Below are 115343 nucleotides of genomic sequence, written 5' to 3' on the forward strand. Positions count from 1 at the left end.
GGGATGAATTTCTTCACTCCCTGCTGAGCCGCCTGCGTTGCCGCTTTGCCGTCTCAGTGGTGGCGCATTATAGGGAGTTATTCGGAGCTGACAAGCATTTCCTGTAAAAAAATAACTGAGCGCCTCTTTTTTAAACGAACGCGTTAAAAACAGACATTTCTCGCTGAAGAATCAGTCAAAACCGCCAATGCAGTGACATAAATCAGCGCCACCACCTTAAACTCCAATGCTATTCTGTTTAGCCAAATGCAATTAACTTTGTTGTAGGCTGACAATTATTAGAGAAGGATTTTCAATGATTCGCTCCGCGCGCAGTATGGCCGGTTTGCCCTGGATCGCCGCCATGGCGTTTTTCATGCAAGCCCTCGACGCCACCATCCTTAATACTGCGCTTCCCGCTATTGCCACCAGCCTTGAACGCTCTCCACTCGCCATGCAATCCGCCATCATCAGTTACACGTTAACGGTAGCGATGCTGATCCCGGTAAGTGGCTGGCTGGCCGATCGCTACGGCACACGCAAAATCTTCATTCTTGCCGTTTCGCTGTTTACCTTGGGTTCACTGGCTTGTGCCTTATCTGGCTCACTGAGCATGTTGGTGATTTCACGCGTGATACAAGGGATTGGCGGAGCAATGATGATGCCCGTCGCGCGCCTGGCACTGCTGCGTGCTTATCCGCGTAGCGAACTGCTACCCGTTTTGAACTTCGTCACTATGCCGGGTTTAGTTGGACCGATTCTCGGCCCGATGCTCGGTGGCTTGCTGGTCACCTACGCCAGCTGGCACTGGATATTCCTGATCAACATTCCCATCGGCATCGCAGGCATCTTTTATGCGCGCAAATATATGCCAGACTTCACCACGCCAAAACGTCGCTTTGATTTTTTAGGCTTCCTGCTGTTTGGTTTGGGCCTTGTGCTGATTTCCGTTGGCATCGAACTGTTTGGCGAGCGCGTCGTGTTGCCATGGCAAGCCGTATTGGTGTTAGTAAGCGGTGTTGTGTTACTGCTTCTTTATATTGTGCATGCACGGCGTCATCCGGCACCGCTGATCAATCTTCCCATGTTCAAAACCCGCACCTTCTCGGTCGGCATCCTTGGCAATATTGCCTCACGTCTGGGTACCGGCTGTATCCCCTTCCTGATGCCGCTGATGTTACAGGTGGGCTTTGGTTATCCTGCGATAATTGCAGGATGCATGATGGGACCAACCGCGATTGGCGCAATACTGGCTAAATCCACGGTGACGCAAGTGCTTCGGCGTCTCGGTTATCGCCGTACGTTGGTTGGCATCACAATGATTATCGGTGTACTCATCGCGACGTTCTCATTGCAATCACCGGGCGGGAGCGTAGTTATGCTGCTGGCAGCGCTATTGATTTTGGGTATGGCGATGTCGACACAGTTCACCGCAATGAACACCATAACGCTCGCAGATTTGAATGATGAGAACGCCAGCGGGGGGAACAGTGTGCTGGCAGTCACGCAGCAGCTGTCGATCAGCTTTGGTGTGGCAGTTAGCGCCGCGGTGCTGCGTTTTTATCAGGATTTCGAGACGACCACCGTGCAGCAATTCCACGCCACCTTCCTAACGATGGGCGTTGTCACCGTGTTGTCGGCCTTTACCTTTATGATGTTGCGTCCAGGCGATGGCCGAAATCTCATCGCCAACCGCGAGAAAAAGAAGAAAGCCGCTTAAACCGAACCACGTTCTACCAGCTCCGGCGTCAGCACCAGCGTTTGCTGACTGGCGTCGGGATCGCTCATGCGATGTATCAAGGTATCAATCGCCAGTTCGCCGAGCTCATCTTTCGGTTGATGGACGGTGCTGAGCGGCGGCGTCAGGTAACGTGCCAGCTCGATGTTGTCATAGCCCATCACCGCAATATCCTGCGGCACACGCAATCCAGCCTGAAACAAGGCGTGATAGACGCCAACGGCCATCGCATCGTTGCTGGTAAAGACCGCTTCAGGCAACGAATCCAAAGTCAGTAATTGATTCATGGCGTTGAAACCGCCCTGAAACTCGAAATCACCATCAACGACATAGCCCGGCGGTACCAACAACCCGCTATTAGCCATCGCTTTATGGAAACCCTCAAGACGCAAACGCGCCGGGGTTTTATCCTGAGGACCCGCAATACACGCGATGCGCGTATAGCCGCGATCGATCAGATGCTGGGTAGCCAGTTCGCCGCCGAGCAGGGCGTTATCCTGAATGATGTCACCCCGTCCTTCAAACGGTGCCCAGTCCATCATCACCATCGGCACCGACGGATAACGATTGAGGATCTCCGCTGAAGGCAGATGCGTTTCGGTACACATCATTAGCAAACCATCGACACGCTTTTGCATCAGCGTTTCGAGGCTGCGGTTCATGCGTTCTTCATCACCTTCGGTATTGCACAGAATCAGGCTATAGCCGCGTTCGTAACAGCTGTTTTCCACGCCGCGCACCACTTCGGAGTAAAACGGGTTGCTGCTGGCGGTCAGCAACATGCCAATGGTGCGCGTTTGCTTAATCTTTAGGCTGCGCGCCAGCGCGGACGGCGCATAGTTGAGTTCGCGAATCGCCTGATCGACCTTTTCCCGCACCTGTTCGCTAACAAAGCGATTGTTATTGATGACGTGCGAAACGGTGGAGGTCGAGACGCCCGCCAGGCGAGCGACATCTTTCATGGTAGCCAAGCGCTTAACCCTGTTGTTGCAGGAAGGCGTCGATCTCAGTGCGCCACGGCACTGAGGGCTGCGCGCCTGGACGCGTCACCGCAATCGCCGCGGCGGCATGGGCGAAACGCACGGCATCATGCATCGCCACACCTTCCAGACGCGCGGTGATAAACGCACCGTTAAAGGTATCGCCCGCAGCGATGGTATCGATGGCCTGCACGTTGAAGCCCGGAATACGCACGCCGTTTCCTTGTTCACTCAGCCACACGCCGCGACGGCCTAACGTGATTAACACGGTAGCAATACCTTTGGCATGCAATGCCTGCGCGGCACGCGCTGCGTCTTCATCGTTCTTTACCGCGATGCCGGTGAGAATTTCTGCTTCGGTTTCATTTGGCGTGATGATGTCGATCAATCCGAGCAGCTCATTAGAAAGCTGTGTAGCCGGCGCGGGATTGAGAATGACCTGGGTATGCTGCTCTCGGGCAATTTTCGCCGCCGCCAGTACGCTTTCCAGCGGTGATTCCAGCTGCATCAGTAACGCATCGGCATCGGCAATTACCTGCTGATGGTGTGCAACGCGAGCCGGCGTCAGCGCTGCATTGGCGCCGGAATAAATGCCGATATTATTTTCGCCTTCGCCATTCACGAAGATCATCGCCACACCGGTGGCTTCATCCGCAACGATTTCGACCGGCGCAGTATCAATGCGATCCTGCTGCAGCTGCTGACGAATGCGTGCGCCAATATCATCGGCACCGACGCAGGCAATAAAGGCAATGTCAGCACCGGCACGGCCAGCGGCCACCGCCTGATTGGCCCCTTTGCCGCCAAAGGCAATTTGATACTGTTTCCCGATCACCGTTTCGCCCGGACGTGGAAAGTGGGTGAGGTTAAGGATGTGATCGGCATTAATGCTGCCGAGAACGGCCAGTTTTGCGCGTTTGCTCATTGGGATTCATCCAGAAAGATGCGCCACCGGGAAGGTGGCGCGTTGCCCTGCTTTTCTTTACTTATTATTTAGTCACCAGCTTCAGGTCAACCGGGTTCACCGACTGCACCTTCTCGCCTTTCAGTACTTTATCGGCGGTCTGCACGCCAATCACGCCAATTTTGTCTGGCATCTGTGCCACAGTAGCGGTCAGTTTACCCGATTCTACCGCTTTCACGCCGTCAGCAGTGCCATCGAAGCCCACCACCAGCACGTCGGTTTTACCGGCCGTTTGCAGCGCACGCAGCGCGCCCAGCGCCATTTCGTCATTCTGTGCGAACACCGCCTGCACATCCGGATGGCCCTGCAGCAGGTTCTGCATGACGTTCAAACCTTTAGTACGGTCAAAGTCAGCAGGCTGGCTCGCCAGGATGTTGAATTTGTGCGCATCTGCCGCTTGTTTAAAGCCTTCGCCACGCTCGCGCGCCGCAGACGTACCGGCAATGCCCTGCAGTTCAATGATTTTCGCGCCATCGCCCAGCTTTTTAGCGATGAAGTCACCGGCCATTTTGCCGCCGAAACGGTTGTCAGAAGCAACGTGGCTCACCACGGTACCTTGCGCAGCAACACGGTCCAGAGTGATCACCGGAATGTTCGCCTGGTTCGCCATTTTCACCGCGTTGCCTACCGCATCAGAATCGGTTGGGTTGATCAGCAGCAGCTTGGTGCCGCGTACGGTCAGATCCTGCACGTTCGCCAGCTCTTTCGCCGGGTTGTTCTGCGAATCCAGCACGACAAGGTTATAACCCAGTTGATCAGCTTCTTTCTGTGCGCCATCTTTCAGTGACACAAAGAACGGATTATTCAGGGTTGAAACCACCAGAGCAATGGTGTCCTTGGCCATTGCGCCAGCACTGAGGGTGGCGCCAAGAATGACGGCCAATGCAGTTAACTTTTTCATTTTTAAATCCTGTGTGAAGGTCAGAGTTATTTACTGCTTTTGTTATCCACCAGCACCGCTAGCAGAATGACGACGGCTTTAACAATCATTTGGTAGTAAGACGATACGCCCATCAGATTCAGGCCGTTATTCAGGAAGCCGAGGATCAGCGCACCAATCAGCGTGCCCATGATGCGGCCTTTACCGCCCGCCAGGCTGGTGCCGCCCAGCACCACCGCGGCAATGGCATCCAGTTCATAACCGGTACCCGCCGTGGGTTGTGCGGAAGAGAGGCGTGCCACTTCGATGGTGCCTGCCAATGCCGCCAGCAGGCCGCACAGCGAATAGACGATGATTTTGACGCGGTTAACGCTGATACCGGATAAGCGTGTAGCCGCTTCGTTACCGCCCAGCGCGTAGATGTAACGTCCGAGGCGCGTGTGATGCAGCATGTACCACGCGAGTGCAAATACCACTGCCATCAGCCAAACCGGCGTTGGGATGCCCAGCGGGCGGCCAATACCGAACCAGCCGAACAGATCGGCGTTATCGTTGAAACCGGTATTGATTGGGCTGCCGTTGGTATAAACCATAGTGACGCCGCGCAGCAGCAGCATCATCACCAGCGTGGCGATAAAAGCCTGCACCTTGCCGCGTGCGACTATTACACCGGTAAGAGCGCCAATTGCCGCGCCGAGCGCCAGCGAAGCCGCTACGGCGACCAGCGCATTCACTTCTAATCCGACAATTGATGCCGCTACCGCGCCCGTCAGCGCCAGCAGCGATCCCACCGACAAATCAATGCCTGAAGTCAGAATCACCAGCGTCATCCCCACCGCCATGATGGCGTTGACCGACGTCTGCTGCAGAATGTTGAACATATTCGGCAGCGTAAAGAAATTTGGGCTCTGGCTGGCGACCACGGCGATCAGCACGATCAACGCAATCAGGGATTTCTGCTCCAGCAGCCAGGCTTTGCTGAACCAGCGGCGGCTGGCGGGTAGGGTTTGGGTGCTCATACAACTAACTCCTCGCTGTGTTGCTTACCGACTGCCGCTGCCATCAGGGATTCCTGGGTAGCCTGCTCGCGGGAAAATTCGCCACTCAGATGGCCTTCATGCATCACCACGATGCGATCGCTCATACCCAACACTTCCGGCATTTCTGACGACACCAAAATGATGCTCAGCCCTTCGGCTTTAAACTGGTTAATTAACTGATAGATCTCTTTTTTCGCCCCAACGTCGACGCCGCGTGTTGGCTCATCAAGAATCAGCACATCGGGGCGTGTCATCAGACCTCGCGCAATCGCTACTTTCTGCTGATTACCACCGGACAGCAGCCCAATCGGCTGCTCCATGGAGGGGGTTTTAACGTTGAACAGGCGGATAAAATCGCCCACCGCCAGCTGCTCATCGCTGTGCCGGAGATTGCCCGCGCCGGTACTGAAATAGCGCAGCGCGGTCAGCGACATGTTCTCTTTCACCGACATGCCGAGCACCAGGCCATCGCGCTTGCGGTCTTCGGAGATATAGACGATGCCGTTCGCTAAGCCATCCTGCGGTGAGCGGGTCACGATCTCACGTCCATTCAGCGTGACTTTGCCTTTGCTGCGTGGCAGCGCGCCGTACAGCACTTTCATCAGTTCAGTGCGGCCCGCGCCCATCAGGCCAGACACGCCAAGGATTTCCCCTTTACGCAGCGTAAAGCTGACGTTATCAACGCCCGGCCCGCTCAGGTTTTCGACTTTTAAACGGATCTCGCCAGGTTGTTGATCAATGCGTGGATATTGATCTTCCAGTTTGCGCCCCACCATCATCTCGATCAGGCTCTCTTCGCTGAGATCGCTGACCGCGCGCTCGGCAATAAACTGCCCGTCGCGGAACACGGTGACGTCATCGCAAATCTCGAAGATCTCTTTCATGCGGTGCGAGATATAGACAATGCCGCAGCCCTGCGCTTTTAGTTCGTTGATCACGCGGAACAGCGACAGCGTTTCGGTATCGGTGAGCGCATCGGTCGGTTCATCCATAATGATGACTTTTGACTCGAAGCTAAGCACTTTCGCGATCTCAACCATCTGCTGATCGCCAATCGACAAATCGCCCACCAGCTTGTGGCTGCTGAAGCGCAGATTAAGGCGTTGTAACAATCCATCCGCTGCGGCATACATCTTTTTCCATTCGATGCGGCCAAAGCGGTTAACAAATTCACGACCAAGGAAAATATTTTCGGCGACGGTCAGCTGCGGAATCAGGTTCAGTTCCTGATGGATAATACCAATGCCCGCTTCCTGCGAAGCTTTCGGGCCCGAGAACGCCACATCCTTACCCAGCCACTGCATGGAGCCGGCGTCCATGCTGTAAATGCCGGTCAGCACTTTCATCATGGTAGATTTACCGGCACCGTTTTCGCCCACCAGCGCCATCACGCGGCCAGGATAGACGGCAAGCGAGGCGCCATTCAGCGCTTTCACGCCAGGAAACGATTTTTCAATCCCTTTGAGTTGCAATAACGGTTGCATAACGGCCTCAGAAGGTCACGCCAGCGCTCAGGATGACATTCGCATACGGAGAACACTCTCCGCTGCGAATGACCGCCTGACTGCGCTGTGTCTGTTGTTTGAATTGTTCATGGCTGGTGTAACGGATGGTGATGACATTCCCCTGGTGCCGTTGCAAGGCTTCGAGCACGGCGAGCAGTGCGCTGTGGAGCGGCGGATTATGCTGTTTAATCTCCTCCGCCATCAGGGCGCTTTCGACCTGCATCTCCTGCGTGATAACGTCGACCACCTGTAAAAATTCGGGCGTACCCGGCGTTAATGCCAGATCGATGCGCTGTGGACCGGCCGGAATCGGCAAGCCTGCATCTGCAATCGTCAGCGTATCGGTGTGCCCCAGGCGGGCAATCACATGAGAGACTTCAGCGTTTAACAAGCGACCTTTTTTCATTTCTTCCACTCCACAGCGAAACGTTTCGCTGATCGGGAGTGTATAAAATGCGCGCGGCAACTCAATGACGACATCACGGAAATGTGATCGCCATCGAAACGTTTCGCTTGTGCCAGCGGGAATTTGAGTTTGGTGGGATGGCGGAGCCGCTTACACGGCCCCGGGGAGGAAATTATGGCAGTTTACGTACCTGTTTCACGTCCAGTTCGATAGCGTTGAAATCCTTATCCAGTTCGCCGGTCAGCTCCACCTGATCCTTCGGTGTGATGGTCAAACCGTTCCAGCGTTTATGATCGATTTCGACCTTCATGGTGCCAGTAGCATCGCGGAACTGATAATCCTCATCACCGATTTGCTTATCAAGCGTACCGCGTACGGTAATCCAGCTATCGTCTTTCATCTCTTCGGCCTGTTTTACCGTGACGATGCTAGTGTTATCGGCTTTGAAACCACCAGACTTGACCTGTGCCGTTGGTGCAGAGGGATCCACAAAACCCCCTTGCTGCGCAGCAAGAACCGGCGTGGCGGCCAGCGCGACAATCGCGAATAAAGCAGCAGATTTTTTCATTTTTCACCTCGTTTCCATGAATGTGTTGGTTTACATGCGCTATTTCACCATAAGGTTCTTAACAGGATCTTAAGAGAACGCTTTGCGCATACATTCCTGAAAAATAGCCTATTTGCCGCGATTTTCGCTGTACAAGAAAGAATGTGCTTCGTATAACTCCGCTTAACAGAAGGAGAAGTTATGCGCATTTTATTGATAGAAGATGACGCCCTGATTGGCGACGGTTTGAAGGTTGGCCTCACCAAACTCGGCTTCAGCGTCGACTGGTTTGTCTCGGGGGAAAGCGGATTTCAGGCCCTAACCGCCGCGCCCTGGGATGCGGTAGTGCTGGATCTGTCGCTGCCGGAACGCGATGGTTTAGACATCCTGCGTCAATGGCGCCAGCAAGGACACGATGTGCCGGTGCTGATTCTCACGGCGCGCGATGCGCTCGATCAGCGCGTGCAAGGATTGCAGCTCGGCGCCGACGATTACCTGTGCAAGCCGTTTGCGCTAACAGAAGTAGCCGCACGTTTGCAGGCGCTGATCCGTCGTCGTCATGGACAGCTGCAGCCAGAGCTTAAACACGGCAAGGTTACCCTGGCACCCGGCAGCCACAGCGTAATGTGCGATGGCGAAGCCGTCAGCCTGAAGAGTCGGGAACTGGCGCTGTTGGAGCTCTTTCTGCGTAATCCTGGCCGCGTGCTAACGCGCAGCCAGCTGGAAGAAAAACTGTATAGCTGGGATGAAGATGTCTCCAGCAATGCGGTGGAAGTCCATATTCATCATCTGCGTAAAAAACTCGGCAGTCAGTTTATTCGTACCGTGCATGGCGTGGGCTATACGCTGGGAGCGGTGGAATGAGCCTGTTCCTGCGCCTCGCCATCGGTTTTGTCGTGCTGATCCTCTTGTACGGCGGACTTGCCGGCCTCAGCGCCTGGCAGCAAACCCGCGATACGGTGAACGAGCTGTTTGATACGCAGCAAATGCTGTTCGCAAAGCGCCTGATCGCGCTCGATCCCACCTCGCGGCAAGACGTTACGCTGCCAAAAACCAAATCTATCCTGCGTCATCATCGGGGCGATCAGGATGATGATGCACTGGCATTTGCCATTTACAGCGCCGAGGGCAAGCCGCTGTTGAACGATGGCGAAAACGGTCGCGATTTGCAGTTTGATCATCAGCGCGATGGTTTTGTCGATGGCCACCTGCGCGACGATAAAGACAGCTGGCGCTTAGTGTGGCTTACCTCTGCCGATAAACGCTATCACGTGGTGGTGGGTCAGGAGTGGGAATATCGCGACGATATGACGCGCGATTTGGCACTCAGCAGCTTGTTACCCTGGCTGATCGCCATGCCCTTTATGCTGCTGTTTTTGCTGGCGCTGGTGTGGTTTGAGCTGCGTCCATTGAAACGCCTTACCGCATCGCTGCATCAGCGTGCGCCGGATGATGCTAAACCGCTGCCGGACGCGCGCCTGCCCAATGAGGTGAAACCGCTGGTGGTAGCGCTGAATGGTTTGTTTAACCGCATGGCACAGCTGGTACAACGTGAACGCCGCTTTACCTCCGATGCCGCCCATGAGCTGCGTAGCCCGCTGGCGGCGCTGCGCGTACAGAGCGAAGTGATTCAGCTGGCCGATGATGATGAAACGATGCGCAAACGCGCCATTCAGCAGCTGGATAGCGGCATCGTGCGCGCCACGCGCTTGGTAGATCAGCTATTGACGCTTTCACGCGTCGAGGCTGACGATCTGCGCAGCGAATTTCAACCGGTCGCTTTAGCGCCGCTGCTGCAAAATCTGCTGGCGGAGCATTTCCCGCAGGCGGAACAGCAGCATACCGATTTAGTATTTACTCACCACGCCGAACCGGTGATGAACGGTCATCCGCTGTTGCTGAATTTAATGGTGCGTAATCTGCTGGATAACGCGCTGCGCTACTCACCTTCGGGCAGCATCATCAATGTGCAGCTTAATGCGCGCGCCATTACCGTTGACGATAACGGACCTGGCGTCAGCGAAGAACAACTGGCGAGGCTGGGTGAACGCTTCTGGCGACCGCCGGGACAGACACAAACCGGCAGTGGATTGGGGCTTTCCATTGTGAAGAATATTGCCCAGCTGCACGGCATTCGATTGCAGTTCAGCCAGCGCGTCAGCGGAGGATTGCGCGTCACCTTAAGCTGGTGACGCGCAGAGCGTTAAATCTCGACCTGGGTTCCCAGTTCGATCACGCGGTTCGGTGGGATTTCAAACTGATCCGGCGCGCGCAGCGCATTACGTTGCAGCGCGAGGAACAGCTTGCCGCGCAGGCGCAGATACCACGGACGATCGCCGATTATTAGCGATTCATGCGACATGAAGAACGAGGTTTCCATCATGCGGCAATTCAGCCCTTCAAGGCCGCAGCGGTGGAAAATCTCCTCCACGTTCGGCGTTTCACGCCAGCCGTAGCTGGCCACTACGCGCCAGAAAGTGGGCGACAGCTGCTCAATCGTCACTCGACGTACGTTGTGCACGTAAGGTGCATCTTCAGTGCGCAGCGTCAGCAGCACCACGCGCTCATGCAGCACTTTGTTGTGTTTGAGATTATGTAGCATGGCAAATGGAATCACATTGAGCGCACGCGACATGTATACCGCGGTACCTGGCACCCGCACCGGCGGCGATTTCTCCAGTGAAGCAATCATCGCTTCCAGAGAGTTACCGTGCTCATGCATACGACGCAGCAGGCGGAAACGCTCGCTTTTCCAGGTGGTCATGATGATGAACATCATCAGCGCCAGCGTCAGCGGCAGCCAGCCGCCGGAGAACACTTTGATCAGGTTGGCGGAGAACAGCGACACATCGATGCACAACATGGCAATCAGAATCAGCACTACCAGATAGCGGTTCCAGTGCCAGTTTTGAATCGCCACGGTAGAGCAAAGAATCGCGGTCAGCACCATGGTGCCCGTTACCGCAATGCCGTACGCCGCGGCCAGATTGCTGGAGTGCTCGAAGCCGACAATCACAATTACCACCGAGAAGTAGAGCAGCCAGTTGATCACCGGAATATAAATCTGCCCGGACTCTTCCTCAGAGGTGTGCACAATGCGCATTGGCGGCAGGTAGCCGAGACGCACCGCCTGACGCGTTAACGAGAACACGCCGGAAATCACCGCCTGCGAGGCGATCACCGTGGCTAAGGTCGCCAGAATCAACATCGGGATCAGCATCCAGTCCGGTGCGAGCAGGAAGAACGGGTTTTTGATCGCTTCCGGATGTTTGAGCAGCAGCGCGCCCTGACCGAAGTAGTTCAGCACCAGCGATGGCAGCACCACGATGAACCAGGCAAGACGAATCGGGAATTTACCGAAGTGGCCCATATCGGCATACAGCGCTTCCACGCCGGTAATTGCCAGCACCACCGCGCCAAGCGCGAAGAAGGAAACGGTTTTGTATTCGATAAAGAAGTGCAGCGCCCAGTAGGGATTCATCGCGTGCAGCACGTCCGGGTTGCTGATGATGCTGCGCGCGCCCAATACCGCCAGAACCAGGAACCACAGCAGCATTACCGGTGCGAACAGCTTACCGACAATGCCGGTGCCGTGCTTCTGGATAACAAACAGCAGGGTCAAAACGGCGATCGCCAGGGGCACGATATAGGCATCCAGACTTGGGGCCGCAATTTCCAGCCCCTCAATTGCAGAAAGCACCGAAACGGCTGGTGTAATCACCACTTCGCCGTAGAAGAAGCTGCCGCCAATCAGTCCCATGATCACCAGAATCGCCGTTGCTCTGGCGCCAGTATTGCGTCCGGCCAGCGACATTAGCGTCAAAATTCCGCCTTCTCCGGCGTTATCTGCACGCATCACGTAGCTGATGTACTTGAGTGATACCACCAGAATCAGCAGCCAGAAGATCAGCGAAAGAAAGCCAAAAACCGCTTCACGTTCAACGCCAAAACCAAACTGGCCAGAGAGACATTCACGCAATGTATAGAGCGGGCTGGTACCGATATCGCCATACACCACGCCAATAGCCGCCAGCGTGACTGCACCAAGGGACTGTTTCTTATCCGAGCTCATAAGTTGTCTTTTGTTGGAGCCGGAGGCACTTGCCTACCGCTCAAGCCATCAAAAAGCGCACAGTATGCACATATTCCCAAAAAAACCTACTCTTACAAAGTGTCACCATCGCGTCGGTGACGCGGTTTTTCGCCGAAAATCGGGCTAAAAAACCGTTGGAAGCGGCGAGTTCTCTCGCATCAACCTTCTGAAACAAAAAAGCTGACGGCTATCAACGCATTCGCGCATGATAATCAGTAGAGTATTGCGCTCGCCAAACTATGACGGCACCAGGATCAAAAGGATAATGATGTGATTATGGCTCAACCCCATCTTTTGGCAGAAAGAATTTCTCGCCTGAGCAACGCGCTGGAAAAAGGGCTGTATGAACGCCATCACGCGATCCGTCTCTGTCTGCTGGCCGCGCTCAGCGGGGAAAGCGTGTTTTTGCTTGGGCCGCCGGGCATCGCCAAGAGCCTTATCGCCCGCCGCCTGAAATATGCCTTCCAGCACGCCCGCGCTTTTGAATATCTGATGACCCGTTTTTCTACCCCTGAAGAGGTGTTTGGCCCGTTGTCGATTCAGGCACTCAAAGATGAGGGCCGCTATCAGCGACTGACCAAAGGCTATCTGCCCGATGCTGAGATTGTCTTCCTTGATGAAATCTGGAAAGCCGGCCCGGCGATTCTGAATACCCTGCTAACCGCCATCAACGAACGCCGCTTCCGTAACGGCGATAGCGAAGAAAAAATCCCGATGCGCCTGCTGGTTACCGCCTCCAACGAATTGCCTGAAGCGGATAGCGGACTGGAAGCGCTGTATGACCGCATGTTGATTCGTCTGTGGCTGGATAACGTGCATGAGAAACAGAATTTCCGCAGCATGCTCACCCATCAGCAGGACGAAAACGACAATCCTGTGGCGGAGTCACTGCGCATCAGCGATGAAGAGTATGAGCAGTGGCAGAAAGGCATCAGCCAGGTCAGCCTGCCGGATCACGTGTTCGAACTGATTTATCAGCTACGCCAGCAACTAGAAACGCTGCCGGATGCGCCCTACATCTCCGATCGCCGCTGGAAAAAAGCCATTCATTTGTTGCAGGCCAGCGCATTCTATAGTGGTCGCGTAACCATCGCCCCCATCGATTTAATTCTGCTGAAAGATTGTCTATGGCATGACGTGGCCTCGATGAAGCTGCTGGATCGCGAAATTGATACGCTGATGTCGCAACATGCGTGGCAGCAACAGGCGCTGCTACACAAACTGCAGCAGATCAAAGGCCGTCGCCTGGCGCTGCAACAGCAGCAAAGTGTGGCGCAAGCGCTGACGCTGGAGAAACACAGCGGCATGTTCAGCCGCAAACCGCATTATGAATTACCCGCCGCGATTGCGGACGAACAGCTGACACTGATGCTGCAACAGCCGCTAATGCTGCACGATATGCAGGTAACGCACATTCTGCTGGGGCGTGAAGCCCTGAATCAGTGGCTGCTGAAAGGCGGCGAAATCCGTGGCAAGCTAAATGGCATTGGCTTTGGTCAGACGCTCGATATGCTGGTGGATACGCATCACTGCCTGACGCTGCGCGATGTTAGCCTGCAATCCACGCGACTCACGCTGCCGGGCGCCAGCAACAGCAGCGAGATGCCGCAGGAGATCGCCGATGAATATGAGGCGCTGGAAACGCAGCTGCGCACGCAACGTACGCTATTTAGCCAGCAGCAGCGCTGCTTGTTCATTAGCGATGACTGGCTGGCTCGCATTGAAACCAGCCTGCAGGATGTAGCGGAACAGCTGAAACAGGCGAGAAAATGATCTCGCTAGAGACGCTGAGTACGCTGCTATCGATTGGCGAAACCGAGCTGATAGAAGAGCTGATCATCGCGTTACTCGCCTCGCCGCAGCTGGCGCTTTTTTTTGAAAAATTTCCCCGCATGAAGCAGGCATTAATGCGCGATCTGCCACGCTGGCGATCGGAGATTGCCGAGCAGATCAAAGCCACGCCGGTGCCGGAAACGCTGGCGCAGGAATTTCAGCTGTTTCAGCAGATGCAGCTGCTCAGCACGCAAAATTTCACCCAGCAGTTACCCCACATCATGACGCAGCTGAAAAGTCTGCCGTCGCCGTTTATTGAAGAAGCCAGCAAACTGCTTCTTAATGCCGAAAACACACAGCTCAGTAACGCGCAGCACACGCTGTTTCTGCAACGCTGGCGCCTCAGCCTGACACTGCAAACGCTGACGCTAAATGAAACCATTCTGGAAGAGCAGCGCGAACGCCTGATGGCGGAACTGCAGCAGCGCATGGCGATCAGCGGTCAGCTAGCACCGATTCTTACCGATGACGATGAGGCCGCGGCTGGTCGCCTGTGGGATTTGAGCAAAGCGCCGCTGCAGCACGGCGATTACGAGCTGATTGTGCAGTATGGCGATTTCCTTGCTCAGCAGCCGGAACTGATGAAGCTGGCGCAACAGCTGGGACGCAGCCGCGAGGCCAAATCGGTGCCATCGCAGGATGCGCCGCTGGAGGCGTTTCACCAACTGGTGCGTGAACCGGATAATGTGCCGGAAGAGGTCAGCGGCATTCATCAGAGCGATGATGTGCTGCGCCTGCTACCGCCAGAGCTGGCGGCGCTGAGCATTAGCGAGTTAGAGCTGGAATTTTATCGACGTTTGGTCGAGAAACGCTTGCTGACCTACCGTTTACAGGGCGATGCGTGGCACGAAAAAGTCACCATGAGACCGGTTAGCCACCAGCAACACGAAGAGCAGCCGCGCGGACCGTTTATCGTCTGCGTGGATACCTCCGGTTCGATGGGCGGTTTCAACGAACGCTGCGCCAAAGCTTTTTGCCTGGCGCTGCTGAAAGTGGCGCTGGCGGATAAGCGCCGCTGCTACATCATGTTGTTTGCACATGAAGTGATCGGCTATGAGCTCACCGCCGACAATGGCATTGAGCAGGCCATTCGTTTTCTCAGCCAGCGCTTTCGCGGCGGCACCGATCTCGCCGCCTGCCTTGCCGCCGTAGTAAAACGCATGGAAGGCAACGCGTGGCAGGAAGCGGATGCGGTGATCGTGTCGGATTTTATTGCCCAGCGTTTGCCCGACGATGTCGTTAGCACCATTAAGCAGCGTCAGCGCCACTATCAACAGCGCTTCCACGCGGTCGCAATGTCGCTGCATGGCAAACCCGGCATTCTGCGCATTTTCGATCACATCTGGCGCTTTGATACCGGCCTGAAAAGTCGCCTGCTGCGCCGCTGGCAGCGCTAAGTCATCTGGCGGAAATGCTAATTTGCTATAGTGATAAGTTCGCACACCAAGCAAATGGAGCACCTTGTGACCACCGCCCAACTTCCCGCACCGACCCACACGCTGCGACTCTCCGGCCAAAATACCGAACAAAAAAGAGCCGAACTGCTAACGTACTTCACCCAAACCTGGGAACTGTATGAAAGCCTGTTTGATTGTCTGGCCGACGAACGCGCCTGGTTTAATAAAGCCATTTCGCTGCGTCATCCGCTGATCTTCTACTTTGGCCACACTGCGACCTTCTACATTAATAAGCTGATGGCCGGACGCTATCTCGATCAACGCGTCGACGATCGTATTGAGGCGATGATGGCGATCGGCGTGGATGAGATGAGCTGGGACGATCTCAACGACAACCATTACGACTGGCCAACTATCGCTGAAGTCCGCGACTATCGCGGCAAAGTAAAAAGTCTGGTGAGCGAGTTCATTCGCACCATGCCGTTGGCGCTGCCCATCGATTGGGAAAGCCCGGCGTGGGTGGTTTTGATGGGGATCGAGCACGAACGTATTCATCTGGAAACCTCCAGCGTGCTGATGCGCCAGTTGCCCATCGAGTGGGTAAAAGCGCAACCGCACTGGCCGGTTTGCCCGCAGGCGCGTCACGATCGTCAATCTGTGCCAGCCAATACGCTGGTCGCCATGCCCGGGGGTCGTGTGCAGCAGGGCAAAACAGACGACACCTACGGCTGGGATAATGAATATGGCAGCCAGCAGACAGAACTGAAGCCGTTTAAGGCCAGTAAAATGCTGGTGAGCAATGCCGAGTTTTACCGCTTTATCGCGGCGGATGGCTATAACGATCGCCGCTGGTGGGATGATGAAGGCTGGGGCTGGCGCGAATTCTCCGGCGCGCAAATGCCGACGTTTTGGGTCGGGGACGAAAAGCAACCCGATCAGCTAAAGCTGCGCTTGCTGGCTGAGGAAGTCGCGATGCCCTGGGACTGGCCAGCGGAGGTGAATCAGCTGGAAGCCGCTGCGTTCTGTCGCTGGCTGGCTGAAGAGACCGGTAAATCCGTGCAACTCCCCTGTGAAGCGGAATGGGCGCAGCTACGTGAACAGGTAAGCGTCGACCAGCCGGATTGGATTGACGCGCCAGGCAATATCAATCTGGCGTATTGGGCTTCGTCCAGCCCGGTCGATCGCTTTGCTCAGGGTGAGTTCTACGACATTGTCGGCAACGTATGGCAGTGGACCACCACCCCGACCAACGGCTTCGAAGGTTTTAAAGTCCACCCGCTCTACGATGATTTCTCCACGCCGACCTTTGATGGCAAACATGCGCTAATTAAAGGCGGCAGCTGGATTTCTACCGGCAACGAAGCGCTGAAATCCGCACGCTACGCTTTCCGCCGTCACTTCTTCCAGCACGCCGGTTTCCGCTATGTGGTTTCATCACATGAAGAAACGATGGCGCTCAATCCTTATGAAACGGATAGCATGGTGTCGCAATACCTCGATTTCCAGTACGGTCCGAGTTACTACGGCGTGCCCAACTACGCGGCTGCGCTGGTGGAAAAATTGCTGCCGCATTGCCAGGAGCGCGGCCAGGCGCTGGATATAGGTTGTGCCACCGGACGCGCCAGTTTCGAGCTGGCGCGCCATTTTGATGCAGTAACCGGAATGGATTACTCGGCGCGCTTTATTGATGTCGCGCTACAGCTGACATCGGGAGAAGATTTCCGTTACGTGGTGCCAGAAGAAGGCGAGCTGGTGGAGTATCGGCAGGTACGGTTGAAAGAGTTTGGTCTTGAGGCTCAGCAAGCGCAGCGTATCCAGTTTGTGCAGGGCGATGCCTGTAACCTGAAGCCACAGCCGGATCGTTACGATCTGGTACTCGCTTCCAACCTGATTGATCGTCTGCGTCAGCCCAAACGCTTCCTGCAGGATGTTACGCCGATGATCCGGGCCGGCGGCTTGCTGGTGCTGTCGTCACCTTATACCTGGCTGGAGGAATTCACCCCGAAAGAAAACTGGCTGGGTGGTGTGCGTGAGAATGGCGAAGCACTCACCACTTACCAGGCGTTGCAACGCGTATTACGTGACGCGTTTGACGAAGTCGCACCGCCGCAGGATATCCCCTTTGTTATCCGCGAGACGGCGCGCAAATTCCAGCATACACAGGCGCAAGTGACCTTCTGGCGCAAGCGCTAATAAAGCGTGCAGACAACGGCATGGCTGTTGTCTGCACCTTGCCTGCACCGCTAATTTGCTGCACATTCTCCTCTATTCATAGAAGAAGAACTCAACGAGGATGGACAATGGCGGAAAACCTTCAGCTGGATAACCTGGATCGCGGCATTTTGAATGCGCTGCTGCAAAATGCACGCACCGCGTATGCCGAACTCGCTAAACAATTCAACGTGAGCCCGGGCACCATTCATGTTCGCGTGGAAAAAATGCGTCAGGCGGGGATTATTTTAGGCACCCGCGTGGAGATTGATCCGCGCCAGCTTGGCTTCGATGTGTGCTGCTTTATCGGCATTATCCTGAAGAGCGCACGTGATTATCCGGCGGCGCTTAGTAAGCTGGAAGCCTTAGATGAAGTCGTTGAGGCCTGGTACACCACGGGCCATTACAGCATTTTTATCAAAGTGATGTGTCGATCAATCGACGCACTGCAGCAGGTGTTGATCAACAAGATCCAGACTATCGACGAAATTCAGTCCACCGAAACCCTGATCTCACTGCAAAACCCCATCATGCGCACCATTAAGCCGTGATCCCCATCTAAACTGTGCACAAACTTATCCCCGGCAGATCGCGCGCACAGCGTGACTTGCCGCCTGATGCTTTCTACTATTAACCCTGTTTTCCACAGGTGGATCACGGCTTGATCACAGCGTACAATGCTCGCCTTTAGTGCGGGAGAGCATCATGGCCGATATTACGTTAATCAGTGGAAGTACCCTTGGCAGCGCCGAATATGTTGCTGAACATCTGGAAGAAAAACTGCAGGAAGCGGGCTTCTCAACCGAGGTGCTGCATGGGCCTGAGCTCGATGAGCTGCAGCAGGAAGGCATTTGGCTGATTGTGACCTCCACGCACGGTGCCGGTGAACTCCCCGACAACTTGCTTCCTTTATATGAAGCATTGCAGGAGACGCAACCGGATCTTTCCGGCTTACGTTATGGTGCAGTCGGCATCGGCAACCACGAATACGATCTTTTCTGTGGCGCGATCAAGCTGCTGGAAGAGCAGTTGAACCAATTGGGTGCCAAACGCATTGGCGATCGCCTTGAGATCGACGTGCTTGAGCATGAGATCCCGGAAGACGCGGCTGAAGTGTGGGTGTCCACATGGAAAACCCAGATTTAAAACGATCTTTGCCGGCCGGGGATCGGGTAAATAGAACGATCCCCAGTTTATTGCGCTGTTTTTTTGCTTTAAACACGCGATCAGCTGTGGATAACATAGCCTGATTCATGCGTATAACCGGTAGTTATCCCAATAACAACCGCTGTTTCTTTTTTAGGCTGTGCATAAGTTGCTGTTTTGATCCCAGCTTATACGGATCAGGATCACCGATCATTCACAGCAAACGATCCTCTCTAATACGCTGTTAAATCGTGGCTTTTCCGGGTTATCAACAGCCTGGTGCGATCCTAATAGTAGATCTAACAGAGAGATCATATAAAAGAATAAAGATCCTTTCTTTTAAACCTCAGGATCCCGCGACTTTCGCCGCCGAGATAATTTCAGTAGAATCCACCGCCCAGGGCAACGATCCCTGTCCGAACATTAACGAGGACCCACTTCATGTTTTATCCAGATCCTTTTGACGTCATCGTAATCGGTGGTGGTCATGCGGGCACCGAGGCCGCGATGGCCGCCGCCCGAATGGGTCAGCAAACCCTGTTACTCACCCATAACATTGATACGCTTGGACAAATGTCCTGTAACCCGGCGATCGGTGGCATCGGGAAAGGACATCTGGTGAAGGAAGTGGATGCCTTAGGCGGTTTGATGGCCACGGCAATTGACCAGGCTGGCATCCAGTTTAGGATACTAAACGCCAGTAAAGGCCCAGCAGTACGCGCTACGCGCGCTCAGGCTGACCGCGTGCTGTATCGCCAGGCGGTACGCACTGCGCTGGAGAACCAGCCAAATTTGATGATCTTCCAGCAGGCAGTTGACGATCTGATTGTGGAAAACGATCGCGTCGTCGGTGCTGTGACACAGATGGGTTTGAAATTCCGCGCCAAAACCGTGGTACTGACCGTCGGGACGTTCCTTGATGGCAAAATCCACATTGGCCTGGATAACTACAGCGGTGGACGAGCGGGCGATCCGCCATCAATTCCATTGGCGAAACGTCTGCGTGCACTGCCGCTGCGCGTGAACCGTCTGAAAACCGGTACGCCACCGCGCATTGATGCGCGCTCGATTGATTTTTCAGTACTGGCTCCGCAGCACGGTGATAACCCAATGCCGGTGTTCTCGTTCATGGGCAAAGTCTCACAGCATCCACAGCAGGTGCCGTGCTGGATCACCTCCACCAACGAACAGACCCATGACGTGATCCGCAATAACCTTGATCGTAGCCCGATGTATGCCGGGATCATCGAAGGTATTGGTCCACGTTACTGCCCGTCGATCGAAGATAAAGTGATGCGCTTTGCCGATCGTAACGCGCACCAGATCTTCCTCGAGCCGGAAGGTCTCACCAGCAATGAAATCTACCCCAATGGCATCTCCACCAGCCTGCCATTTGACGTTCAAATGCAGATCGTCCGCTCCATGAAGGGCCTTGAAAACGCGAAGATCGTGCGTCCGGGTTATGCCATTGAGTATGATTTCTTCGATCCTCGCGATCTAAAACCAACGCTGGAAAGTAAATTTATCCACGGCTTGTTCTTTGCCGGTCAGATCAACGGCACCACAGGCTACGAAGAAGCGGCGGCGCAAGGTCTGCTAGCCGGCCTCAATGCGGCGCGTTCTTCTGCAGACAAAGAGGGCTGGGCGCCACGGCGCGATCAGGCTTATCTCGGTGTTTTGGTCGATGACCTCTGCACATTGGGTACCAAAGAGCCGTACCGCATGTTCACCTCGCGCGCCGAGTATCGTTTGATGCTGCGTGAAGATAACGCCGATCTGCGTTTGACAGAGACAGGCCGTGAACTCGGTTTGGTTGATGATGCTCGCTGGGCACGTTACAACCAAAAACTGGAAGCGATTGAGCAAGAGCGTCAACGCTTGCGCGATCTGTGGGTGCACCCAAAATCAGATCACGTGGCGGAGGTAAACACGGTGATCAGTGCACCGCTTACCAAAGAAGCCAGCGGTGAAGATTTACTGCGCCGTCCAGAAATGACCTATCCGCTGCTTACCTCGCTGGCAAGCTATGGCCCGGCGCTCGCTGATGAGCAAGCCGCCGAGCAGGTTGAAATTCAGGTGAAGTACGAAGGCTACATTGCACGCCAGCAGGAAGAGATTGATCGCCAGCAGCGCAATGAAAATACCTTGTTGCCTGTGGATCTCGATTATCGTCAGGTTAATGGTCTGTCGAATGAAGTGATTGCCAAGCTTAACGATCACAAACCCACCTCCATCGGCCAGGCCTCTCGTATTTCGGGCATTACGCCTGCGGCGATCTCGATTCTGCTGATCTACCTGAAAAAACAGGGCCTGCTGCGTAAAAGCGCCTGATAGACTTCGGGGCGAGGTACCTCGCCCCCGTTAATGGAATTCTCGTCGTGATTAACAAACTCTCCTCGCTGCTGAAAGCGGCAAACATTTCCCTTACCGATCAACAAAAACAGCAGTTGGTTGGCTATGTTGAGCTGCTGCATAAATGGAACAAGGCCTATAACCTGACATCGGTGCGCGATCCGCAGCAGATGCTAGTACGACATATCCTCGATAGCGTGGTGGTTGAGCCGCATCTGCAGGGCGATCGCTTTATTGACGTTGGCACCGGGCCTGGCTTACCGGGTATTCCGCTGGCCATTGTACGCCCGCAGTCGCATTTCACACTGCTTGATAGCCTTGGCAAACGCGTGCGTTTCCTGCGCCAGGTACAGCATGAGTTAGGACTTACTAACGTTACGCCCGTGCAGAGCCGCGTGGAGGAGTTCCCATCCGAGCCGCCGTTCGATGGCGTTATTAGCCGTGCTTTCGCCTCACTGGAAGATATGCTGAACTGGTGCCATCATTTGCCGGGTCGTGAAGGACGTTTTTATGCCTTGAAGGGGGTACGTCCGGATGATGAGATATCAGCCTTGCCTGCTGGCTTTGTCGTGGAGAAAATTCAACCGCTGCAGGTGCCGGAACTGGACGGTGAACGGCATTTAGTCGTGATTAGCCGAAAATAGCCTTTTCAACGGTATGGATTTAAGTCAATCCATACCGTTTGCTTTCGTGATGAAATTGAATGAAAAAGCAGCGATTGAACATTTTGGGATAAAAGCATTTATTCGGTGGGGCAGGGTAAGCAAGTTAACATTCATCCCGGAAATTATCCGAAAAGTCCTGTTACATTTAACTATTAATTCACATTTCATTATCACTTAGATCACGTTATGGCGTGTATTTACGCAGTCAAATAATCACTGTGGAAAATATAACTCTGCAATAAATCGGCGTGCGTAATATCAGTTTTACGTTTTTATTGCAGGACATGATGTCAATAGAGTGTTTTTATCGATAATCAATGATATGTGGTTTCCGGATAATTATAATCTATTGATAAATAATCCATTTACTGGGTTATGAAATGTTAATTTTCATAACTTAAACAAATTCACATCGCCATTCCTTGTTTATTATGTGATCTAAAGCACGCTTTAAAAGCAAGTCGGAAGGGCAATTTCAGATTTTCATCGAACCCTGCTCGCCAGGCGATGTTTTCAAAAATAGCGCTCCAGAAAGAAATTTAAATAATTGTTCACCTTTTCGCTACTTACCGATTGAAATCGCAGGTGGCGCCCGTATAATTTGCACGGCTTTTGCTGCTTGACTCAAATGAGTAAAGGCAGTCTTATACGACACGCGACATACCCCGTTCGGGGCAGGAGAGTTCAGCGTCATGTCAGTGTCTCTTTACAGTGTGAAATTAGCCCGGGCCGTGCTGATCATTCAGCTGGTGACCTTTGTCATCATCGGTGCGCTCTTTACCCTGAAAGAGGTCTCCTGGGGCGCCTCTGCCATCGCCGGTGGAGCGGCAGCCTGGCTGCCGAACGTGTTGTTTATGTTTTTAGCCTGGCGCCTGCAGGATCAAACGCCTGCGAAAGGCCGTGTTGCCTGGAGCTTCGCCCTCGGTGAAGTGATGAAGGTGTTCACAACGGTCATTTTTCTCGCGGTGGCGTTGGGTGTGTTTGGTGCGGTCTTCTGGCCGCTCGCAATCACGTGGTTATCGGTGCTGGTGGTGCAGATCGTCGCGCCGGCTGTAATTAACAACAAAGGGTAAGAGGCATCATGGCTGCTGGAGAAATCTCTACTCCGCAAGAATACATAGGTCACCACCTGAATAACCTTCAGTTGGACCTGCGTACTTTCGAGTTGGTGAATCCGCACGACGCTCCCGCGACGTTCTGGGTAATAAATATCGATTCCATGTTTTTCTCTGTGGTGCTGGGACTGATTTTCCTGGTGTTGTTCCGCAAAGTAGCTAAAAGCGCTACCAGCGGTGTTCCAGGGAAATTACAAGCGGCTATCGAACTGGTTGTCGGCTTCGTTGATAACAACGTGCGTGACATGTACCACGGTAAAAGCAAACTTATCGCCCCGCTGGCTCTGACGATTTTCGTTTGGGTCTTCCTGATGAACTTCATGGATCTGCTGCCTATCGATTTGCTGCCGTTTATCGGCGAGCACTATTTAGGTTTGCCGGCGCTGCGCGTCGTGCCATCTGCAGACGTGAACATTACGCTGTCTATGGCGCTGGGCGTATTTATTTTGATTCTGTTCTACAGCATCAAAATGAAAGGCATTGGCGGCTTCACCAAAGAGTTGACGCTGCAGCCTTTTAATCACCCGATCTTCATCCCCATTAACCTGATTCTTGAAGGTGTTAGCCTGCTGTCCAAGCCAGTATCACTGGGTCTGCGACTGTTCGGTAACATGTATGCGGGTGAGCTGATCTTTATCCTGATTGCCGGCCTGCTGCCGTGGTGGTCGCAGTGGTTGTTGAATGTGCCATGGGCCATTTTCCACATCCTGATCATTTCGCTGCAGGCTTTCATTTTCATGGTCCTCACGATCGTCTATCTGTCGATGGCATCTGAAGAACATTGATTTTTATCTCAACACTTAAGCTTTTAACTGAAACAAACTGGAGACTGTCATGGAAAACCTGAATATGGATCTGCTGTACATGGCTGCCGCTGTGATGATGGGCCTGGCGGCAATCGGTGCTGCGATCGGTATCGGCATCCTCGGAGGTAAATTCCTGGAAGGCGCCGCGCGTCAACCGGATCTGATCCCTCTGCTGCGTACGCAGTTCTTTGTTGTAATGGGTCTGGTGGATGCTATCCCGATGATCGCTGTAGGTCTGGGTCTCTACGTGATGTTTGCTGTCGCTTAAACCTGGTAGCCTTGTTCACTCATGGCACCTGGTGTGATGAGGGACGGATTCTGCCGTTTATCGCTGATAGCGGCAGAGCAAGTTAACTTAATAAGAGGCATTGTGCTGTGAACATTAATGCAACAATCCTCGGCCAGGCCATCGCGTTCATTCTGTTTGTCGCGTTTTGCATGAAGTACGTATGGCCGCCGATTATGGCTGCCATCGAAAAGCGCCAGAAAGAAATTGCTGAAGGCCTTGCTTCTGCTGAGCGCGCGAAGAAAGATTTAGATCTCGCGCAGGCCAATGCGACCGACCAGCTGAAAAAAGCCAAAGAAGACGCTCAGGTCATTATCGAGCAGGCGAACAAACGCCGTGCCCAGATTCTGGACGAAGCGAAAACTGAAGCTGAGACTGAACGTAACCGCATCGTGGCACAGGCGCAGGCAGAAATTGAAGCCGAGCGTTCACGTGTCCGTGAAGAGCTGCGTAAGCAAGTCGCGTTGCTGGCATTAGCTGGCGCCGAGAAAATCATCGAACGTTCCGTGGATGAAGCTGCTAACAGCGACATCGTTGATAAACTGGTCGCTGAACTGTAAGGAGGGAGGGGCTGATGTCTGATCTTATTACTGTAGCTCGCCCCTACGCCAAAGCAGCTTTTGACTTTGCTGTTGAGCATCAAAGCATCGATCGCTGGCAATCAATGCTGGCGTTTGCCGCAGAAGTGGCTCGCAACGAACAGATCGCAGATCTTCTTTCCGGTGCGCTTGCACCGGAAGCGTTATCTGCTTCTTTCATTGCAGTTTGTGGCGATCAACTTGATGAAAACGCCCAGAACCTGATTAAGGTAATGGCCGAAAACGGACGTTTGACAGCGCTTCCAGCGGTACTGGAACAGTACATTCAACTGCGTGACGCTTATGAAGCGACAGCCGAAGTTGATGTGATTTCTGCCAGTACGCTGAGTGACAGTCAGCTGACTAAAATCAGCGCCGCGATGGAAAAACGTCTGTCACGTAAAGTTAAGCTGAATTGCAAAATTGATAAGTCTGTAATGGCAGGTGTGGTTATCCGTGCGGGTGACCTGGTCATTGATGGCAGCGTACGCGGCCGTCTTGATCGTCTGGCAGACGTCTTGCAGTCTTAAGGGGACTGGAGCATATGCAACTGAATTCCACCGAAATCAGCGAACTGATCAAGCAGCGCATTGCTCAGTTCAATGTCGTGAGTGAAGCTCACAACGAAGGTACTATTGTTTCTGTAAGTGACGGTATCATCCGCGTACACGGCCTGGCCGATGTGATGCAGGGTGAGATGATTGCCCTGCCGGGCAACCGTTACGCTATCGCACTGAACCTCGAGCGTGACTCGGTTGGTGCAGTAGTGATGGGCCCGTATGCTGACCTCGCGGAAGGCATGAAAGTGAAATGTACGGGTCGTATTTTAGAAGTTCCAGTTGGCCGTGGCCTGCTGGGCCGTGTGGTGAACACCTTGGGTGCACCGATCGACGGTAAAGGCGCAATCGACAACGACGGCTTCTCGCCGGTTGAAGTGATTGCACCAGGCGTTATCGACCGTCAGTCAGTAGACCAGCCTGTTCAGACCGGTTACAAATCTGTCGATGCGATGATTCCAATCGGCCGTGGCCAGCGTGAGCTGATCATCGGTGACCGTCAGACCGGTAAAACCGCAATGGCAATCGACGCCATCATCAACCAGCGCGATTCAGGCATCAAGTGTGTCTACGTTGCGATTGGCCAGAAAGCGTCAACCATTTCTAACGTGGTTCGCAAACTGGAAGAGCACGGCGCGCTGGCTAACACCATCGTCGTTGTCGCTTCTGCTTCTGAATCTGCAGCGCTGCAGTACCTGTCACCGTACGCCGGTTGTGCGATGGGTGAGTACTTCCGTGACCGCGGTGAAGATGCACTGATCGTGTACGATGACCTGTCTAAGCAGGCTGTTGCTTACCGTCAGATTTCTCTGCTGCTGCGCCGTCCACCAGGTCGTGAAGCCTTCCCTGGCGACGTGTTCTATCTCCACTCTCGTCTGCTGGAGCGTGCATCACGCGTTAGCGCTGACTACGTTGAGCGCTTCACCAACGGTGAAGTGAAAGGCCAGACCGGTTCTCTGACCGCACTGCCAATCATCGAAACTCAGGCGGGTGACGTTTCCGCGTTCGTTCCGACCAACGTAATCTCGATTACTGATGGTCAGATCTTCCTGGAATCGAACCTGTTCAACTCCGGTATTCGTCCAGCCGTTAACCCGGGTATCTCGGTATCCCGTGTTGGTGGTGCTGCACAGACCAAGATCATCAAGAAACTGTCCGGTGGTATCCGTACCGCATTGGCACAGTATCGTGAACTGGCGGCGTTCTCTCAGTTCGCTTCCGATCTGGACGATGCAACACGTAAACAGCTGAGCCACGGTCAGAAAGTGACCGAGCTGCTGAAACAGAAACAGTATGCGCCGATGTCAGTCGCGCAACAGGGTCTGGTGCTGTTTGCTGCTGAGCGCGGCTATCTGAACGACGTTGAACTGGCGAAAATCGGCAGCTTCGAAGCCGCTCTGCTGGCGTTCGCGGATCGCGATCACGCTGAGCTGATGGCTGAAATCAACCAAGCGGGTAACTTCAATAACGAAATCGAAGAGAAGCTGAAAGGCGTCCTCGAAACGTTTAAAGCAACCCAGTCCTGGTAATGTCTGGCGGCTTGTCTGAAAAGGCAGGCCGCAAGGCTTTGAGGAGAAGCTAATGGCCGGCGCAAAAGAAATACGTAGTAAGATCGGCAGCGTAAAAAATACGCAGAAGATCACCAAAGCGATGGAAATGGTCGCCGCCTCCAAAATGCGTAAAACGCAGGAACGCATGGCGGCCAGCCGTCCGTATGCAGATACCATGCGCAAAGTGATTGGTCACCTTGCACTGGGTAATCTGGAATACAAGCACCCTTACCTGGATGAGCGCGACGTTAAGCGCGTCGGCTACCTGGTCGTTTCGACTGACCGCGGGCTTTGTGGTGGTTTGAACATTAACCTGTTCAAAAAATTGCTGGCAGATATGAAGAGCTGGTCTGATAAAGGCGTGCAGAGCGATCTGGCGATTATCGGTTCTAAAGGCAATTCATTCTTCGGCTCTGTAGGTGGCAACATCGTGGCTCAGGTCACCGGTATGGGCGATAAGCCTGCACTGTCTGATTTGATTGGCCCGGTAAAAGTGATGTTGCAGGCCTATGATGAAGGTCGCATCGACAAGCTGTATATCGTTGGCAACAAGTTTAATAACACCATGTCTCAGACTCCGACCATTACCCAACTGCTGCCGTTACCGCCAGCGGAAGGTGAAGAAGAGATGAAGGCGAAGACCTGGGATTACCTGTACGAACCCGATCCGAAAGCGCTGCTGGATACCCTGCTGCGCCGTTATGTCGAATCGCAGGTTTATCAGGGTGTGGTGGAAAACCTGGCCAGTGAGCAGGCCGCACGTATGGTGGCGATGAAAGCTGCAACCGATAACGGCGGAAACCTGATCAAAGAGCTGCAGTTGGTTTACAACAAAGCTCGTCAGGCCAGCATCACCCAGGAACTTACCGAGATCGTCTCGGGAGCCTCCGCGGTTTAACCAGGCATATATCCTGTCGCGCGAGCGCGGCTGGGTATTTTCGTATTAGGTAGAGGATTCAAGATGGCAGCTGGAAAGATTGTCCAGATTATCGGCGCCGTAGTTGACGTCGAATTCCCTCAGGACGCGGTACCGCAGGTATATAGCGCTCTCGAGGTGAAAAATGGTGATGCTCGTCTGGTGCTGGAAGTTCAGCAGCAGCTGGGTGGTGGCGTGGTTCGTACCATCGCCATGGGTACTTCTGACGGCCTGAAGCGCGGTCTGGAAGTCACTGACCTGAAAAAACCTATCCAGGTTCCGGTTGGTAAAGCAACCCTCGGCCGTATCATGAACGTATTGGGTGAGCCAATCGACATGAAAGGCGACCTGCAGAATGACGATGGCAGCGCATTAGAGGTTTCCTCTATTCACCGCGCAGCACCTTCATATGAAGATCAGTCTAACTCCCAGGAACTGCTGGAAACCGGCATCAAGGTAATCGACCTGATGTGTCCGTTCGCTAAGGGCGGTAAAGTCGGTCTGTTCGGTGGTGCGGGTGTTGGTAAAACCGTAAACATGATGGAGCTGATCCGTAACATCGCGGCTGAGCACTCAGGTTACTCGGTATTTGCTGGTGTGGGTGAGCGTACTCGTGAGGGTAACGACTTCTACCACGAAATGACTGACTCCAACGTTATCGATAAAGTAGCGCTGGTGTATGGCCAGATGAACGAGCCGCCGGGTAACCGTCTGCGCGTAGCACTGACCGGCTTGACCATGGCGGAAAAATTCCGTGATGAAGGCCGTGACGTTCTGCTGTTCATCGACAACATCTATCGTTACACCCTGGCCGGTACTGAAGTATCAGCACTGCTGGGTCGTATGCCATCTGCGGTAGGTTATCAGCCGACGCTGGCAGAAGAGATGGGTGTGTTGCAGGAGCGTATTACCTCTACCAAGACCGGTTCAATCACCTCTGTACAGGCCGTTTACGTTCCTGCGGATGACTTGACTGACCCGTCACCAGCAACCACCTTTGCTCACTTAGACTCAACCGTTACGCTGAGCCGTCAGATCGCCTCTCTGGGTATCTACCCAGCCGTTGACCCGCTGGATTCTACCAGCCGTCAGCTGGATCCGCTGATCGTGGGTCAGGAGCACTATGATGTTGCGCGTGGCGTGCAGTCTCTGCTGCAGCGTTACCAGGAACTGAAAGACATCATCGCCATCCTTGGTATGGACGAGCTGTCTGAAGAAGACAAACTGTTGGTGGCACGTGCGCGTAAAATTCAGCGCTTCCTGTCTCAGCCGTTCTTCGTTGCTGAAGTCTTCACTGGTTCTCCAGGTAAGTACGTTACCCTGAAAGACACTATTCGTGGCTTCAAAGGCATCATGGAAGGCGAATTCGACCACCTGCCAGAGCAGGCGTTCTACATGGTCGGCGCTATCGAAGAAGCCGTAGAAAAAGCGAAGAAACTGTAATTTCGGTTTCCCAGGAGGAATGGTATGGCTATGACTTATCATCTGGACGTGGTCAGTGCGGAGCAACAAATGTTCTCCGGTCTGGTGGAGCGCATCCAGGTGTCAGGTAGCGAAGGTGAGCTGGGTATTCGCCCGGGCCACGCCCCGCTGCTGACAGCCATCAAGCCTGGTATGATTCACATCGTGAAACAGCACGGCGAAGAGGAGTATATCTACCTCTCTGGCGGCGTGCTGGAAGTACAACCTGGCAGCACCACCGTTTTGGCTGACACCGCGATTCGCGGCGAAGACCTCGACGAAGCGCGCGCGCAGGAAGCGAAACGTAAAGCGGAAGAGCACATGAACAGCAGCCACGGCGACGTGGATTATGCTCAGGCTTCTGCGGAGCTGGCGAAAGCCATCGCAAAACTGCGTGTTATCGAGCTGACCAAAAAAGCGATGTAATCAGGCTTTATGCGTCACGAAATGCCAGCCCATTGGGTTGGCATTTTTTTTGCCCAAAATTTGCCGTTGCGCTTTAACCCCGGCTAATTTCGACCCGAGAAAAATGTAGTAATCTCAGGGCTAAACCTTACACTTTCGAAAGTTAAATTCAGTCAGGATAGTTATGTCTACAAACGCGATGAGTGTGGTGATCTTAGCCGCTGGCAAAGGCACCCGAATGTATTCCGATCTGCCCAAAGTTCTGCACACCCTTGCAGGTAAACCAATGGTTCAGCACGTGATTGATGCCGCAACCGGTTTGGGCGCTCAACACATCCATCTGGTGTATGGTCACGGCGGCGATTTACTCAAATCTGCGCTTGCGGATAACGCACTTAATTGGGTGCTGCAGGCTGAACAGCTCGGTACCGGGCACGCAATGCAGCAGGCAGCCCCCTTCTTTGCTGATGATGAAGATATCCTGATGTTGTACGGCGACGTGCCGCTGATCTCGCAAGAGAGCTTGCAGCGTCTGCGCGCGGCTAAACCGGCGGGTGGCATTGGCTTACTTACGGTGGTTCTGGATAACCCAACCGGCTATGGCCGCATCGTGCGTGAAAACGGCACGGTGACCGGCATTATCGAGCAGAAAGATGCGTCGGCAGAACAGCTAAAAATCCAGGAAATTAACACCGGTATCCTGATTGCCAACGGCAGCGACCTCAAGCGCTGGCTGGCGCAGCTCAACAATAACAATGCGCAGGGCGAATTCTATATCACCGATATCATTGCCATGGCGCACCGGGAAGGTCGCGTTATCAATGCGGTGCACCCAGCGCGCATCAGTGAAACCGACGGCGTGAATAATCGGCTGCAGCTGGCAACACTTGAGCGCGTTTACCAAAGCGAGCAGGCGGAAAGGCTGCTGCTGGCGGGTGTCATGCTGCGCGATCCGGCGCGTTTCGATCTGCGCGGTGCGCTGCAACACGGGCGGGATGTGGAGATTGACACCAACGTGATTGTTGAAGGCAACGTTACGCTCGGCAACCGGGTGAAAATCGGCGCGGGCTGCATCATCAAAAACAGCGTGATTGCGGATGACTGTGAAATCAGCCCCTATTCGGTGATCGAGGATGCCACCTTAGCCGCCGGCTGTACGGTTGGTCCGTTCGCGCGTCTGCGTCCGGGCAGCGAGTTAGCTGAAGAGGCGCACGTGGGTAACTTCGTGGAGATGAAGAAAGCCACGCTGGGCAAAGGCTCAAAAGCTGGCCATCTTTCCTATCTCGGTGATGCCGAAATTGGTGCGGGCGTGAATATCGGCGCGGGCACCATTACCTGTAATTACGATGGCGCGAACAAATCCAAAACCATCATCGGCGACAACGTATTCATCGGCTCAGATACGCAGCTGATAGCGCCCGTCAGCGTGGCGAGCGGCGCGACCATTGCCGCGGGTACTACCATCATGAAGGATGTGACGGCCGCTGACCTGGTTTATAACCGTAAAGAGCAGAATCACAAGTCTGGCTGGCAGCGCCCGGTGAAGAAGAAATAAATTAAGGGCCGGCAACGATCGGCTCGTTAGCAGTGCCATAAAAACTATCCCCACTCTCTACAAGGCTCGGGGAAATCAGGTCAGATGACAACGCAATGGCCAAAAGCCATGAAGTCAGGAAATTACTATGTGTGGAATTGTTGGTGCAGTAGCGCAGCGTGACATCGCAGAAATTCTGCTGGAAGGTTTGCGTCGTCTTGAGTATCGCGGGTATGACTCTGCCGGGCTGGCGGTGGTTGATCGTCAGGGCCATATGACGCGTCTGCGTCGTTTAGGCAAAGTACAGAACCTGGCGGAAGCGGCAGAACAGCAGCCGCTGATTGGCGGCACGGGGATCGCACACACGCGTTGGGCGACCCACGGTGAACCCTCGGAAGCCAATGCGCATCCGCATATTTCTGAGCACATCATCATCGTGCACAACGGTATTATTGAGAACCATGAGCCGCTGCGCGCCCAGTTGCTTGAGCGCGGCTACCACTTTGCATCGGAAACCGACACCGAAGTGGTGGCGCATCTGGTGCATTGGGAGCAGAAGCAGGGCGGCACGCTGCGTGAAGTGGTGCTGCGCGTGATCCCGCAGCTGCGCGGCGCTTATGGCATGGTAATCATGGACAGCCGCGATCCTACGGTGCTGGTGGCGGCGCGTTCCGGTAGCCCGCTGGTGATTGGTCGTGGCGTGGGCGAAAACTTTATCGCTTCCGATCAGCTGGCCTTGCTGCCGGTGACGCGCCGCTTCGTTTATCTGGAAGAGGGGGATATCGCTGAGATTACCCGCCGCGAAATCACCATCATCGACCGCGCTGGCAAGCCGGCTAAACGCGCTGAAATCGAATCCACTGCGCAGTACGATGCCGGTGATAAAGGCATCTATCGTCACTACATGCAGAAAGAGATTTATGAGCAGCCGAACGCGATTAAAAACACCTTAACCGGGCGTTTTAATCACGGTGAAGTTGATCTCAGTGAGCTGGGCCCGGATGCAGAGAAATTGCTGAGCCAGGTTGAGCATATCCAGATCATCGCCTGCGGCACCTCTTACAATTCCGGCATGGTGTCGCGCTACTGGTTTGAGTCGCTGGCCAACCTGCCTTGTGATGTCGAAATCGCCTCCGAATTTCGCTATCGCAAATCAGCGGTGCGCAAAAATAGCCTGCTGATCACGCTGTCACAATCGGGTGAAACCGCCGATACGCTGGCCGCGCTGCGTCTGTCGAAAGAGCTGGGTTATCTCGGTTCGCTGGCGATCTGTAACGTGGCCGGTTCCTCGCTGGTGCGTGAGTCAGATTTGGCGCTGATGACCAAAGCTGGCACCGAAATTGGTGTCGCGTCGACCAAAGCCTTCACCACGCAGCTAGCGGTATTGCTGATGCTGGTGGCGAAACTCGGCCGTCTGCACGGCATGAAAGCCGAAACCGAGCACGAAATTGTGCACGCGCTGCAGGCATTGCCGAGCCGTATCGAGCAGATGCTGGCGCAGGATAAAGTGATCGAAAATCTCGCTGAAGGTTTCTCCGACAAACATCACGCGCTGTTCCTTGGCCGCGGCGATCAGTATCCCATCGCCATGGAAGGTGCGCTGAAGCTGAAAGAGATCTCCTACATTCACGCCGAAGCCTATGCGGCTGGTGAGCTGAAGCATGGCCCACTGGCGTTAATTGATGCGGATATGCCGGTGATCGTGGTGGCGCCGAACAACGAGCTGCTGGAGAAGCTGAAATCCAACATCGAAGAGGTGCGCGCGCGCGGCGGTTTGCTGTATGTGTTTGCCGACCAGGATGCCGGCTTCAGTGACAGCGATGGCATGAAAATCATCTCACTGCCGCACGTAGAAGAGGTGATTGCTCCAATCTTCTATACCGTGCCGTTACAGCTGCTTTCATATCATGTGGCGCTGATTAAAGGCACCGACGTCGATCAGCCGCGTAACCTGGCAAAATCCGTTACCGTAGAATAATCAATCATAAGAGTGGGCCCGCAACGGGCCCGCTTCATTTCTGTACGCTGTCATATAACTGTCATATTTCGTACATTTCACTGTCATCAAACTGTCCTATTTTCCCTCCAGCAGCAATCACTGACTCCTACTAAAAAGGCATTGAGCCTGATTTTTTTAAATCCCCTGGAGGGAACATGACACTGATGCGTAGCACCGTAGCCCGAATCCTCGCCGCCACCTTCGCAGTAAGCGCGGTCTCTGCTTTTGCAGCAACCGATCTGACGGGCGCAGGCGGGACATTCCCGGCACCGGTTTATGCCAAGTGGGCAGCAGAGTACCAGCAAGCCACCGGTAGCAAAATTAACTATCAGGGTATTGGTTCTTCAGGCGGCGTTAAGCAGATCATCGCAAAAACCGTCGATTTCGGTGCGTCTGATGCACCAATGAAAGATGAAGATCTGGAGAAAAACGGCCTGTTCCAGTTCCCTACCGTCATCGGTGGTGTGGTGCTGGCGGTTAACATTCCAGGCGTGAAATCAGGTGAATTAACCCTCGACGGCAAAACCGTAGGTGATATCTACCTCGGCACCATCAAAAAGTGGAACGACCCGGCGATCACTAAACTGAACCCGGGCGTGAAACTGCCCGATTCCAACATCAACGTGGTGCGCCGCGCTGACGGTTCCGGTACTTCATTCGTCTTCACCAGCTACCTGGCGAAAGTGAACGAAGAGTGGAACAGCAAAATCGGTAAAGGTAACACCGTTAACTGGCCAACCGGTCTGGGCGGTAAAGGTAACGATGGCGTAGCCGCCTTCGTGCAGCGTCTGCCGGGTTCGATTGGCTACGTGGAATACGCCTACGCTAAGCAGAACAACCTGACTTACACCAAACTGGTTGATGCAGATGGCAAAGCGGTAGCGCCAAGCGAGGCCAGCTTTGCTAACGCCGCGAAAGGCGCAGACTGGAGCAAATCGTTTGCCCAGGATCTGACCTTCCAGAAAGGCAACGATGCATGGCCGATCACCTCAACTACGTTCATCCTGATTTACAAAGATCAGGCTGATGCGGCGAAAGGTAGTGAAGTGCTGAAGTTCTTCGACTGGGCCTACAAAGGCGGCAGTAAAACCGCAACGTCTCTGGACTATGCCGCGCTGCCAGAGAGCGTAGCGAACCAGATTCGTGCAGCGTGGAAAGCGAACATTAAAGATAGCTCCGGTAAAGCGCTGTACAAGTAACGGATTTACCCGGCCAGCCAGCACGGTTGGCCAGCTCAATGGGCGGCATCACCTGCCGCCCTGATATCCTCCTGAGAACAGAGAATTCTATGGCTGCCACTAAGCCGACGTTCAAAGCCCCCGGTAAACAAGGCGATATGATTTTCGGCGCACTGGTCAAACTGTCTGCGCTTATCGTGTTGCTGTTGATGGGTGGCATTATCGTCTCCCTGATTTTCTCCTCCTGGCCTAGCATCCAAAAATTTGGTTTCTCCTTCCTGTGGAACAAAACCTGGGATGCGCCAAACGAACAATTTGGTGCGCTGGTGCCGATTTACGGCACCCTCGTTACCTCAATTATTGCGCTGATCATTGCCGTGCCAGTGAGCTTCGGCATCGCGCTGTTCCTGACCGAACTTGCGCCGGGCTGGCTACGCCGCCCGCTGGGCACCGCCATTGAGCTGCTGGCCGCGATACCCAGCATCGTTTACGGCATGTGGGGCCTGTTTGTTTTCGCCCCGCTGTTCGCCGAATATTTCCAGACGCCAGTGGGCAATGTGTTATCGAATATCCCGATCGTTGGCGCGCTGTTCTCTGGCCCGGCATTCGGTATCGGTATTCTGGCGGCGGGCGTGATTCTCGCCATCATGATCATTCCTTACATCGCTTCGGTGATGCGTGACGTGTTTGAGCAAACGCCGGTGATGATGAAAGAGTCGGCTTACGGTATCGGCTGTACCACATGGGAAGTGATCTGGCGCATCGTGCTGCCGTTCACCAAAAACGGCGTGATCGGCGGCGTGATGCTGGGACTGGGCCGCGCATTGGGTGAAACCATGGCGGTGACCTTTATCATCGGCAACACCTACCAGCTCGACAGCCCCTCGCTGTTTATGCCGGGCAACAGTATCACCTCCGCGCTGGCCAACGAATTCGCCGAAGCGGAATCCGGTGTGCACGTCGCGGCGCTGATGGAGCTGGGTCTGATCCTCTTCGTGATTACCTTTATCGTGCTGGCGATCTCTAAACTGATGATCCTGCGTCTGGCGAAGAGTGAAGGAGCCCGTTCATGACCGCTATTGAAGTTCAGGCTCGCGCTGAGCTGGAAGCCTCGCGCCGCAAAATGCAGGCGTGGCGCAGTACTAAAAACAAAATTGCCCTGACGCTGTCGCTGTTGACCATGGCTTTCGGCCTGTTTTGGCTGGTGTGGATTCTGTTCACTACCGTGACGCGCGGCGTCGATGGTTTAAGCTGGTCGCTGTTTACCGAATCAACTCCGCCACCGAATACAGCAGGCGGTGGCTTAGCCAATGCCTTAGTCGGCAGCGGCTTACTGATTTTCTGGTCGACGATCATCGGAACGCCACTTGGCATCATGGCCGGAATTTACCTGGCGGAATATGGGCGTAAACATTGGCTGGCGGAAGTGATTCGCTTCATCAACGATATCCTGCTGTCTGCGCCGTCGATTGTGGTCGGCCTGTTTGTTTACACCATTGTGGTGTCGCAGATGCAGCATTTCTCCGGCTGGGCGGGCGTGGTGGCGCTGGCGCTGCTGCAGATCCCGATTGTGATTCGTACCTCCGAGAACATGCTGCGTCTGGTGCCGGACAGCATGCGTGAAGCGGCTTATGCGCTCGGTACGCCGAAATGGAAGATGATCTCAGCTATCACGCTGAAAGCCTCCGTTTCCGGCATCATCACCGGTGTGCTGCTGGCCGTGGCGCGTATCGCCGGTGAAACCGCTCCGCTGCTGTTCACTGCGCTGTCGAACCAGTTCTGGAGTACCGACATGATGCAGCCGATCGCTAACCTGCCGGTCACCATCTTTAAATTCGCCATGAGCCCGTTTGCCGAATGGCAAAGCCTGGCGTGGGCGGGTGTGCTGATTATTACGCTGTGCGTGCTGCTGCTGAACATTGTGGCGCGCGTGATTTTCGCCAAGGGCAAACACTAATTTCCCGGCGCGGCTTCGGCGGCGCTGCTTATGAGAGACGAGAATGAGTAACGTGACTTCATCAGCCGGTAAAATTCAGGTCCGTAATCTGAACTTCTATTACGGTAAGTTTCACGCGCTGAAAAACATCAACCTGGATATCACTAAAAACCAGGTCACCGCGTTTATCGGCCCATCAGGCTGCGGTAAATCCACGCTGCTGCGTACCTTCAACAAAATGTACTCGCTCTATCCCGAGCAGCGTGCAGAAGGTGACATCCTGCTGGATGGCGATAACATTCTGGCATCTAATCAGGATATCGCCCTGCTGCGCGCGCGCGTTGGCATGGTATTCCAGAAGCCAACGCCGTTCCCGATGTCGATTTACGATAACATCGCCTTCGGTGTACGCCTGTTTGAAAAGCTGTCGCGTGCCGATATGGATGAGCGCGTGCAGTGGGCGCTAACCAAAGCCGCGCTGTGGAATGAAACCAAAGACAAGCTGCATCAGAGCGGTTACAGTCTTTCCGGCGGTCAGCAGCAGCGTCTGTGCATCGCGCGTGGCATCGCCATTCGCCCGGAAGTTTTGTTGCTGGATGAGCCGTGTTCCGCGCTGGATCCGATCTCAACCGGTCGTATTGAAGAGCTGATCACCGAGCTGAAGCAGGATTACACCGTGGTAATCGTGACGCATAACATGCAGCAGGCCGCACGTTGTTCTGATCACACCGCTTTCATGTATCTGGGTGAGCTGATTGAGTTCAGCGATACCGATACGTTGTTCACTAAGCCCGCACAGAAGCAAACCGAAGATTACATCACCGGTCGCTACGGCTGATTCAGGAGACGCACATGGATAATTTAAATCTGAACAAACACATCTCCGGTCAGTTTAATGCGGAGCTTGAGCACATTCGCACTCAGGTGATGATCATGGGGGGCATGGTAGAGAAGCAGCTTACCGATGCCATTACCGCGATGCATAACCAGGATGGCGAGCTGGCGCGTCACGTGATTGACGGCGACCAGAAGGTCAACATGATGGAAGTGGAGATTGATGAAGCCTGCGTGCGCATCATCGCCAAACGTCAGCCTACCGCCAGCGATTTGCGTCTGGTGATGGCGATCATCAAGACCATTTCAGAGCTGGAACGCATTGGTGACGTGGCGGAGAAAATCAGCCGCACCGCGCTGGAGAAGTTTGGTCAACAGCATCTGCCGCTGCTGGTTAGCCTTGAAGCGCTGGGCCATCACACCGTGCAGATGCTGCATGACGTGCTGGATGCGTTTGCGCGCATGGATCTCAACGAAGCCATCAAAATCTACCGCGAAGATAAGAAGGTGGATAAAGAGTATGAAGGCATCGTGCGTCAGCTGATGACCTACATGATGGAGGATCCACGCACCATTCCCAGCGTATTGACCGCGATGTTCTGCGCGCGCGCCATCGAGCGTATCGGCGACCGCTGCCAGAATATTTGTGAAATTATCTTCTATTTCGTAAAAGGTCAGGATTTCCGCCATGTGGGCGGCGACAAGCTGGATGAACTGCTGTCGGGCGATGACGGTAGCAATAAACCCTCTTGATTGAGACTTTGGCGGCCCGTTGCCACTGTGACTAACGGGCCGCTTTCTTGATTTCTGCCTGGTCTCCGCGTTGCCCTCTCTTTTATACTTGGCACACTTTTTTCTGCAAGGTGCTGCTGCATGTCCTCCTCACTACAAAAAAAACGCGCCATTACACCGGCGAAAGCCATGGTGGCTGCCATTAGCGGCTACGCCATGGACGGATTTGACCTTCTGATCCTCGGCTTTATGCTGCCCGCCATCAGCGTTTCGCTGGCGCTCGATCCGTCTCAGGCGGGTTCTCTGGTGACATGGACGCTGATTGGTGCGGTGATTGGCGGCATCGTGTTTGGCCATCTCAGCGATCGCTATGGCCGCATCCGTATTCTCACCGTCACTATTTTGGTGTTCTCGGTGTTCACTGGACTGTGCGCTGTCGCACAGGGCTACTGGGATTTGCTGGCGTACCGCACCCTGGCGGGCGTGGGATTAGGCGGCGAGTTCGGCATTGGGATGGCGCTGATTGCGGAAGCCTGGCCAAAAGAGAAGCGCAACCGCGCCTCGGCGTGGGTCGGCATTGGCTGGCAGCTTGGTGTGCTGCTGGCGGCCTTTATTACGCCGCCATTGCTGAGTGTCATTGGCTGGCGCGGCATGTTCCTCGTTGGTTTACTGCCCGCGCTGGTCTCATTTGTGATTCGCCGCAGCATGGGTGAGCCGGAAGAATTTACCCGTCACGTTGAGAAAACCCCGCAGCTGTCGTTTACCGCGCGGCTTAAACTGCTGTTCGCCGATAGCAATACCAGCAAAGCCAGTCTGGGAATTCTTATTCTCTGTTCGGTGCAGAATTTCGGTTACTACGGTTTGATGATCTGGATGCCGAGCTATCTGTCGTCTAACTTTGGCTTCAGCCTGACAAAATCCGGCTTGTGGACGGCGGTAACGGTAGTCGGCATGACATTTGGCATCTGGCTGTTCGGCGTGCTGGCCGATCGCTTCGCACGCTGGAAAATCTTCCTGTTGTACCAGTTCGGTGCGGTGGTGATGGTGGTGGTGTATGCACAGCTGCGCGACCCAACGGTAATGCTGTTTACAGGCGCGCTGATGGGGATGTTTGTCAACGGTATGATTGGCGGCTACGGCGCACTGATTTCTGATACCTTCCCGCCGCAGGCGCGTGCTACGGCGCAGAACGTGTTGTTTAACCTCGGACGTGGCGTGGGCGGATTTGGTCCGCTGGTGATTGGATTACTGGCCACCAACATCTCCTTCACCGCCGCAATCACCCTACTGGCGCTGATTTATTTGCTGGATATCGCCGCCACGCTGTTCCTGCTGCCGAAAAAGCAGAGCAACGAAGATTCGCTGGGGGCGATTGGCTGATTTTTGTGGTCGCCATGAATGGCGACCCTACCATTGAATGGTGCACGAACGTAGGGTCGGCATTGATGCCGACCTGGCTGAACACCGCACCTATCCCACCAAATCCCAGCCGCGTGCGCGCCACAGATCCGGCAGCTGCGCCATATCATCAAAGCGCGTCACCAGCGGATGATCTAACTCGGGATTGTGCGCATCGGCGCAGTAGTAAAACACCGGAATTCCGGCCGCGATGCCTGCGCGTGCGCCGGCTTCGGAATCGTCCACCAGAATGCACTTCTCAATCGGCACCTGCATCTGCTCGGCGGCGTGATACATCAGCTCGGGATCGGGCTTCCAGTGGTTGATGTCATAGCCGCTGTATAGCTTGCCATCCAGATAGGGCAGCATGCCGGTTAATCCCAGGGAGTGTTGCATCTTCTTCACCGTGCCGTTTGAAACCACGCACATCGGCACTTTTACTCTCTCGACCAGCGTTTGAGCGCCGGCAATGGGCTGCAAATCGAGATCGAACAGCCGCGCCACCTCGGCGCGATAGGCGGTTTCCACCTCTTCGAGCGGTAACTCAACCTGATGTTCTGCCGCCACGTCACGGATGATGTCGTAGAGCTTCACCCCTTTATACTGCTCAAACATCTGTTGCAGTGAGAGCTCAATACCGTAGCGGGCAAAGGTGTTGACGTAAGATTGCGTACAGATTACTTCGCTGTCGACCAGCGTGCCGTCGCAATCAAAAAAAATACATTCCACCGACATCGCGCATCATCCTTTTGTTAAACAATAAGCTGACACTCTAGCGCACTGAGCACAGAAAGCGACCCTGAGCAACCGGTTGCGAAAAATCAGTGTTTTGCCACGCTAAACTCTATACGATACGCGGCGATTAATTTTTTATCGGAACAGTGAAATGAATAACCAGGGTCTTTTGCAGCGCATCTTCAAGCTGCAGGAACACGGCACAACCGTGCGTACAGAAGTGATTGCCGGATGCACCACTTTCCTGACGATGGTCTACATCGTCTTCGTTAACCCGCAAATTCTGGGTGTGGCAGGCATGGATACCCAGGCCGTGTTTGTCACCACCTGCTTAATTGCCGCGTTCGGCAGCATCTTAATGGGGCTGGTGGCGAATCTGCCGGTAGCGTTGGCACCGGCGATGGGCTTGAACGCCTTTTTCGCCTTCGTGGTGGTGGGCGCGATGGGCTACTCATGGCAGGTTGGCATGGGCGCGATCTTCTGGGGAGCCTTGGGCCTGCTGATCCTCACGCTGCTGCGCGTGCGCTACTGGATGATTGCCAACATTCCGCTGAGCCTGCGCGTGGGGATTACCGCCGGTATCGGCCTGTTTATCGCCATGATGGGGCTGAAAAATGCCGGCATCATCGTGCCTAACGCCGATACCATCGTGGCCGTTGGCAACCTGACGTCGCACAGCGTGCTGCTGGGCGCGCTTGGGTTCTTCATCATCGCTATTCTGGCCTCACGTAATATCCATGCGGCGGTGCTGGTCTCGATCGTGGTGACTACCGCACTGGGCCTGATCATTGGCGACGTAAAATTCAGCGGTGTGTTCGCCGCTCCGCCCGCCATCACTTCGGTGGTTGGTCAGGTGGATATCAAAGGTGCATTCAACATCGGCATGGCCGGCGTGATCTTCTCCTTTATGCTGGTGAATCTGTTCGACTCTTCCGGCACGCTGATTGGCGTGACCGATAAAGCCGGACTGACCGACGAGAAAGGCACGTTCCCGCGCATGAAGCAGGCGCTGTACGTTGATAGCATCAGCTCTGTGACCGGTTCGCTGGTGGGGACCTCTTCAGTTACCGCTTACATTGAAAGCTCGTCCGGCGTGGCGATCGGCGGGCGTACCGGCTTGATGGCGGTGATTACCGGGATTCTGTTCCTGCTGGTGATGTTTCTGTCACCGCTGGCAGCGATGGTGCCATCCTATGCGGCGGCGGGCGCGCTGATTTATGTTGGCGTGTTGATGACGGCGTCGCTTTCCCGCGTACAGTGGGACGATCTCACTGAAGCGGTTCCGGCGTTTGTCACCGCGGCGATGATGCCATTTAGCTTCTCGATCACCGAAGGCATTGCGCTGGGCTTTATCTCGTACTGCGTGATGAAGTTGGGAACGGGTCGCTGGCGTGAAATCAGTCCATGCGTGGTGGTGGTGGCGCTGCTGTTTGTGCTGAAAATCGTCTTCATTGACGCTCACTAAGTGAAAAAGGCCGCTTAAGCGGCCTTTTTTGTCAGGGATGTCCTATCTCCTGCGGCGCGACCAAACTGGTCAGGCGTAAGGTGCGCGGCCCCATATTGGGTTTGCTCATCTCGACGTCGCGCAGCGCTTGCCACTGCTGCGCGCCATCAATTTCCCACAGCCGTAAACGTTCTGTGCCTGGCGACAGTGCACACGACCATACCAGCGTCGGTTCAGCATCACATACCGCCTGAATATCGGGAAACACGGTGGAACGCAGTCGTCCGGCTGCGGGATGCAAACGCAGTGAATCAATACCGCTATTCGTTTCGCCAGTGAGTTTGAGAATGCTTTGCCGCAGCGTCCAGATTTGCGTCAGCGCTTCCATAAAATCCTGCTGCGCGTTGATCCAGGCTTTCTCGCCAGAGGAGAGATCCTGCGTCAGCATATCCTGAGTTTGGCGACTGTGCGCACGCACAATCTCCATATCCAATCCGGCACGACCGCCTTCTTCGGCCAGCAGCACGCCGATAGTGTTGCCAGCATAGGAAATACTAAAATCGGGCAGATTCGCATCGGCAAAACGGGGACGACCACTGCTGGTTGTAATTAATGCAGGTAATTCACGAATACCATAAACGCGCAGCATCAGCTGCCCCAGCAGTTCGCGCGCGGCGAGAAAGCGTCCGCGGCGCTTGTCAGCGAAGCGTTGGGCGCTATGAATCACTTCCTGTGGCACCCGCATATTCTCTGAAGAAAAGGGCGGATGACCGATCCAACGAACAAAATGACTAGCCATCTGTCGCTCCGTGAAAATGGTCGAATAATCATCAGTGCTATTGTAAGAATTTTCTCATGGGTTTGCATCCGCCTTAAGGTGGAATAGGCGATATTTCAGATAAGGCTGAAGCCGCACGGCAATCCCATTTTGTCACTTTGCATAGAACGCTTTTGCACATTCATGTCTGATCGGGTGCCGATTGGCGCGATGTGGTGTAGGATTTGGGCAGTAAAAAGGCACATCGAAGTGCGCTAACTATTCACCCTCAGGCCAATCGTGCACATCGCTGAATCATGCACGTCGGAGTTTTTTATGTCAGTTACCGCTATTTCTTCTCGCCAGGAATCGATCTCTCTTGATGAGTTTCGTCACGGCATGCGCCGCCTAACGGCAGGCGTTTCTCTGGTTACCACCGAATTTCAGGGCGAAAAGCTGGGGCTAATTGCCACGTCGGTGAGTTCGCTGGCGGCTGAGCCACCGAGCTTGCTGGTGTGCGTGAATCGCAGCGCATCCAGTCATGATGCGTTTATCAAGGCCGGTCATTTTGCCGTTAACGTACTGCGTGAGCAGCATGACGATTTATGCGCTCAGTTCAGCCAATCATCGCGTCGCGAAGAGCGTTTTCAAAACGGCGCCTGGCAGACGCTGAATACCGGCGCGCCAGTGTTGGCGGATGCGCTGGTGAGCTTTGATTGCCAGCTGGAGAAAGTGGTGGAGTGGAATACGCATAGCGTGCTGCTGGCACGTATTGTTGGCATTGCGCTGCCTGGCGAAGCGTCAGAGCCAATGATCTACTTCAATAGCGGTTTCCATTCACTGGGCTAACCGCACAGGAAAAGGCGTCGTAAGTGACGCCTTTTCGCTATCGAATCAGGCAAATTTGCTGGCTTCATCAAAGCTCAGACGCGGCAAACGCGGATGCAGTTTGCTGGCTTCGCCATAGCCCAGATTGATCAGCAAGTTCACCTGCCATTTATTCTCGCTGAAGAACGCCTCATTCACTTTGGACGGATCGAAACCGGACATTGGGCCTGCATCCAACCCCAGCGAACGCGCCGCCAGAATCAAGTAACCCGCTTGCAAGCTGCTGTTACGGAACGCGGTCTCTTTCGCCAGATCCGGGCTGCTGGTGAACCAGCTGCGCGCATCGCCGTGCGGGAACAGCTTTGGCAGCGCTTCGTAGAATTCTGGGTCCCAGGCCACGATCACCGTCACCGGCGCCGCCATGGTTTTGTCGACATTACCGGACGAAAGTGCCGGTTTCAGCTTCTCTTTCCCTTCCTGAGACGTCACAAACACAAAACGGCCTGGTGAGCAGTTAGCAGAAGTTGGGCCCAGCGCGGTCAGATTGTAGAGCTGCTTCAGCACCTCTTGAGAAATCGGTTTGTCCTGCCAATAGCTGTGGGTGCGGGCTTCATTAAACAGCGCATTCAGCGCCACGCTGTCGAGCGTTGTACTCATGTTTCTCTCCTGTTCAGGCCGCAACGAGCGCCCAATATTTTGCATGAATAGTGGATGTTCCCGGCAGGGCCTTTTCGCCGGGCAGTGATCGTTATACTGCAAAGCGAAAGGGGAGCCAAATAACAAAGACGCATGTCTACTGGGATCCAGGTGCGCATGAATGCGCACCCTACGAAAACCGCGCTCATACGATGTAGGGTCGCCATTTATGGCGACTACGTAACAGACATCAGGTGCGCACGAATGCGCACCCTACGATAACCGCGCTCATACGATGCAGGGTCGCCATTTATAGCGACTACGTAACAGACATCAGGTGCGCACGAATGCGCACCCTACGAAAACCGCGCTCATTCGATGTAGGGTCGCCATTTATGGCGACTACGTAACAGACATCAGGTGCGCATGAATGCGCACCCTACGAAAACCGCGCTCATTCGTTGTAGGGTCGCCATTTATGGCGACTACGTAACAGACATTACTTCCCAATACAGAAGCTTGAGAAGATTCGTCCCAGCAGATCGTCGGAGGTGAATTCGCCAGTGATCTCGCTCAGCGCCTGTTGCGCTAAACGAAGCTCTTCCGCCAGTAATTCACCCGCCCATGCGCCTAATAGCTGATGTTTTCCCTGTTGCAGGTGAGCAGCCGCTAACTCGAGCGCCTGCAGATGGCGGCGACGTGCAAGGAATCCGCCTTCCATATTGCCGGCAAAACCCATGCTCTGTTTCAGGTGCTCGCGCAGCGCTTCCACACCGTCACCAGTGCGTGCCGAGAGACGAATCAGTGAGTGACCGTTCACTTCAGTAAGCCCCAGCACTTCGCCCGTCATATCCGCTTTGTTGCGCACCACGGTAATCGGCAGCGCATTTGGCAAACGCGCGACAAAATCTGGCCAAATGGCGGCGGCTTCGGTGGCATCCGTGGTGGTGCCATCGACCATAAACAGCACGCGGTCGGCCTGCTCGATCTCCTGCCATGCACGCTCAATACCAATGCGCTCTACTTCATCACTGGCTTCACGCAAACCGGCGGTATCGATGATATGCAGCGGCATGCCGTCGATATGGATATGTTCGCGCAGCACGTCGCGCGTGGTGCCGGCAATATCGGTGACAATCGCCGCTTCGCGACCGGCTAACGCATTCAGCAGGCTCGATTTACCGGCATTAGGGCGACCGGCAATGACCACTTTCATCCCTTCACGCAGCAAGCTGCCCTGACGCGCCTCGGCACGTACGCCGTCGAGATCGCCGATCACCACATTGAGCTGTGCTTCAATTTTGCCGTCGGACAGGAAATCGATCTCTTCATCCGGGAAGTCGATGGCCGCTTCCACATAGATACGCAGGTGAGTAAGTGCTTCCACAAGTGCGTTAACGCGCAGGGAAAAGGCGCCCTGCAGCGAGTTCACCGCTGAGCGGGCTGCCTGCTCTGAACTGGCATCGATCAGGTCGGCAATCGCTTCGGCTTGCGCTAAATCGAGTTTGTCGTTGAGGAAGGCGCGTTCCGAGAATTCACCGGGCTGAGCAATACGCAAGCCGGGCAGGGCCACAATGCGTTTGAGCAGCAGGTCAAGAATCACCGGGCCGCCGTGGCCCTGCAGCTCCAGCACATCTTCGCCGGTAAAGGAGTTCGGGCCGGGAAACCACAGCGCAATGCCCTGATCGAGCACGCTGCCATCGGCATCGGTAAAAGGCAGATAATCGGCGTAACGCGGTTTCGGCAATTTGCCTAACACGGCTTGCGCCACCTCCGCCGCTTTGGCGCCGGAGATACGCAGAATGCCTACGCCGCCGCGGCCGGGAGGCGTCGCCTGGGCAACGATGGTGTCGCTGTGGCTCATGATTCCACCTTAAACTTTTAGGGTATTAATAAATAAAAATAGGGCGACATAAATGTCGCCCTTAGATTATACGCTGCTGCTGGTGGCAGTCAGGCGTTACGCTTTCTTCTTGTCGCGGCTATGCAGACCACGTTTTTCCAGGCCGCGATAAATCAGCTGCTGCTGGAGAATGGTTACCAGGTTGCTGACGATGTAGTACAGCACCAGACCTGACGGGAACCACAGGAAGAACACGGTAAAGATAACCGGCATGTAAGTCATGATCTTCTGCTGCATCGGATCGGTCACAGTGGTCGGTGACATCTTCTGAATGAAGAACATGGTGATACCCATGACAATCGGCAGAATGTAGTACGGGTCCTGCGCAGACAAGTCATGAATCCACAGAATAAACGGTGCATGACGCAGTTCAACCGAGCCTGACAGCATGTAGTACAAGGCCAGGAAGATTGGCATCTGGATAACCAGCGGCAAGCAGCCGCCCAGCGGGTTCACTTTCTCCGCCTTATACAGCGCCATCATTTCCTGGCTCTGCTTCTGCTTGTCATCGCCCAGACGTTCACGCATCGCCTGAATCTTCGGCTGCAGCATACGCATCTTCGCCATGGAGGTGTACTGCGCCTTAGTCAGCGGGTACATGATGCCACGAACGATGAAGGTGATAACGATAATGGAGAAGCCCCAGTTACCGATAAAGCTGTGCAGGAACTTCAGTAGCTTAAACAGCGGCTGAGAGATGAACCACAGCCAGCCGTAATCCACAGTCAGATCAAGATGAGGCGCGATGGCCGCCATTTTGTCCTGAATTTCCGGGCCAACCCACAGAGTGGCACCAAGATCCTGCTGTGCGCCTGCGCCAACGGTAACCGGCGCAGATTTGTAGCCGATTGCCGCTACGCCATTGCCGAGGTTGCTGGTGTACAGCGTGTTATTACCCTGCGTGCGTGGCACCCAGGCGGTGGCAAAATACTGTTGCAGCATCGCCACCCAACCGTTGCCGGTGGTGGTGTTCAGGTTCTCGTTATCCGCGATAGTGTCGAATTTATATTTTTCGTATTTCGCATCGCTGGTGGAGTACGCTGCGCCACGGAAGGTATGCAGAGCAAAGTTATTGCTGCCGGTATCGCGGTGCTTAGGCACATCGATAGTTTGCTTCAGCTGACCAAACATCGACACTTCCAGCGGCTGCTGGGTGGTGTTGTTAATGTTGTAGTCAACATTTACCGCATACTCACCGCGCTTGAAGACGAAGGTCTTGGTGTAAACCACGCCGTTTTCACCGGTCCAGGTCAGCGGCACGCGCAGTTCGCTCTGGCCATCTGCCATCTCGAAGCTATCTTGTGTGGTGGTATACAGCGGACGTGCGCCATTGTTCGGGTTATCCGGACCGTTACGGCCGGTTAAGCCGCTCTGCGCCTGATAAACGAATGCAGGTGTGGTTTCAAGCAGCTGGAACGGTGCGTCTGAACCCAGTTTGTCCGGGTAAGTCAGCAGCTGAGCCTGCTCAATATCGCCACCGCGCGTATTGATGTTGAGTGACAGGACATCTGTCTTAACGGTGATCGTTTTGCCCTGTCCGCTAGCCGGCACGCCGGAAGTGGCGGCATCACCCGCTGCGCTGCTTGTGTTTTGCGTGGTCTGGGTTTGCTGTGGCTGCGGAGCGTGGTCCGTCTGCCAGGCTTGCCAGATCATAAAAGACACGAACAGAAAAGCGATGAGAAAGAGATTGCGTTGCGAATCCATCGTTAATGTTCTCTGGTATCAAAGGTTTTTGGCGGCACAGGATCGTCACCACCCGGGTTCAAAGGGTGGCATTTTAATACGCGTTTAATCGTCAACCAACTGCCTTTTACCACGCCAAAGCGGCGTAAGGCCTCAATCCCATACTGCGAGCAGGTGGGATGGAACCGGCAATGAGGTCCCAGCAGTGGGCTGATGGCGCGTTGATAAACGCGTATCAGGGCAATCAGGAGCCGCGAGCCAGGCGACAGTGACGACGCCATAATTTCTCCAACGCTTCCGTCAGCGCACGGTTATCCAGGTCAGCAATCCCTTTTTTAGCCACGATCACAAAATCCATCGCAGGCAGCTCATGTTGACGCAGACGAAAGCTTTCTCGGGTCAATCGCTTGATCCGGTTGCGTTCATGGGCGCGTTTTACATGTTTTTTTGCGACGGTGAGACCGATGCGGGGATGCCCCAGCGAGTTAAGTCGGCCGAGTATGGTGATTTGCGGCGTACCGGCTCTTTGTGGCTGCTGGAAGACGAAAGTGAAATGAGTGGGAGTTAACAAACGTAACTCCCTGGGAAATGCGAGCTTAACCACGAGGGTTAGCTTTATTACTTAGAAACGGTCAGACGAGAACGGCCTTTAGCACGACGACGTGCCAGAACCTGACGACCATTTTTTGTTGCCATACGAGCACGGAAACCGTGTGAACGGTTGCGCTTCAGTACGGACGGTTGAAAAGTGCGTTTCATGGCGATTTCTACCTAAACTTGAAAATTTTCACTGGGTGACGCGTTTTCGGGCCAGTAAATCGACCAACGCCTCAATGTGTCTTTAATAAAGAGGCGGGATTGTAATAATTGTACAGTCCAGAGTCAATTTACTTCGCTGGTCGCGGCACCTGGAAACCCAGATACAGCCCGCTGATTCCGGGCATCAAGGCTTCACGCAATAATGCCGGGTGGGGAATTATACGGGCTGTGGGGTAAAGCGCAAGGATCGCGCAGGATCTTCTTGCGATCTATTTGCAAACTTGTTGCGGCAAAAACGAGAGCCGCCCAGAAAAATTGTCGCTTTCAGCCACATTAACGCTGGCTTTTCTGCTAAAAAGCGTAAACTCATTTGCGCATCATCAGCCTGTGGATAAAATGGATCAAAACTGTGTAGAAAGGGAAGATCTCTCGGCTGCTTTACGTTATGATCCGCCCTTCCGCTGACGATCCTCCATGCGATCGCCGGGGAAGACTACCGCGAATAGCGGTCGCAGGCGCTTTCCAACCGCCTGTGTCTAAAAATTACGTTTCTATTTATTAGCGCCTAAAATTCTTATCGATTTTGTACGAGTGGAGTCCGCCGTGTCACTTACGCTTTGGCAACAGTGTCTTGCCCGTTTGCAGGATGAGCTTCCTGCCACCGAATTCAGCATGTGGATTCGTCCGCTGCAGGCTGAATTGAACGACAATACGCTGACCTTGTATGCACCAAATCGGTTTGTACTCGACTGGGTTAGAGATAAATATCTCAATAGTATCAATGGGCTGCTGAATGAATTCTGCGGTACGAATGTGCCGTTACTGCGTTTTGAAGTGGGCACGCGTCCTGCCGCACAGGTCACCACCAGCCAGCCGGCAATGGCCAGTTACAGCGCGCCTGCACCGATTGAAAATCGCCCGGCGCCCACGCAAATTTTGCGCCCAAGCTGGGATTCGGTGCCTGCGCCGGCTGATGTTACCTACCGTTCCAATGTGAATAACCGCCATAACTTCGATAACTTTGTGGAAGGTAAATCGAACCAACTGGCACGCGCGGCGGCACGTCAGGTAGCGGACAACCCTGGCGGCGCCTATAACCCTCTGTTCCTTTATGGCGGCACCGGTTTGGGTAAAACTCACCTGCTGCACGCGGTGGGTAACGGCATTATTGCGCGCAAGCCCAATGCCAAAGTGGTGTATATGCACTCTGAGCGTTTTGTTCAGGACATGGTTAAAGCCTTGCAGAACAACGCTATCGAAGAGTTTAAGCGTTACTATCGTTCGGTGGATGCACTGCTGATCGATGACATCCAATTCTTTGCCAATAAAGAACGATCGCAGGAAGAGTTTTTCCACACCTTCAACGCCCTGCTGGAAGGCAATCAACAGATCATCCTGACCTCGGATCGCTATCCAAAAGAGATCAACGGCGTAGAAGATCGCCTGAAATCGCGCTTTGGCTGGGGATTAACGGTCGCGATCGAGCCGCCTGAGCTGGAAACGCGCGTGGCGATCCTGATGAAGAAGGCCGATGAAAACGACATCCGCCTGCCGGGCGAAGTGGCGTTCTTTATTGCTAAGCGTCTGCGTTCCAATGTGCGAGAGCTGGAAGGCGCGCTGAACCGCGTGATCGCCAACGCGAACTTTACCGGTCGCGCCATTACCATCGATTTCGTGCGCGAAGCGCTGCGCGATCTGCTGGCGCTGCAGGAAAAGCTGGTCACCATTGATAACATTCAGAAAACGGTGGCCGAGTATTACAAAATTAAAGTGGCGGATTTGCTGTCGAAACGCCGTTCGCGTTCGGTAGCGCGTCCGCGCCAGATGGCGATGGCGATGGCGAAAGAGCTCACTAACCACAGTTTGCCGGAAATTGGCGATGCGTTTGGTGGCCGCGACCATACCACCGTGCTTCACGCCTGCCGTAAAATCGAGCAGCTGCGTGAAGAGAGCCACGACATCAAAGAAGATTTCTCTAACCTCATTCGAACATTATCTTCCTGACGCATATGAAATTTATTGTAGAACGTGAGCAGTTACTGAAGCCCCTGCAACAGGTCAGCGGCCCGCTGGGCGGTCGTCCAACCCTGCCGATCCTTGGCAATTTACTGCTGCAGGTCAGCGAAGATACGCTGCGCCTGACCGGCACCGATCTGGAAATGGAAATGGTGGCGCGCGTTGCGCTGACGCAGCCACACGAGCCGGGTGCAACCACGGTTCCCGCGCGTAAATTCCTCGATATTTGTCGCGGTTTGCCGGAAGGTGCTGAGATCAGTCTGACGCTGGAAGGCGACAGAATGCTGGTGCGTTCTGGCCGCAGCCGTTTCTCGTTATCTACCTTGCCAGCCAGTGATTTCCCGAACCTGGATGACTGGCAGAGCGAGGTAGAATTTACTTTGCCGCAGGCAACGTTGAAACGCTTGATCGAGGCTACGCAGTTCTCGATGGCGCATCAGGATGTGCGCTATTACCTCAACGGCATGCTGTTTGAAACCGAAGGTGAAGAGCTGCGCACCGTCGCCACCGATGGTCACCGCCTTGCGGTGTGCTCAATGCCGATTGGTCAGGCGTTGCCAGACCATTCGGTGATCGTGCCGCGTAAAGGTGTGATTGAGCTGATGCGCCTGCTTGATGGTGGTGAAACACCGCTGCAGGTGCAGATCGGCAGCAGCAATATTCGTGCTCACGTTGGCGACTTTATTTTCACCTCCAAGCTGGTTGACGGACGTTTCCCGGATTATCGCCGCGTATTGCCGAAGAATCCTGATAAAGCCTTAGAAGCCGGATGCGATATTCTGAAACAGGCATTTGCGCGTGCGGCGATTCTGTCGAATGAGAAGTTTCGCGGCGTTCGCATCTACATCACCGAAAATCAGCTCAAAATCACGGCAAATAATCCCGAGCAGGAAGAAGCGGAAGAGATGCTGGATGTCTCTTATAACGGCACCGATTTGGAGATCGGATTCAACGTCAGTTATGTGCTGGATGTGCTCAATGCACTGAAGTGCGAAAATGTGCGTTTGCTTTTAACTGACTCTGTTTCCAGCGTACAAATTGAAGATGTTGCTAGTCCAGCCGCAGCGTATGTCGTTATGCCAATGCGCTTGTAAGGTCGGCATTTATGCCGACCTGGCGAATGTTCGCACCATCCTGGGAGCCATTAATGGCTCCCCTACAAGATCCCGAATAGCTTCATCCCGGAACACTTCATGGCTTTAACCCGCCTCCTGATTAAAGATTTTCGCAATATTGAGCAGGCCGATCTGGCGCTGGCACCCGGTTTCAATTTTTTAGTTGGCGCCAACGGCAGCGGCAAGACCAGCGTGCTGGAGGCGATTTACACGCTGGGCCACGGCCGTGCGTTTCGCAGTTTGCAAGCGGGGCGCGTTATTCGTCACGATCAAGATGCCTTTGTGCTGCACGGCCGAATTGAAGGCAGTGAACGCGAACTGTCGGTGGGGTTAACCAAAAATCGCGCCGGCGACAGCAAAGTACGCATTGATGGCAGCGACGGTCATAAAGTCGCCGAGTTAGCGCAACTATTACCCATGCAGCTGATCACGCCGGAAGGTTTTACGCTGCTGAATGGCGGTCCCAAATATCGTCGTGCCTATATCGATTGGGGCTGTTTCCACGCCGCGCCCGGCTTTTTCCATGCCTGGAGCAATCTGCGTCGCCTGCTGAAACAGCGCAATGCGGCGCTGCGGCAGGTATCGCGCTACAGCCAGATTCGCCCGTGGGATCAGGAACTGGTGCCATTGGCTGAGCAAATTAGCGCATGGCGCGCCGAATACAGCGCGGCGATTTCCCGCGAGATCATCGCCACCTGTGGCCAATTTTTACCAGAGTTCGAGCTAGCGTTCTCTTTCCAGCGCGGCTGGGATAAAGAGAGCGACTACGCCGAATTGCTGGAGCGTAATTTCGAGCGCGATCGCGCGCTCACCTACACCGCCAGCGGCCCGCATAAAGCCGATTTTCGTATTCGTGCTGAGGGCACGCCGGTGGAAGATTTACTCTCACGCGGTCAGTTAAAGCTACTGATGTGCGCGCTGCGCTTAGCGCAGGGCGAATATCTGACGCGCAGCAGCGGACGACGCTGTTTGTATCTGATTGATGACTTTGCCTCAGAGCTGGATGACACCCGTCGCCGGCTGTTAGCTGAACGCCTAAAAGCCACGCAGGCTCAAGTATTTGTCAGCGCCATTGGTGTCGAGCATGTAATCGACATGAGTGATGAAAAGGGCAAGATGTTCCGCGTGGAACAGGGTAAAATAGTGGTTCAACCTGAAGATTAAATGAGCGAGAAACGTTGATGTCGAATTCTTATGACTCCTCAAGTATCAAAGTCCTGAAAGGGCTTGATGCGGTACGCAAACGCCCGGGCATGTACATCGGCGATACGGATGACGGCACCGGTCTGCATCACATGGTATTCGAAGTCGTGGATAACGCTATCGACGAAGCGCTCGCCGGTCACTGCAGTGACATTACCGTTACTATTCATGCCGATAACTCGGTTTCCGTGCAGGATGATGGACGTGGTATTCCGACCGGCATTCACCCGGAAGAGGGCGTCTCTGCGGCGGAAGTGATCATGACCGTTCTGCACGCAGGCGGTAAATTTGATGATAACTCATATAAAGTATCGGGCGGTCTGCACGGCGTCGGCGTTTCCGTGGTAAACGCCCTGTCGCAGAAGCTGGAGCTGACCATTCGTCGCGAAGGTAAAGTGCACCAGCAGGTTTATCAGCACGGCGTGCCGCAGGCACCGCTGGCGGTATCAGGTGATACCGACGCAACCGGTACCCGCGTGCGTTTTTGGCCGAGCTATGAAACCTTCACTAATGTGATTGAGTTTGAGTACGACATCCTGGCGAAGCGCCTGCGTGAACTATCGTTCCTCAACTCTGGCGTCTCGATTCGTCTCGAAGATAAACGCGACGGCAAGAGCGATCACTTCCACTACGAAGGCGGTATCAAGGCGTTTGTTGAGTATCTCAACAAAAACAAAACGCCAATCCATCCCACCGTGTTCTATTTCTCTACCGAGAAAGATGGCATTGGCGTGGAAGTGGCGCTGCAGTGGAACGACGGTTTCCAGGAAAACATCTACTGCTTCACCAATAACATTCCACAGCGCGATGGCGGTACGCACCTGGCCGGTTTCCGTGCGGCAATGACGCGTACCCTGAACGCCTACATGGATAAAGAAGGTTACAGCAAAAAAGCCAAAGTCAGCGCCACCGGTGACGATGCGCGTGAAGGTTTGATCGCCGTGGTTTCGGTGAAAGTGCCGGATCCGAAGTTCTCTTCCCAGACCAAAGACAAGCTGGTCTCTTCAGAAGTGAAATCGGCGGTTGAGCAGCAGATGAACGAACTGCTGGCAGAATACCTGCTGGAAAATCCATCTGACGCCAAAATCGTGGTTGGCAAGATCATTGATGCGGCGCGTGCGCGTGAAGCGGCGCGTCGTGCGCGTGAAATGACGCGCCGTAAAGGTGCGCTGGATTTGGCCGGTCTGCCGGGCAAACTGGCGGATTGTCAGGAGCGCGATCCGGCGCTGTCTGAAATCTACCTGGTGGAGGGTGACTCCGCAGGCGGCTCCGCCAAGCAGGGCCGTAACCGTAAAAACCAGGCGATTCTGCCGCTGAAAGGTAAAATCCTGAACGTGGAGAAAGCGCGTTTCGACAAGATGCTGGCGTCGCAGGAAGTCGCCACGCTGATCACTGCGCTGGGCTGTGGTATCGGTCGCGACGAATACAACCCGGACAAACTGCGTTATCACAGCATCATCATCATGACCGATGCGGACGTCGACGGCTCGCACATCCGTACGCTGCTGTTGACCTTCTTCTATCGTCAGATGCCGGAAATCGTGGAGCGTGGTCACGTCTATATTGCTCAGCCGCCGCTGTACAAAGTGAAGAAAGGCAAGCAAGAACAGTACATTAAAGACGACGAAGCGATGGATCAATATCAGATTTCTATCGCGCTCGATGGCGCAACGCTGCACACCAATGCCAGCGCGCCAGCTTTGGCGGGTCAGCCGCTGGAAACGCTGGTGGCTGATTTCAACAGTACGCAGCGCATGATCAAGCGTATGGAGCGTCGTTTCCCAGCGGCTCTGCTGCGTGGCCTGATCTACCATCCAACGTTAAATGACCTCAGTGACGAAGCCGCAGTACAGGGCTGGATCGACGCTTTAGTCGCGTATCTCACCGAGCGCGAAGCGCATGGCAGCAGCTATGTGGCGCAGGTGCGTGCAAACCGCGAACAGAATCTGTTCGAACCGGTGCTGCGTGTCCGCACCCACGGTGTTGATACCGATTATCCGCTGGATAGTGAATTCATCGATGGCCCGGAATACCGCAAAATCTGTAGTCTGGGCGAGCAGCTGCGTGGTCTGATCGAAGAAGATGCATTTATCGAACGTGGTGAACGTCGCCAGCCGGTAAGCAGCTTCGAGCAGGCGATTGAGTGGCTGGTGAAAGAGTCGCGTCGTGGTCTGTCTGTTCAACGTTATAAAGGTTTGGGTGAGATGAACCCTGAGCAGCTGTGGGAAACCACCATGGATCCGGATAGCCGCCGCATGCTGCGCGTGACGATCAAGGATGCTATTGCTGCTGATCAGCTGTTCACTACCTTAATGGGCGATGCAGTTGAACCGCGTCGTGCGTTTATCGAAGAGAATGCGCTGAAAGCGGCCAATATCGATATCTAATCGATAAGGCCGAGACAGAAAACCCTTCCCTGGTGGAAGGGTTTTTTATTTTCAGCGTGGGACGGAGAAACGGAAGCATGCGCCGGGGTATTTTTCATCCAGGCGGATATCTTTGCCATGCAGTTGCAGAATGCGGCGAACCACCATTAATCCCAAACCACCGCTGTTTTTTCGGGTGCTGGCGTGCGAAAGTGCAGAAGGACGCTCAAACAGTGTGGCTCGTAAAGCCTCGGGAATACCCGGCCCGGAATCTTTCAGGCTCACTTCAACCTCACGCTCTGCGTTACGCAGCGTAACTTCAATCGTACCCGCCTGTGGCGTATATTTAAGCGCGTTATCCAGTAAGTTAGTTAGCACACGGTCAATCATTGAAACATCGGCATTTACCTGCGGCAACTGGTCTGGCATATCCACCACGAAGCGAATATTACGCGTGCTGGCCATTAATTCGAATTTCTGCACCACATCGTAAGTGAGTTCAGAAAGACTAAACGCCTCACAGTTGGGTTTTATCACGCCATATTCCAGCTGCGCCAATTCAAATAACTGCTGGGCTAACATGCTCACTTTCTGGCTTTGCGAAAGCGCGATATGCAAATAACGCTGACTTTCATCTGCTTTTAGGCTATCCGCTTTATACAGCAAGGTTTCAAGATAACCATGCAAAGTGGTGAGCGGCGTGCGCAGGTCGTGCGAGATATTGGCGACAAAATCGCGGCGCAGCTGATCCTGATAAGCCAGCTTTTCCCACTGAAAGGCAACGCGACGCGCCATACCGACAAAAGCACCTTGTAATACCGCCACCTCATCCTTTTCCTGTTGTTGCGGCAACGGTAACTCGGCTAGCTGTTTTATCTCCGTCATGTCTTCGCGGTTAAGTTTGCGCACGCGCTGCGTTAACTGACGCATCGGTCGGGTAATTAAACTGAACGCCACCACGCCCGCCGTCAGCCCAAACAGCACCACCAATAAAGAAGACCACAATGACGTACGCTGTAAAATATCGAGCTGCGCTTCCTGCTCCAGCTGGAGATAATTTTCTCCCTGGAGAATGACATACAGATAGCCAACAGGCTGGCCATTAAGCGAAAGGGGCGCAACGCTAAACACTTTCTTCTCCTGCAGATTACGCGGGTCATCACCATAAACTGGCGCAGCGGCACCGTTGAGCTGTGATCGCAGGGGGGCAACGCTGACGTTGGTACGTTTAATATGATGAGGCGGCGCGGCATCGGCCAGAATATTGCCCTGCAAATCCAGCAAATAGACCTCAACGCTGGGGTTGAGCGCCATCAAATCATTAAACAGCGCCTTCATGAGCGGCAGGTTAACGCCTTTTTCGCCAATCATATCGGGATTAAGGCTGGCGATATGTCTGGCAAGTCCGTCGGATAAGCGTTGAACCACGGCGCTGCCATATTGTGCATTAATGCGAATCTGCATCCAGCCCGACAACAGTGTGCAAAGTAATAGCAGAGAAGCAAAAACCAGCGCCAGGCGCTGGCTAAGTGTCAGGCGTTTCATGTTTAAAACCTAATTCGCAGGCAGCGAAAATTTATAGCCTTTCCCCCACACCGTCAGGATGTAGCGGGGTTCGGCTGGGTTGTCTTCAATTTTCAACCGTAAACGGTTGATATGGGTGTTTACGGTGTGTTCATAACCATCGTGTTGATAACCCCAAACCTGATTAAGCAGATTGAGGCGAGAAAAAACTTTTCCGGGATGCCTGGCAAAGTAATAGAGCAGATCGAACTCACGCGGCGTTAAATTCACTGGCTTGCTGCGCAGCCAGACTTCTCGTGCCATGGGATCAATCATTAGCGCCTCGTGGTGCAGCGTACCGGCTTCCATGCGTGAATTGATGGCCATCGCCTCCTGGCGACGAAAAAGGGCTTTGAGCCGCGCCACCAGTTCCAGTACGGAAAAAGGTTTTGGCAGGTAATCATCTGCACCCAGTTCCAGACCCAATACGCGATGCACCTCGCTTGAACGTGCGCTGATCATGATAATTGGCGTATAACGCTTCATCGCGCGGGCTCGACGACAGATTTCTAATCCATCCACGCCGGGCAACATCAAATCAAGAATTAAGGCATCCCAATGCTGGGTTTCAAGCAGCTGCACAGCGAGATTCCCTTCGGCTGCGTGGGTTACGTCGTAGCCTTCATCCTGAAAGTTCAGACGTAAAACGTCGGCAATTCCGCAGTCATCTTCGACGATAAGTATTTTTTTTGCGTCGTGCATCATCCATTCCTGCTTCGCTTATCAGATCAATTTACCGCTAAAGACAGCGGAAAGTGTTCACATTTTGTTTAAACCTGCGTGAGGCTTTAGTGAACAACAACGCACCACAATAGCATTCAGACCTTAAACGCTGAGCTCAGACACGGATTGAAAATTTCTCCATGGGGCCGCGGGTTTAAAAGCCAGTCATTGAGACATTTCTTGTCATAGGGCAGAGCGGGCCCGCGCAACAATGCGGCCACATTAAAAAGGGAGGCAGATGATATGGACATTCATTTGGACAAAAAAACCGCATGCCCGGCCGTGATTCATCCACGCTGGCTGCGAGCGTGCCACTGGATCAATGCCGCAGCCATTGTGCTTATGACGTTGAGCGGATGGCGCATTTATAACGCTTCACCCCTATTCGACTTTTATTTTCCGAGCGAGGTCACTCTCGGCGGCTGGTTAGGCGGAGCGCTGCAGTGGCACTTCGCCGCCATGTGGATTTTCGCTGCGAATGGTGTGTTTTATCTGACGATGAATATCGTGACCGGACGTTTTGCCAAAAAGTTTCTACCGCTGACGCTACGTGGGCTCCAGCAGGATGCCATCAACGCGCTAAAGGGCAAACTGGCACATGCGGATTTACGGCAGTACAACAACGTTCAACGGGCTGCCTATCTGTTTGTGATGGTGGATTGCCTGCTGCTGGTGCTGTCTGGGCTGGTGTTATGGAAATCCGTCCAGTTTGGATTGTTACGCGAACTCCTTGGCGGTTATGAGGCCGCGCGTTTCATCCATTTTTACGCGATGACAGCGCTGATGGGTTTTGTCGTGGTGCATCTGGTGATGGTGGCGCTGGTGCCTAAAACCTTCATTGCCATGCTGCGTGGACGCTAAGGAGAGCGAAATGAAAAAAAGTAATCTCGGACTTTCACCGGGCGATGCGGAGGCAGTAGTAAAAGAAGCGCAGCAACTTTTGGCGCGCCAGCTGGATTCATCCGCACGCCGCCGTTTTTTACGCCAGGGATTAACACTTGGTGGGGTGGTGATGCTAACCGGCTGCGATCTCCGCGAAACGCCCGACGTGGATAGCGTGCTGAATAGCTTTTCTCGCTTCAACGATCGCGTTCAGGGCTGGCTATTTAATCCTGCCAGTTTGTCACCGGAATACAGCGCAGATCGTATCGCTAAGTCTTTCCCGTTCAACGCGTTTTACGGTGAAGAGGATATTCCACAGGTTAATGGCGAACAGTGGCGCCTGGAGATTGCCGGTCTGGTGAGTGATAAGCGCAGCTGGTCGCTACCCCAGCTCTACAATATGCAGCAGGTTGATCAGATTACGCGCCATATCTGCGTGGAAGGCTGGAGCGCGATTGGCCGCTGGGGCGGCGTGCGTTTCGCTGACTTCCTGAAACTCATCGGGGCTGATACCACGGCTAAATATGTCAGTTTCAAATGTGCGGATGATTACTACACCAGCATCGATATGGCATCGGCGCTGCATCCACAAACCATCATGGCATTGAGCTGGGATGGACGCATTTTACCGCCTGAATATGGTTATCCGATGAAAATCCGTATCCCAACCAAGCTGGGATACAAAAATCCAAAGCATATACAGGTGATTGAAGTAACCAACCGTTATACCGGCGGTTACTGGGAAGACGAAGGATACAACTGGTTCGGCGGAAGCTGATCGCTAAAAACCCGGCGCCTGGTGCGCCAATACGCTTCATAAATGAAAATAATGTAAGGAAACACCCTATGAAAAACGTAATCGTAGCAACCTTTATCGCTTCAATGATGACCATGTCCGTTGCCTATGCTGCTGACACCATGGGCAAAGACGCCATGAAAAAAGATGAAATGGGCATGAAGAAAGAGGCCATGCACAAAGATGAAATGGGCATGAAGAAAGAGGGCATGCACAAAGATGAAATGGGCATGAAAAAAGACGGCATGCACAAAGATGCTATGGGCATGAAGAAGGATGCGATGGGTAAAGAAGATAAAATGAAAAAAGACGCAATGAGCCAGTAAAACCAGCCTCTTGCTCCCTGTATTTCAGGCCATCATGTATATGATGGCCTTTTTTAATGGTTGAGTAAAAAGTCTTAAGTCTGCTGTGAAACTGGCCAATGTGAGCTGAATCGCGCTAGCATTGATCAAAACCCTGACTCAACGAGGACGTTATGGCAATAAAACTGGTTGCAATCGATATGGACGGCACGCTGCTCAATCCGCAGCATGAGATCACGCCCGCCGTTAAATCCGCGATTGAGCGCGCGCACAAAAAAGGCGTTATGGTGGTGCTTACCACTGGCCGTCCCTATGTCGGTATTCAGCGCTATTTAATGGAGCTGAATTTGGTTGATGAGGGCCAATACTGCATCAGTTATAACGGTGCGCTGGTGCATCGTGCCAATGATGGTGAATGCGTTGCAGAAATTACCCTGGGCTTTGACGACTACCTTTATATTGAACAGCTAGCGCGTGACCTTGGCGTCCACTTCCAGGCTTTCGACAAATCCTTCCTCTATACGCCAAACAAAGACATCAGCGAATTCACCATCCACGAAGCGAGCCTCACTGGCATTCCGGTGCGCTATCGCTCCGTTGAAGAAATGGATCGCGCCACGCGCTTCCCTAAGCTGATGATGATCGATAAACCCGATCTGCTGGATTCTGCCATTCAGCGTTTGCCACAGCAGGCTCGCGATAATTACACCATCCTCAAAAGCGCCCCGTATTACCTCGAAATCCTCGATTCGCGTGCGAATAAAGGACAAGGCGTGAAAATGCTGGCTGAGAAACTTGGCCTGGCGCGTGAGGAAGTGATGGCGATTGGCGATCAGGAAAACGATCTGGCCATGATTGAGTATGCTGGAACGGGCGTAGCAATGGGTAATGCCATTGATTCGGTGAAAAAAATTGCGCAGTTCATTACCAAAACCAACATGGAAGATGGCGTGGCGCACGCTATCGAAGAGCTGGTGCTGTAAGCCCTTCTTTTTTCTCCTCACGTTGTGATTGGGTCGCCATGAGTGGCGACCCAACAAACCTCTCGATGCGATTTTAAGGTCGCCATTCCTGGCGTAATACCGATCAGTTAAGCAAAAAAATGCCTGTTTATGCTGGTGCGCATGAATGCGCACCCTACGAAACCCGGGCTATATCCACGTAGGATCACCATTCATGGTGCCGATTCAGGTTTAACTGACGAGCATTACGCCATTTCTGGCAACCCTACCGCGATTTCACATATGGATTGTCTATTTTGTGATTCACATTGTAGTACAACTTAACTTGATGGTACTACAATCGGCGGCATGGGCTTCGCGGAACGAAAGCAGTAATCTGATGCGCTATCGCCTTTCACTGAATGGAACATCATGACGCAAGAACAATTAAGTAAAACGGAACGCATCATCCTCACGCTGGGTGAAGAGATTGTGGCAGGGAAGTTTGTGCCAGGTGCGGCGTTGCCGGCGGAAGCTGAACTGTGTGAGCGTTTTGGCACCTCGCGCAACATCATCCGTGAAGTTTTTCGTTCGCTGATGGCGAAGCGTTTAATGGAGATGAAGCGCTATCGCGGCGCCTTCGTCACGCCACGTAACCAGTGGAACTATCTGGATAGCGATGTGTTGCAGTGGGCGCTGGCGCACGATCAGGATCCGCGTCTGATTGCGGCAATGAACGAAGTGCGTGTGCTGGTGGAGCCGCAGATTGCGCGCTGGTCAGCCGAGCGAGCCACTTCAACCGATCTGGCCGCCATTGAGCTGGCCTACAACGCGATGGTGGCCAATCACCTCGATCGTGAAGCCTTTAACGAAGCGGATATTCGCTATCACGAAGCGGTGTTGAATTCGGTGCACAACCCGGTATTGCAGCAGCTCAATGTGGCAATCAGCCAGCTGCAAAAAGCGGTGTTTGCGCAAACCTATATGGCTGATGAAGGCAACATGCCGCGCACCTTAGCCGAACATAAAGCGCTGTTTGATGCCATTCGCCATCAGGATGGTGATGCAGCGGAGCAGGCGGCTAAAGCGATGATTGCCAGCTCAACGGCACGACTCAAGGAGATTATGTGACCAGCTATATCGCGATTGATTGGGGATCGACCAACCTGCGCGCCTGGTATTATCAGGCCGGTGAATGCAAAGAGGAGCGCCGTTCAGAAGCGGGTGTCACGCGCCTGGGCGATCGCACTCCCGCCGAGGTCTTTACCAGCGTGACCGACGGTTGGCCAACCAATGACGTTCCCGTCGTCATGGCCGGCATGGTTGGCAGCAACGCGGGCTGGCTATCGGTGCCCTATCTGTCCTGCCCGGTGGCGTTGGGTGAGTTGAGTAGCCGACTGACGCGCGTTGAAGATAAGGCATGGATCGTGCCGGGACTGAGCGTCGAACGTGACGACAACTACAACGTGATGCGCGGTGAAGAGACACAGCTACTCGGTGCGCTGGCATTGCAGCCCGCGCCGCTCTACGTCATGCCCGGTACGCATGCTAAATGGGTGCAGGTGGAACAGGATCGCGTGCTGGATTTCCGTACCGTAATGACCGGTGAGCTACACCATCTGCTGCTGAAACAGTCGCTGGTGGGTGCCGGTTTACCGCAGCAAGAAGAGAACGCCACCGCCTTCCTTGATGGCCTACAGATCGGTAGCAACGATGCCTCGATTCTGTCTCGGCTGTTTGAGGTGCGTGCTTCACACGTACTCGGTGCGCGCGATCGCCGCCATATCAGTGATTTTCTCTCAGGTTTACTGATCGGCCACGAAGTGGCGCTAATGACAAAAAACCACGCGGCAGGCAGCCAACCGATCACCATTATTGCCGGAAGTGCGCTGGCGCAACGCTATCAGCAGGCGCTGCATTTTATCGGCCTGGATTCAGTCACGCTGGAGGGCGATCGTGCTTTCCAGCACGGAATAAGGAGTATTGCGAATGTCCTGGCAAACTAAGGTTCCGCTGATCGCGATTCTGCGCGGTATCACGCCGGATGAAGCGGAAGCGCACGTTGGCGCACTGATCGACGCGGGTTTCGACGCGATTGAAATCCCGCTGAACTCGCCGGAATGGGCCAAAAGTATTGGCGCGATGGTGAAAACCTTTGGCGACAAGGCGCTAATTGGCGCCGGCACGGTGCTGAATCCGGCGCAGGTCGACGAGCTGGCGACGCTGAATAGCAAATTAGTGGTCACGCCGAATACCGATGCTGCGGTTATCCGCCAGGCGGTGGCCAAAGGCATGATCGTTGCCGCCGGATGTGCGACCGCCACCGAAGCGTTCACTGCTTTACAGGCCGGTGCGCAGGCGCTGAAAATTTTCCCGTCGTCGGCTTTTGGTCCGGGCTACATCAAAGCGTTGAAAGCGGTGTTGCCGCCAGAGGTGCCGGTGTTTGCCGTGGGCGGCGTGACGCCGGAGAATCTGCATGAGTTTATGGCCGCAGGCTGCATTGGTGCCGGCTTAGGTAGCGATCTTTATCGCGCCGGGCAACCGTTGTCGCGCACTGTGGAACAGGCTCGCGCATTTATTGCTGCTTATAAGGACGCTGTACGATGAAAATTACCAAACTGACCACTTATCGCCTGCCGCCGCGCTGGATGTTCCTGAAAATTGAAACCGATGAAGGCATTGTCGGCTGGGGCGAACCGGTCATCGAAGGGCGCGCTCGCAGCGTGGAAGCGGCGGTGCACGAGCTGTCGGAGTATTTGATTGGCCAGGATCCGGCGCGCATCAATGATTTATGGCAGGTGATGTATCGCGGTGGTTTCTATCGCGGTGGCCCGATTCTGATGAGCGCGATTGCCGGTATCGATCAGGCGTTGTGGGATATCAAAGGTAAAGCGCTGGGCGTGCCGGTTTATCAACTGCTCGGCGGCTTAGTGCGCGACAGCATCAAAGCCTACAGCTGGGTAGGCGGCGATCGCCCATCAGAGGTGATTGATGGCATTAAGAAACTGCGCACTATCGGTTTCGATACCTTCAAACTCAACGGCTGTGAAGAGATGGGCATCATCGATAATGCGCGTAAGGTCGACGAGGCCGTCAATACCGTGGCACAGATTCGTGAAGCCTTCGGTAAAGAGATTGAATTCGGCCTCGATTTCCACGGCCGCGTCAGTGCGCCAATGGCAAAAGTGCTGATCAAAGAGCTGGAACCCTATCGTCCGCTGTTTATTGAAGAGCCGGTGCTGGCCGAACAGGCGGAATACTATCCGCGCCTCGCCGCACAAACCCACATCCCAATTGCCGCTGGCGAACGTATGTTCTCGCGCTTTGAATTCAAACGCGTGCTGGAAGCGGGTGGTCTGGCGATTCTGCAACCGGATCTGTCGCATGCGGGCGGTATCACCGAGTGCTACAAAATTGCCGCAATGGCCGAATCCTACGATGTCGCGCTGGCACCACACTGCCCGCTGGGCCCGATCGCGCTGGCGGCGTGCCTGCACGTCGATTTCGTCTCGCGCAATGCGGTGTTCCAGGAACAAAGCATGGGGATTCACTATAATCAGGGCGCTGAACTGCTCGATTACGTGATCAATAAAGACGATTTCAAAATGGATGACGGTCATTTCTATCCGTTAAATAAACCGGGCCTCGGCGTGGAAATTAACGAAGAGTTAGTGATTGAGCGTAGTAAAAATGCACCGGACTGGAGAAACCCACTCTGGAGATTCCCGGACGGTTCAGTTGCTGAATGGTAAATACCCATCTTAATTTAAGCTGCAGATGTGTTTTCTGCCACTTAAATTATTTAGGATATTAAATTTAATTAAATTAAATCTAAACGATTATATGCCGGTGAAATAGGGCGTAGGGCTTCACTCAGCCTTTTTCCCGGCACAGCTTATTTACCGCCACGGCGGCTTTACCTTTGTTACCACTACCTGCGTTTACCGGGGCGCGCTTTATCGCACCTTAACGGCAATCGCGATTACGGAGAAACACCATGGATCTCTCTGCTGTTCACGCCAAACCGACGCGCCGTCGTTATATTACCTTGTTGATGATCTTTATTACGGTGGTTATTTGTTATGTCGATCGCGCTAATTTAGCGGTGGCCTCTGCCCATATTCAGGAAGAATTCGGCATCACCAAAGCGCAAATGGGTTATGTATTTTCTGCCTTTGCCTGGTTATATACGCTGTGCCAGATTCCCGGCGGTTGGTTCCTTGATCGCGTTGGTTCACGCTTAACCTATTTTATTGCCATCTTTGGTTGGTCGGTCGCAACGCTATTCCAGGGATTCGCGACGGGCTTATTATCCTTAATTGGCCTGCGCGCTATTACGGGCATCTTTGAAGCGCCCGCCTTCCCCACCAATAACCGTCTGGTGACCAGTTGGTTCCCGGAACAGGAGCGCGCTTCAGCGGTGGGCTTTTATACCTCCGGCCAGTTTGTTGGCCTGGCATTCCTGACGCCGCTGCTGATCTGGATCCAGGAACTGTTGAGCTGGCATTGGGTGTTCATCATCACCGGGGCCATCGGCATTATCTGGTCGCTGGTCTGGATTAAGTGCTATCAGGCACCGAGTCAGAGCAAAGGCATCAACAAAGCCGAGCTGGATTATATCCGTGAAGGGGGCGCGATGGTTGATGGCGATGCGCCGAGCGAGAAGAAAACCCGTACCAAACTTACCGCTGCCGACTGGAAACTGGTATTCCATCGCAAGCTGTGCGGCGTGTATCTCGGCCAATTCGCGGTGACGTCAACGCTGTGGTTCTTCCTGACCTGGTTCCCGAACTACCTGACGCAGGAAAAACACATCGCGGCGCTGACCGCGGGCTTTATGACCACGGTGCCTTTCCTCGCGGCGTTTGTTGGCGTGATTCTGTCGGGCATCGTTGCCGATCGCCTGGTGCGCAGCGGCCGTTCACTTGGGTTCGCCCGTAAAACGCCGATTATCTGCGGCTTGCTGATTTCAACCTGCATCATGGGCGCTAACTACACCAACGATCCCATCTGGATTATGACGTTGATGGCCATCGCCTTCTTCGGCAACGGCTTCGCTTCGATTACCTGGTCGCTGGTGTCGTCGCTGGCGCCGGTGCGCTTGATTGGCCTGACCGGCGGGATGTTCAACTTTGTCGGCGGCCTGGGCGGCATCACTGTACCGCTGGTGGTGGGCTATCTGGCGCAGGATTATGGCTTTGCGCCTGCGCTGGTGTATATCTCAGCGGTGGCGTTGATCGGTGCGTTGTCGTACATCCTGCTGGTTGGTGACGTGAAGCGCGTGGGTTAACTCATCCGGTGCGCATGAATGCGCACCCAACAAAACCGTGCCGTAGGGTCGCCATTCATGGCGACCTGGCTAATAACCGCACGATAATGGCGACCGGGTTTATTCGCATCCCGCCTGCAAATCACGTAATTTATCCGGCAACTGTTAGCTGTAAGGTTGCCTCATGTCAGAAAAACAACTCACCTTTGCTCAGCGTCATCACCAGTTGACCAACATCAACGTCTGGACCGGCGACAGCCAATGGCTGGCGTTTGATGTGCGACCTTCCGGCGCCTCTTTTACCAGCCTGACTATCGAACGCGTCAATGTGGCGAGTGGTGCCATTGAAGTGCTTTATCAGGCGCGCGATGGCGCACACGTTGGCGTGGTGACCGTTAGCCCGGATTTGCCACCACGTTATGTCTGCATTCACGGCCCAGAACATCCGGATGCACACTGGCGCTATGATTTTCATCACCGTCGCGGCGTAATCGTGCAGCAAGGCATGGCGGAGAATCTCGATGCCTGTGACATTACCGCGCCTTATACGCCCGGGGCATTACGCGGTGGTTCACATGTGCACGTCTTCAGCCCCGATGGGACACGCCTGAGTTTTACCTACAACGATCACGTGATGCATGAAAAGGATGCGCGCGATGACCTGCGCAACGTGGGCGTTGCGGTGCCGCTGCATCCGGTGTGTCCGCCCAAACAGCATCCGCGTGAATATGACGGCAGCCATTATTGTGTGCTGATAAGCCAGACGCAGCGTGAGCCACAGCCCGGCAGCGATCAGATTGACCGCGCTTATGAGGAGTGCTGGATAGGTGATCAAGGCTATCAGAAAGCCGATGGAAGCTGGCAGCGCTGGGCAATTGCCTTTATCGGCGATACGCGTGCGGCGAATGGCGACAAAGTGGCAGAAATCTTTGTCGTGGATTTACCCGAACCTTTGGCGGATTACGCGAAAGCCGGCGCATCGCCTTTGCAGGGCACAGCCGAAAAACTGCCTGCGCCCCCGGCGGCCGTGCAGCAGCGACGCATTACGCACGGCAGAGGTTTAGCACCGCAGCCGCGTCATTGGCTACGCGCCGCACCCAACGGCAGCGCCATTGCCTTCTTAATGGCAGACGATCGCGATGTCGTGCAGCTGTGGCAAGTATCGCCTAATGGCGGAGAACCGCGTCAGATCACACAGCTGGCGAGTAGCATTCAGTCCGCCTTCAGCTGGCAACCTGCTGGCAACGCGATAGCCTTCATTTGCGATAACAGCGTCATGCGCTGTGAGGTGGCGACGGGGCAATGCTCACGTCTGACACAACGTAGTGAGCAAGCGCCATCCGGTGATGCAGTGGTATGGTCGCCGGATGGCGAGCAGATCGCCTATATGCGGGATGTTGAGGGGTGGCGTCAGCTATTCTGCGTTAGTGCGATTCCCCTGGCATAGATGCTGCAGTCGCCAGGCTGGCTTGGGTGCCCGCCAGCTTTTCGCTCTGCAGCACGCGCTCGTGTATGGAATCTTTACTTCTGTCGTCATCGGAACGGAAGTAATCCCACGGCAGCAGAATCGTATCCATCACGGCGGAGAAAGGTAAATCGATCAGCGCCAGCGGCTTGATCGCCCAACTGGTTTTGTCGTCAGTCAGCATCTCTGCGCTGGCGCGCGTGCCGGGATAATAGCCCTGACTTGCGCCAGTATGAGACATAACGCTGGAGCAGCCCGAGGTCGCAAAGGTCGTGCACACCAGCACAGCGGTGAGCGGAAAGCGTTTCATCATATTCATTTTCATCATCCCTTCAGACATGGCATCGCCCTGGCTGGAGTGTGTCACCTGACGTTAGCAAAGCTCTTTGGCCATGTCTGGCATTTCAGGCGAATCGTCCCCTGAGTGTATGCCATATCGTCAGAATTGCTGTAAAAAAATACGCATTAGCCCTTGAAAGTCATCAGGCTGCACCCATTTTCAGAGAACAGTGTTGTTGCTGTTGCCGTAAGGGGCAGTAACGGGCTAAACAACCTGTCCATGGTGGAAGGTTGCCTAAACTTGCTGATTATCAGGAGTCTTATTATGCGTAACTTTGATCTCTCTCCGCTTTATCGTTCTGCAATTGGTTTTGATCGTTTAATTAACCTGCTAGAGACCAATCAGAACCAGGCCAACGGTGGCTATCCTCCGTACAACGTCGAGCTGGTGGATGAGAACTTCTACCGCATCACCATTGCCGTAGCAGGCTTCGCGCAGAGCGAATTAGATATCACCTCTCACGACAATGTGCTGGTGGTGCGCGGTGCGCATCCTGAAGAGCAGCAGGAGCGTAAATACCTGTATCAGGGCATTGCCGAACGCAACTTCGAGCGCAAATTCCAGCTGGCCGATCACATTACGGTGCGCGATGCGCGTCTGGAAAATGGTCTGTTAAGCATCGATTTGGTGCGTATCGTCCCGGAAGAGGCGAAACCACGTCGTATCGAAATCCTGTAATCAGGATACTCAGTTGAATGAAAACGCCGCAGAGATGCGGCGTTTTTGTTTAGGTGCGCACCGCTAATCGCTGCGTCACCATCCCGCCAAATACATTGACCAGCAGGCCGAGAATGATCACGGAAACGCCGATCATCTGCCGTAGCGACAGGGTCTCATTCAGAATCAACGCAGCGCTGAGAATCCCCACCACCGGTACCAGCAAAGAGAGCGGCGCTATACGCCAGGTTTCGTAGCGGCTGAGCAGATTGCCCCAAATCGCATAGCCCATGATGGTGGCGACAAAGGCGAGGTAGATCAGCGCCAATAGAGTTTGCAGCGAGATATGCAGCAGGCTGGTGACAATCACCGTTTCCCCCTCAAACAGCCATGAGCAGGCAAAGAACGGCACGACCGGAACCAGCGCGCTCCATACCACCAGCGACATCACCGGCACGCTGCGATTACGCAAAATGATTTTGTTGGTGATGTTCCCGAGGCCCCATGACAGCGCCGCAGCCAGCGTCAGCATCATGGTGGTGAGCGTGATGCCCGCGGTGGTTTGCCCCTCCATGCCGGCGGTCGCCAGCATAAACATGCCGAGCGTCGCCACTAAAATCCCGACGATGTGATTCCAGCGCAGCTTCTCCGCCAGGAACAGCGCGCCGAGCAGCAGGGTGAAAAATGCCTGCGCCTGCAATACCAATGACGCCAATCCTGCGGGCATGCCGAGCTTGATGGCAAGGAACAGAAAGGCGAACTGGCCGAAGCTAATAGTCATGCCATAAACCACCAGCCAGCGCAGGGGAATCGCCGGACGCTTCACAAAGAAGATCGCCGGAAATGCCACCAGGGTAAAACGCAGTCCGGCCAGCAAAAAGGGCGGCATGCCCTGCAGACCCAGCTTGATCACCACAAAATTGATGCCCCACGCCACCACGACACACAGGGCCAACAACATATCTTTTACTGACATACCGTTTCCTTACTGCCGCATTCAGGCGGTTGCCGTCATCGGTGTCGCAATCTCGGCACAACATTCCTCACCGACAACGCGGAAGAAATCAGCCACCTGTAACGCCATAGAGCGATCCAGAGCACCCGCGTTAAACCACAGCGTGCCAACATCGCGCAGGCGATTATCAACCCGCAGCGCCAGCCGGTCATCAAAACTAAACGGCGGCACCGCGCCCATCTCGCACTGCGTCAGTTCCTGCGCCTTTTCAGGCGCAGCAAAGCTCGATTTCTTGCCGCCGATAGCGCGGGCGGCGCTTTTAAAGTTGATCTTGCAGTCACCCGGCACAATCGCCAGCAGATAGCGCGGATCGGCACCCTCCGGCATCGTCACTTCCAGCACCATCGCTTTGGCCGCCTGATTGAGATCGTTACCGCGAATGGCGCTAATTCGATCGGTTTGGCCAATGGCTTCATGCTCCACCACGCGATAGCGCGCCTGATGCTGATCCAGCAGGGCCGTCACTTTTTCAAAACTGTTCATGCTCGTCTCCTCGTCTAAAACCTGGCGTTAACTCCAGGCGATGGCGTGTTTCATTTTTTTGTCGGTCAGGCCAAAGAAAAAGCCCATGGTGATGCGCGTGTCGCCTTCCACACGATCAATTTCATGATAAAAAGCCGGGTTAAACAGGTAGATATCGCCACTGCGCGGTGAAAATTCACACACTTCACTGTGTTCAATCACGGCGGTTTGATAGCCGAGTTCCCCCGGCGTTTTGAAGCGCTCATCCAGAGGCTGCCACTTCTTATTGAAGATGCGCAGCTTGCCGCCCGCGTTGCACTCCTGCAAACAGACCACGCAGCTCAGCTGATGCAAGATCCCGGTCACGGTCAGGCCGCTGCCGGCGGCATCACGCACGATATTGTCGTTATGCAGGGGATTGGCGACGCCGTTGGCGTGGAAACGCACAATCGAACCGGCGTAATCGCCCAACTCAGGCTCGTTGGCGGTTTGCAGGCTTTCCAGACGTAAGGCGTGTTTCACCCAATGGTAGATCTGATCGCGCAGGCAGTGCAGCGAGGGCGGCAGCATCGGCTGGATATCGCGCAGTTCGGTGAAGTAGTTTTCCGGCGCGGCGGTATGCTTCGCCAGATAAGGGCCGAGCGTCGTCAACGCGCCATTGGGGTAGTGCGATACGCGCACCTGCTCGCGGCAGCGTTGCAAATCGTTCACCACGGCTTCGCGCACCTCCGGCGTTAGAAAGTTGCGTAAAACCAGCAGCGGCACGCGTGCCGTAACGATGTCGTCCAGCCAGGTACTTTCCACAAACATTTCTGGGTTTATAACGCGTATCTGATTGAAAATAGCCATGTTGATCACTCCCCTAAAGGAAATTCATGAAGTTCATGGTTGCTCATGCGGCGCCATTCAGACGCCGTGCCCAGTGCCGAAATAGGTTCAGAAGAGATAAATGTCGTGTTGTTGTTTTGGAAACGGTGCAGCGTGAAATAGTTGGGATAGGGCGTATCAGCGGGATGCCACTGCCATGCCCAGGCTTTTTCGCGGGTAACAAAAATTGCGTTCGCCGAACTGCCGCCTGGCGCCACCTGCGCCATTTTGTTGCGCAAATAGTCGCGGGTGAAATCAGCGGGCGTGGCGCGATCAACGATGTACTCAAGATACTCGGCAGAATCGAAGCGCGACGCGGCCATGCCTAATTGCTGATACACAGTAGGCAAAAACCCGTTATGCATCATGTACCACTGGGTTTCGCCGCTGGTGCGCCACAGCGGATGGGAAAATTCGATACCCTGATTCTTACTTAAAGTGGCGTGGCGCACATGTACCGCCAAAAAGCGTCCGCGCAGGCGATCAACATCAATGCCCGGCAGCGCATCGGCGAAGGTGCCGGTGCCGTGTAGCGTGCGGATGTGGCCTTGCTCCAGCCATAAACAGCCCCAGCCGTTGGGATGCTGTTTGATCGGTCCTTCATGCGTGGCGGTTTCGCCGCAGCTCATGGCGCGTGCGGCCTCCAGCACCGCGGCGGCATCAAATTGGCCGTGCGCCAGAATCATTCTGCACATAGTAAATCTCTCTGTGTGGTGAGCGATGAGACGTCGAGGATCTGATGGAAAACCGCCAGAATCTCGTCCCGGCTCTCTGCCGCAAGACGAAAGGTCGCCAGAATCCCGGCGTGACGGGTTAGATCGGCATACAGCGAAGATCGCGGTGAGACATCCAGCACCGGTAGATTGAGCGGCGGCAACAGCTGACCGCGCTGCTGCTGCGCGATCCAGCGTTCTGCGGCGTCATATTGCAGGCGCTGACGTAAACGTACACGCCCCACCGCCGGCGGCTGGGCGGGGAAATCAAGCTGCGGCAGGCCGTGACCGGCTTCGATATGGAACGCCACTTCAGCCCAGTTGATGCCGGTGACTTCCTGCACCAGATTCACCACGCCCATGCCGGAGAGGCGAAAGCCCATTTCGAGAAAGTGCGGTTCGCCGTTCACCATAATGAAGTCGATGTGAAACGCGCCCTGACGATAGCCAAAGGTTTCGCAGCAGAAGCTCATCAGGCTGGAGAAGCTGGCAGGCAGCTGCTGCGCCGCGACGGCGACATGGCCGGATTCGTAAAAACTGACGCAGCCGTCGGCATCGGTGTGATGTTCGATCACCTTTTGGCAGCAGGTCAGCGCCAGCGCATGGCCTTCCGCCACCACGCCTTGCAGCGAGTACTCATCGCCAGCCAGCCAGCTCTCGACGATAAAGCCGCTGAAGCCGCGACCGCCGTAATTCATGGTATCGACCAGCTTGTTGATCACCGCATCCAGCTGCTGCGCGTCTTTGACGAGCCAAATGCCCAGGCCGCCGCCGCCGTCGACGGGCTTGACGACGCAGGGATAGAGCAGGGCATCACGCGCGTCACGGATGCTCAGCGGTGAGGCGAAGAAGCGAAATTCCGGCTGCGGAAACCGCTGCCAGGCTTTGCGTAATGCCATGCGCTGAGCGTACTTATCCGGGGGAATAAAGCACCTGGCGGCGTCCGGCCCGGCCAGCAACTCCCGCACGCGCCCGGCGCTGGTGTTGTAGGCCTCAAAGCCTGCCAGCACGATCTGCGGATGTTCCATTAACCCGGCATGCAAACAGGCCTGCAGCACATCCCACGGATTTTCCGGGCGATCGAGGCGCACAACCAGATCGAACGGCAACGGGATGCTTAGCGATTGGTAATCGACAAAATCGCCCATCTCCGCCAGCACGGTAAAATAGCCCTCGCGTTTGGCCACCGCGCAGTAGGGATTTTGCCCATCGCGGGTGGCGCCAATCTGCAGGAAAATCTTTCTCATCGCGTTGCCTTACCGGGTTAACGCCCGGAGATCACTTCAGTGACGATGTCTTGCAGCACACCGTTATTCACCTGAATCACTGCTTTGTGCGGATCAAAACGCAGCACGCGTGAGAGCGCATCGCCGCGCTGGCTGTCCAGCAGTGAACTCACCTGCTCGCTGCGCCAGCAATGGCGCATTTGCGTAAGGGTTAAACCAGAAAGTTGCTCCAGCTGTTGCGCTACCAGCAAATCGTCGTTATCGCCGCCCAGCAGCGTGCGCACTGCCGCTTCGTCCGGTGCATCCTCTACCTGCTGCAGCCAGTTTTTCAGCTGGTGGCCTGCGGCGATAAACGGCGAATAGATCATGCAAATCAGCTGGGTTTCATTCAGACCAAAAGCCTGCTCGGCGAACTGCGCGGCGCGCTGGCGGGCGCGTTTAATCGCTTCATCGTCCTGATAACGTGCCGCCATTTCATCGATCAGCTGCGGTGGGAAATCCTTTTTCACCATTAACCCAAGCGCAAAGCGCACATATTCGCGAATGCCTTCGGCGTAGCTACGCTGCAATAGCGTCTCCGCACGCAGACCGCGAATATGTGCCATTAACGTCGGGTTGCCGCAGTCCGATTCGGAAAAGCTGAACATCAGCTCATCAAAGCGGAAATGCATAAATTCCGTCAGTAGCGCCCAGTGCGCGCCGGCTTCATAGGCGGTGTCTTGATAGATGTTGAAGAACAGCGGATCGCGCGCCAGCTGCCAGGTAATACGGTGCGCGGGGGTCACCTGATCGGCGCCGTAAATATCAGCAAAGTAGCGCTCAGCGACGCCATCTAAGGTTTGCAGGAAGCCGCTAAAGCCGCGTGACTTATCCGCCACCGGTGCATTAAACAGACGTGAAAGATGGCGCGCCCACGCCAGATAAGCGGTTTGTTCCTGCGGTGAATCGCCGGTAATGATCACATCAACGCCGCCGTCATAATGCGCTGCCAAACCAAAAGAGTTCACCATGCTGAGGTTGCAGGCATTACAAAAGGTAGAGCGCGCATCGGCACGGAAACGGTGGCCATTCATCAGCACATCGTTGCGATTCTGCTGACGTACGCTGTCTGGCATGGGCAAATGACGATCGAAAGGGCGGATTTGCAGGCCATCGATTACCAAACATTCGGTGAAGTCATCTTCAAAGATATGCAACGCGCGATACACGCGATTGATATTTTCCATCACGCTGTCGTTCATCGCCGCATGGCGGTTGGTGCTGATGCGCAATTGAAACGTGCTGCCGTGCTGCTGCCAGATCAGTCCCTGAATGTAGCGTACATACGCCACCATATAGCTGCTGTCTTTGCCGCCGCCATAAGCCAGCAGTACGCGATTGTTTCCAGGATTGGCCGCATCGGGTAACGCGGCAAGCAGACGGTGCGAGCAACGCTGGGCTGAGTCGATAATCGTGGCAGTGAGATATTCTTCAATTTCTCTCATCATGGTGGACAGATTATTCATTTTTCACTTCATCCTTTGGCTAAGAAAATCGCAATTGTCCTGCTGGCGGCAGCGAGCGGAAAATGGGCCACGAAGGGGTTACGGAATGAATTTTTCAGCGCGCAGGGTTCTCAATTAACTAATGCAGCCTAAAGTACTTTGAATGTAATCTGGTGAATACGCACAGATCATCACGAAATAGGGTGGAACAGATGGCGGGTGAAACGGAACAGGGCAGTCGTTACCGTCAAATTGCAGAACAGATAAAACAAGCCATTCATAGTGGTTCTCTGCCGCCCGACAGCCGGTTACCTTCGGTGCGCACGCTGGCAACGCAGCACAGTGTCAGTATGACCACTGCGCTAAAAACATTACGTACGCTTGAGGATGAGCACTACGCGGTCGCGCGGCCGAAGTCCGGGTTTTTTGTCGCGCCGCGCAAGGCCGATAACGTTTTTCCGGCGGTCATCAATGAGCAAGCGCGCGACGTTGCGCCGCTCGACGAGCAAACCGAACTGCATCTGGCGATGCTGGGATCGGACTGTCGCGTGCGGCTGGATCTGGCGAACGGCGATATTTCACTCTATCCGGTCAAGAAAATCGGCTTGCTGATGCGTCAGATGGGTTACAGCAAACCGGCGCTGCTGGGGAATACGGTTAAAGGCACCGGTTATATGCCATTGAAAACCGAAATTGCCCGCCGGGCGGTGGATTATGGCTGCAATATCAGTGCAGATGACATCCTGATCACCAATGGCTGCATTGAAGCGATCTCTCTGGCGCTGCGCGCGACGACGCAGCCTGGCGATATCGTCGCAGTGGAATCGCCCTGCTATTTTGTACTGCTGCAAATGCTGCATAACCTCAATCTACGCGTGATTGAAGTGGAGGCTGGCCCGGCAGGCTACGTGAATGTTGAAAAACTGACGTCGCTATTCCAGCGCAAAGCGGTGCAGGCCTACCTCACCATTAACAACATCAATAATCCGCTGGGCAAAAGCATTCCCAACGAGCAGAAAGCCTATATCGCGCGCCAGGCCGACGAGAACGATGTGGTGATCATCGAAGATGATATTTTCGGCGATACCGCCTTTGGCGAGCGTCGTCCGTTCCCGATGCGCGCCTTCAGCCCAAATGCCATTTTGTGCAGCGGCTTCTCGAAAACCGTCGCGCCCGGCATACGTATTGGCTGGGTGCACAGCAGCAACTACATGCGCAAAATCGCCTCGCTGAAATACACCACCAGCATGGGAACCTCGGTGCTGTCGCAGGCGGCAATTGCCGAACTGCTGCGCAGCGGCGGCTACGACGCCCATCTGCGCAAGCTGCGGCGCGAGCTGAAAAACCAAATCCAGCACATGCGGCAGGCGGTGCTGCGCTACTTCCCGCCGGGCACGCGCGTCTCCGATCCCGAAGGAGGATATGTGTTATGGGTGGAGATGCCATTGGGCGCGTTGAACGTGCGCGCGCTGTTTCTCAAGGCGCGTAATGCAGGCATCGGTATTGCACCGGGGCATATTTTCGCCACTGATGACCGCTACGATCACTGTTTCCGACTCAACGCCGGCTTTGGCTGGAATGCCGAAGTGGAGCAGGCGATTCAGCAGCTGGGGCAGTGGTGCCAGTTGTCGTTGGGGGCGGCGATGTAAATATACTCTGAGGAAAGGGTCGCGTTAATAGCATAAACGGCAAAGGAACAATGACTTTGTCGCTACTCTCCATCTACGAATTAATAGATTCATTAAACACTTCTTTTAATTTTAGTAACTACGCTCATTGCTCTGATTAATGTTAATCTTGATGTCTGCCAGGAATAAAATCGCAAAAAAATAGCACGAACCTGGTGATTTAAATTGAATCTAAAAAACAATAATTTAGCCAAATAATACGCTATTTTATTGGATTCTTATTACAAGATCAGCTAATTAGTTCCGAGAAAAACCGCTTTGCACGAAATAAAAAGTGAGGTATTAATCTCCTCGCTGAATAGGTATGTGGGATTACAATATTGAACAAAGGAGTTGTTTATGAAAGTAATTGAGAGAGAATTACTGAGCTTCATTTCTGGTGGTGGTGGTCGTAACGATCCCCCTCGGGGCTCAAATAGTAAAAAAAATAGCAATAACGGTGGCGCTGGAGGTAGCTCAGGTTACAACAGCGGCTATGTGGTTGGTTGTAATAATGGCATCATTGGCGGCACTATTGCTGGGGCCGCTGGTGGAATCGTCGGCGCAGGCCTGGGAATGGTCGGTGGCGCGATAGCCGGGGGTTGTTTCACAGGCAGTGGCAACGGTAATAATAACGGTAACAGTAATTCCTCTGGAAATTGTAATTCAGGTGGGATGGGCGGTTCCTGCAGCCGATAGATAACCCTCACCCGCTCCTTATTTGCGAGCGGGTGAATAGGAGTTAGACGTGTTCTTTTTATTCAAGAATTTTGTTTTTTTTGTGTTTTTGATGACTGGTTTTTTATTTATTAGTGGCGCTGGGGTTGTTGCCGAATTCTTCATTTACACCCCGCCACCTGAGTTGTCAAAATTGGTCGTCATTATCAGTTCATTATTATCCTTTGTTGCTCTGGCTCAAAAGGTAAACAGTTTTTTAGCAAAAAAATACAAAGTGTCATGATGGCGATATAATGCTAAGGGAAAAGGCTTATGGAAACAAACACTAAAAAAGAAGGTTTGTTAAACTTATCTCTTTTTCTTCTGATGTTTCTACTGACAGCTGTTCCGTTGCTCTTTCCCAATCGAAGAGAATTAATTGCGTCTGAATTATTTTTACCGTATGGCTTTATAGTTGAGTTTTTTGTAATTGTGCCCGTTTATCTATTTAAATTTCAGAAGAAAGAGGGGTTCGGTGTCGGTAATTTTACGATCATGCAATTCATTATGTTTTTTGCTTTAATTTTAATCATCCAGTTTGTTATACCAAAAGTGCTTTTTAACACAGGCGAAGTCGTTGTCAGCCATCAGCAGATTTCGCTACCGCTCTATACGCTTATTCTCACGCAAATATCTTATATTTTGATGGTGCCAGTTTATGAAGAGATAGCCATCAGAGGCGGGTTATTTGGCGCGTTAACTGTTTTTTCTAATAGTAAAATATTCTCTGCGCTTGTAACGTCCTTAATTTTTTCGCTGCTGCACACTCAGTATTCTGGGTTTAAGCCTTTCTTTCTTCTCTATCTTATTTCTTTAACGCTGGTTGCTGCGAGAGTCTTGTCAAAGGGATTGTTATTACCTGTATTGCTGCATGTCTTTATGAACGGCATTGTGGTCAATGGACATTATCTATTCGGCCACTAAAAAATGAGTAAGGAATACTAAATTGTTTCGCCAGGAAGCGGTTGAGAATCACAGAATGAAATGGCGCGGTCGAGCCTTGCTGCTCCCCGGCATCCCTTTTTGGCTCATTGCGGGGCTGTCTCTCTTTTTTATTACTCTATTCCTGACCTTTGTTATTGCTAGCACTTATACCCGACGGATCAACGTCACGGGAGAAATATCCACTTATCCTCGCGCAGCTAATGTCTATTCCAGCGTTCAGGGTGTCGTGGTTAAGCAGTTCGTTACTGCAGGGCAGATGATTGAAACGGGTGCACCCATTTACCAAATAGACGTCAGCAAAACTACCCACAACGGCGTGGTCAGTGAAAATCAACGCCGGGATATTGATCACCAGCTTGAACGTATTACACAGATTATTAGCCGGCTTGAAAGCAGCAAGAAAGCCACTCTCGACATGCTGGAAAAACAAAAAGAGCAGTATGCCGGCGCGTTATTGCGCTCTACTGACATCCTCCGCCGCGCCCAGGAAGGGATCGGTATTATTAAGGAGAATATGGATAACTATCGGCGTTATCAGCTCCGGGGATTAGTAAATAAAGATCAACTTACCAACCAAGTGGCACTGTATTACCAACAGCAAAATAATCTCCTCGGACTATCAAGCCAGAATGATCAAAATGCGCTGCAAGTCACGGCGTTGGAGAGCCAGATATATACTCAGGGCGCAGAATTTGACAATCAGATTTACCAGATGGAACTGCAGCGTTTTGAATTGCAAAAAGAACAACTCAACATTGATGCCGGTGGAACCATCATTGTGCGAGCGCTGGCTGCTGGCCGTATCGATTCGCTGAGCGTTACGGTTGGACAGATGGTTAACGCTGGCGACAGTTTGCTGCAAATTCTCCCTCACACTATCGACCATTACGCCCTGGTGTTGTGGGTGCCCAATGACGCAATCCCTTATCTCACCCTCGGTGATCGGGTCAATATTCGCTATGAAGCCTTCCCTGCGGAGAAATTTGGTCAGTTTGCTGGCACCGTTACTGCCATCTCCAGAGCACCCGCATCACCGCAGGAAATGCTGACCTACCAAGGCGCACCCCGATCGGCATTAACTGCCGCGATCCCCTATTACAAAGTCATCGTCAGGCCAGAAAAGCCGGTTGTTATGTATGGCGGTAAACGTCTGAGTTTGGAGAACGGCATTAAAGCACAGAGCACGCTGTTCCTTGAAAAAAGGAGGCTATATCAATGGATGTTTTCGCCGTTCTACGACATGAAACACAGCGTTATGGGGCCAGTCAATGAGTAGATTGACCTGCAAAACGCTGGTCGGTCAGCTGGAATTATGGCTGCGCCACCGTGTCCCAATGATCCACCAAACCGAGTCAGCCGAGTGCGGTCTGGCCTGCCTTGCAATGATCTGCGGATACTACGGCAAGAATGTTGATTTGATAGCGCTGCGACGGCAGTTCAACCTCTCGGCTCGCGGCACTACGCTGTCGGCACTGACGGGGATAGCTGATCAGCTAGGGCTGAGCACCCGACCGCTATCACTCGATATCGACGAGTTAGGCGCATTGAAGATACCGTGCATCTTGCACTGGGAATTCAACCATTTTGTCGTACTGGTAAGCATCCGGCGGAATGGTGTGGTGCTACACGATCCGGCGCGCGGCCGCCGGACGGTCAGCTTCGCAGAGCTGTCGAAAAATTTTAGCGGTGTGGCGCTCGAAGCCTGCCCAGGCAGCACATTTACCGCCGACAGCGTCCACAACAAAATCAGCTTCCGTACTCTGATCGCTAGCGTGCACGGCCTCAAGACCGTACTCGGCAAAATACTTTGCTTATCACTGGTGTTCGAGACCATCAATCTTGTGATGCCGGTCGGCACGCAGCTGGTGATGGATCACGCCATACCCGCAGGCGATCGGGGTTTACTGACCTTAATCTGTGCTGGATTACTCTTTTTTATCCTGCTGCGTGCTGCCGTGGGGATGGGACGTGCCTGGACCGCGCTGGTTATGGCAACGTTTATCAACGTGCAGTGGCAATCCGGCCTGTTCAATCATCTGGTACGCCTGCCGCTTGGTTACTTTGAACGGCGTAAGTTGGGTGATATTCAGTCTCGATTCGCTTCACTGGATACGCTGCGCAGCACCTTCACTACCAGCATCGTTGGCGGCATTATGGACAGCATCATGGTGATTGGCGTGCTGGTGATGATGGTCCTGTATGGCGGCTGGCTGACCTGGATCGTGATAGCGTTTACCACCTTTTATGTTCTGCTGCGCCTGGTAACCTACAAGTATTACCGGCAACTTTCTGAAGAGTTATTGGTCAGGGAAGCGCGCGCCAGCTCGTATTTTATGGAAACACTCTATGGCATTGCCGCCGTCAAAATGCAGGGCATGGCTCAGCGCCGCGTCTCCCACTGGCTGAATCTCGAAATCGATTCAATTAACACCGGTATTCGCGTCACCAAAATGGATATGCTGTTTGGCGGTATCAGTACCTTTATTGCCGCCTGCGATCAGGTTGTTGTTCTGTGGATGGGAACCCTCCTCGTGATCGATAACCAGATAACGATGGGTATGTTTGTCGCATTTGGCGTTTTTCGCGCACAGTTCTCAGACCGCGTTGGGTCGCTGACAGAATTTTTACTGCAGCTACGCATGATGAGTCTGCATAACGAGCGCATTGCCGACATTGCTCTGCACCCGCGGGAAAATTATAGACCTGAGCTCTGCTACGAAGCGAGACTGCAACCAATGGGGCTGGCAACCCATGCGCTGAGCTACCGCTACGACAGCCAGTCACCGGCAATATTTGATGCACTGAACATTTCGATCTTACCGGGAGAGTGCGTGGCGATTGTCGGCTCGTCCGGTTCGGGAAAATCCACGCTGTTGAAAGTACTGTGCGGTTTATTTTCTCCTACGAGTGGCTGTGTCGAGGTGGATGGCGTTGATATCCAGCAAATCGGTATCAACAACTATCACAAGATGATCGCCTGCGTGATGCAGGACGATAAACTGTTCTGCGGCTCAGTCAGGGAGAATATTTGCAGCTTTGCAGAGGAAATAGATGAAGCGTGGATGAAGGAGTGTGCTCGGGCCAGCTATTTGCATGAGGTTATTATGCGTATGCCAATGGGATATGAAACGCTGATTGGTGAATTGGGCGAAGGGCTGTCTGGTGGGCAAAAGCAGCGGTTGTTCATCGCCCGGGCATTGTACAAGAAACCTGCGATTCTATTTCTGGACGAGGCCACCAGCGCACTGGACAAAGAGAGTGAAGCAATGGTGAATCAGGCAATCAAAAAACTGAGCATTACGCGGGTAATCATCGCACACAGAGAGAGCACGATAGCATCAGCAGATAGAGTTATTACGCTAAAGTCATGTAATTGACGACCTTACAACTGACTGAGCCAGGTACGTATTCAGGCGCACCTGGCTACAACGCGGAATTTTTTACTCGCCGTTAAACGCGTTTTCCAACTCTTGCGCCAGAATTTGCACCGCGCGCTCAATCTTCTGCGCATCCGGCACGTAGTTCATGCGCATGCATTGATGGGTATGCGGCCATTCATGTTCCAGGCCGGGGAAGAAGAAGTGGCCGGGCACCATCAGTACGCCTCGCGCTTTCAGGCGCTGATAGAGCGTTTCGGTGCTAATAGGCAGATCGCGGAACCACAGCCACAGGAAAATGGCGCCTTCAGGTTTATGAATCAGACAGCGATCTTCCGGCAAATAGCGGCGCAGAATGGCAATCGTCTCGCTGACTTTGGCCTGATAGAACGGCTTAATCACCTCTTCTGACAGACGCAGCAAATCTCCGCGTACGATCATCTCATTGGCAATCGCCGGCCCAATGCTGCCTGGCGCAAGGCTGATAATGCCGTTCATGTTACCAATGGCGGCGATGGTGCTTTCATCGGCGACGATAATGCCACAGCGCGCACCCGGCAGGCCGAGTTTCGACAGGCTCATGCACAGAATGGTATTCGGGTTCCACAGAGGTCGCGCTTCGCTAAAGATGATGCCCGGGAACGGCACGCCGTAAGCGTTATCAATCAGCAATGGAACGCCGTGCTGCTGTGCCAGTGCATCGAGCTGCAGCAGTTCGTCATCGGTGATCACGTTGCCGGTCGGATTGGTCGGGCGCGAAACGCAGATCAGCCCGACATCATCATTCAGCGGCAGGTGATCGAAATCGACGTGATATTTGAATTGGCCTTCCGGCAGCAGCTCAATGTTCGGTTTGGCGGAGACAAACAGATCCTCTTCCAGTCCGGCATCGGCGTAGCCAAGATATTCCGGCGCTAACGGGAACAGCACGCGTTTTTTGCTGCCATCGGCGCGACGTCCGGCGAACAGATTAAAGAGATAGAAAAACGCACTCTGGCTGCCGTTGGTCAGCGCAATATTTTGCGCGGTTAACGGCCAGCCGAGTTCCTCACGCAGCATCTTCGCCAGCGCTTCCAGCAGCAGCGCTTTGCCGCGCGGGCCGTCGTAGTTACACAGCGCTTCGCTCAGCTTGCCGTCCTGATGCATCTGCAGCAGCAGCTGATGGAAGTAGTCGTTCATCGCCGGGATTTGCGCCGGATTACCGCCGCCCAGCATGATGGTACCGGGCGTGCGCAGGCCTTCACCCATGTCTTCCATCAGACGGGAGATGCCGGAATGTTGAGTAAATTTGTCGCCGAACTGAGAAAAGGACATAGGAAGTTAAAACGTTGTGAAATCGAATGGGGAACCACCATAGCGCCCGCCGCTGGCAGGCGCAATGGGTAAAGCAGCCGGCTTAGCGTTGGATCTGTGGGTTCACGCAGTTTTTCTCCACTTTACCGCTTAGGGCTGCAATCAGATTATCAACCGCGTCGCGTGCCATGCCATAACGGGTTTCATGGGTGGCAGACCCAATGTGTGGTAGGGCCACCACGTTTGGCAGCGTTAAAATCTCGGCATCGGCAGGTACCGGCTCAACTTCGAAAACATCAAGCCCAGCGGCATGAATTATGCCGTCTTTCAGCGCGGCGGTCAGCGCCTGCTCATCGACTACCGGGCCGCGACCGGCATTGATCAGGATTGCACTTGGCTTCATCAGCTTGAGCTGCGCCGCGCCAATCATATGGTGCGTCTGTTCGGTTAACGGCAGGCTGATGCAGACAAAATCACTCTCTTTCAGCAAGGTTTCGAGATCGCAGGCGCGCGCGCCAAAGCGGGTTTCGGCTTCTTCATGCTGACGGCGCGCATTGTAGAGAATATTCATACCGAAGCCGAAATGTGCTCGTTGCGCCAGCGCCAGACCGATGCGGCCCATGCCAAGAATACCGAGGGTTTTGTGGTGCACATCAATGCCGAAATGATCCGGGCCAATACTCGCTTTCCATTCGCCGCCCTTCACCCACTTATCCAGCTCGGTAACACGACGTGCAGTGCTTAATACCAGCGCCATCATGGTATCGGCGACGGTTTCGGTCAGCACGGTTGGCGTATGCATCAGTAATACGTTGCGTTGATTCAGTGCATCGACATCAAAATTATCGTATCCCACCGATACGGTTGAGCAGGCGCGCAGCGCGGGCATTTTTGCCAGCAGATCGCCATTTACTTTGCCGCCAGAGCCAAGTAAACCTTGCGCCTGTTCGAACTGTGCCTGGTGCTGCTGGATAGTTTCCGCGGAAATATCATCTACTTCAGTGACGGAGAAATGACCGTCCAGCTTGGCGCGCAGGTCATCTGGCAGGCTCTTATACAGAATCACAGCAGGTTTCATCTTTTGCTCCCTTTAAAATGTTGGGGAGGCCTTGCGGCCTCCCGAATCGATTACGCGTGCTTCGCCCCGTGGACGGGCGGCGAGGTTTTGTTCTGGGCGGGTTTCACGACAAGCGTTAGCCAAACCGAAGCCAGCAGCGCTGCACCCATGAAAATGTAGGAGGCAGCAGGGCTGCCGGTAGCCCCATTAAGATAGCCTACAATCCACGATCCAATGAAGGAACCGAGCGCGCCCATACTGTTAATCAATGCCATAGCCCCGCCGGCGACGTTGCGCGGCAGCATCTCGGGAATGATGGCGAAGAAGGGGCCGTACGGTGCATACATCGCACCACCAGCGATCACCAGCAGCGTATACGACAGCCAGAAGTTGCTGGAACCGACCAGATACGAACCGAGGAAAGCCAGCGCGCCAATCAGCAGCAGCGGCCAGACAAACAGTTTACGGTTCTGGGTTTTATCGGACGCCCACGACACCACGATCATCGCAATGGTCGCCACCAGATACGGCACGGCAGAAAGCCAACCGGCTTCCACCATACCCATCTGCGAACCATTACGCAGAATGGATGGCAACCACAGTACGAAGCCATACACGCCGATGCTCCAGGCAAAATATTGCAGGCACAGCAGGATGACGTTGCGATTGCGGAACGCTTCACCGTAGTTACGTACCGCTTTAATGCCTTCCTGCTCTTTTTGCAGCTGCGCCTGCAGCGCCGCTTTCTCGCTTTCGCTCATCCATTTGGCCTGCGCAGGTTTGTCCTGCACCATAAACCACCAGGCCACCGCCCAGATGACCGCCGGGATGCCTTCAAAGATAAACATTTCGCGCCAGCCAAAGGATTCAATCAGATAGCCAGAAACCACCGACATCCACAGCACCGTGACCGGATTACCGAGAATCAGGAAAGTATTGGCGCGCGAACGCTCTGATTTGGTAAACCAGTTGCTGATATAGATCAGCATTGCTGGCATCACCGCCGCTTCCACCACGCCGAGCACAAAGCGAATCGCCGCCAGCATCGGGATGTTACTGACGATGCCGGTCAGCGAGGCGCAGCCGCCCCATAAAATCAGGCACCAGAAAATCAGTTTCTTAACGCTGCGGCGTTCGGCATACAGCGCGCCGGGGATCTGGAAGAAGAAGTAGCCGAGGAAGAACAGGGCGCCCAGCAGCGATGACATGCCTTTGGTGATGCCGAGATCTTCATTAATCCCTGCGGCAGAGGCGAAGCTGAAGTTCGCCCGGTCCAGATACGCCAGACTGTAGGTGATAAACACGATGGGCATGATAAACCACCAGCGTTTTGGCGCGATTGTCTGCGATTTCATGGGTGACTCCTCTGGTTGAGGTGGGCGCATTCTATGGATGCGCCTCGGAATATCGTTGTTGTAGGTACAGCTATTTTTGAATCTTTGTCAGGTGGTCGCCATGAATGGCGACCCTACAAAAACCGCACTGACGTCAACCGCACTGACGTTGGGTGGTCGCCATAAATGGCGACCCTACAAAACCGCACCAATCTCGTAGGGTCGCCATTTATGGCGACCTGGGTTTTGAATACGGAATCGTGCCTAGTAATCGCCCAGCGCCGCGCGGGTCGGCAGGCCTTCGCTATCGCCGGCGACCTGAATCGCCAGTGAACCGATTTTGTTGCCGCGCAAAATCGCCTGCGGCAGCGTTTTTCCTTCCAGCAAGGCGCTTATCAGACCAACGGCAAATCCATCGCCGGCACCCACGGTATCGACCACGTTTGCCACATGAATTGGCGCCACCTGACCCTGTTCACCGCTGGCGGTTTTGTACCAGGCGCCATCGCCGCCGGTTTTAATCACCACCGCTTTCACCCCTTTATCGAGGTAGAAGTCGGCAATGGCTTCAGGCTGACTGAAGCCTGTGAGAATGAATCCTTCTTTCTCACCCGGCAGCACCCAATCGGCATATTCCGCTAAATGATTCAGCTGCTTGCGCATCTCCTCTTCGCTGCGCCATAGCACCGGACGCAGATTGGGATCAAAGGAGATGGTTTTGCCACGCGCGCGCATCTCTTTCGCCGCGTGTTGTGCCAGCTGAAGTGACGTATCAGAGATCGCAGCCGCCACGCCGCTTAAGTGCAGGTGGCGCGCGTGACCAAAATAGTCGTCGTTGAAATCATCTGGCGATAGGTGGCTGGCGGCCGAACCTTTACGGAAATACTCCACTTCCGGATCGGAGCCATCATCAACGCGAGATTTAAGCTGGAAGCCAGTGCGATAGCGCGCATCGGTGGTGACGCAGCGGTGATCGACGCCCTCTTTTTCCAACTGCTGCAGCGTAAAGCGGCCAAAACTGTCGTCGCCGACCCGGCTGACCCAACCCACGTTCAACCCGAGACGTGCCAGGCCAATCGCCACGTTGAGCTCGGCGCCGGCGATGCGTTTGATGAAGCCTTCAGCCGCCGCGAGATCGCCGGTTTGTTGGGCAATAAACATCGCCATCGCTTCGCCAATCGTCACTACATCCAGCGTTTTTTGCGTCATCATCGGTTCCTTACGCTGCACGCAGCAGGTCAACGTAATGGCGGGTCACCGCCAGCAAATCCGCACCTTCCAGCGGGAATTCGATACCGCGCGGTGCATCGGCGGGCAGCGCGTTGAGCAGCGAACGCCAGCTGTCATCGGCGTCATCCAGCGCGATGGCGCGGAAAGTGTCGCCATGCGGCACGGCGGCCTTAACGTGAATATAGCTGACATAACGGCTGAGCTGGGCCGCGGCCTGCAAACCCTCTTCACCCGTCCACTGCCAGTTGCCCATATCGAAGGTCATATCCAGCGGCAGAGCCGCATCGCAGGCTTGATGGAAGAAGCGCAGCATCGGCGCCAGTTTGCTGTCAGGTGTTTGGTCGTTTTCCACTACCAGCGTCACGTTTGACGCCTGCAACACGGCGAGCAGCGGGGTAACGTCCAAAGCAACGAAATGCCCTAACGCCAGCTTCAGGCGTTTAGCACCGATCTGCTCAGCTTCGTGCAGAAACTGGGCCAGACGCGGATTCAGTGCGCCATCATCCAGCCACAGCGCTTCCGGCACGGAATAGCTGGCGCTGAGCTGATGCTGGGAAATCGCGTTGCCCAGTGCGTGCAGCAGGCAGAGTTCACTGTCACTGAAGAGCTCGCGACGGATTTCTATGCCATCCGCGCCTGCTTTTTTTATCAGCGGCAGCAGCGCAGCCTGGCCGCCAAGTTCCGCTACTTTCTGCGCGCCGTATGCGGCAGATACAACAATAATTTCTGGTTTCATCGCTTCTCTCCGGGCATGACCACATCCCATTCGTTGTAAAAAAGCTAAATGGAACCGGTTCCAAAAGAAAGGCGCAGACTGCGGAAGTATGATCATGCTCACGAAGTGAGCCACAAATGAGGGGTTAGCGTAGCGGCTGGCTGGAGCCACGCACGATCAGTTCGCCGGAGAACAGCTGCTCACGGATCGCCGTCTCGCTGCCTTCAATACGCGCGATCACTTGCTCCAGCGCGGCATAGCCAATTTGCCAGGTGGGCTGCTTCAGGGTGGTAATGCCAACCCCCGCCAGCGCGGCCCACTCCAGCTCATCAAAACCGAGCAGGCCGATAGATTCGCCCCAGCGCAGTTGCAAGCGTTGCAGTGCACGCGCGACTTGCAAGGTGAGCGCGCCGTTAGCCGCGATTACCGCACAATTTTTACCCGGATGGCGCTGGTGGAAGTCACGTAACAGCGTTTCCAGCGCATCGGGCTGATGCAGCGCCACTTCGGCATTCTCCGCTTGCACGTGTGCGGTGTTTTTTACCGTGTCATAGAAGGCGCGCAGACGTTCGCGACGCGTGTTGACGCTGCCCAGCGGTTCACTGAGAAAGAGCAGCGCCTGATAGCCATTCTCCAGCAGATGCTGTGTGGCAATGTTCGACGCTTCAAGGTTGTTCAACCCAACCACATCGCAGGCGAAGTCGGGGATTTTACGGTCGATCAACACCATTGGCAGCATTGATTGCTGTAGCCGATTCAACACCTCTTCATGCATACCTACCGCATTCACCACAATACCTTCAACCTGATAGCTGCTCAGCAGCTGCAGATAATGCTGCTCGAGATCGACTTCATTGTTGGTATTACACATCAACAGAGTAAAACCCTGCGCGCGGCAGGCCGCTTCGATGCCGCTTAGCACATCCACCGAGTAGGGATTGGTAATATCGGCAATGATCAGGCCGATCAAACGGGTGCGGCCGCGTTTGAGCCCACGCGCCATCTGGCTGGGACGATAGTTGAGTTCGGCGATGGCCTGTTCGATACGGGCTTTGAGATCGGGCGAGAGGAGATTCACTTCGCCATTGAGGTAGCGTGAAACGCTGGTTTTACCGGTTTTTGCCGTACGGGCAACGTCACTGATTGTGGCTCGTGGCGGCCTGGTTTTCATTGCTTACACCTGCTGTAAAGAAACAGGCGAAGACTAACACAGCTCGCGCCTGGCGCAATCATTGCGCGTCAGAAGTGAGGCGCAATACCGGTTGCCACAGCGTCTGCAACTGGTTAACAGGGGTATCATTAAGCAGCTGTAGCACCATTTCCGCGATGCGCTCGCCGATGCGCTGCTGTGAGAGTTGCAGAATAGTATTGACCGGCTGATCGATGATTGAGTCATGCGGTAAACCATCGTAAACATACAGCGGGATAGCCTGCGCGCCCTTCAGCCTCGCAGCCTGCTGCAGGGCAATCGCGGCACCTTCACCCAGCGTACTGCAATCGGTAATGATCGCCTGCGGCGCATCGCCTTGTGCCAGCCAGGCATTGGTTTGCTGATAGCCGGAGCGGCGCGTAGCGGGCAACGCTGCCATCAATGATTGATCGACCGGCGCCTGGTGTTGGATTAACGCATCGATAAACCCCTGGCGACGATCGAGGGTGAAAGTCGAGAATTCATTACTGCCGAGATAGGCGAGGCGCGGTAATCCTTGTTGCAGGCAGTGTTCTACCGCCAGAAAGGTGCCAGCGTGGTTATCGTAATCAATCCAGGCATAAGGCTGTGGCAGCTCGCTGCGGCCGAGTGTCAAAAAGCGAAACCCCTTCTGCTGCAAGCGTTGCAGGCGCGCATCCTGCGGCAGCGTGTGGGTCAGAATCAGTGCATCAATCGCGCCGCTGCGCATCATACGCATCAGCTTACGGTGCTGATCGTGAGATTTATCGGGCAGCAGCAGCAAATCAATATCGTGTTGAGCAAGGCATTGATCCAGCGTCAGCAGCATTTGGCTGTAATAGCTGTCATTGAGCGAAGCATGGCTGATAGGAAACACCAAACCCACCGCATTAGCGCGCCCGGTTTTCAGGCGGCGAGCAGCATCATTAGGGCGATAACCGCGCGCATGCGCTTCTTCTTCAATGCGTTTACGAGTGGTGGCGGCTACATCGTCATAGCCATTTAGCGCCCGGCTCACAGTGGTAACAGAGAGGCCAAGGGTAGCAGCGATGGCTTTTAGCGACATGATGACGTTCCATTGATCAAATTTTGATCACGCTAGCATAAAGGAAACGGCGGCTCTAGAAGTGGACGATTTTTTAGCTTTTTCTAACAAATATGCTGTTAAAAGTTGCTAAAAAGCGCGTAAAAACCGGCCTGCCCGCGCAGACCGGCTGCACGCTTAGCTCAGCGGGCTAAGCGTAATCTCTACACGACGGTTCTGCGCTTTGCCGTCTTCGGTGCTGTTGCTGGCGATCGGATTGTCTGGACCTAAACCTTGGGTCCGCAGGCGGTTTTGTGCCACGCCTTGCAGAATCAGGCCGCTGGCCACGCTCTCTGCACGCTGCTGTGACAGGCGCATATTCAGCGCGCGAGTGCCGGTGCTGTCGGTGTAGCCCACCACATTCACGGCTGTTTTTGGATACTCTTTCAGCACCATAGCCACGCCGGTTAGAGTATTGGCCCCCGCCGGTTTCAGGTTGCTGCTGTTGGAATCAAACGTAACGTTATTTGGCATGTTGAGCACGATGTTATCGCCCTGACGCGTCACGCTCACGCCGGTACCGCGCATTTTGTCGCGCAGTTTGGCTTCCTGCACGTCCATGTAATAGCCCGCGCCACCGCCCAGTGCGGCACCGGAGGCTGCGCCAATTAACGCGCCTTTACCGCGATCTTTCTTCGACGATGACAGCACGCCGACACCTGCGCCCAGCACCGCGCCTAACCCGGCGCCGATGCCCGATTTTCCGGCCTGAGATTCGCCGGTGTAAGGATTGGTGGTACATCCCGACAAAGCAACACTGCCGCTCAATAACAAGGTCAGCGCCAAAATACGCTTGTTCATAAAAAATCCCTCACAGATTTAAACGGGGAAAAGCCCCAAAACGGCACTATTATGCCGTTCAATAATGGGGAAATGCGTGAGAGGCAGTCTTAAAATGTAAAGAATTGCGTTAAAGATTATCAGGATGGCAGAAACAGGTGGTTTGATGATCGTTGATCAGGCCGCAAGCCTGTAGAAATGAGTGGCAAATTGTTGGGCCGACGAATTTAAAACCACGCTTTTTAAGCGCCTTAGAGAGCGCAATTGCGGGTTCGGAGGTGGTGGGGGCCGATTTATAATCCGCGTAATAATGCAAAATCGGCTGATTATCAACAAATGACCAGATAAAGCGGGAAAAGTCTTCCCCCGCGGCTTCCAGCGCGAGCAGCGCGCGGGCATTATTGATGATGGCTTCCAGCTTGCCGCGATGGCGGATCAGGCCGGCATCCTGCATCAGGCGCGCCAAATCGTCTTCATCCATCAGGGCCACAGCATTGGCATCAAATTCATGGAATGCGCGGCGATAATTTTCGCGCTTTTTTAATACCGTTATCCATGAAAGACCGGCCTGCTGGCCTTCAAGGCATATCATCTCGAATAAGACGCGCTTATCAGTTTGCGGAACACCCCATTCCTGGTCGTGGTACGCGATATACAGCGGATCCTGAGTTACCCAGCCACAACGTTGCATTGCCTCACTCCCTTTAGCAGATGAAAAAGCTGTAAATCCCTTGACGAATGACGAAATCGATTAATAGTTAAGCAATGGGTGCCGATAGTGATCTTATAAAATCTTAACGCCCATTCTCTTCCCCGGCTCGTCAGGAGTCTTTCATGTTGCAGAAAAGTCAGCGGACAGGCCAGCACAATCTTGCGCTGGCTTTTGGCGGTTTGTGGCTATTTTTTCTGGCCGGGAATGCGCATGCCTTAGATCAGACGAGCCAAAATAGTGCCCCCGATTACAACGCAATTCTTGCTGAAAAAATTTCCAGTAATCATCTGATGCTGACGGAAAATAGCGATGTCAGCTTGTTAGACGCGGCACTTAACTCGCCCAATAACAGCGAGATGGTGCTGCATAGCGAAACCGCCAGCGTCGGTGCCGCGCCGTTTGTGAATCGTTACTCAGCAGGCTGGTCAATGCCGATGAGTGGCACAATCAGCACCGGGCCGGTTGCACAATTTGCGGTCGATGATTCGACGCTCAGCTGTCCAAAGTGTGAATGGGTAGACAGCAATAACGCCGAGCATATTGCGTCATTAGGCTGGCGCGTTGACTCCAGCCTCGGCGGGATATTGCCCTGGGCACAGGTGAGCTATAGCCATCTGGTGAATGAAGAGCTTTCTTCCCCCACGCGCCTCCGCCCCGATGAGACGAATGGCCGTGAAAACAATTGGGTGGATGTGAGCGTCGGCGCCAATATGCCGCTGGGCCAAAATATGGCGGCCTTTGCCTCCTTTGCACAAACCGGTGCGGTGAGCAGCGGCGAGCAGTTTATTTATAGCCTTGGCGTCAGCGCCAGCTTCTAATCGGCATAAAAAGAGAAGTGTTAAAAAGTGGGGTCAATATACTAAGCGCGCTAATCATTACTTTGGTCACAATATGCGCAACAATATTATTCTTATTAGCCGTGAAATTACGGCATTTATCATCAGTGGATTGATGCTGGTTTTCTGTATGGCGATGGTCTATATCGACGTCAACTGGATGAACGATGCACTGCACGAAGCGTCTTTCACCGAAATCACGCAGGAAGTAATGCTGCTGCTGATCGCTTCCTGCTATTTCCTCTGCGCCTGGCAACGGCCGCAGCAGCGCAGCGTGCTGCTCCTGGTCGGCGGTTTTTATAGCTGTATGCTGATTCGCGAGATGGACTTTCTGTTCGATTTCATCAGGCACGGATCGTGGCTGTGGTTTGCGCTGGCGACAACGGCTGCCAGTCTGGCCATGGCATTGCGCCAGCCACGTCAGATTCTGCCCGGTCTGGTATCGCTGGTGCAGCATCGCAGCTGGCAGATGATGGCCGCAGGATTACTGGCTGTGCTGGTGTTTTCACGCTTATTTGGCATGCATCAGCTGTGGGAACATCTGATGATGGACGGATATAACCGCGTGGTGAAAAATATGGCGGAAGAGGGCAGCGAGATGTTCGGTTACACTCTTTGCCTGATCGCCTCTGCACGCTATTTGTGGCAAACCCGACCACAGCCTGTCTCGGTTCAGGCACTGCCGGTTTCACGCCATGTGGAACACGCTCAACCGCTGTCTGCATCACGCTAATACCTACGACCTTTTTGGCGATCCCTTGCCCTAAAACAGGTACACTTACCGCATAACGTCGGTCTGAATTTGCCGCCCGACGCATCATGCTGGTTAACGTCAGGTTTCTTCATGTCAGTCAAAATCTTATCTTCAACGTTGGTGGGGCTGGATGGCTTTTGTCATGACCCGCTCGCGGTACTGCAACAGGCCGATAACGGCACGCTGGCGGTGCTGCATAACAATACGCCCGCGTTTTATGCGCTGACGCCGCAGCGTCTGGCGCAGTTGCTGGCGCTGGAAGCGGCCGCGCAGCAGCCTAATGATGTCACGCTGGATGAAAGTCTCTTTCAGACAGAAAGCGCGCCCATTGCCACGCCGGTGGGCAAGTTCGCTATGTACGAAGGCTGGCAGCCGGATAGCGATTTTCAGCGTCAGGCGGCCATTTGGGGCGTGGCGCTGAGCGAAGGCGTCACCGCCGCTGAGCTGGCCGCTTTTGTCGCGTACTGGCAGGCGGAAGGCCGATTATTCCACCACGTACAGTGGCAGCAAAAATTAGCGCGCAGCGTGCAGATGAACCGTGCCGCCAATGGCGGGCAGCCAAAACGCGATCTCACGCAAATCAGCAATACTGATTATGATATTCCCGATGGATTCCGAGGTGAGTAATGAAAACGCCGAACGAACTTTTTAGCCGCCTGAAAAAAATGATGCCGTCCGACGTGCAGCCGAAATTTAAAAACGGTGCGGAGCTGCTGGCCTGGAATCAGGAGCAGGGCCGTTTGCGCTCGGAAGCAATTGTGCGGGAAAACCGCGCGATGAAAATGCAGCGCATCATGGGACGCTCCGGCATCCGTGAGCTGCACATGAACTGCTCGTTCGATAACTATCGCGTGGAAAATGATGGGCAGCGTAAAGCGCTGGCGATGGCGCGCGAATATGCCGCTGGATTTGAAAATAGCATCTCGAGCTTTGTCTTTTCCGGTCGTCCCGGCACCGGCAAAAATCATCTTGCTGCGGCGATTGGCAACGATCTGATTATCCGCGGTAAAAGCGTGCTGATTGTTACCGTGGCCGATTTGATGTCCAGCATGAAAGGCACCTTCAGCGGTGGCAGTGATTTAACCGAAGAGCGTCTGCTGCACGATCTTAGCCATGTTGATCTGCTGGTGATCGATGAGATCGGTATGCAGAGTGAATCGCGCTATGAAAAAGTGATCATCAATCAGATTGTCGATCGTCGATCTTCATCGAAACGCCCGACGGGAATGTTATCCAATCTTGATCCGGCCGGGATGAATTCTCTGCTCGGCGAACGCGTAATGGATCGTATGCGCCTCGGCAATAGTTTGTGGGTGCGCTTTGATTGGGAAAGTTACCGCAGCCGCGTGCGCGGTGATGAGTATTGAGGGGGGCTATGAAAGCAGCCGGTAAAGGTCCAGCGTTACTTCGCCTGAATAATCTGAAGCGGGTAATGACGCAACTGCGTTCGACCCGCATCACCTCCCGCCAGGATCTGGCACTAGCGCTTGAACTCAGCAAAAACACCGTCTCTTTGATTGTTGATGATTTACTGGAGCAAGGGCTGATCAACGAGCTTGGCCCGGTCAGCGTGGCATCGGCCGGTCGGCCAAAAATTGAAATTTCGCTGCGCGCAGAAAAGTTGAAAAGCGCCGGCATTATGGTGGAACGACAGGCGATTCACTGGCGCGTCTGTGACTACTTTTCGCAGGTGATTGCGGAACAAACCTGGCGAACGGAAACCCGCGATCCAGAGCATCTGCTGCATGAGCTGGTGGAAGTATGCCAAACCCTGCATGCTGCCCATCCCGAATTGCTGGGCGTAGCGATTGGCTTCCCGGGCATCATCGATCCCGTGCGTGGATGGGTCCATTTCTCTGCCCATCTCGGTTGGCAGGATGTTGATGTCATGACCCTGCTGCACCGTGAAGTCCCTTTGCCTCTGCGCATTATGAACAACGTTAAAGCCGCAGCGCTGCTCTCGGTACAACAGCTGGAGCTGGATAAGTCGCAGAGCCATTTCTATCTGCGTATCTCTGAAGGATTGGGCGGAGCGCTGGTGGAGCAGGGTGAAGTGTTCACCGGCAGCAGCTGGACGGCTGGCGAAATTGGCCATCTGACCATTCAGCCCAACGGCGAGCGCTGTAGCTGCGGACGGCTGGGATGTTTGGAAACGTTGGTGAGTAAGCCCGCGATTCAGCAGCAGCTGGCAAAACGAAAATCGGGTTTGCGCTGGCAGAACTGCGAGAGCGAGCCGGAGATCGTCAATGAGGTGATGACGCAGGCGGGCACCCATTTAGGCAATGCGCTGAGTCAGGTCATGCAGCTGGTGAATCCGGCCAGCATCATCATTGATGGACCCTGGAATGCCCAACCTGCTTTTGTGCTTGCCGTGCAGCAGGCGGCGCAGGCCGGTGCGCTGGCCTTTACATTCGCCCATACTGCGCTGCATTTTCTGCCGCTGCGTATCGATCCTGCCAACGGTTTAGCACTGGCGGTGATCGAGCAGTACGAACGCCCAAGCCAATAACAGCGCGATAAATCGCGCCGCTACAAGTCCGTAGCGGCGCAATTCATTGCGCATCCTTTCGATTAATGCCTCGGAATATCAAACGACTCGCTCGGCTTGCCAGTTGCGGTGCTCTCCGGCAAATCCGCCTCGACGTTAAATTTACGCAGTACTAGCGCATGAATCTTCTCGAGCGATACGCCCGCCGTTTCTGGTAAATAGCGGAAGGTAAAGAAGTACATCCCCAGTGAGAAAATCGCGAACAGCAGCAGCGGGAAGCCGCCGTGGAACATATCCAGCAGCATCGGGCTACTGTTCATAATTGGGAAGGTGCTGCTGATGACAAAGTTCGCCATCGACATCGCACAGATGGAAATCCCCACGCAAATCGAACGAATCTCCGTAGGGAATACTTCGCCCAGCACGGTCCACACGATCTGTCCCCACGTCATACCGAAGAAGATCATGTAAGCGAACAGGCCAACCACCGCCAGCATGCCCGGTAAATGGTAATAGAAGGCGATAAAGGAGTACGTAAGGCACACGCAGGAGGTGATGGCACCCAGCAGCAGCAGCTTACGACGCCCCACTTTATCAATCAGCAGCATGCCGGCCAGTACACCAATAAACTGACAAATCGACAGCCAGAAAGTTTGCAGCAGCGCCGAGTCGGTGCTGCCCGCCACATTCTTCAGCAGCGTGGGCCCGAAATACTGAATCACGTTGATACCGCTAATCTGATTACCCACCGCCAGGCCAACACCGACGATCAGCAGCGGAATGGTCGTTTTATCCAGTCGCAGGCGCGATTTATGCTGTTGAGCGGTTTTGTCAGAAAAAGAGTGTTTGATTTCGTTGAACACGCTCTCGGCATGTTCGCGGTTTGAGATCTTGGTCAGCGTATCCAGCGCTTCATCATATTTCCCTTTCAGCACATTCCAGCGCGGGGATTCCGGGATAAAGGCGATGAACAGCATAAACAGCGCACAGGGCACCAGCGCCGTCGCGAGGATGTAGCGCCAGCCCATATTGATCATCACCTCGGGCAAGGTGGATTTAGTGATGAAATAGTTGGTCAGCAACACGACTGATTGACCGCCGACGCAGCACACGGCATACAGCGCGGTCGTGCGACCGCGAAACTTTGAAGGGGAAAGTTCGGCCAGATAGATGGGGGAAATCACCGATGCCAGGCCAATCGCTAACCCCCCGATCATGCGGAAGATAACAAAGACGGTGAAGTTATGGGCGATAGCAGTACCGACCACCGAAACGGTGAACAGTAGAGCAGTGATGGCGAGTGATTTCTTGCGTCCGAGTCTGTCGCTGAGGCGCGGCGCCATAAAGCAGCCGACCAAACTACCGAGCAGGATATTGGAAACCGCCCAGCCCGTTTCAGCTGGCGTTAACTGGAAATATTCACTTAAGGGTTCGATTGCACCGGAAATAATGGAAGAGTCATATCCCATCAGCAGGCCGCCAAATGCCGCGACGGTACAGCAGAGAATGACATACTTCATGTTGTAGCGTTTTTGCCTGGTATCCATTGTTATAGCCCCTTGTCTCTACGGCCTGAACGTTGCTTGTTCAGAAAGAGGGTGGTGTAGGTTCAGATGTTCAACTGTTATTCACGCGAGGTCTTCATTGTGGAATATATGTTCTAAATGGTGTTTTTTGGATCATTTTTTCCGAAAAGTGTGAAGGGGGTTGCGAAATTCATTGATTAACGGAGCCGCGGCTAATTTATAGCTCAATGAAATGATAGGTTTTTCGTCAGCGTTCTTTGTAAGGACATTGCAAAGCTTGCTTAATAATGGAATTTTCATTCTGTTGTGCGCTCAGCATTGTAGATGTTATTTCAGTATGCTGAGCGGATTAGCGCGTTTCATTTTTTGCCAGGCAACGGGCATAATATGTTGATTCTCAGCCCCTCTTTGCGGACGCCGTAATGAAAACGCAGCGCATCACCCTGGACGATATTGCTACCTTGGCAGGCGTCACGAAAATGACGGTCAGCCGCTATCTGCGCACCCCTGAGAAGGTCAAAACGGAGACGGCAGAGAAGATTGCCAGCGTTATTGCCGAAATTGGCTATGTCGCGGATACCGAGAACGTGGCGACGAGCCGGCAAAATCCTCCCCGTATTGGCGTATTAATTCCTTCCTTTAATAATCAAATCTTTGCCGATCTGCTGGCAGGAATCGAATCGGTTACCAGTGCGCAAGGCTATCAAACGCTGGTGGTCAATTATGATTACAACGCGCAGCGTGAAGAGGAGCAGATCGCTACGGTGCTGGCCTTCAACATCAAAGGGCTGATTCTGACTGAATCGGTGCACACGGTGCGGGCGGAGAAATACCTTAATGCGGCCAATATCCCCGTGGCAGAAGTGATGGGGCTGACGGAGGCGCGTGGACGTATCAACGTGGGTTTCGACAACTATCGCGCCGGCTACGATATGACAGCCATGCTGCTGGCCAGCGGCAAACAGCGCGTCATCTATTTTGGTTCAATGTCCGATCGCCGTGATGAGCAGCGCTATGCCGGTTATCGCGATGCGGTTGAAGCCGCGGGCTTGCCTGCAGGGCGAATCGTGCCAAATAAGATCTCCTCGGTATCGATTGGAACCGGCATGATGACGCTGGCGCGCCAGCTCTATCCTGAGATGGATGCCATTCTGTGTACCAATGATGATTTAGCGGTCGGCGTGTTGCAGGAGTGCCAGGCGGCGGGCATTGCCGTTCCGCAAGCGATGGCGATTGCCGGTTTCCACGGGCTGGATATTGGTCAGGCAACCACGCCAAGATTAGCCAGCGTGATTACGCCACGCTTTGAGATGGGCAAAGTGGCGACGGAAATCATCCTGAAAAAAATTAATCAGCAGCCGACCATCGAGCAGGTAAATTTGCATTACCGGCTCTCAATGGGCGCGACCATCTGAAAAAATAAAACCCGCTTCAGGCTGCAGCGGAAGCGGGTTTTTTACAGCCTGACGACTCAGTCGCGCGCTGTCGTGGTAGGAACAATCGGTGGCTGAGCATGATGCGCACGCTTCAGGAAGCGACTTTCCAGCACGTTCCATGAGGTGTAAGCCAGCGCCAGCGTAATCACTATCGTCAGCAGCAGACCAACAAAGGCATTGGAATCGTACACGCCAAAGTGCTGCAGTACCTGAATGATCGGCCAGTGATAGAGATACATACCGTATGAGAGATCGCCGTACTGGCTGATTTTGACCTCTTTGCACAGGTTGGTGCAGAACAAAATCACCACGGAAGAGAACGCCACCGGTTCAATGATGAAGGCATAATCGGTGCTCTTAAACAGCAGGAACAGCACCAGTGAAACAATGGTAATTTCCTTCAGGCGCTCAAAAATGGGCTGATGAACCGCTAACAGGCTACCGAAGAAGAAGTAAGACGACAGCGAGATAAACTGTTTCGCCAGCGTATCGGCTTTCGCGCCGGTATAAATGGTAGTGAAGTAGAAGAACCAGGCGCAGGAGATAACGAAAATCACGCTCCACACTTTCAGTGGATGCCTTTTCATCAACGGCACGATAAACGGCAGCAGCACATAGAGCGTCAGTTCGGCCTTGATGGTCCACAGCGATCCATCCATCGGCTGATTCGGGTTGTGAGTGAACACGCCCGGCAGCGAAGCCTGAATGAAGTTAAGGAAAGAGAAGTTAGCAATCAAATACTTGATGGTTTCTTTATTCTTGAGGAAATCCATCAGCGGCAGCGTGGTCAAACACATGCCAATCACAAAGCACAGAATAATAACGAATATATAAGCAGGTAAAATGCGTTGCGCGCGTTTAATAAAATAGGATTTAAGTGATTTACTTCTTAAGTAACTTTTCGCAATAAGAAATCCACTTATTGCGAAAAATCCTTTCACGGCAAAGTCACTATTTAGAAAATGAGCGAGGAAACGAATATCGGCATTCCGTGTCACCTCGGCGGCATGCACGAGCATGACGATAAAGGCGAGTGAGAATCGTACGATGTCAAAGTTATTTTTTTCGTTCATGTCTGCATTCTTACATTGAGTGACGTGGCACCAGAAAAGTCATGGGAGACTTCGCGTGGATGGTTAGGAATATTCCGACCTCTGCTGGCACAGATGTTACCTATTAGAGGTTCAAATAAAGCAAAATGCAACTGATGCCAGAATTAGGCAAAATATTCAGAATTTCGCCAGGCGTCTATCAGTGTTATCTTATAAAATGAAAAACGCTAACTGTAATCAGTTAGCGTTTCTGGCCCTACCGGAAAATCTTAAAGCTTTGTGAAACCTGATAGCCAGTAATCGACTGCTTGCTGGAAACAGTATTGTAATAAAGGTAATACAACACCATTAATATGGTAATGGCCACTGCAACCAATTTCTTGAGCTTTTTACATTCCCAAATACACAGGGAAATCAGCACCGGTTCAACCTGTAATAAATAGTTAGCCAGACGACCGCCTGAAGCATAATCCTGCAGCGCCATCCTTAGACCACTACCAATCGCGAAGGTAATGACCAGAATGTAATAAGTGTTAAACTTTTCAAGATCAAGGTTTTTAATCTTATCGCTGAGCAGAACAAAACTAAAAATAAATACGAAGCCAATATTTTTCAGGTTAGAGAGGGTGAGAATCCCCTGATCCTGAGTCGAATCCTGGTTGGCGTAACCCATTGCCCTGTCGCCTAATCCACCAAGATGGCTGGAGAGTAAGGCAATCAGCGCCGAGCTGCCCATAAAGGCGAGCGGCAGGCTGGCCAGCACGATGAAGATTGGAATGTATTTGTTTTTTCGGACAATCATCGCCAAAGGAATGAGAATGGCAACAATCGCGGTGGCATGGCTAATAAATGAAAGAATAAAGGTGGTAAACATCCCGGATTTGCTGCGGCGGGACATATGGTAAACAAAGCCCATCAGGAAGGCGGAACATAAACCGAAGCGAATTTGGTTCATGTCTTTGTTAATGAACAAGTGTGCGGAGTATACGGCAAGTGCAACCAGTGGCAGCGGCGTCAGCTTGCGGAAATAGTGGGCATTGACGCCAACCGAAATCACAGCAAAAACAAAAATGAAGATATCGGGATTCGCCGTAAACATACGGGTAATCCCAGCAATTGCGTATATAGCGGGTTCGTAACGAAACTCCTCTACGGTACGCCAAAAGCCTTCGATAACAATTTTATCGACAAACTGTACGAAGAAATCACGATACTGGAAGTCATCCAGGCCGGTTCCCAGGCCACGAATACCGCCGAAAGTAAAAAGTACTACTACGGCGACAAAATAAAGATAGGTTCTGATTTGTGCTGTGTTTTCATTTTTACTTAACATGGTTTCGACGATAGCGACGAAAGTCAGGCTAAGACTTATGATCCAGTAAATTCCCATGGTCACATATTCTTATAGTTTAAAATTTACTTATAACATATGGCCTTGTTAACGTAAACATGAGAAAAGTCTAATTTTTACTGGCCCGGTATTATATTGAGTGCAAGCGAGTATTATTATTTGCTAACGTTCAGGGATGCGTTTTTTGTTCGGCTACTATTTCGATATCTCATGGGTAAGCGTAAGGTAACAAAGGCCACTTTTTGCTGGCGCGAACCGTTTTTTGTCGCTGTTTTTACTCAGGATTTGGAGCCCGTGTGATGAAGTTCCCTCAATTGTCAGCCCTGCTTTTTTTACTGTATCTTCCTGCGGTGTTTGCCAATAAGGAAATTCCGATCTGGCCAAATGAAATGTCAGGAAATAATAAATTTATTAATTTCAGTAAAAACCCGGCCAGTAATAATCGTGCTGTCACAAATGTTGATTCTCCAGAAATGTTTTATGTTCCACCCACTGGAAAAAATAATCATTCGGCGGTGCTAATCATTCCTGGTGGTGGTTTTTCTTATATTATGAAAGATCTTGAAGGTTTGGATGTGGCAAAAATATTGAGCCAGAAGGGATATTCCTCTTTTGTTCTTATTTACCGTATGCCGCACGACGGTTCTGACGTTAATAGAAATAACGCATTCGCCGATGTGCAGCGAGCGATGCGCTTGATTCGTGCCAATGCCGCTAATTATCACATTGCACCCAATCAAATTGGCGTGATGGGCTTTTCGGCGGGCGCTTTCCTGGCCGCTAACGTCAGTAACAACCCGGATGTGACTAAATACCCTGCAGCCGATGAGCAGGACAAGGTTTCAGCGCGACCGGATTTCACCGCGCTGATCTACCCGGTGCTGTCATTGAAAGATGGGGTAACGCACGTGGGAACCCGTGCAGCGATGTACGGGAAAGCGATTAGTCCTGAAGTGATTGAGCAGAACTCGCAGGAAGATCGTGTCACTGCCAATACGCCACCAACATTCCTGGCGCAGGCGCTGGATGATGGTACGGCCTCACCGCAAAACGCATTGCGCATGTTTGATGCGCTGCGCAAAAACAAAGTGAAAGTGGAACTGCATCTCTTCCAGCAGGGCGGACATGGCTTCGGTACCGCCCAGAAGCAGAATATCCCCGCCAAAAACTGGCCGACGCTGTTCAGCGACTGGCAGGCGAGTCTGGTGAAGCATTAACGATCATGGCAGATAGCGCAGAGGCAGCAGGGGAAAGGGATTTCCCTGCCGATTATCGCTCTCCTGCGCCTATATATTCCTCTCCATCGTGTTCTCATTTCACGCTCGTTACCGCGCGGTTCCTTTGTTAGAGTGTGGTGAATTTTAAAGGAATGCTCTATGCCACGCGACAATCGCTTATCTCGCTCACTCCATGTGCTGATACATCTGGATCGTCACGTTAAACGCGCTACGTCCGAAACCATTGCCAAAATGCTGGATACCAATCCGGTAGTGGTGCGCCGCATGATGTCTGGCCTGCGCGAAAAAGGGTATGTGGTGTCAGAAAAAGGGCATGGAGGAGGCTGGGAGCTGCGTGCGGCGCTTTCAGACATTTCCCTGCTGGACGTTTATCAAGCCATTGGATCGCCGGCCTTGTTTAGCATTGGTCCCGCCGCCGAGTCATCACCTTGTTTGGTGGAACACGCCGTCGATGCGCGGCTCGACGAGGCGCTGAATGAAGCGGAAGCGATGTTGTTAAAGCGTTTTAGCCAAATAACCGTTGCCGATATCAGCGACGATTACCTGGCAAAAATGAAAAAACTTGGGCTTCCGTCTGACACCTTCCCTGACTGCAGCGAATAACCGATTTTTGTCGGTTATTCGCTATGCGCATTAATCCTGCTTCTGTAACGCTTTTTGTGCCTCATGCTTCATAACGTGCGTAGTGACCGCTGCCTGAAAGACCTTAAACATCAAACCATTAATAAATGTGGTTAGCGTTAAGGTGATAAAGGCGGTCATCGCCCAGTCAACAATCGTTATCCCGCTGTGCAGTAAATAAGGGTGATAAATCACCATCGCGATAAACACTACCCAATGGCTTAGGCAGTAGAAGCAATGGAATAGGTGGCCCAATAAGGCATGTTTTTTAGCGGTCCAGGCGCGTAATCCCGCGAACAGCTCAGTTTGAGTTATCGTCATAGAAATGCTGGCGGATGCCAGCGCAATTGCCAGGCATATCGCCAGATCGGACATCAGGAGCGTATTCATATAACTTCCTTTTAGTTCAGAGCAGAGGGTGAGAGGTGATTTCATGTAACTAACAATATTACATGAATGGCTGTGCCGCAAGATGCCGCGATGTGGCTATGAGCCCAACAGGGTTAAATTGGCGAGTTATCGTTATTTATTGGCTTTTACCCATCACATAGCCAGCTAGCGCCTTTCTATAATGCTATCCACTCGCTGGAAGCGTTTCCGGCTTTACCTTTCGACATCAGGAGGAAAGATGGATATTAACGTCGCCTTTATGCAGCAACTGATGCTCTGGATTGAGGATAATATTGAGCAGAAACTCATTCTGGAAACCGTAGCGCGTCGTGCCGGTTATTCGCAGTGGCATCTGCAGCGGTTGTTCCGTAGCTATACCGGCATTGCGCTCGGCACCTATATTCGCGAGAGAAAGTTAACCGCATCGGTGATTGCGTTATTGAACGGAAACATGCCGCTGATGGATATTGCTATCAAATATGGCTTCGACTCGCAGCAAACCTACTGCCGCACCTTCCGTCGCATGTTCCATCTGCCGCCCGGTGCATTTCGTCGCAAGTTTCAGCACAGCCTGCCGGAAATTGATGGGCCTGCTAGTCTGCTGTTTTTGCATCCGCTGAGTCGGCAGGCGGCGTAAAATATTTTCCCGGCGTTGAACCAAATGCGCTGCGAAAAGCGCTGATGTAGCTGCTAACGCTGTCGAAACCAACCTGCCACGCAACCTGCTGCACACTTTTGCCGGCTGCCAATCCTTCCAGTGATTTGAGTAAGCGTGAAACCTGACGATAGCGCGTCAAGCTCATCCCCACCGCGCTAGACCAGTGACGGCTCAGGCTGCGCGGGCTTAATCCTGCCCAGCGAGCGAGTTCTGGCCCGGTGCGCGCATCGGAAGGATCGTCCATCAACAGGCGCGCAATCTGGTGCAGCCGCGGTTCGGCAGGCAAGGGTAGCGTGAGGGGATGCTCGGTTGATTCATTGAGCTCATCAAGGAACACCTCGCACAGACGGTTGTAGCGCGCGCTACCCCAGTGATCGGGTGACAGCGTGGCCAGCCTTTCTGCCAACGGTTCCAGCACCGTGGGGCAGGAGAGCAACACTGGGCGATCGGGCAGCGGTGCGGCCAGCGAGTCGTCAACTAATACTGTCCAACCCAGCACGCGTCCCGGTCCGATAATCGCATGTTCAAAGTAGGGGGGAATCCAGCCGACCAGACGGGGTGGATTGGCAAAGATGCCCGAAGGCGTTTTCACCGTCATTAATCCTTGTTTGAGGCAGTAGAGCTGTCCGGCAGCATGGCGATGCGTGATGCTTTCACCATGTAGCTGCTTCGACAATGCAGCGGCAATCACTTTTGGTGCATCTGGCGCCAGCAGGCGCTTTCGCAACTCATCCTGCCGCGGATGGCCAGAAAAGGTGAGAGTGTCGGTCGGATGAATAAGCATTTTTGCCTCCGCTGTGCGCTGAAGAAGCAAAGTGGCGGAGATTAGGGGGGAAGTAAAGTGCGGGCGCAGATCGATTGGCGACTGTGCCCGCTTTTGCAAAGATTAGAGAGCGTTCTGGCTCATACGGTCATAGGTTACCAGAGCCAGTAACAGCTGGCTCTGTGCAGCATAAAAACCGAATGCGTCATGCTCAATGCAGTGTGCGGTAAACGCGGGTAGCCAACGCCACAGCAGGCCAAGCGTCTTGTCGCGCAGCGCCAGACAGGCCGCGGCATTCGCTCTGTTTTCGCTGGCGGCAAAACTCAGGTAGCTCAACAACTCAAGGCAAATCGCCAGATGATCTTCCGGTTCAGGAAACGCCCGATCGCGCTCCAAACCGGCTTCCAGCAGCAGCGCCTGCATCTCTTCACAGGCAGCCTGACGGAAGCGCGCATTACCCGGCTCATAACAGGAGGCATAAGGCAACGCCGCCTGTTTTTGCGACATCAGGAACAGACCGGCAAAATCAGCCGCCAGTTCCAGACGCGCATCGGGGCGCAATTGCAGCGCCGCGATGCTGTTCCGGGAGGCGAGCACGCCATCCTGTAATGCAGCCTCGGCAGCCAGATGCTCAAGCCATAACGCCACATCCGGGCTCTGCAACTGCGCAAGCTGCTGCTCGTCTAATTCACGGGCGAACATCCCGGCGAACCAGCCATACAAGCAGGCGTAATGATGAGGTGTTAATTGACCCGCCATGATTACGCACTCGCCTCTTCTGGCTTCGGAATGTAGTCACACTTCGCGATCATCTCAGTTGGACCGGCGAAAGCCGTTACTGGCGCGATATCGCCCTGATATTTCTCGATATTCACGATAGCGGTATGTGCGCTGGTTGCCTGAGCCAACTGCGACGAGCCAACGTCCAGGGTCAGCACATTCGGATTGCCATATTTGCACAGTGCACCCACTACGCCGCCGCGATCTGGGTTGTACCACGCGCCTTCATGGATGCGAATCACGCCTGGCTTGTAACGATCGGTGACCACCGCGCCCGCCAGCACCTGACCGCGCGCATTAAATACGCGGACCACATCGCCGCTGCGAATCCCGCGTGCGCTGGCATCCTGCGGGCTGATATAAACCGGCTCTTTGCCCGCCACGCTGTATTGTGCACGCAGCGTTTCGGATTCGCAGAGTTGCGAATGTAAACGGAAATCGGGATGCACCGACTGCAGATGCAGCGGATAGCGTGACGATCCCGGTCCACCGTGCGAGCGCTCGGCTTTTTCAAACCACATCGGGTGACCCTGACAATCGTCATAGTGCAGATCGGCAATGCTCTTCGAGTAGATCTCAATTAAGCCACTCGGCGTTCCTAACGGCTCCAGATCGGGGTCGTTACGGAATGCCTGATGACGAACAAACAGCTTCGGATCGTTAAACTCGATATAGCCGCTCTCATTCCAGAAAGCGTCGAATGCCGGTAACTGCAGGCCGCGGCCTTTACCCTGCTTGGCGCCATCCTGATAAATACGCTTCAGCCAGCCCATCTCATCCAGCCCTTCGGTGAAGGCCTGTTCGCGATCAAAGCGACGGCATAGGTCGCGGAAAATATCGAAGTCGTTACGCGCTTCAAACTGTGGTGGCACAATTTGCTTCATGCCAAGCAGACCGCGGTTTGAGAGATTGCCGTACTGATCGATATCATTGCGCTCGAACTGCGTGGTCGCGGGCAGCACGATATCGGCGAAGCGGCAGGTTGCGGTCCACTGGTTATCAATCGATACCACGGTTTCCAGCGTCTGCCAGCCTTCAATGATACGGTTAGTTTGCTGATGGCGATGGAACGGGTTGGTACCGGCAAACACACACATCTTCAGCTGTGGCAGGGTGACTTTTTTGCCGTTCCAGTTGATCACTTTGCCAGGTTCCAGCATGGCATCAACAAAACGCGCGATGGGGATAGTGCTGCTGTAACCTTTGTAGTCGGTGCTGGTGTGACGCGGCGGCGTTGTCGTTGAGCCGGAGAAACCGCTCAGGATGATGCCGTTACGTGTTGGCGTACCCGCGCCGTTGTAATGCCAGCCGAAACCGAAGCCACCGCCTGGCAGACCAATTTGGCCCAGCATCGCGGCCAGCACCACCACCATCCACGCCCATTGCTCGCCGTGCTGCATGCGCTGCACGCACCAGCCCGCGATAATCTGGCTACGATCGGCCGCCAGCTGACGCGCCAGAGCGCGAATCGTCTGTGCATCAATACCGGTTAAGGTTGCTGCCCATTCGGCATCTTTTGGCTGGCCGTCGGTTTCCCCAGTGAGATAAGGCAGGAACTGCTCAAAGCCCACGCAATAGGTGCTGAGGAACTGGCTGTCGTGCAGCTTTTCACTGTAGAGCGTATGCGCGAGTGCCAGCAGGAGGGGGACGTCAGTTTGTGGATGCAGGGCAATATGCTGCACCTTATCGCGCCCCAAAAATTCATGGGTGCTGGACACCACGGGATCGACGCTGACGACGCGGATCTCGCCTTTCTCAACCTTCTCTTTTAGCTGCGCGTAATAGTCATACACGTCGTGATCCGGGCACCACCAGTTTGCCTGCTGGTTTTTCACCATGTCGGATCCCCACAGCAGCAGCGTTTTGCTGTTTTCCAGCACCAGCGGCCATGACGTCTGTTGTTCGTAAACTTCCATCGATCCAACAACGCGCGGCAGAATCACCTGTGCCGCCCCGGTGGAGTAGTCACCGCCGCTGCCAACAAAGGCGCCATGCAGCGCCAGCGCACGGCTCAGCATGCCACCGGCGTTGTGGAACATACCGGTAGATTGCCAGCCACTGCCGCTCAGTAACGCGCTTGGACCATAAGTCGTCTGCACGCGTTCCAGCTCTTGATAGAACAGGTCCAGCGCTTCGTCCCAGCTCACGCGAACAAAACGGTTATCGCCGCGCTGACGCGTATCGCTTTGATGGCGTTTACGCAGCCAGTCCACCCGCACCATCGGGTAGCGCACGCGGGCGGTGCTATGCACGTGATCCGGTAATCCGGCGATGATTTTGCTGGGATAACGGTCTTGCTCAAACGGCGTGGCTTTCACAAAGCGACCCTCCACCACCGTAGCGCGAATTGCACCCCAGTGTGATCCGGTGAGAATACCTTGTGCCGCATGGGTTGCCGCCTGTGCCTGACGTGGCACCAGCAGCGAGGGCGCAAACATGCCCAGCGCGCTCAGTCCGCCGAGCTGAACAAGAAAGCGGCGGCGTGATTGGTTAAACGAATCAGTATGTTTCATGCTCGCTTCCTTAGTGTTTCTGCTGCGCGCCGCCGGTATCGGACGCATTCAACTGGAGATATTTCAGCAAGGTACGTTCTTCACGTTTATCCAGACTGGTGAAGCCGATCATGCCGTTGAGGGTGCCGATCCAGCCGTTGGCATCAAAGTGCGCTTTATCCGGCGCGCCGTGACACTGATTACAGGTGCCGCTGTAAAGCGCGCTGGCATAGGCCCAAATCGGTTTGCTGTCATTAACCATGTCGCCTTTCTGCATCCACGCGGTGGTTTGCAGTTTGCTCCATTTCACGTTCGTGGCCGCAACCGTGGTGGTTTCCAGCGTTTTCGCGTCTTTTTGCAGATCGTCGCGGATGGAAGAGACAAAAATACGTTTGCCTGGCATGAGTGACAGCACGCGCTGGCGACCTTCGGTTTCGGTCCAGCCGGTGACCTGCACTTGCAGCCAGTCGCCGTCACGCTTCACGACATGCACTTCTGAAGCAGGCAGCAGCGATCCTGAGGGGGCGCTGTCGGTTTTGTTGGCAAAGAGCGGCTTCATATCGAGTGCGAACAAAGTATCGCCGCTACTGTTGGCATCGGCGGTTTTGCGCATCTCTTCAAACTGTTTACGGAAACCGCTGCTCATATCGGGTAGCTGATGGGTGATCCCTTTATGGCAGTCAATACAGGAGCGATTTTCCAGCGCGGCGGCACTCATCTGGCGCGCAGCCTCGGGTTTCTGGCGCGTATGATCCATCGCATCATAGTTATGGCAACCGCGACATACGGCGGAATTGCTCTCTTTCATGCGCTTCCACTCGCGCTCAGCAAGGATTAAGCGCTTCGCTTCAAACTTTTCTGGCGTATCAATCGACCGCGCAATCAGAGCCTGATAGAGATCATTACTTGCTTCCAGCTTGCGCTTTAGCATGCCCGGAATATCACGGGGGATATGGCAATCGCGGCATTCTGCGCGTACGCCTGATGGATTCTTGAAGTGGGTGGACTGCTTATACTCTTTGTACGGTTGCTGCATCCCGTGACAGCTCACGCAAAACTCTGTTGAGCTGGTCAGTTTAATCCCGGTGTGAGGTACCACAATAACGGCTAATCCAATGACAATCCCGACGAGCAGGATTGCCAGCACTGACCAACGTGCGCTGGGTCGGCGTAATCGCTTCCATAGTGTTTTCATTGCTGTAACCCTGTTTTTTTTAGCTATATCGCGCGGCAATTTTAGGGATGAGATATGAACAAGGTCAGCGGGCGGCATGAACAGAATACGGCGTAATATGAACAGTTATGAACAGAAAGGAATGGGCTCGCGATGTCGCATCACATAGTGATTGTTGAAGATGATGTGGTGACGCAGGCGCGGTTGCGCGACTACTTCATTCAGGAGGGATATCGCGTTTCGGTGACCAGCAGCGGTGCGGGATTGCGGGAACACATGCTGCTGCAACCCGTTGATTTAGTCCTGCTGGACATCAATCTGCCCGGTGAAAATGGCCTGCAACTCACGCGTGCGCTGCGCGAGCGATCCACGGTGGGCATTATTTTGGTCACGGGACGCAGCGATCAAATTGATCGTATCGTCGGGCTGGAAATGGGCGCCGATGATTATGTTACAAAGCCGCTCGAGCTGCGCGAACTGGTGGTGCGGGTGAAAAATCTGCTGTGGCGCATCGATCTGGCGCGCCAGGCGCAGCCGCTGCAGGAGGAGAACAGCTATCTGTTTGCCGGTTACAGCCTGAATATTTCCCGCCATACGCTGGAGCATGAAGGGGAGTTGATCAAACTGACGCGCGCCGAATACGAGATGCTGGTGGCTTTTGTGACGAATCCGGGCCAGATACTGAGTCGCGAGCGTCTGCTGCGTATGCTGACATCCAGTCGCGTCGATCAGCCTGATATGCGCACCGTCGATGTGTTAATTCGCCGCCTGCGCAGTAAGTTACGCAGTGAGCTGTTTGTGACTCAGCATGGCGAAGGTTATTTACTGGCAGCTGACGTGCGTTGATAGAAATACACCGGACGAAATCCCGGAGGAGAGAGCGAAAGCGCGACACCGGCGCTGTTGCTGTTTTTTGCTGTCAAAATCAATATCGGCGGGCTGATATTATCCGGTACGCGTTGGCCTTGTAGTACCCGCACCGCTTGCTCCACGGCGAGCTCACCCTGCCAAACCATCTGATCGCTGGCCGCAACCACGATGCGATCGCGCTTCAATCCACGATAAACCTGATGGGTTAAATAAAATGAGGCGATCTCCAGCGGTGTTGTCCGATTACGCCCTTCGCCCATGGCCACTTCCGCTGCAATCGCCGTGCCCGCCACCAGATTGATTTCGGGATAGCGCTCCAGGCGGTCCTGTAACAGGTTACGCTGCACCTCAATGTCATTATCACCATAGGCAACATCGACGATTTTCAGCAGGCTGCCAGTGAGTGCTGCCCGGAAACCGCTGCTCATCTCCTGGCTCCCTCCCGCATCAATCGGTCCTGGCATCAGTAGAATCTGCATCGGCTTATCTTGATGATGCGCTACCAGATAGTGGCCAATTTGATATCCCATTTGATACCAGGGAACGCCAACGCGCGTCCGCGCCGGAACATCGTTAACGGCATTCACCACCTCAATGATCGGGGTGTGTTGGGCAAATAACACCGCACCAGGAAACGTTGCCACGCTGCTACCGAGTAAAATAGCCTCTGCTCCCCAGCGCTGGCAGGCTTCCAGCTGATGTTGCTGTACGTCGCCCTGACGATAGCCACCGGCTTCATAAACATTGAGCGTGAGCCTAATCGGGCTGCCGCTTTACTCATCCCATAATTGATCGAGAGCCAGTAACCGTCTTTCAGATTGGGGTAAAGTGCGCACAATTTCCAGGCACGTGAAGCGCTCAGTGCTGGCAGGCTGGCAGCGGGGGAGCTGCTGCGATTGTCCTGCCAGTGCAGCAGCGGTAGCGCTGCCTGCAGCGGCATTGCCAGCACTAACAACGTTAAAAGAAGTATGCGCATAAATAACCTCAAACAAAGTGCGGCTAATGCTAGTGGCATTCGCCCGCCAGACTCAACTCTTTTTAGCGCGAAACCGCATGGCTAATACTTCCTTAATTCGTCGGTTATGGCTGGCTTTTGCCCTGATGGCGTTACTCACGCTGCTGAGCGTGGCCACGGGCTGGCTGAATCTGCGCTATGTCGGCCGCGTTGAACAGGCCGATACCCAATCGCTCCTCTCCAGCATGAACATGGCGCGTCACCTTAGTGTAGCGAGCGCCAGGGTGCTCTTTTCTGCACAGCAGCTCCTTAGCGCCCAGGATGAGCAGGAGTGGCAGGTTCAACGCACTATGCTGGGCAAGCAGAGCCAGAAAATCGTTTATCTCCTCCACCAGCTTAGCGCACAAGGCTTTGATACTCGCGCGATGGTGCAGCTGGAGACCGCTAACCGGCAGGCGATCATCCAGCAGGGCGATGTGGTGCATCAGCGCCTGCAGCTCACCCAGCAGCAGCGCCAGTTGAGCGATAATATTGGAGCAGCCGCACATCGCATTGTTGATTTGGCACAGGGGCAGGCGAGTAATGCGGCCACCGCAGCAGGCGCAACGCAGGCAGGCATCTACGATCTCATCGAACAACAGCATACCGCCGCCGCCGGACAGGCACTCGACCGGTTGATTGATGTTGATCTTGAGTATCTCAATCAGATGGGCGAATTGCGCCTCATTGCGCTACGCGTTGAGCAGATAGTGATGACGTTGAAGCGCTATAACGGCGCGGCGGAGCCGGCAGAGACACCGCTGGCAGAGTTGATACAGGTACTGCATCGTCGCCAGCAGCGCGTTGAAGATCCCCGTATCAGACAAGATATTCGCGAGGCGCTGGCGATTGTTGCGCATTACACCACGCTGCTTGAAATGTGCCAGCAGCAGCAGCGCTTACACGCACAATTAGCAACGCTATCGCAGCAAAATTTCACGCTTTTCAGCCGTTTCAGTAGCGAAATGGAACGGCAGGTGAGCGAGATTGAACAGCGTAACGCGGAGGCGCTGAGCCGGGTAAACCGCGCGCGCGTACTCGGTACCGTCGCACTGGCGCTGTTGGGTGTGATGGCATTGCTGACCTTATCTCTGGTGCTGTGGCGGTTGGTTTATCGCTCGGTTTCGCTGCCGCTGGCGCGGCAAACCGATGCGCTGCAACGTCTACTCGACGGCGATCTCGACTCCCCCTTTCCCTCCAGTGGCAATGCCCGCGAACTCAATACCATCAGCCGCCTGATGGAAGCCTTTCGTACCAATGTCCGTGCGTTGCAATATCAGCAGCAGCATTTGGCGGAGTTAGTAAAAAACCGCACCGAAGAGTTGCAGGCGCTGGTGGTCGAACATCATCAGGCGCGCGCCGATGCTGAGCAGGCTAACCGCGCAAAGTCCGCATTTCTGGCGGCGATGAGCCACGAAATTCGCACGCCATTACACGGGATTTTGGGTACCGCGCAGCTGCTTGCCGATCAGCCGCTTAACATCAGCGATCAACGCTATGTGCAAGCGATCAACGATTCCGGCGAAACGCTGCTGTTTATCCTTAACGATATTCTTGATTATTCGGCGATTGAGTCCAGCCCGAAAACTATCACTCTACACAACGCGCCGTTCGAACCGCGCCAGCTGCTCGGCAGTGTTGCGCAGTTGATGAATGGCCGCGCACACAACAAAGGGCTGGCGCTCAACATTGAAGTGGATGCGCATGTACCAGAATGGATACAGGGAGATGTACACCGATTACGACAAATTGTGATGAACCTGGTGATGAATGCGTTGAGATTCACCGAAAATGGCGCCATCGTGCTGCGTATTAAGAGTTGCGCCTCTGAGTGGTTTATTGAGGTTGATGACGAGGGTTGCGGTATTGCGCATGACGATCAGGAGGCCATTTTCGCGCCTTTCGTTCAGCTACAACCCGGTAAGGGCGGCACCGGTTTAGGCCTGGCGATTTGTCGCGGTTTGGCGCAGGCGATGCAGGGCCAGTTAACCGTCACCAGCCAGCCGGAGGTCGGCAGTTGTTTCCGGCTGACGTTGCCGCTGGTTCATGCATCGGCCACGGTGTTATTGCCCGATTCCGCTCCCGCCGACCTTAGCCATTTGCATGTGTTAATTATTGAAGACAATCCGCTGACGCAGCAGATTACGGCAGAAATGCTGAAGCGTAAGGGCGCACGCGTCAGTATTGCCGGTAGCGGTGAGTCAGCGTTGGCGTTTTTGGCACAAGGCGATGACATCGATTGTGCGCTGGTCGATTTCGCGTTACCCGATGCGAATGGCATCGAGTTAGCACAAAAACTGGCGAAATTTTATCCCGCCACGCGGCGTATCGGCTTCAGCGCAAGCGTTCCCGACGAGTTGCAGCCGCATGCTGATAAGCTGTTCTGCGGCATTATCCAGAAACCCGTCCACGGTGAAACGCTGTGCCGTCAGATAGTGCGCTTTCTGGCTTCTGCCCCCGTAACGGATCTCAACACTAACCAACTAAAGCAAGATTACGACACCTTTGGTGCGGATACGCTGCGTAATTGGCTTGCATTGTTTCGCCAACATGCAATGCCGTTACTGGATGACATTGAATCTGCAGAACAGGATGAAATCGTATCGAAGTTAGCGCATCAGCTCAAAAGTAGCTGCGGCAGTTTGGGGATGCAAACCGCCTGGCAAGCCTGCGCACGGCTGGAGCAGGATCCACAAGCGGATATCCCTCTAAGAGCCATTGTTGAACGCGGGTTGGTGGAGGTGGAGGCGTGGATTTATCAGGAGAATCGTGAGGCGCAAAGTGACTCAAGTGGTGAGGAGAACGGCGTTCGTAACTGAAGTGGCGGAAGATCACAGGAGTCGAACCTGCCCAGGACCGCTGGCGGCCCTAACCGGATTTGAAATCCGGCCGCCTCACCGGAGACGACGATCTTCCTTTTACGTTGCCGCAGGAGTATAGCGGCAAAAGCGGGGGAATTCTTGATCTTAGCCAGTCGTCACAACACATTTTCGCCGTGAAGTTGCCGATACTCCTTTGGCGTATTGGCATAACTCTTTTTAAACACCGAATAGAAATATTGCAGCGAAGGATAACCGCACATTTGCGAGATCTCATTGATGCTCATTGAAGAACACGCCAGCAACTCGCGCGCTTTCTCCAGTTTTTCCCGATGGATCATGGCGTGGATGGTATCGCCGGTTTCGTCGCGGAAGCGTTTTTCCAGGTTAGAGCGTGAAATACCGATGGCGTCGAGAACCTGCTCAACCTTGATGCCTTTACAGGCGTTAAAACGGATGTAATGCATCGCCTGAATGACGGCGGGATCGTGTAAGGAGCGGTAATCGGTGGAGCGACGCGCAATCACTTTCACCGGCGGCACCAGAATGCGTTGCAGTTCCAAAGAGTGCTTATCCAGCAGGCGATGCAGCAGTTTTGCTGCCTGATAACCCATCTGGCGCGATCCCTGCGCGACCGATGAGAGCGCCACGCGCGATAGATAACGCGTCAACTCTTCGTTGTCGATGCCAATTACGGTGAGCTTTTCCGGCACTGGAATTTTCAGGTATTCACAGGCCTGCAGAAGGTGTCGTGCACGGGCATCGGTGACGGCGATGATGCCGGTTTGTGGTGGCAGCGTTTGCAGCCAGTCTGCCAAACGGTTTTGTGCGTGCTGCCAATTTTCCGGTGCCGTTTCCATTCCCTGATAAACCACCCCCTGATAGCGCTCGCGCGATACCAGCTGGCGAAAAGCATATTCACGCTCCTGTGCCCAGCGTTTGCCGCTGGCGGCGGGCAGGCCATAAAAGGCGAAGCGGTTAATGCCTTTTTCTTTTAAATGTAAGAAGGCACTCTCCACCAGCGCGGCATTATCGGTGGCAATATAATGAACGGGCGGATAGTCCTGTTGCTGATGATAAGATCCTCCAACACCCACAATCGGTACCGACACATTCGCCAGCAATTTTTCAATGGAAGGATCGTCGTAATCGGCGATTACGCCATCGCCCAGCCATTCGCGAATGTTGTCGATACGGCAGCGAAAATCCTCTTCTATAAAGATGTCCCAGTCCGTCTGCGACGCCTGTAAATATTCACCAACACCTTCAACCACCTGGCGGTCATAAACCTTGTTGGCGTTGAACAGCAACGTAATGCGAAAACGTTTCTCATGCATAATGGCGCCCCTCCTAAACTCGCTGCACCTTGCATAGCACGGCGCAGCCGATGGCAGAAAGAATTTGCGCCACATTGTGATCGCTCACGCGATTACATCCGGCGTCGCGTCGCGGTGTCCATCCATACCGCGAGCAGCAGAATCGCGCCCTTAACGATGTACTGCCAGAAGGTCGGGACATCCATCATGCTCATGCCGTTATCAAGTGAAGCCATGATAAAGGCGCCTATTACCGCGCCGGCCACAGATCCCACCCCGCCCGCGAGGCTGGTGCCGCCGATGACACAGGCGGCGATGGCATCCAGTTCAGCTATGTTGCCCGCTGAAGGCGAACCCGCACCCAGGCGTGAACTCAAAATCAAACCAGCAATCGCCACCATAACGCCATTGATCGCGAAAACAGCCAGCTTGGTGCGGGCCACATTGATTCCGGAGAGACGCGCGGCATCAAGATTACCGCCTATGGCATAGATCCGGCGGCCAAATGCAGTACGGGTTGCCATAAACATTCCGCCCAGCAATAGCAGGGCTAATAACAGTACGGGCGTAGGTACGCCGCGATAATCGTTCAGCAGCCAGATCGCGCCCAGCACCAAAATGGCGGTAATGGCCTGCCGTACCAGCGCACCACTGACTGAGGCCTGCGTCAGGCCCAGCTTTTGACGGCGCAGACGTAAACGCCATTGCCAGAGAATAAATAACGCAAGACCCGCAAAGCCGAATCCGAAACCAATACCGCCAGGCAGATAGCTTTGCCCAATTTGTGACATGGCTGGGCTGGTCGGCGCAACCGTTGTGCCGTCGGTGATGCCCACCAGAATGCCACGAAATGCCAGCATCCCCGCCAGCGTGACGATAAAGGAAGGCACTTTGCGATAGGCTACCCACCAGCCGTTCCAGGTGCCAAGTAGCAACCCCATTACCAGCGTTACGACAATAGTCAGTGGCAGAGGCCAACCGAGCCAGACGTCAAAAATGGCTGCTGCACCGCCGAGCAAACCCATCATTGATCCGACCGAGAGATCGATTTCTGCGGAGATAATGACAAACACCATGCCGACCGCAAGAATGCCGGTAATGGCAGTCTGGCGCAGCAGATTGGAAACATTCCGGGCGCTGAGCCACGCCCCGTCGGTGGTCCAGGTAAAGAACAGAGCAATCAGCACAATCGCACCCAGCATCACCAGAACCTGTAGATCAGGCAGTGCGAATCTCCCCGGCGCGCCTTTACCGGGTGTAGTGAGGCCGCGTTGTGTACTTTCGGTCTTAAGCATAATGTTCACTCCGCAGGGCGGCTTCCATCACCTGCTCCTGAGTCAGGTTATCGTTAATCAGATCGGCTTTGATTTGTCCTTCATGCATCACCAAAACCCGATCGCTCAGCCCCAGCACCTCGGGCAACTCCGAAGAAATAACAATCACGGCAATCCCTTGCTGCACCAGCGCATTGATCAGCAGATAGATCTCCTGGCGTGCGCCGACATCAATGCCACGCGTTGGCTCATCAAGAATTAAAATCTGCGGATTGAGCAGCAGGCATTTGGCGAGAATTGCCTTCTGTTGGTTCCCGCCGCTCAGGCGACCAATCGGCAGCTCCGGCGACGAGGTTTTTACCCGCAGGCGCGTAATGGCCTGATTGATCGCTTGCTGCTCCTGCGCTTCGTCCAGGATGGAAAGTCGTGGTGTGAATTGTTCCAGGGCGGCAAGGGTGATGTTTTTACCCACGCTCATTAGTGAAACAATCCCATCCTTTTTACGATCTTCGGGCACCATCGCAATGCCATGGGCAATGGCGCTGCGGCAGTCGCGGATGTGGGCCTTCTTCCCGTTGATAAAGATGTCTCCCTGCCAGCGGCCCGGCCAAACACCAAACAAGCACTGCACGGTTTCTGTTCGGCCCGCACCCACCAGACCGGCGATGCCAAGGATTTCGCCACGTTTCAGGCTGAAAGAGACATTATTTACCCTTCGAACATGACGGTTGATGGGATGCCAGGCGGTGAGATTCTCAACCTGCAACACGGTGTCACCCATTTCATGTGGAGTGTGAGGATAGAGTGCAGTTAATTCTCGGCCCACCATCATGGTAATAATGTCATCCTCGCTCAGGCCAGCGGCAGGACGGGTGGCGATATGCTGGCCATCGCGGATTACGCAGATGGTGTCTGAAATCGCCTTCACTTCGTTGAGCTTGTGCGAGATGTAAATACAGGCGATGCCATGTTCGCGCAGGTTCTGGATGATGCTAAGGAGAACCCCGGTTTCCTGTTCCGTGAGCGAAGAGGTTGGTTCATCGAGAATCAACAGGCGCACCTGTTTATTCAGGGCGCGCGCAATCTCCACCAGCTGCTGTTGGCCTAATCCCAGTTCGCCGACGCGCGTGTTAGGCGAGACATGGAGTTTGACTCGCTCCAGCAACTGCTGGCAGCGCAACGTCATGATTTCATCATCCACCATGCCAAAGCGGCTCAGCTCCGCACCGAGGAAAATATTCTCCATGACCGTCAGTTG

General features: G+C 54.0%; 105 protein-coding genes, 1 tRNA gene and 1 pseudogene (1 of these 107 running past the window's edge). 60 read left to right on the plus strand and 47 right to left on the minus strand.

Translation table 11 applies throughout. The features are described 5' to 3' along the window. Nucleotides 1-295: 295 nt before the first annotated feature. On the plus strand, nucleotides 296-1699 hold the full coding sequence (mdtD, locus tag ACIP6T_RS20005) for a multidrug transporter subunit MdtD (RefSeq protein WP_345827670.1): 1404 nt from the start codon (nucleotides 296-298) through the stop codon (nucleotides 1697-1699). On the opposite strand, the gene rbsR is transcribed toward mdtD, so the two are convergent. From rbsR to ACIP6T_RS20040, 7 genes are all read right to left on the minus strand, one after another. After that, complete coding sequence (gene rbsR, locus ACIP6T_RS20010; protein ID WP_400458579.1) at nucleotides 1696-2688, minus strand: ribose operon transcriptional repressor RbsR; 993 nt, start codon at nucleotides 2686-2688, stop codon at nucleotides 1696-1698. The genes mdtD and rbsR overlap by 4 nt on opposite strands. Before the next feature lie 4 nt (nucleotides 2689-2692). Next, complete coding sequence (rbsK, locus tag ACIP6T_RS20015; protein WP_345827669.1) at nucleotides 2693-3622, minus strand: ribokinase; 930 nt, start codon at nucleotides 3620-3622, stop codon at nucleotides 2693-2695. Between the two features lie 64 nt (nucleotides 3623-3686). Further along, nucleotides 3687-4562, minus strand: a complete 876-nt coding sequence (gene rbsB, locus ACIP6T_RS20020; protein ID WP_097095528.1) for a ribose ABC transporter substrate-binding protein RbsB — start codon at nucleotides 4560-4562, stop codon at nucleotides 3687-3689. A 26-nt stretch (nucleotides 4563-4588) separates the two neighbouring features. Further along, a complete protein-coding gene (gene rbsC, locus ACIP6T_RS20025; RefSeq protein WP_345827667.1) occupies nucleotides 4589-5560 on the minus strand; it encodes a ribose ABC transporter permease in 972 nt (323 codons plus the stop codon). Then, nucleotides 5557-7065 carry a ribose ABC transporter ATP-binding protein RbsA gene (gene rbsA / locus ACIP6T_RS20030; RefSeq protein WP_345827665.1) on the minus strand — a complete coding sequence of 503 codons (1509 nt, stop codon included), beginning with the start codon at nucleotides 7063-7065 and terminating at the stop codon, nucleotides 5557-5559. Before rbsA ends, rbsC begins: the two co-directional genes overlap by 4 nt. Before the next feature lie 7 nt (nucleotides 7066-7072). Further along, nucleotides 7073-7492, minus strand: a complete 420-nt coding sequence (gene rbsD, locus ACIP6T_RS20035; RefSeq protein WP_097095525.1) for a D-ribose pyranase — start codon at nucleotides 7490-7492, stop codon at nucleotides 7073-7075. Nucleotides 7493-7664: 172 nt separating this feature from the next. Then, complete coding sequence (locus tag ACIP6T_RS20040; protein WP_400458582.1) at nucleotides 7665-8060, minus strand: YgiW/YdeI family stress tolerance OB fold protein; 396 nt, start codon at nucleotides 8058-8060, stop codon at nucleotides 7665-7667. Between the two features lie 180 nt (nucleotides 8061-8240). On the opposite strand from ACIP6T_RS20040, the gene qseB reads away from it, so the two are divergent. After that, nucleotides 8241-8903 (plus strand): quorum sensing response regulator transcription factor QseB, encoded by a 663-nt coding sequence (gene qseB / locus ACIP6T_RS20045; RefSeq protein ID WP_097095523.1) that lies wholly within the window; start codon nucleotides 8241-8243, stop codon nucleotides 8901-8903. Beyond that, nucleotides 8900-10231 (plus strand): quorum sensing histidine kinase QseC, encoded by a 1332-nt coding sequence (qseC, locus tag ACIP6T_RS20050; protein WP_400458585.1) that lies wholly within the window; start codon nucleotides 8900-8902, stop codon nucleotides 10229-10231. The genes qseB and qseC overlap by 4 nt, the downstream gene beginning before the upstream one ends. A gap of 11 nt (nucleotides 10232-10242) precedes the next feature. On the opposite strand, the gene kup is transcribed toward qseC, so the two are convergent. After that, complete coding sequence (gene kup / locus ACIP6T_RS20055) at nucleotides 10243-12111, minus strand: low affinity potassium transporter Kup (RefSeq protein ID WP_345827661.1); 1869 nt, start codon at nucleotides 12109-12111, stop codon at nucleotides 10243-10245. Between the two features lie 297 nt (nucleotides 12112-12408). On the opposite strand from kup, the gene ravA reads away from it, so the two are divergent. The 24 genes from ravA (at nucleotide 12409) to ACIP6T_RS20175 (ending at nucleotide 39003) form a co-directional block, all read left to right on the plus strand. Continuing rightward, entirely contained in the window at nucleotides 12409-13905 is a 1497-nt protein-coding gene (gene ravA / locus ACIP6T_RS20060; RefSeq protein WP_097097620.1) for an ATPase RavA, read from the plus strand. After that, entirely contained in the window at nucleotides 13902-15362 is a 1461-nt protein-coding gene (gene viaA, locus ACIP6T_RS20065; protein WP_097095520.1) for an ATPase RavA stimulator ViaA, read from the plus strand. Before ravA ends, viaA begins: the two co-directional genes overlap by 4 nt. Nucleotides 15363-15416: 54 nt before the next feature. Next, nucleotides 15417-17555, plus strand: coding sequence for a 5-histidylcysteine sulfoxide synthase (ovoA, locus tag ACIP6T_RS20070; RefSeq protein ID WP_400458588.1), 2139 nt, complete (start codon nucleotides 15417-15419; stop codon nucleotides 17553-17555). 107 nt (nucleotides 17556-17662) lie between these two features. Beyond that, nucleotides 17663-18124: a transcriptional regulator AsnC gene (gene asnC, locus ACIP6T_RS20075; protein ID WP_097095518.1), complete on the plus strand. Its 462-nt coding sequence runs from the start codon at nucleotides 17663-17665 to the stop codon at nucleotides 18122-18124. Between the two features lie 154 nt (nucleotides 18125-18278). After that, nucleotides 18279-18719: an FMN-binding protein MioC gene (mioC, locus tag ACIP6T_RS20080; protein WP_097095517.1), complete on the plus strand. Its 441-nt coding sequence runs from the start codon at nucleotides 18279-18281 to the stop codon at nucleotides 18717-18719. Between the two features lie 441 nt (nucleotides 18720-19160). Further along, nucleotides 19161-21050 (plus strand): tRNA uridine-5-carboxymethylaminomethyl(34) synthesis enzyme MnmG, encoded by a 1890-nt coding sequence (gene mnmG / locus ACIP6T_RS20085; RefSeq protein WP_097095516.1) that lies wholly within the window; start codon nucleotides 19161-19163, stop codon nucleotides 21048-21050. A gap of 47 nt (nucleotides 21051-21097) precedes the next feature. Further along, nucleotides 21098-21715, plus strand: coding sequence for a 16S rRNA (guanine(527)-N(7))-methyltransferase RsmG (gene rsmG / locus ACIP6T_RS20090; protein WP_400458590.1), 618 nt, complete (start codon nucleotides 21098-21100; stop codon nucleotides 21713-21715). Between the two features lie 713 nt (nucleotides 21716-22428). After that, complete coding sequence (gene atpI / locus ACIP6T_RS20095; protein ID WP_400458591.1) at nucleotides 22429-22809, plus strand: F0F1 ATP synthase subunit I; 381 nt, start codon at nucleotides 22429-22431, stop codon at nucleotides 22807-22809. Between the two features lie 8 nt (nucleotides 22810-22817). Next, complete coding sequence (gene atpB, locus ACIP6T_RS20100) at nucleotides 22818-23636, plus strand: F0F1 ATP synthase subunit A (RefSeq protein WP_097095513.1); 819 nt, start codon at nucleotides 22818-22820, stop codon at nucleotides 23634-23636. Between the two features lie 49 nt (nucleotides 23637-23685). Further along, nucleotides 23686-23925 (plus strand): F0F1 ATP synthase subunit C, encoded by a 240-nt coding sequence (atpE, locus tag ACIP6T_RS20105; protein WP_003849523.1) that lies wholly within the window; start codon nucleotides 23686-23688, stop codon nucleotides 23923-23925. A gap of 107 nt (nucleotides 23926-24032) precedes the next feature. Then, nucleotides 24033-24503 carry a F0F1 ATP synthase subunit B gene (gene atpF, locus ACIP6T_RS20110; protein ID WP_097095512.1) on the plus strand — a complete coding sequence of 157 codons (471 nt, stop codon included), beginning with the start codon at nucleotides 24033-24035 and terminating at the stop codon, nucleotides 24501-24503. 14 nt (nucleotides 24504-24517) lie between these two features. After that, nucleotides 24518-25051 carry a F0F1 ATP synthase subunit delta gene (gene atpH / locus ACIP6T_RS20115; RefSeq protein ID WP_097095511.1) on the plus strand — a complete coding sequence of 178 codons (534 nt, stop codon included), beginning with the start codon at nucleotides 24518-24520 and terminating at the stop codon, nucleotides 25049-25051. A gap of 14 nt (nucleotides 25052-25065) precedes the next feature. Further along, nucleotides 25066-26607 (plus strand): F0F1 ATP synthase subunit alpha, encoded by a 1542-nt coding sequence (gene atpA, locus ACIP6T_RS20120; protein ID WP_097095510.1) that lies wholly within the window; start codon nucleotides 25066-25068, stop codon nucleotides 26605-26607. A 52-nt stretch (nucleotides 26608-26659) separates the two neighbouring features. Further along, nucleotides 26660-27526: a F0F1 ATP synthase subunit gamma gene (gene atpG, locus ACIP6T_RS20125; RefSeq protein WP_097095509.1), complete on the plus strand. Its 867-nt coding sequence runs from the start codon at nucleotides 26660-26662 to the stop codon at nucleotides 27524-27526. A gap of 63 nt (nucleotides 27527-27589) precedes the next feature. Continuing rightward, nucleotides 27590-28987 carry a F0F1 ATP synthase subunit beta gene (gene atpD / locus ACIP6T_RS20130; RefSeq protein WP_007893594.1) on the plus strand — a complete coding sequence of 466 codons (1398 nt, stop codon included), beginning with the start codon at nucleotides 27590-27592 and terminating at the stop codon, nucleotides 28985-28987. A 24-nt stretch (nucleotides 28988-29011) separates the two neighbouring features. Further along, nucleotides 29012-29431, plus strand: a complete 420-nt coding sequence (locus ACIP6T_RS20135; protein ID WP_097095508.1) for a F0F1 ATP synthase subunit epsilon — start codon at nucleotides 29012-29014, stop codon at nucleotides 29429-29431. A gap of 163 nt (nucleotides 29432-29594) precedes the next feature. Beyond that, nucleotides 29595-30965, plus strand: coding sequence for a bifunctional UDP-N-acetylglucosamine diphosphorylase/glucosamine-1-phosphate N-acetyltransferase GlmU (gene glmU, locus ACIP6T_RS20140; protein ID WP_400458594.1), 1371 nt, complete (start codon nucleotides 29595-29597; stop codon nucleotides 30963-30965). Nucleotides 30966-31092: 127 nt separating this feature from the next. After that, entirely contained in the window at nucleotides 31093-32922 is a 1830-nt protein-coding gene (gene glmS / locus ACIP6T_RS20145; protein ID WP_400458596.1) for a glutamine--fructose-6-phosphate transaminase (isomerizing), read from the plus strand. A 176-nt stretch (nucleotides 32923-33098) separates the two neighbouring features. After that, entirely contained in the window at nucleotides 33099-34142 is a 1044-nt protein-coding gene (gene pstS, locus ACIP6T_RS20150; RefSeq protein ID WP_097095505.1) for a phosphate ABC transporter substrate-binding protein PstS, read from the plus strand. Between the two features lie 89 nt (nucleotides 34143-34231). After that, a complete protein-coding gene (gene pstC, locus ACIP6T_RS20155) occupies nucleotides 34232-35194 on the plus strand; it encodes a phosphate ABC transporter permease PstC (RefSeq protein ID WP_345827648.1) in 963 nt (320 codons plus the stop codon). Next, a complete protein-coding gene (gene pstA / locus ACIP6T_RS20160) occupies nucleotides 35191-36078 on the plus strand; it encodes a phosphate ABC transporter permease PstA (protein WP_097095503.1) in 888 nt (295 codons plus the stop codon). The genes pstC and pstA overlap by 4 nt, the downstream gene beginning before the upstream one ends. A gap of 43 nt (nucleotides 36079-36121) precedes the next feature. After that, entirely contained in the window at nucleotides 36122-36895 is a 774-nt protein-coding gene (pstB, locus tag ACIP6T_RS20165) for a phosphate ABC transporter ATP-binding protein PstB (RefSeq protein WP_007893584.1), read from the plus strand. 14 nt (nucleotides 36896-36909) lie between these two features. After that, a complete protein-coding gene (gene phoU / locus ACIP6T_RS20170; protein ID WP_097095502.1) occupies nucleotides 36910-37644 on the plus strand; it encodes a phosphate signaling complex protein PhoU in 735 nt (244 codons plus the stop codon). 120 nt (nucleotides 37645-37764) lie between these two features. After that, complete coding sequence (locus ACIP6T_RS20175; RefSeq protein WP_345827645.1) at nucleotides 37765-39003, plus strand: MFS transporter; 1239 nt, start codon at nucleotides 37765-37767, stop codon at nucleotides 39001-39003. 90 nt (nucleotides 39004-39093) lie between these two features. Here ACIP6T_RS20175 and yieH read toward each other — a convergent pair whose 3' ends face one another. After that, nucleotides 39094-39756 carry a 6-phosphogluconate phosphatase gene (yieH, locus tag ACIP6T_RS20180; RefSeq protein ID WP_097095500.1) on the minus strand — a complete coding sequence of 221 codons (663 nt, stop codon included), beginning with the start codon at nucleotides 39754-39756 and terminating at the stop codon, nucleotides 39094-39096. Between the two features lie 151 nt (nucleotides 39757-39907). Between yieH and ACIP6T_RS20185 the strand changes: the two genes are divergently transcribed. After that, a complete protein-coding gene (locus ACIP6T_RS20185) occupies nucleotides 39908-41221 on the plus strand; it encodes an NCS2 family permease (protein ID WP_097095499.1) in 1314 nt (437 codons plus the stop codon). Nucleotides 41222-41252: 31 nt separating this feature from the next. On the opposite strand, the gene ACIP6T_RS20190 is transcribed toward ACIP6T_RS20185, so the two are convergent. Then, the gene (locus ACIP6T_RS20190) at nucleotides 41253-41999 is read right to left on the minus strand and encodes a 4'-phosphopantetheinyl transferase superfamily protein (RefSeq protein ID WP_097095498.1); all 747 of its coding nucleotides are present in this window, start codon (nucleotides 41997-41999) and stop codon (nucleotides 41253-41255) included. 294 nt (nucleotides 42000-42293) lie between these two features. On the opposite strand from ACIP6T_RS20190, the gene ACIP6T_RS20195 reads away from it, so the two are divergent. Then, nucleotides 42294-42806 (plus strand): flavin reductase family protein, encoded by a 513-nt coding sequence (locus ACIP6T_RS20195; RefSeq protein ID WP_097095497.1) that lies wholly within the window; start codon nucleotides 42294-42296, stop codon nucleotides 42804-42806. A gap of 45 nt (nucleotides 42807-42851) precedes the next feature. Here ACIP6T_RS20195 and ACIP6T_RS20200 read toward each other — a convergent pair whose 3' ends face one another. The 6 genes from ACIP6T_RS20200 to rpmH all read right to left on the minus strand — a co-directional run bounded on the left by ACIP6T_RS20200 (nucleotide 42852) and on the right by rpmH (nucleotide 47766). After that, entirely contained in the window at nucleotides 42852-43442 is a 591-nt protein-coding gene (locus ACIP6T_RS20200) for a malonic semialdehyde reductase (RefSeq protein ID WP_097095496.1), read from the minus strand. A 478-nt stretch (nucleotides 43443-43920) separates the two neighbouring features. Continuing rightward, a complete protein-coding gene (gene mnmE, locus ACIP6T_RS20205; protein ID WP_097095495.1) occupies nucleotides 43921-45285 on the minus strand; it encodes a tRNA uridine-5-carboxymethylaminomethyl(34) synthesis GTPase MnmE in 1365 nt (454 codons plus the stop codon). Nucleotides 45286-45381: 96 nt separating this feature from the next. Beyond that, entirely contained in the window at nucleotides 45382-47028 is a 1647-nt protein-coding gene (gene yidC / locus ACIP6T_RS20210) for a membrane protein insertase YidC (RefSeq protein WP_097095494.1), read from the minus strand. A gap of 2 nt (nucleotides 47029-47030) precedes the next feature. Next, nucleotides 47031-47288, minus strand: a complete 258-nt coding sequence (gene yidD, locus ACIP6T_RS20215; protein ID WP_007893564.1) for a membrane protein insertion efficiency factor YidD — start codon at nucleotides 47286-47288, stop codon at nucleotides 47031-47033. Further along, the gene (rnpA, locus tag ACIP6T_RS20220; protein WP_034830013.1) at nucleotides 47252-47611 is read right to left on the minus strand and encodes a ribonuclease P protein component; all 360 of its coding nucleotides are present in this window, start codon (nucleotides 47609-47611) and stop codon (nucleotides 47252-47254) included. The genes yidD and rnpA overlap by 37 nt, the downstream gene beginning before the upstream one ends. 14 nt (nucleotides 47612-47625) lie before the next feature. After that, on the minus strand, nucleotides 47626-47766 hold the full coding sequence (gene rpmH, locus ACIP6T_RS20225) for a 50S ribosomal protein L34 (RefSeq protein WP_003849659.1): 141 nt from the start codon (nucleotides 47764-47766) through the stop codon (nucleotides 47626-47628). Nucleotides 47767-48369: 603 nt separating this feature from the next. On the opposite strand from rpmH, the gene dnaA reads away from it, so the two are divergent. The 4 genes from dnaA to gyrB all read left to right on the plus strand — a co-directional run bounded on the left by dnaA (nucleotide 48370) and on the right by gyrB (nucleotide 54487). After that, nucleotides 48370-49770 (plus strand): chromosomal replication initiator protein DnaA, encoded by a 1401-nt coding sequence (gene dnaA, locus ACIP6T_RS20230; protein ID WP_097095493.1) that lies wholly within the window; start codon nucleotides 48370-48372, stop codon nucleotides 49768-49770. Between the two features lie 5 nt (nucleotides 49771-49775). Then, nucleotides 49776-50876, plus strand: coding sequence for a DNA polymerase III subunit beta (gene dnaN, locus ACIP6T_RS20235; protein ID WP_097095492.1), 1101 nt, complete (start codon nucleotides 49776-49778; stop codon nucleotides 50874-50876). A 99-nt stretch (nucleotides 50877-50975) separates the two neighbouring features. Next, nucleotides 50976-52061, plus strand: a complete 1086-nt coding sequence (gene recF, locus ACIP6T_RS20240; RefSeq protein WP_097095491.1) for a DNA replication/repair protein RecF — start codon at nucleotides 50976-50978, stop codon at nucleotides 52059-52061. Between the two features lie 17 nt (nucleotides 52062-52078). Continuing rightward, entirely contained in the window at nucleotides 52079-54487 is a 2409-nt protein-coding gene (gyrB, locus tag ACIP6T_RS20245) for a DNA topoisomerase (ATP-hydrolyzing) subunit B (protein ID WP_097095490.1), read from the plus strand. A 51-nt stretch (nucleotides 54488-54538) separates the two neighbouring features. Here the strand turns inward: gyrB and ACIP6T_RS20250 are convergent, their stop codons facing one another. Further along, nucleotides 54539-56011, minus strand: coding sequence for a HAMP domain-containing sensor histidine kinase (locus ACIP6T_RS20250; protein WP_097095489.1), 1473 nt, complete (start codon nucleotides 56009-56011; stop codon nucleotides 54539-54541). A gap of 9 nt (nucleotides 56012-56020) precedes the next feature. Further along, on the minus strand, nucleotides 56021-56731 hold the full coding sequence (locus ACIP6T_RS20255) for a response regulator transcription factor (RefSeq protein WP_097095488.1): 711 nt from the start codon (nucleotides 56729-56731) through the stop codon (nucleotides 56021-56023). Nucleotides 56732-56995: 264 nt separating this feature from the next. On the opposite strand from ACIP6T_RS20255, the gene ACIP6T_RS20260 reads away from it, so the two are divergent. From ACIP6T_RS20260 to ACIP6T_RS20305, 10 genes are all read left to right on the plus strand, one after another. Next, entirely contained in the window at nucleotides 56996-57613 is a 618-nt protein-coding gene (locus ACIP6T_RS20260) for a cytochrome b/b6 domain-containing protein (RefSeq protein ID WP_400458604.1), read from the plus strand. 10 nt (nucleotides 57614-57623) lie between these two features. Continuing rightward, nucleotides 57624-58412, plus strand: a complete 789-nt coding sequence (locus ACIP6T_RS20265; protein WP_097095486.1) for a molybdopterin-dependent oxidoreductase — start codon at nucleotides 57624-57626, stop codon at nucleotides 58410-58412. A gap of 68 nt (nucleotides 58413-58480) precedes the next feature. Beyond that, on the plus strand, nucleotides 58481-58756 hold the full coding sequence (locus tag ACIP6T_RS20270; protein WP_345827630.1) for a hypothetical protein: 276 nt from the start codon (nucleotides 58481-58483) through the stop codon (nucleotides 58754-58756). A gap of 152 nt (nucleotides 58757-58908) precedes the next feature. Continuing rightward, nucleotides 58909-59718 (plus strand): sugar-phosphatase, encoded by an 810-nt coding sequence (yidA, locus tag ACIP6T_RS20275; protein WP_345827628.1) that lies wholly within the window; start codon nucleotides 58909-58911, stop codon nucleotides 59716-59718. Nucleotides 59719-60108: 390 nt separating this feature from the next. Next, on the plus strand, nucleotides 60109-60807 hold the full coding sequence (locus tag ACIP6T_RS20280) for a FadR/GntR family transcriptional regulator (RefSeq protein WP_097095483.1): 699 nt from the start codon (nucleotides 60109-60111) through the stop codon (nucleotides 60805-60807). Further along, nucleotides 60804-61682: a 2-dehydro-3-deoxygalactonokinase gene (locus ACIP6T_RS20285; RefSeq protein ID WP_400458607.1), complete on the plus strand. Its 879-nt coding sequence runs from the start codon at nucleotides 60804-60806 to the stop codon at nucleotides 61680-61682. Before ACIP6T_RS20280 ends, ACIP6T_RS20285 begins: the two co-directional genes overlap by 4 nt. Continuing rightward, on the plus strand, nucleotides 61666-62283 hold the full coding sequence (locus tag ACIP6T_RS20290) for a 2-dehydro-3-deoxy-6-phosphogalactonate aldolase (protein ID WP_277977815.1): 618 nt from the start codon (nucleotides 61666-61668) through the stop codon (nucleotides 62281-62283). The genes ACIP6T_RS20285 and ACIP6T_RS20290 overlap by 17 nt, the downstream gene beginning before the upstream one ends. Next, nucleotides 62280-63428, plus strand: coding sequence for a galactonate dehydratase (gene dgoD / locus ACIP6T_RS20295; protein ID WP_097095480.1), 1149 nt, complete (start codon nucleotides 62280-62282; stop codon nucleotides 63426-63428). The genes ACIP6T_RS20290 and dgoD overlap by 4 nt, the downstream gene beginning before the upstream one ends. Before the next feature lie 245 nt (nucleotides 63429-63673). After that, on the plus strand, nucleotides 63674-64966 hold the full coding sequence (locus ACIP6T_RS20300; protein ID WP_097095479.1) for an MFS transporter: 1293 nt from the start codon (nucleotides 63674-63676) through the stop codon (nucleotides 64964-64966). A gap of 163 nt (nucleotides 64967-65129) precedes the next feature. Then, nucleotides 65130-66392, plus strand: coding sequence for a DUF3748 domain-containing protein (locus ACIP6T_RS20305; protein ID WP_400458610.1), 1263 nt, complete (start codon nucleotides 65130-65132; stop codon nucleotides 66390-66392). On the opposite strand, the gene ACIP6T_RS20310 is transcribed toward ACIP6T_RS20305, so the two are convergent. Next, on the minus strand, nucleotides 66370-66729 hold the full coding sequence (locus ACIP6T_RS20310; protein ID WP_320204469.1) for a YceK/YidQ family lipoprotein: 360 nt from the start codon (nucleotides 66727-66729) through the stop codon (nucleotides 66370-66372). The genes ACIP6T_RS20305 and ACIP6T_RS20310 overlap by 23 nt on opposite strands. 285 nt (nucleotides 66730-67014) lie before the next feature. Here ACIP6T_RS20310 and ibpA point away from each other — a divergent pair, with 285 nt between their 5' ends. After that, nucleotides 67015-67428, plus strand: a complete 414-nt coding sequence (ibpA, locus tag ACIP6T_RS20315; RefSeq protein WP_097095476.1) for a small heat shock chaperone IbpA — start codon at nucleotides 67015-67017, stop codon at nucleotides 67426-67428. A gap of 49 nt (nucleotides 67429-67477) precedes the next feature. Here the strand turns inward: ibpA and ACIP6T_RS20320 are convergent, their stop codons facing one another. Genes ACIP6T_RS20320 through ACIP6T_RS20345 form a run of 6 tightly spaced genes read right to left on the minus strand, consistent with a single transcriptional unit; the run spans nucleotide 67478 to nucleotide 73195 of the window. Next, entirely contained in the window at nucleotides 67478-68383 is a 906-nt protein-coding gene (locus ACIP6T_RS20320) for an EamA family transporter (protein WP_097095475.1), read from the minus strand. Between the two features lie 21 nt (nucleotides 68384-68404). Then, the gene (locus tag ACIP6T_RS20325) at nucleotides 68405-68905 is read right to left on the minus strand and encodes a YbaK/EbsC family protein (protein ID WP_097095474.1); all 501 of its coding nucleotides are present in this window, start codon (nucleotides 68903-68905) and stop codon (nucleotides 68405-68407) included. Between the two features lie 27 nt (nucleotides 68906-68932). Further along, nucleotides 68933-69733, minus strand: coding sequence for a hypothetical protein (locus ACIP6T_RS20330; RefSeq protein WP_097097619.1), 801 nt, complete (start codon nucleotides 69731-69733; stop codon nucleotides 68933-68935). Between the two features lie 5 nt (nucleotides 69734-69738). Then, nucleotides 69739-70446, minus strand: a complete 708-nt coding sequence (locus ACIP6T_RS20335) for a class II glutamine amidotransferase (RefSeq protein ID WP_097095473.1) — start codon at nucleotides 70444-70446, stop codon at nucleotides 69739-69741. Further along, on the minus strand, nucleotides 70434-71711 hold the full coding sequence (locus tag ACIP6T_RS20340; protein WP_400458613.1) for an acetyl-CoA carboxylase biotin carboxylase subunit family protein: 1278 nt from the start codon (nucleotides 71709-71711) through the stop codon (nucleotides 70434-70436). Before ACIP6T_RS20340 ends, ACIP6T_RS20335 begins: the two co-directional genes overlap by 13 nt. Nucleotides 71712-71728: 17 nt before the next feature. Continuing rightward, complete coding sequence (locus ACIP6T_RS20345) at nucleotides 71729-73195, minus strand: hypothetical protein (protein WP_400458615.1); 1467 nt, start codon at nucleotides 73193-73195, stop codon at nucleotides 71729-71731. A gap of 191 nt (nucleotides 73196-73386) precedes the next feature. Between ACIP6T_RS20345 and ACIP6T_RS20350 the strand changes: the two genes are divergently transcribed. The 5 genes from ACIP6T_RS20350 (at nucleotide 73387) to ACIP6T_RS20370 (ending at nucleotide 79880) form a co-directional block, all read left to right on the plus strand. Beyond that, the gene (locus ACIP6T_RS20350) at nucleotides 73387-74823 is read left to right on the plus strand and encodes a PLP-dependent aminotransferase family protein (RefSeq protein WP_097095470.1); all 1437 of its coding nucleotides are present in this window, start codon (nucleotides 73387-73389) and stop codon (nucleotides 74821-74823) included. Nucleotides 74824-75201: 378 nt separating this feature from the next. After that, nucleotides 75202-75540: a hypothetical protein gene (locus ACIP6T_RS20355; RefSeq protein WP_400458617.1), complete on the plus strand. Its 339-nt coding sequence runs from the start codon at nucleotides 75202-75204 to the stop codon at nucleotides 75538-75540. Between the two features lie 291 nt (nucleotides 75541-75831). After that, on the plus strand, nucleotides 75832-76482 hold the full coding sequence (locus ACIP6T_RS20360; RefSeq protein ID WP_400458619.1) for a lysostaphin resistance A-like protein: 651 nt from the start codon (nucleotides 75832-75834) through the stop codon (nucleotides 76480-76482). Between the two features lie 22 nt (nucleotides 76483-76504). Then, entirely contained in the window at nucleotides 76505-77779 is a 1275-nt protein-coding gene (locus ACIP6T_RS20365; RefSeq protein ID WP_400458621.1) for an HlyD family secretion protein, read from the plus strand. Continuing rightward, complete coding sequence (locus ACIP6T_RS20370; protein ID WP_400458623.1) at nucleotides 77772-79880, plus strand: peptidase domain-containing ABC transporter; 2109 nt, start codon at nucleotides 77772-77774, stop codon at nucleotides 79878-79880. Before ACIP6T_RS20365 ends, ACIP6T_RS20370 begins: the two co-directional genes overlap by 8 nt. A 63-nt stretch (nucleotides 79881-79943) precedes the next feature. Here ACIP6T_RS20370 and ACIP6T_RS20375 read toward each other — a convergent pair whose 3' ends face one another. From ACIP6T_RS20375 to ACIP6T_RS20415, 9 genes are all read right to left on the minus strand, one after another. Continuing rightward, on the minus strand, nucleotides 79944-81194 hold the full coding sequence (locus ACIP6T_RS20375; protein ID WP_400458625.1) for a valine--pyruvate transaminase: 1251 nt from the start codon (nucleotides 81192-81194) through the stop codon (nucleotides 79944-79946). 82 nt (nucleotides 81195-81276) lie between these two features. After that, the gene (ghrB, locus tag ACIP6T_RS20380; protein WP_400458627.1) at nucleotides 81277-82251 is read right to left on the minus strand and encodes a glyoxylate/hydroxypyruvate reductase GhrB; all 975 of its coding nucleotides are present in this window, start codon (nucleotides 82249-82251) and stop codon (nucleotides 81277-81279) included. A 50-nt stretch (nucleotides 82252-82301) separates the two neighbouring features. Beyond that, the gene (locus ACIP6T_RS20385; protein ID WP_097095462.1) at nucleotides 82302-83585 is read right to left on the minus strand and encodes an MFS transporter; all 1284 of its coding nucleotides are present in this window, start codon (nucleotides 83583-83585) and stop codon (nucleotides 82302-82304) included. A 243-nt stretch (nucleotides 83586-83828) separates the two neighbouring features. Continuing rightward, nucleotides 83829-84773, minus strand: a complete 945-nt coding sequence (locus tag ACIP6T_RS20390; protein ID WP_400458629.1) for a sugar kinase — start codon at nucleotides 84771-84773, stop codon at nucleotides 83829-83831. Between the two features lie 10 nt (nucleotides 84774-84783). Continuing rightward, nucleotides 84784-85530: a sugar phosphate isomerase/epimerase gene (locus ACIP6T_RS20395; protein ID WP_097095460.1), complete on the minus strand. Its 747-nt coding sequence runs from the start codon at nucleotides 85528-85530 to the stop codon at nucleotides 84784-84786. Between the two features lie 124 nt (nucleotides 85531-85654). Next, nucleotides 85655-86680, minus strand: coding sequence for a LacI family DNA-binding transcriptional regulator (locus ACIP6T_RS20400; RefSeq protein ID WP_097095459.1), 1026 nt, complete (start codon nucleotides 86678-86680; stop codon nucleotides 85655-85657). A 58-nt stretch (nucleotides 86681-86738) separates the two neighbouring features. Further along, the gene (locus tag ACIP6T_RS20405) at nucleotides 86739-87743 is read right to left on the minus strand and encodes a LacI family DNA-binding transcriptional regulator (RefSeq protein WP_345827597.1); all 1005 of its coding nucleotides are present in this window, start codon (nucleotides 87741-87743) and stop codon (nucleotides 86739-86741) included. Nucleotides 87744-87899: 156 nt separating this feature from the next. Next, a complete protein-coding gene (locus ACIP6T_RS20410; protein WP_097095457.1) occupies nucleotides 87900-88562 on the minus strand; it encodes an OmpA family lipoprotein in 663 nt (220 codons plus the stop codon). A 109-nt stretch (nucleotides 88563-88671) separates the two neighbouring features. After that, nucleotides 88672-89232, minus strand: a complete 561-nt coding sequence (locus ACIP6T_RS20415) for a DNA-3-methyladenine glycosylase I (protein ID WP_400458631.1) — start codon at nucleotides 89230-89232, stop codon at nucleotides 88672-88674. Between the two features lie 143 nt (nucleotides 89233-89375). Here ACIP6T_RS20415 and ACIP6T_RS20420 point away from each other — a divergent pair, with 143 nt between their 5' ends. The 5 genes from ACIP6T_RS20420 (at nucleotide 89376) to ACIP6T_RS20440 (ending at nucleotide 93352) form a co-directional block, all read left to right on the plus strand. After that, entirely contained in the window at nucleotides 89376-90071 is a 696-nt protein-coding gene (locus ACIP6T_RS20420; protein WP_097095455.1) for an autotransporter, read from the plus strand. A gap of 73 nt (nucleotides 90072-90144) precedes the next feature. After that, nucleotides 90145-90822 (plus strand): hypothetical protein, encoded by a 678-nt coding sequence (locus ACIP6T_RS20425; RefSeq protein ID WP_400458633.1) that lies wholly within the window; start codon nucleotides 90145-90147, stop codon nucleotides 90820-90822. A gap of 111 nt (nucleotides 90823-90933) precedes the next feature. Further along, complete coding sequence (gene dnaT / locus ACIP6T_RS20430) at nucleotides 90934-91470, plus strand: primosomal protein DnaT (RefSeq protein WP_097095453.1); 537 nt, start codon at nucleotides 90934-90936, stop codon at nucleotides 91468-91470. After that, complete coding sequence (dnaC, locus tag ACIP6T_RS20435; protein WP_097095452.1) at nucleotides 91470-92210, plus strand: DNA replication protein DnaC; 741 nt, start codon at nucleotides 91470-91472, stop codon at nucleotides 92208-92210. The genes dnaT and dnaC overlap by 1 nt, the downstream gene beginning before the upstream one ends. An 8-nt stretch (nucleotides 92211-92218) precedes the next feature. After that, nucleotides 92219-93352 carry an ROK family protein gene (locus ACIP6T_RS20440; protein ID WP_400458635.1) on the plus strand — a complete coding sequence of 378 codons (1134 nt, stop codon included), beginning with the start codon at nucleotides 92219-92221 and terminating at the stop codon, nucleotides 93350-93352. Between the two features lie 62 nt (nucleotides 93353-93414). On the opposite strand, the gene ACIP6T_RS20445 is transcribed toward ACIP6T_RS20440, so the two are convergent. Next, entirely contained in the window at nucleotides 93415-94878 is a 1464-nt protein-coding gene (locus tag ACIP6T_RS20445; protein ID WP_097095450.1) for a sugar porter family MFS transporter, read from the minus strand. A gap of 401 nt (nucleotides 94879-95279) precedes the next feature. Between ACIP6T_RS20445 and ACIP6T_RS20450 the strand changes: the two genes are divergently transcribed. Next, nucleotides 95280-96272 carry a LacI family DNA-binding transcriptional regulator gene (locus ACIP6T_RS20450; protein WP_097095449.1) on the plus strand — a complete coding sequence of 331 codons (993 nt, stop codon included), beginning with the start codon at nucleotides 95280-95282 and terminating at the stop codon, nucleotides 96270-96272. A 56-nt stretch (nucleotides 96273-96328) separates the two neighbouring features. Here the strand turns inward: ACIP6T_RS20450 and ACIP6T_RS20455 are convergent, their stop codons facing one another. Together ACIP6T_RS20455 and ACIP6T_RS20460 are read right to left on the minus strand one after the other, a co-directional pair. Next, on the minus strand, nucleotides 96329-97366 hold the full coding sequence (locus ACIP6T_RS20455; RefSeq protein ID WP_345827589.1) for an acyltransferase: 1038 nt from the start codon (nucleotides 97364-97366) through the stop codon (nucleotides 96329-96331). 235 nt (nucleotides 97367-97601) lie between these two features. Beyond that, nucleotides 97602-98735 (minus strand): EpsG family protein, encoded by a 1134-nt coding sequence (locus tag ACIP6T_RS20460; protein WP_400458637.1) that lies wholly within the window; start codon nucleotides 98733-98735, stop codon nucleotides 97602-97604. A gap of 203 nt (nucleotides 98736-98938) precedes the next feature. Between ACIP6T_RS20460 and ACIP6T_RS20465 the strand changes: the two genes are divergently transcribed. Further along, nucleotides 98939-99913, plus strand: a complete 975-nt coding sequence (locus ACIP6T_RS20465) for an alpha/beta hydrolase (RefSeq protein WP_400458639.1) — start codon at nucleotides 98939-98941, stop codon at nucleotides 99911-99913. A 159-nt stretch (nucleotides 99914-100072) separates the two neighbouring features. Then, nucleotides 100073-100537: an Rrf2 family transcriptional regulator gene (locus ACIP6T_RS20470; protein ID WP_097095445.1), complete on the plus strand. Its 465-nt coding sequence runs from the start codon at nucleotides 100073-100075 to the stop codon at nucleotides 100535-100537. 30 nt (nucleotides 100538-100567) lie between these two features. Here the strand turns inward: ACIP6T_RS20470 and ACIP6T_RS20475 are convergent, their stop codons facing one another. Further along, the gene (locus ACIP6T_RS20475) at nucleotides 100568-100945 is read right to left on the minus strand and encodes a DUF1360 domain-containing protein (RefSeq protein WP_176519140.1); all 378 of its coding nucleotides are present in this window, start codon (nucleotides 100943-100945) and stop codon (nucleotides 100568-100570) included. A gap of 238 nt (nucleotides 100946-101183) precedes the next feature. On the opposite strand from ACIP6T_RS20475, the gene ACIP6T_RS20480 reads away from it, so the two are divergent. Then, the gene (locus ACIP6T_RS20480) at nucleotides 101184-101582 is read left to right on the plus strand and encodes a helix-turn-helix domain-containing protein (RefSeq protein ID WP_400458641.1); all 399 of its coding nucleotides are present in this window, start codon (nucleotides 101184-101186) and stop codon (nucleotides 101580-101582) included. Here ACIP6T_RS20480 and ACIP6T_RS20485 read toward each other — a convergent pair. The 4 genes from ACIP6T_RS20485 to torC form a co-directional block, all read right to left on the minus strand. Then, nucleotides 101539-102387, minus strand: a complete 849-nt coding sequence (locus ACIP6T_RS20485) for an AraC family transcriptional regulator (protein WP_400458643.1) — start codon at nucleotides 102385-102387, stop codon at nucleotides 101539-101541. The genes ACIP6T_RS20480 and ACIP6T_RS20485 overlap by 44 nt on opposite strands. A 102-nt stretch (nucleotides 102388-102489) precedes the next feature. Then, entirely contained in the window at nucleotides 102490-103125 is a 636-nt protein-coding gene (gene torD / locus ACIP6T_RS20490) for a molecular chaperone TorD (RefSeq protein ID WP_345827579.1), read from the minus strand. Nucleotides 103126-103127: 2 nt separating this feature from the next. Next, nucleotides 103128-105659, minus strand: a complete 2532-nt coding sequence (gene torA, locus ACIP6T_RS20495; protein WP_400458644.1) for a trimethylamine-N-oxide reductase TorA — start codon at nucleotides 105657-105659, stop codon at nucleotides 103128-103130. Between the two features lie 10 nt (nucleotides 105660-105669). Next, a complete protein-coding gene (torC, locus tag ACIP6T_RS20500) occupies nucleotides 105670-106833 on the minus strand; it encodes a pentaheme c-type cytochrome TorC (protein ID WP_097095440.1) in 1164 nt (387 codons plus the stop codon). Nucleotides 106834-106965: 132 nt separating this feature from the next. Here torC and torR point away from each other — a divergent pair, with 132 nt between their 5' ends. Beyond that, a complete protein-coding gene (gene torR, locus ACIP6T_RS20505) occupies nucleotides 106966-107658 on the plus strand; it encodes a two-component system response regulator TorR (protein WP_097095439.1) in 693 nt (230 codons plus the stop codon). On the opposite strand, the pseudogene torT reads toward torR, so the two are convergent. Next, a pseudogene (gene torT, locus ACIP6T_RS20510) lies at nucleotides 107631-108658 on the minus strand (TMAO reductase system periplasmic protein TorT). The gene torR and the pseudogene torT overlap by 28 nt on opposite strands. A gap of 77 nt (nucleotides 108659-108735) precedes the next feature. Between torT and torS the strand changes: the two are divergent. Then, nucleotides 108736-111495 (plus strand): TMAO reductase system sensor histidine kinase/response regulator TorS, encoded by a 2760-nt coding sequence (gene torS / locus ACIP6T_RS20515; RefSeq protein ID WP_400458646.1) that lies wholly within the window; start codon nucleotides 108736-108738, stop codon nucleotides 111493-111495. Between the two features lie 2 nt (nucleotides 111496-111497). Here torS and ACIP6T_RS20520 read toward each other — a convergent pair. The 4 genes from ACIP6T_RS20520 to ACIP6T_RS20535 form a co-directional block, all read right to left on the minus strand. Then, nucleotides 111498-111592 (minus strand) — tRNA-Sec (locus ACIP6T_RS20520). 61 nt (nucleotides 111593-111653) lie between these two features. Further along, nucleotides 111654-112832 (minus strand): D-xylose utilization transcriptional activator XylR, encoded by a 1179-nt coding sequence (gene xylR / locus ACIP6T_RS20525; RefSeq protein WP_097095421.1) that lies wholly within the window; start codon nucleotides 112830-112832, stop codon nucleotides 111654-111656. A 92-nt stretch (nucleotides 112833-112924) separates the two neighbouring features. Further along, on the minus strand, nucleotides 112925-114106 hold the full coding sequence (xylH, locus tag ACIP6T_RS20530; protein WP_345827573.1) for a xylose ABC transporter permease XylH: 1182 nt from the start codon (nucleotides 114104-114106) through the stop codon (nucleotides 112925-112927). Then, a protein-coding gene (locus ACIP6T_RS20535) for a xylose ABC transporter ATP-binding protein (protein WP_400458648.1) crosses the window boundary here: on the minus strand, nucleotides 114099-115343 show its 3' portion. The gene runs 282 nt beyond the window's last position; only the last 1245 of its 1527 coding nucleotides appear in the window; its start codon lies off the right edge, out of view — the gene reads right to left on this strand; the stop codon is at nucleotides 114099-114101. The genes xylH and ACIP6T_RS20535 overlap by 8 nt, the downstream gene beginning before the upstream one ends.

The sequence above is a fragment of the Pantoea sp. NPDC088449 genome (assembly GCF_044753225.1).
Classification (GTDB): Bacteria; Pseudomonadota; Gammaproteobacteria; order Enterobacterales; family Enterobacteriaceae; genus Pantoea; species Pantoea floridensis.

Excerpts from the sequence above, each read along its gene's own strand:
- ACIP6T_RS20390 (WP_400458629.1), bottom strand. The coding sequence starts at position 84,773 with ATGACGCAAAAAACGCTGGATGTAGTGACGATTGGCGAAGCGATGGCG.
- mioC (WP_097095517.1), top strand. The coding sequence starts at position 18,279 with ATGGCCGATATTACGTTAATCAGTGGAAGTACCCTTGGCAGCGCCGAA.
- ravA (WP_097097620.1), top strand. The coding sequence starts at position 12,409 with ATGGCTCAACCCCATCTTTTGGCAGAAAGAATTTCTCGCCTGAGCAAC.
- atpE (WP_003849523.1), top strand. The coding sequence starts at position 23,686 with ATGGAAAACCTGAATATGGATCTGCTGTACATGGCTGCCGCTGTGATG.
- ACIP6T_RS20400 (WP_097095459.1), bottom strand. The coding sequence starts at position 86,680 with ATGAAAACCAGGCCGCCACGAGCCACAATCAGTGACGTTGCCCGTACG.
- ACIP6T_RS20335 (WP_097095473.1), bottom strand. The coding sequence starts at position 70,446 with ATGTGCAGAATGATTCTGGCGCACGGCCAATTTGATGCCGCCGCGGTG.
- ACIP6T_RS20405 (WP_345827597.1), bottom strand. The coding sequence starts at position 87,743 with ATGTCGCTAAAAGCCATCGCTGCTACCCTTGGCCTCTCTGTTACCACT.
- ACIP6T_RS20395 (WP_097095460.1), bottom strand. The coding sequence starts at position 85,530 with ATGAAACCAGAAATTATTGTTGTATCTGCCGCATACGGCGCGCAGAAA.
- ACIP6T_RS20135 (WP_097095508.1), top strand. The coding sequence starts at position 29,012 with ATGGCTATGACTTATCATCTGGACGTGGTCAGTGCGGAGCAACAAATG.
- torC (WP_097095440.1), bottom strand. The coding sequence starts at position 106,833 with ATGAAAACACTATGGAAGCGATTACGCCGACCCAGCGCACGTTGGTCA.
- viaA (WP_097095520.1), top strand. The coding sequence starts at position 13,902 with ATGATCTCGCTAGAGACGCTGAGTACGCTGCTATCGATTGGCGAAACC.
- ACIP6T_RS20040 (WP_400458582.1), bottom strand. The coding sequence starts at position 8,060 with ATGAAAAAATCTGCTGCTTTATTCGCGATTGTCGCGCTGGCCGCCACG.
- ACIP6T_RS20190 (WP_097095498.1), bottom strand. The coding sequence starts at position 41,999 with ATGGCTAGTCATTTTGTTCGTTGGATCGGTCATCCGCCCTTTTCTTCA.
- ghrB (WP_400458627.1), bottom strand. The coding sequence starts at position 82,251 with ATGAAACCTGCTGTGATTCTGTATAAGAGCCTGCCAGATGACCTGCGC.
- glmU (WP_400458594.1), top strand. The coding sequence starts at position 29,595 with ATGTCTACAAACGCGATGAGTGTGGTGATCTTAGCCGCTGGCAAAGGC.
- rbsK (WP_345827669.1), bottom strand. The coding sequence starts at position 3,622 with ATGAGCAAACGCGCAAAACTGGCCGTTCTCGGCAGCATTAATGCCGAT.
- ACIP6T_RS20265 (WP_097095486.1), top strand. The coding sequence starts at position 57,624 with ATGAAAAAAAGTAATCTCGGACTTTCACCGGGCGATGCGGAGGCAGTA.
- ACIP6T_RS20325 (WP_097095474.1), bottom strand. The coding sequence starts at position 68,905 with ATGAACAGTTTTGAAAAAGTGACGGCCCTGCTGGATCAGCATCAGGCG.
- phoU (WP_097095502.1), top strand. The coding sequence starts at position 36,910 with ATGGATAATTTAAATCTGAACAAACACATCTCCGGTCAGTTTAATGCG.
- ACIP6T_RS20175 (WP_345827645.1), top strand. The coding sequence starts at position 37,765 with ATGTCCTCCTCACTACAAAAAAAACGCGCCATTACACCGGCGAAAGCC.
- ACIP6T_RS20440 (WP_400458635.1), top strand. The coding sequence starts at position 92,219 with ATGAAAGCAGCCGGTAAAGGTCCAGCGTTACTTCGCCTGAATAATCTG.
- mnmE (WP_097095495.1), bottom strand. The coding sequence starts at position 45,285 with ATGAGCCACAGCGACACCATCGTTGCCCAGGCGACGCCTCCCGGCCGC.
- kup (WP_345827661.1), bottom strand. The coding sequence starts at position 12,111 with ATGAGCTCGGATAAGAAACAGTCCCTTGGTGCAGTCACGCTGGCGGCT.
- gyrB (WP_097095490.1), top strand. The coding sequence starts at position 52,079 with ATGTCGAATTCTTATGACTCCTCAAGTATCAAAGTCCTGAAAGGGCTT.
- torS (WP_400458646.1), top strand. The coding sequence starts at position 108,736 with ATGGCTAATACTTCCTTAATTCGTCGGTTATGGCTGGCTTTTGCCCTG.
- ACIP6T_RS20350 (WP_097095470.1), top strand. The coding sequence starts at position 73,387 with ATGGCGGGTGAAACGGAACAGGGCAGTCGTTACCGTCAAATTGCAGAA.
- yidC (WP_097095494.1), bottom strand. The coding sequence starts at position 47,028 with ATGGATTCGCAACGCAATCTCTTTCTCATCGCTTTTCTGTTCGTGTCT.
- ACIP6T_RS20470 (WP_097095445.1), top strand. The coding sequence starts at position 100,073 with ATGCCACGCGACAATCGCTTATCTCGCTCACTCCATGTGCTGATACAT.
- ACIP6T_RS20375 (WP_400458625.1), bottom strand. The coding sequence starts at position 81,194 with ATGTCCTTTTCTCAGTTCGGCGACAAATTTACTCAACATTCCGGCATC.
- dnaN (WP_097095492.1), top strand. The coding sequence starts at position 49,776 with ATGAAATTTATTGTAGAACGTGAGCAGTTACTGAAGCCCCTGCAACAG.
- ACIP6T_RS20485 (WP_400458643.1), bottom strand. The coding sequence starts at position 102,387 with ATGCTTATTCATCCGACCGACACTCTCACCTTTTCTGGCCATCCGCGG.
- ovoA (WP_400458588.1), top strand. The coding sequence starts at position 15,417 with ATGGAGCACCTTGTGACCACCGCCCAACTTCCCGCACCGACCCACACG.
- torD (WP_345827579.1), bottom strand. The coding sequence starts at position 103,125 with ATGGCGGGTCAATTAACACCTCATCATTACGCCTGCTTGTATGGCTGG.
- ACIP6T_RS20355 (WP_400458617.1), top strand. The coding sequence starts at position 75,202 with ATGAAAGTAATTGAGAGAGAATTACTGAGCTTCATTTCTGGTGGTGGT.
- yieH (WP_097095500.1), bottom strand. The coding sequence starts at position 39,756 with ATGTCGGTGGAATGTATTTTTTTTGATTGCGACGGCACGCTGGTCGAC.
- atpI (WP_400458591.1), top strand. The coding sequence starts at position 22,429 with ATGTCAGTGTCTCTTTACAGTGTGAAATTAGCCCGGGCCGTGCTGATC.
- ACIP6T_RS20415 (WP_400458631.1), bottom strand. The coding sequence starts at position 89,232 with ATGCAACGTTGTGGCTGGGTAACTCAGGATCCGCTGTATATCGCGTAC.
- recF (WP_097095491.1), top strand. The coding sequence starts at position 50,976 with ATGGCTTTAACCCGCCTCCTGATTAAAGATTTTCGCAATATTGAGCAG.
- ACIP6T_RS20185 (WP_097095499.1), top strand. The coding sequence starts at position 39,908 with ATGAATAACCAGGGTCTTTTGCAGCGCATCTTCAAGCTGCAGGAACAC.
- ACIP6T_RS20360 (WP_400458619.1), top strand. The coding sequence starts at position 75,832 with ATGGAAACAAACACTAAAAAAGAAGGTTTGTTAAACTTATCTCTTTTT.
- rbsA (WP_345827665.1), bottom strand. The coding sequence starts at position 7,065 with ATGCAACCGTTATTGCAACTCAAAGGGATTGAAAAATCGTTTCCTGGC.
- ACIP6T_RS20420 (WP_097095455.1), top strand. The coding sequence starts at position 89,376 with ATGTTGCAGAAAAGTCAGCGGACAGGCCAGCACAATCTTGCGCTGGCT.
- rbsD (WP_097095525.1), bottom strand. The coding sequence starts at position 7,492 with ATGAAAAAAGGTCGCTTGTTAAACGCTGAAGTCTCTCATGTGATTGCC.
- ACIP6T_RS20370 (WP_400458623.1), top strand. The coding sequence starts at position 77,772 with ATGAGTAGATTGACCTGCAAAACGCTGGTCGGTCAGCTGGAATTATGG.
- ACIP6T_RS20450 (WP_097095449.1), top strand. The coding sequence starts at position 95,280 with ATGAAAACGCAGCGCATCACCCTGGACGATATTGCTACCTTGGCAGGC.
- ACIP6T_RS20320 (WP_097095475.1), bottom strand. The coding sequence starts at position 68,383 with ATGTCAGTAAAAGATATGTTGTTGGCCCTGTGTGTCGTGGTGGCGTGG.
- ACIP6T_RS20410 (WP_097095457.1), bottom strand. The coding sequence starts at position 88,562 with ATGAACAAGCGTATTTTGGCGCTGACCTTGTTATTGAGCGGCAGTGTT.
- ACIP6T_RS20480 (WP_400458641.1), top strand. The coding sequence starts at position 101,184 with ATGGATATTAACGTCGCCTTTATGCAGCAACTGATGCTCTGGATTGAG.
- ACIP6T_RS20195 (WP_097095497.1), top strand. The coding sequence starts at position 42,294 with ATGTCAGTTACCGCTATTTCTTCTCGCCAGGAATCGATCTCTCTTGAT.
- ACIP6T_RS20250 (WP_097095489.1), bottom strand. The coding sequence starts at position 56,011 with ATGAAACGCCTGACACTTAGCCAGCGCCTGGCGCTGGTTTTTGCTTCT.
- pstC (WP_345827648.1), top strand. The coding sequence starts at position 34,232 with ATGGCTGCCACTAAGCCGACGTTCAAAGCCCCCGGTAAACAAGGCGAT.
- mdtD (WP_345827670.1), top strand. The coding sequence starts at position 296 with ATGATTCGCTCCGCGCGCAGTATGGCCGGTTTGCCCTGGATCGCCGCC.
- atpB (WP_097095513.1), top strand. The coding sequence starts at position 22,818 with ATGGCTGCTGGAGAAATCTCTACTCCGCAAGAATACATAGGTCACCAC.
- torA (WP_400458644.1), bottom strand. The coding sequence starts at position 105,659 with ATGAAACATACTGATTCGTTTAACCAATCACGCCGCCGCTTTCTTGTT.
- glmS (WP_400458596.1), top strand. The coding sequence starts at position 31,093 with ATGTGTGGAATTGTTGGTGCAGTAGCGCAGCGTGACATCGCAGAAATT.
- ACIP6T_RS20475 (WP_176519140.1), bottom strand. The coding sequence starts at position 100,945 with ATGAATACGCTCCTGATGTCCGATCTGGCGATATGCCTGGCAATTGCG.
- qseB (WP_097095523.1), top strand. The coding sequence starts at position 8,241 with ATGCGCATTTTATTGATAGAAGATGACGCCCTGATTGGCGACGGTTTG.
- yidD (WP_007893564.1), bottom strand. The coding sequence starts at position 47,288 with ATGGCGTCGTCACTGTCGCCTGGCTCGCGGCTCCTGATTGCCCTGATA.
- asnC (WP_097095518.1), top strand. The coding sequence starts at position 17,663 with ATGGCGGAAAACCTTCAGCTGGATAACCTGGATCGCGGCATTTTGAAT.
- ACIP6T_RS20260 (WP_400458604.1), top strand. The coding sequence starts at position 56,996 with ATGGACATTCATTTGGACAAAAAAACCGCATGCCCGGCCGTGATTCAT.
- xylR (WP_097095421.1), bottom strand. The coding sequence starts at position 112,832 with ATGCATGAGAAACGTTTTCGCATTACGTTGCTGTTCAACGCCAACAAG.
- ACIP6T_RS20280 (WP_097095483.1), top strand. The coding sequence starts at position 60,109 with ATGACGCAAGAACAATTAAGTAAAACGGAACGCATCATCCTCACGCTG.
- ACIP6T_RS20385 (WP_097095462.1), bottom strand. The coding sequence starts at position 83,585 with ATGAAATCGCAGACAATCGCGCCAAAACGCTGGTGGTTTATCATGCCC.
- qseC (WP_400458585.1), top strand. The coding sequence starts at position 8,900 with ATGAGCCTGTTCCTGCGCCTCGCCATCGGTTTTGTCGTGCTGATCCTC.
- ACIP6T_RS20290 (WP_277977815.1), top strand. The coding sequence starts at position 61,666 with ATGTCCTGGCAAACTAAGGTTCCGCTGATCGCGATTCTGCGCGGTATC.
- atpH (WP_097095511.1), top strand. The coding sequence starts at position 24,518 with ATGTCTGATCTTATTACTGTAGCTCGCCCCTACGCCAAAGCAGCTTTT.
- rpmH (WP_003849659.1), bottom strand. The coding sequence starts at position 47,766 with ATGAAACGCACTTTTCAACCGTCCGTACTGAAGCGCAACCGTTCACAC.
- dnaT (WP_097095453.1), top strand. The coding sequence starts at position 90,934 with ATGTCAGTCAAAATCTTATCTTCAACGTTGGTGGGGCTGGATGGCTTT.
- atpA (WP_097095510.1), top strand. The coding sequence starts at position 25,066 with ATGCAACTGAATTCCACCGAAATCAGCGAACTGATCAAGCAGCGCATT.
- ACIP6T_RS20445 (WP_097095450.1), bottom strand. The coding sequence starts at position 94,878 with ATGGATACCAGGCAAAAACGCTACAACATGAAGTATGTCATTCTCTGC.
- mnmG (WP_097095516.1), top strand. The coding sequence starts at position 19,161 with ATGTTTTATCCAGATCCTTTTGACGTCATCGTAATCGGTGGTGGTCAT.
- yidA (WP_345827628.1), top strand. The coding sequence starts at position 58,909 with ATGGCAATAAAACTGGTTGCAATCGATATGGACGGCACGCTGCTCAAT.
- ACIP6T_RS20305 (WP_400458610.1), top strand. The coding sequence starts at position 65,130 with ATGTCAGAAAAACAACTCACCTTTGCTCAGCGTCATCACCAGTTGACC.
- ACIP6T_RS20270 (WP_345827630.1), top strand. The coding sequence starts at position 58,481 with ATGAAAAACGTAATCGTAGCAACCTTTATCGCTTCAATGATGACCATG.
- rbsB (WP_097095528.1), bottom strand. The coding sequence starts at position 4,562 with ATGAAAAAGTTAACTGCATTGGCCGTCATTCTTGGCGCCACCCTCAGT.
- ibpA (WP_097095476.1), top strand. The coding sequence starts at position 67,015 with ATGCGTAACTTTGATCTCTCTCCGCTTTATCGTTCTGCAATTGGTTTT.
- ACIP6T_RS20455 (WP_345827589.1), bottom strand. The coding sequence starts at position 97,366 with ATGAACGAAAAAAATAACTTTGACATCGTACGATTCTCACTCGCCTTT.
- pstS (WP_097095505.1), top strand. The coding sequence starts at position 33,099 with ATGACACTGATGCGTAGCACCGTAGCCCGAATCCTCGCCGCCACCTTC.
- dgoD (WP_097095480.1), top strand. The coding sequence starts at position 62,280 with ATGAAAATTACCAAACTGACCACTTATCGCCTGCCGCCGCGCTGGATG.
- ACIP6T_RS20425 (WP_400458633.1), top strand. The coding sequence starts at position 90,145 with ATGCGCAACAATATTATTCTTATTAGCCGTGAAATTACGGCATTTATC.
- rbsC (WP_345827667.1), bottom strand. The coding sequence starts at position 5,560 with ATGAGCACCCAAACCCTACCCGCCAGCCGCCGCTGGTTCAGCAAAGCC.
- atpD (WP_007893594.1), top strand. The coding sequence starts at position 27,590 with ATGGCAGCTGGAAAGATTGTCCAGATTATCGGCGCCGTAGTTGACGTC.
- ACIP6T_RS20340 (WP_400458613.1), bottom strand. The coding sequence starts at position 71,711 with ATGAGAAAGATTTTCCTGCAGATTGGCGCCACCCGCGATGGGCAAAAT.
- ACIP6T_RS20345 (WP_400458615.1), bottom strand. The coding sequence starts at position 73,195 with ATGAATAATCTGTCCACCATGATGAGAGAAATTGAAGAATATCTCACT.
- ACIP6T_RS20255 (WP_097095488.1), bottom strand. The coding sequence starts at position 56,731 with ATGCACGACGCAAAAAAAATACTTATCGTCGAAGATGACTGCGGAATT.
- xylH (WP_345827573.1), bottom strand. The coding sequence starts at position 114,106 with ATGCTTAAGACCGAAAGTACACAACGCGGCCTCACTACACCCGGTAAA.
- torR (WP_097095439.1), top strand. The coding sequence starts at position 106,966 with ATGTCGCATCACATAGTGATTGTTGAAGATGATGTGGTGACGCAGGCG.
- atpG (WP_097095509.1), top strand. The coding sequence starts at position 26,660 with ATGGCCGGCGCAAAAGAAATACGTAGTAAGATCGGCAGCGTAAAAAAT.
- pstB (WP_007893584.1), top strand. The coding sequence starts at position 36,122 with ATGAGTAACGTGACTTCATCAGCCGGTAAAATTCAGGTCCGTAATCTG.
- ACIP6T_RS20310 (WP_320204469.1), bottom strand. The coding sequence starts at position 66,729 with ATGAATATGATGAAACGCTTTCCGCTCACCGCTGTGCTGGTGTGCACG.
- ACIP6T_RS20460 (WP_400458637.1), bottom strand. The coding sequence starts at position 98,735 with ATGGGAATTTACTGGATCATAAGTCTTAGCCTGACTTTCGTCGCTATC.
- ACIP6T_RS20200 (WP_097095496.1), bottom strand. The coding sequence starts at position 43,442 with ATGAGTACAACGCTCGACAGCGTGGCGCTGAATGCGCTGTTTAATGAA.
- pstA (WP_097095503.1), top strand. The coding sequence starts at position 35,191 with ATGACCGCTATTGAAGTTCAGGCTCGCGCTGAGCTGGAAGCCTCGCGC.
- ACIP6T_RS20330 (WP_097097619.1), bottom strand. The coding sequence starts at position 69,733 with ATGGCTATTTTCAATCAGATACGCGTTATAAACCCAGAAATGTTTGTG.
- ACIP6T_RS20300 (WP_097095479.1), top strand. The coding sequence starts at position 63,674 with ATGGATCTCTCTGCTGTTCACGCCAAACCGACGCGCCGTCGTTATATT.
- dnaC (WP_097095452.1), top strand. The coding sequence starts at position 91,470 with ATGAAAACGCCGAACGAACTTTTTAGCCGCCTGAAAAAAATGATGCCG.